The sequence below is a fragment of the Algoriphagus namhaensis genome (assembly GCF_042649705.1).
GTDB classification, from domain to species: domain Bacteria; phylum Bacteroidota; class Bacteroidia; order Cytophagales; family Cyclobacteriaceae; genus Algoriphagus; species Algoriphagus namhaensis.
Genome location: NZ_JBHRZS010000007.1, coordinates 1,438,074 through 1,553,416 on the forward strand (window position 1 = coordinate 1,438,074; position 115,343 = coordinate 1,553,416).

Annotated in this window: 98 protein-coding genes and 1 pseudogene (2 of these 99 cut by a window edge); 40 read left to right on the forward strand and 59 right to left on the reverse strand. The window is 41.8% G+C overall.

Annotated features, from left to right (window positions below):
• From ACFOSV_RS14640 to ACFOSV_RS14660, 5 genes are all read left to right on the forward strand, one after another.
• Window positions 1-143, forward strand: partial view of a protein-L-isoaspartate(D-aspartate) O-methyltransferase gene (locus ACFOSV_RS14640; RefSeq protein ID WP_377906773.1) — the final stretch only. The gene continues 514 nt to the left of window position 1, outside the view; the window shows 143 of its 657 coding nt (coding positions 515-657); the start codon falls outside the window, past its left edge; it ends in the stop codon at window positions 141-143.
• Window positions 144-495: 352 nt separating this feature from the next.
• The gene (locus ACFOSV_RS14645) at window positions 496-1,014 is read left to right on the forward strand and encodes an acyl-CoA thioesterase (RefSeq protein WP_377906774.1); all 519 of its coding nucleotides are present in this window, start codon (window positions 496-498) and stop codon (window positions 1,012-1,014) included.
• A gap of 71 nt (window positions 1,015-1,085) precedes the next feature.
• Window positions 1,086-1,673, forward strand: coding sequence for a hypothetical protein (locus ACFOSV_RS14650; protein ID WP_377906775.1), 588 nt, complete (start codon window positions 1,086-1,088; stop codon window positions 1,671-1,673).
• Window positions 1,674-1,675: 2 nt separating this feature from the next.
• A complete protein-coding gene (locus ACFOSV_RS14655) occupies window positions 1,676-1,993 on the forward strand; it encodes a DUF3817 domain-containing protein (RefSeq protein WP_377906776.1) in 318 nt (105 codons plus the stop codon).
• A gap of 2 nt (window positions 1,994-1,995) precedes the next feature.
• Window positions 1,996-3,009 (forward strand): hypothetical protein, encoded by a 1,014-nt coding sequence (locus tag ACFOSV_RS14660; protein ID WP_377906777.1) that lies wholly within the window; start codon window positions 1,996-1,998, stop codon window positions 3,007-3,009.
• Window positions 3,010-3,393: 384 nt separating this feature from the next.
• Here the strand turns inward: ACFOSV_RS14660 and rfbA are convergent, their stop codons facing one another.
• Entirely contained in the window at window positions 3,394-4,251 is an 858-nt protein-coding gene (gene rfbA / locus ACFOSV_RS14665) for a glucose-1-phosphate thymidylyltransferase RfbA (protein ID WP_377906778.1), read from the reverse strand.
• 67 nt (window positions 4,252-4,318) lie between these two features.
• Between rfbA and ACFOSV_RS14670 the strand changes: the two genes are divergently transcribed.
• The 8 genes and pseudogenes from ACFOSV_RS14670 to ACFOSV_RS14705 all read left to right on the forward strand — a co-directional run bounded on the left by ACFOSV_RS14670 (window position 4,319) and on the right by ACFOSV_RS14705 (window position 11,167).
• The gene (locus ACFOSV_RS14670) at window positions 4,319-5,584 is read left to right on the forward strand and encodes a glycosyltransferase (RefSeq protein ID WP_377906779.1); all 1,266 of its coding nucleotides are present in this window, start codon (window positions 4,319-4,321) and stop codon (window positions 5,582-5,584) included.
• Between the two features lie 4 nt (window positions 5,585-5,588).
• On the forward strand, window positions 5,589-7,085 hold the full coding sequence (locus ACFOSV_RS14675) for a glycoside hydrolase family 32 protein (protein WP_377906780.1): 1,497 nt from the start codon (window positions 5,589-5,591) through the stop codon (window positions 7,083-7,085).
• Between the two features lie 82 nt (window positions 7,086-7,167).
• Complete coding sequence (locus tag ACFOSV_RS14680; protein ID WP_377906781.1) at window positions 7,168-7,596, forward strand: (4Fe-4S)-binding protein; 429 nt, start codon at window positions 7,168-7,170, stop codon at window positions 7,594-7,596.
• A 2-nt stretch (window positions 7,597-7,598) separates the two neighbouring features.
• Window positions 7,599-8,162 (forward strand): glutathione-regulated potassium-efflux system oxidoreductase KefF, encoded by a 564-nt coding sequence (kefF, locus tag ACFOSV_RS14685; RefSeq protein ID WP_377906782.1) that lies wholly within the window; start codon window positions 7,599-7,601, stop codon window positions 8,160-8,162.
• 7 nt (window positions 8,163-8,169) lie between these two features.
• Window positions 8,170-10,038: a monovalent cation:proton antiporter-2 (CPA2) family protein gene (locus ACFOSV_RS14690; protein WP_377906783.1), complete on the forward strand. Its 1,869-nt coding sequence runs from the start codon at window positions 8,170-8,172 to the stop codon at window positions 10,036-10,038.
• Between the two features lie 106 nt (window positions 10,039-10,144).
• Window positions 10,145-10,645 (forward strand): annotated as a pseudogene (locus ACFOSV_RS14695) (efflux RND transporter permease subunit); the annotation flags it as partial.
• 2 nt (window positions 10,646-10,647) lie between these two features.
• Window positions 10,648-10,896 carry an acyl carrier protein gene (locus ACFOSV_RS14700; protein ID WP_377906785.1) on the forward strand — a complete coding sequence of 83 codons (249 nt, stop codon included), beginning with the start codon at window positions 10,648-10,650 and terminating at the stop codon, window positions 10,894-10,896.
• 61 nt (window positions 10,897-10,957) lie between these two features.
• Window positions 10,958-11,167 carry a YwbE family protein gene (locus ACFOSV_RS14705; RefSeq protein ID WP_377906786.1) on the forward strand — a complete coding sequence of 70 codons (210 nt, stop codon included), beginning with the start codon at window positions 10,958-10,960 and terminating at the stop codon, window positions 11,165-11,167.
• On the opposite strand, the gene ACFOSV_RS14710 is transcribed toward ACFOSV_RS14705, so the two are convergent.
• The 3 genes from ACFOSV_RS14710 to ACFOSV_RS14720 form a co-directional block, all read right to left on the reverse strand.
• Entirely contained in the window at window positions 11,158-11,628 is a 471-nt protein-coding gene (locus tag ACFOSV_RS14710) for a YehS family protein (RefSeq protein WP_377906787.1), read from the reverse strand. The genes ACFOSV_RS14705 and ACFOSV_RS14710 overlap by 10 nt on opposite strands.
• A 51-nt stretch (window positions 11,629-11,679) precedes the next feature.
• Window positions 11,680-13,059, reverse strand: a complete 1,380-nt coding sequence (locus tag ACFOSV_RS14715; RefSeq protein WP_377906788.1) for an MATE family efflux transporter — start codon at window positions 13,057-13,059, stop codon at window positions 11,680-11,682.
• Between the two features lie 80 nt (window positions 13,060-13,139).
• Complete coding sequence (locus tag ACFOSV_RS14720; protein ID WP_377906789.1) at window positions 13,140-13,826, reverse strand: 6-phosphogluconolactonase; 687 nt, start codon at window positions 13,824-13,826, stop codon at window positions 13,140-13,142.
• A gap of 293 nt (window positions 13,827-14,119) precedes the next feature.
• Between ACFOSV_RS14720 and ACFOSV_RS14725 the strand changes: the two genes are divergently transcribed.
• Entirely contained in the window at window positions 14,120-15,160 is a 1,041-nt protein-coding gene (locus ACFOSV_RS14725; RefSeq protein WP_377906790.1) for an alpha/beta hydrolase, read from the forward strand.
• Between the two features lie 2 nt (window positions 15,161-15,162).
• The gene (locus ACFOSV_RS14730; RefSeq protein WP_377906791.1) at window positions 15,163-16,821 is read left to right on the forward strand and encodes a hypothetical protein; all 1,659 of its coding nucleotides are present in this window, start codon (window positions 15,163-15,165) and stop codon (window positions 16,819-16,821) included.
• A gap of 1 nt (window position 16,822) precedes the next feature.
• On the opposite strand, the gene ACFOSV_RS14735 is transcribed toward ACFOSV_RS14730, so the two are convergent.
• Entirely contained in the window at window positions 16,823-17,791 is a 969-nt protein-coding gene (locus tag ACFOSV_RS14735) for a tryptophan 2,3-dioxygenase family protein (RefSeq protein WP_377906792.1), read from the reverse strand.
• 116 nt (window positions 17,792-17,907) lie between these two features.
• Between ACFOSV_RS14735 and ACFOSV_RS14740 the strand changes: the two genes are divergently transcribed.
• Window positions 17,908-19,113: an acyl-CoA dehydrogenase family protein gene (locus ACFOSV_RS14740; protein ID WP_377906793.1), complete on the forward strand. Its 1,206-nt coding sequence runs from the start codon at window positions 17,908-17,910 to the stop codon at window positions 19,111-19,113.
• A gap of 61 nt (window positions 19,114-19,174) precedes the next feature.
• Here ACFOSV_RS14740 and ACFOSV_RS14745 read toward each other — a convergent pair whose 3' ends face one another.
• Both ACFOSV_RS14745 and ACFOSV_RS14750 read right to left on the reverse strand, forming a co-directional pair.
• Window positions 19,175-23,617: a T9SS type A sorting domain-containing protein gene (locus ACFOSV_RS14745; protein ID WP_377906794.1), complete on the reverse strand. Its 4,443-nt coding sequence runs from the start codon at window positions 23,615-23,617 to the stop codon at window positions 19,175-19,177.
• 85 nt (window positions 23,618-23,702) lie between these two features.
• The gene (locus ACFOSV_RS14750) at window positions 23,703-24,794 is read right to left on the reverse strand and encodes a DUF1573 domain-containing protein (protein ID WP_377906795.1); all 1,092 of its coding nucleotides are present in this window, start codon (window positions 24,792-24,794) and stop codon (window positions 23,703-23,705) included.
• Between the two features lie 70 nt (window positions 24,795-24,864).
• Between ACFOSV_RS14750 and trpS the strand changes: the two genes are divergently transcribed.
• Window positions 24,865-25,839, forward strand: coding sequence for a tryptophan--tRNA ligase (gene trpS, locus ACFOSV_RS14755; protein WP_377906796.1), 975 nt, complete (start codon window positions 24,865-24,867; stop codon window positions 25,837-25,839).
• A gap of 61 nt (window positions 25,840-25,900) precedes the next feature.
• Here the strand turns inward: trpS and ACFOSV_RS14760 are convergent, their stop codons facing one another.
• Both ACFOSV_RS14760 and ACFOSV_RS14765 read right to left on the reverse strand, forming a co-directional pair.
• Window positions 25,901-26,323, reverse strand: a complete 423-nt coding sequence (locus tag ACFOSV_RS14760) for a hypothetical protein (protein WP_377906797.1) — start codon at window positions 26,321-26,323, stop codon at window positions 25,901-25,903.
• Window positions 26,324-26,409: 86 nt separating this feature from the next.
• Entirely contained in the window at window positions 26,410-27,378 is a 969-nt protein-coding gene (locus tag ACFOSV_RS14765) for a zinc-dependent alcohol dehydrogenase family protein (RefSeq protein ID WP_377906798.1), read from the reverse strand.
• A gap of 124 nt (window positions 27,379-27,502) precedes the next feature.
• Between ACFOSV_RS14765 and ACFOSV_RS14770 the strand changes: the two genes are divergently transcribed.
• The 4 genes from ACFOSV_RS14770 to ACFOSV_RS14785 are packed head-to-tail and all read left to right on the forward strand — an operon-like array spanning window position 27,503 to window position 31,400.
• On the forward strand, window positions 27,503-28,270 hold the full coding sequence (locus ACFOSV_RS14770; protein WP_377906799.1) for a glucose 1-dehydrogenase: 768 nt from the start codon (window positions 27,503-27,505) through the stop codon (window positions 28,268-28,270).
• A gap of 10 nt (window positions 28,271-28,280) precedes the next feature.
• Window positions 28,281-29,483 carry an acyl-CoA dehydrogenase family protein gene (locus tag ACFOSV_RS14775; protein WP_377906800.1) on the forward strand — a complete coding sequence of 401 codons (1,203 nt, stop codon included), beginning with the start codon at window positions 28,281-28,283 and terminating at the stop codon, window positions 29,481-29,483.
• 8 nt (window positions 29,484-29,491) lie between these two features.
• Window positions 29,492-30,520 carry a phosphotransferase family protein gene (locus ACFOSV_RS14780; protein ID WP_377906801.1) on the forward strand — a complete coding sequence of 343 codons (1,029 nt, stop codon included), beginning with the start codon at window positions 29,492-29,494 and terminating at the stop codon, window positions 30,518-30,520.
• Window position 30,521: 1 nt separating this feature from the next.
• Complete coding sequence (locus ACFOSV_RS14785) at window positions 30,522-31,400, forward strand: 3-hydroxyacyl-CoA dehydrogenase (protein WP_377906802.1); 879 nt, start codon at window positions 30,522-30,524, stop codon at window positions 31,398-31,400.
• Between the two features lie 30 nt (window positions 31,401-31,430).
• Here the strand turns inward: ACFOSV_RS14785 and trmB are convergent, their stop codons facing one another.
• The 9 genes from trmB to holA form a co-directional block, all read right to left on the reverse strand.
• Entirely contained in the window at window positions 31,431-32,090 is a 660-nt protein-coding gene (trmB, locus tag ACFOSV_RS14790) for a tRNA (guanosine(46)-N7)-methyltransferase TrmB (RefSeq protein ID WP_377906803.1), read from the reverse strand.
• Window positions 32,091-33,377 (reverse strand): bifunctional folylpolyglutamate synthase/dihydrofolate synthase, encoded by a 1,287-nt coding sequence (locus ACFOSV_RS14795; protein WP_377906804.1) that lies wholly within the window; start codon window positions 33,375-33,377, stop codon window positions 32,091-32,093. It abuts the gene before it with no gap.
• A gap of 3 nt (window positions 33,378-33,380) precedes the next feature.
• Window positions 33,381-34,337, reverse strand: a complete 957-nt coding sequence (locus tag ACFOSV_RS14800) for an energy transducer TonB (protein ID WP_377906805.1) — start codon at window positions 34,335-34,337, stop codon at window positions 33,381-33,383.
• 1 nt (window position 34,338) lies between these two features.
• Window positions 34,339-34,728 carry an ExbD/TolR family protein gene (locus ACFOSV_RS14805; protein ID WP_377906806.1) on the reverse strand — a complete coding sequence of 130 codons (390 nt, stop codon included), beginning with the start codon at window positions 34,726-34,728 and terminating at the stop codon, window positions 34,339-34,341.
• Window positions 34,729-34,730: 2 nt separating this feature from the next.
• Window positions 34,731-35,420, reverse strand: coding sequence for a MotA/TolQ/ExbB proton channel family protein (locus ACFOSV_RS14810; RefSeq protein WP_377906807.1), 690 nt, complete (start codon window positions 35,418-35,420; stop codon window positions 34,731-34,733).
• A gap of 1 nt (window position 35,421) precedes the next feature.
• Window positions 35,422-36,282: an SPOR domain-containing protein gene (locus tag ACFOSV_RS14815; protein WP_377906808.1), complete on the reverse strand. Its 861-nt coding sequence runs from the start codon at window positions 36,280-36,282 to the stop codon at window positions 35,422-35,424.
• Between the two features lie 63 nt (window positions 36,283-36,345).
• Window positions 36,346-38,025: a TonB-dependent receptor gene (locus ACFOSV_RS14820; RefSeq protein WP_377906809.1), complete on the reverse strand. Its 1,680-nt coding sequence runs from the start codon at window positions 38,023-38,025 to the stop codon at window positions 36,346-36,348.
• A 2-nt stretch (window positions 38,026-38,027) separates the two neighbouring features.
• Window positions 38,028-41,015 (reverse strand): tetratricopeptide repeat protein, encoded by a 2,988-nt coding sequence (locus ACFOSV_RS14825; protein WP_377906810.1) that lies wholly within the window; start codon window positions 41,013-41,015, stop codon window positions 38,028-38,030.
• A gap of 16 nt (window positions 41,016-41,031) precedes the next feature.
• On the reverse strand, window positions 41,032-42,054 hold the full coding sequence (gene holA, locus ACFOSV_RS14830) for a DNA polymerase III subunit delta (RefSeq protein WP_377906811.1): 1,023 nt from the start codon (window positions 42,052-42,054) through the stop codon (window positions 41,032-41,034).
• A gap of 122 nt (window positions 42,055-42,176) precedes the next feature.
• Between holA and ACFOSV_RS14835 the strand changes: the two genes are divergently transcribed.
• Entirely contained in the window at window positions 42,177-42,893 is a 717-nt protein-coding gene (locus ACFOSV_RS14835) for a tetratricopeptide repeat protein (protein WP_377906812.1), read from the forward strand.
• On the opposite strand, the gene ACFOSV_RS14840 is transcribed toward ACFOSV_RS14835, so the two are convergent.
• Window positions 42,885-43,727: a universal stress protein gene (locus ACFOSV_RS14840; protein WP_377906813.1), complete on the reverse strand. Its 843-nt coding sequence runs from the start codon at window positions 43,725-43,727 to the stop codon at window positions 42,885-42,887. The two genes, ACFOSV_RS14835 and ACFOSV_RS14840, sit on opposite strands and share 9 nt — an antisense overlap.
• Window positions 43,728-43,736: 9 nt before the next feature.
• The gene (locus ACFOSV_RS14845; RefSeq protein ID WP_377906814.1) at window positions 43,737-44,657 is read right to left on the reverse strand and encodes a 2-hydroxyacid dehydrogenase; all 921 of its coding nucleotides are present in this window, start codon (window positions 44,655-44,657) and stop codon (window positions 43,737-43,739) included.
• 139 nt (window positions 44,658-44,796) lie between these two features.
• Here ACFOSV_RS14845 and ACFOSV_RS14850 point away from each other — a divergent pair, with 139 nt between their 5' ends.
• Entirely contained in the window at window positions 44,797-45,651 is an 855-nt protein-coding gene (locus ACFOSV_RS14850; protein WP_377906815.1) for a DUF2911 domain-containing protein, read from the forward strand.
• A gap of 27 nt (window positions 45,652-45,678) precedes the next feature.
• Here ACFOSV_RS14850 and ACFOSV_RS14855 read toward each other — a convergent pair whose 3' ends face one another.
• From ACFOSV_RS14855 to ACFOSV_RS14900, 10 genes are all read right to left on the reverse strand, one after another.
• Window positions 45,679-47,382, reverse strand: coding sequence for a sodium:solute symporter (locus ACFOSV_RS14855; protein WP_377906816.1), 1,704 nt, complete (start codon window positions 47,380-47,382; stop codon window positions 45,679-45,681).
• Between the two features lie 102 nt (window positions 47,383-47,484).
• Window positions 47,485-49,947, reverse strand: coding sequence for a PIG-L family deacetylase (locus tag ACFOSV_RS14860; protein WP_377906817.1), 2,463 nt, complete (start codon window positions 49,945-49,947; stop codon window positions 47,485-47,487).
• A gap of 69 nt (window positions 49,948-50,016) precedes the next feature.
• Window positions 50,017-51,159, reverse strand: a complete 1,143-nt coding sequence (locus ACFOSV_RS14865) for an acyloxyacyl hydrolase (RefSeq protein WP_377906818.1) — start codon at window positions 51,157-51,159, stop codon at window positions 50,017-50,019.
• A 123-nt stretch (window positions 51,160-51,282) separates the two neighbouring features.
• The gene (locus tag ACFOSV_RS14870) at window positions 51,283-52,488 is read right to left on the reverse strand and encodes a tetratricopeptide repeat protein (RefSeq protein WP_377906819.1); all 1,206 of its coding nucleotides are present in this window, start codon (window positions 52,486-52,488) and stop codon (window positions 51,283-51,285) included.
• A 29-nt stretch (window positions 52,489-52,517) separates the two neighbouring features.
• A complete protein-coding gene (gene gyrA / locus ACFOSV_RS14875; protein ID WP_377906820.1) occupies window positions 52,518-55,079 on the reverse strand; it encodes a DNA gyrase subunit A in 2,562 nt (853 codons plus the stop codon).
• Between the two features lie 96 nt (window positions 55,080-55,175).
• The gene (locus tag ACFOSV_RS14880; RefSeq protein WP_377906821.1) at window positions 55,176-56,159 is read right to left on the reverse strand and encodes a hypothetical protein; all 984 of its coding nucleotides are present in this window, start codon (window positions 56,157-56,159) and stop codon (window positions 55,176-55,178) included.
• Between the two features lie 87 nt (window positions 56,160-56,246).
• Window positions 56,247-56,750, reverse strand: coding sequence for a hypothetical protein (locus ACFOSV_RS14885; RefSeq protein ID WP_377906823.1), 504 nt, complete (start codon window positions 56,748-56,750; stop codon window positions 56,247-56,249).
• A gap of 114 nt (window positions 56,751-56,864) precedes the next feature.
• Entirely contained in the window at window positions 56,865-57,518 is a 654-nt protein-coding gene (gene rpe / locus ACFOSV_RS14890) for a ribulose-phosphate 3-epimerase (RefSeq protein ID WP_377906824.1), read from the reverse strand.
• A gap of 19 nt (window positions 57,519-57,537) precedes the next feature.
• A complete protein-coding gene (locus ACFOSV_RS14895; RefSeq protein WP_377906825.1) occupies window positions 57,538-59,196 on the reverse strand; it encodes a S8 family serine peptidase in 1,659 nt (552 codons plus the stop codon).
• Complete coding sequence (locus ACFOSV_RS14900) at window positions 59,183-59,866, reverse strand: hypothetical protein (RefSeq protein ID WP_377906826.1); 684 nt, start codon at window positions 59,864-59,866, stop codon at window positions 59,183-59,185. The genes ACFOSV_RS14895 and ACFOSV_RS14900 overlap by 14 nt, the downstream gene beginning before the upstream one ends.
• 125 nt (window positions 59,867-59,991) lie before the next feature.
• On the opposite strand from ACFOSV_RS14900, the gene ACFOSV_RS14905 reads away from it, so the two are divergent.
• Complete coding sequence (locus ACFOSV_RS14905; RefSeq protein WP_377906827.1) at window positions 59,992-60,609, forward strand: phosphoribosylanthranilate isomerase; 618 nt, start codon at window positions 59,992-59,994, stop codon at window positions 60,607-60,609.
• Between the two features lie 25 nt (window positions 60,610-60,634).
• On the opposite strand, the gene ACFOSV_RS14910 is transcribed toward ACFOSV_RS14905, so the two are convergent.
• The 5 genes from ACFOSV_RS14910 to ACFOSV_RS14930 are packed head-to-tail and all read right to left on the reverse strand — an operon-like array spanning window position 60,635 to window position 66,807.
• Window positions 60,635-61,588 carry an aldo/keto reductase gene (locus ACFOSV_RS14910; RefSeq protein ID WP_377906828.1) on the reverse strand — a complete coding sequence of 318 codons (954 nt, stop codon included), beginning with the start codon at window positions 61,586-61,588 and terminating at the stop codon, window positions 60,635-60,637.
• A 50-nt stretch (window positions 61,589-61,638) separates the two neighbouring features.
• Entirely contained in the window at window positions 61,639-63,039 is a 1,401-nt protein-coding gene (locus ACFOSV_RS14915; protein WP_377906829.1) for an NAD-dependent epimerase/dehydratase family protein, read from the reverse strand.
• 39 nt (window positions 63,040-63,078) lie between these two features.
• On the reverse strand, window positions 63,079-64,431 hold the full coding sequence (locus tag ACFOSV_RS14920) for a putative oxidoreductase C-terminal domain-containing protein (RefSeq protein ID WP_377906830.1): 1,353 nt from the start codon (window positions 64,429-64,431) through the stop codon (window positions 63,079-63,081).
• Between the two features lie 3 nt (window positions 64,432-64,434).
• On the reverse strand, window positions 64,435-65,805 hold the full coding sequence (locus ACFOSV_RS14925; protein ID WP_377906831.1) for a Gfo/Idh/MocA family protein: 1,371 nt from the start codon (window positions 65,803-65,805) through the stop codon (window positions 64,435-64,437).
• A 33-nt stretch (window positions 65,806-65,838) separates the two neighbouring features.
• The gene (locus ACFOSV_RS14930; protein WP_377906832.1) at window positions 65,839-66,807 is read right to left on the reverse strand and encodes a DUF6807 domain-containing protein; all 969 of its coding nucleotides are present in this window, start codon (window positions 66,805-66,807) and stop codon (window positions 65,839-65,841) included.
• An 81-nt stretch (window positions 66,808-66,888) separates the two neighbouring features.
• Between ACFOSV_RS14930 and ACFOSV_RS14935 the strand changes: the two genes are divergently transcribed.
• The gene (locus ACFOSV_RS14935; protein ID WP_377906833.1) at window positions 66,889-67,791 is read left to right on the forward strand and encodes a ThuA domain-containing protein; all 903 of its coding nucleotides are present in this window, start codon (window positions 66,889-66,891) and stop codon (window positions 67,789-67,791) included.
• Window positions 67,792-67,849: 58 nt separating this feature from the next.
• Here the strand turns inward: ACFOSV_RS14935 and ACFOSV_RS14940 are convergent, their stop codons facing one another.
• Window positions 67,850-69,100, reverse strand: coding sequence for an NAD(P)/FAD-dependent oxidoreductase (locus ACFOSV_RS14940; protein WP_377906834.1), 1,251 nt, complete (start codon window positions 69,098-69,100; stop codon window positions 67,850-67,852).
• A gap of 142 nt (window positions 69,101-69,242) precedes the next feature.
• On the opposite strand from ACFOSV_RS14940, the gene ACFOSV_RS14945 reads away from it, so the two are divergent.
• The 3 genes from ACFOSV_RS14945 to ACFOSV_RS14955 all read left to right on the forward strand — a co-directional run bounded on the left by ACFOSV_RS14945 (window position 69,243) and on the right by ACFOSV_RS14955 (window position 71,317).
• Complete coding sequence (locus ACFOSV_RS14945) at window positions 69,243-70,454, forward strand: serine hydrolase domain-containing protein (protein WP_377906835.1); 1,212 nt, start codon at window positions 69,243-69,245, stop codon at window positions 70,452-70,454.
• A gap of 141 nt (window positions 70,455-70,595) precedes the next feature.
• A complete protein-coding gene (locus tag ACFOSV_RS14950) occupies window positions 70,596-70,991 on the forward strand; it encodes a hypothetical protein (RefSeq protein WP_377906836.1) in 396 nt (131 codons plus the stop codon).
• Window positions 70,988-71,317, forward strand: coding sequence for a DUF6122 family protein (locus ACFOSV_RS14955; protein ID WP_377906837.1), 330 nt, complete (start codon window positions 70,988-70,990; stop codon window positions 71,315-71,317). Before ACFOSV_RS14950 ends, ACFOSV_RS14955 begins: the two co-directional genes overlap by 4 nt.
• A 32-nt stretch (window positions 71,318-71,349) precedes the next feature.
• Here the strand turns inward: ACFOSV_RS14955 and ACFOSV_RS14960 are convergent, their stop codons facing one another.
• The 5 genes from ACFOSV_RS14960 to ACFOSV_RS14980 all read right to left on the reverse strand — a co-directional run bounded on the left by ACFOSV_RS14960 (window position 71,350) and on the right by ACFOSV_RS14980 (window position 79,324).
• Window positions 71,350-72,690 (reverse strand): hypothetical protein, encoded by a 1,341-nt coding sequence (locus ACFOSV_RS14960; RefSeq protein WP_377906838.1) that lies wholly within the window; start codon window positions 72,688-72,690, stop codon window positions 71,350-71,352.
• Between the two features lie 163 nt (window positions 72,691-72,853).
• Window positions 72,854-74,452: a SulP family inorganic anion transporter gene (locus tag ACFOSV_RS14965; protein ID WP_377906839.1), complete on the reverse strand. Its 1,599-nt coding sequence runs from the start codon at window positions 74,450-74,452 to the stop codon at window positions 72,854-72,856.
• A 63-nt stretch (window positions 74,453-74,515) separates the two neighbouring features.
• Window positions 74,516-76,378, reverse strand: a complete 1,863-nt coding sequence (locus ACFOSV_RS14970) for a proton-conducting transporter transmembrane domain-containing protein (RefSeq protein ID WP_377906840.1) — start codon at window positions 76,376-76,378, stop codon at window positions 74,516-74,518.
• Window positions 76,375-78,870, reverse strand: a complete 2,496-nt coding sequence (locus tag ACFOSV_RS14975; RefSeq protein WP_377906842.1) for a YbcC family protein — start codon at window positions 78,868-78,870, stop codon at window positions 76,375-76,377. Before ACFOSV_RS14975 ends, ACFOSV_RS14970 begins: the two co-directional genes overlap by 4 nt.
• A 79-nt stretch (window positions 78,871-78,949) precedes the next feature.
• Window positions 78,950-79,324 carry a hypothetical protein gene (locus tag ACFOSV_RS14980; protein WP_377906843.1) on the reverse strand — a complete coding sequence of 125 codons (375 nt, stop codon included), beginning with the start codon at window positions 79,322-79,324 and terminating at the stop codon, window positions 78,950-78,952.
• Between the two features lie 507 nt (window positions 79,325-79,831).
• Here ACFOSV_RS14980 and ACFOSV_RS14985 point away from each other — a divergent pair.
• A complete protein-coding gene (locus ACFOSV_RS14985; protein ID WP_377906844.1) occupies window positions 79,832-80,425 on the forward strand; it encodes a DJ-1/PfpI family protein in 594 nt (197 codons plus the stop codon).
• The gene (locus ACFOSV_RS14990) at window positions 80,422-80,739 is read left to right on the forward strand and encodes an antibiotic biosynthesis monooxygenase family protein (protein ID WP_377906845.1); all 318 of its coding nucleotides are present in this window, start codon (window positions 80,422-80,424) and stop codon (window positions 80,737-80,739) included. Before ACFOSV_RS14985 ends, ACFOSV_RS14990 begins: the two co-directional genes overlap by 4 nt.
• A gap of 4 nt (window positions 80,740-80,743) precedes the next feature.
• Here the strand turns inward: ACFOSV_RS14990 and ACFOSV_RS14995 are convergent, their stop codons facing one another.
• Both ACFOSV_RS14995 and ACFOSV_RS15000 read right to left on the reverse strand, forming a co-directional pair.
• The gene (locus ACFOSV_RS14995) at window positions 80,744-81,253 is read right to left on the reverse strand and encodes a hypothetical protein (protein WP_377906846.1); all 510 of its coding nucleotides are present in this window, start codon (window positions 81,251-81,253) and stop codon (window positions 80,744-80,746) included.
• On the reverse strand, window positions 81,243-81,815 hold the full coding sequence (locus tag ACFOSV_RS15000; protein WP_377906847.1) for a hypothetical protein: 573 nt from the start codon (window positions 81,813-81,815) through the stop codon (window positions 81,243-81,245). Before ACFOSV_RS15000 ends, ACFOSV_RS14995 begins: the two co-directional genes overlap by 11 nt.
• A gap of 128 nt (window positions 81,816-81,943) precedes the next feature.
• Between ACFOSV_RS15000 and ACFOSV_RS15005 the strand changes: the two genes are divergently transcribed.
• A complete protein-coding gene (locus tag ACFOSV_RS15005) occupies window positions 81,944-82,561 on the forward strand; it encodes a hypothetical protein (RefSeq protein ID WP_377906848.1) in 618 nt (205 codons plus the stop codon).
• Entirely contained in the window at window positions 82,561-83,613 is a 1,053-nt protein-coding gene (locus ACFOSV_RS15010; RefSeq protein WP_377906849.1) for an alpha/beta hydrolase, read from the forward strand. Before ACFOSV_RS15005 ends, ACFOSV_RS15010 begins: the two co-directional genes overlap by 1 nt.
• 1 nt (window position 83,614) lies before the next feature.
• Here ACFOSV_RS15010 and ACFOSV_RS15015 read toward each other — a convergent pair whose 3' ends face one another.
• From ACFOSV_RS15015 to ACFOSV_RS15030, 4 genes are read right to left on the reverse strand one after another with little or no spacing between them, the layout of a single operon-like run.
• Window positions 83,615-85,534 carry a sialate O-acetylesterase gene (locus ACFOSV_RS15015; RefSeq protein ID WP_377906850.1) on the reverse strand — a complete coding sequence of 640 codons (1,920 nt, stop codon included), beginning with the start codon at window positions 85,532-85,534 and terminating at the stop codon, window positions 83,615-83,617.
• An 8-nt stretch (window positions 85,535-85,542) separates the two neighbouring features.
• Window positions 85,543-86,856, reverse strand: a complete 1,314-nt coding sequence (gene xylA, locus ACFOSV_RS15020) for a xylose isomerase (protein ID WP_377906851.1) — start codon at window positions 86,854-86,856, stop codon at window positions 85,543-85,545.
• 44 nt (window positions 86,857-86,900) lie between these two features.
• Window positions 86,901-88,397, reverse strand: coding sequence for a xylulokinase (locus tag ACFOSV_RS15025; protein WP_377906852.1), 1,497 nt, complete (start codon window positions 88,395-88,397; stop codon window positions 86,901-86,903).
• A gap of 2 nt (window positions 88,398-88,399) precedes the next feature.
• The gene (locus ACFOSV_RS15030; RefSeq protein WP_377906853.1) at window positions 88,400-90,043 is read right to left on the reverse strand and encodes a sodium/sugar symporter; all 1,644 of its coding nucleotides are present in this window, start codon (window positions 90,041-90,043) and stop codon (window positions 88,400-88,402) included.
• Window positions 90,044-90,443: 400 nt separating this feature from the next.
• Here ACFOSV_RS15030 and sdaAB point away from each other — a divergent pair, with 400 nt between their 5' ends.
• From sdaAB to ACFOSV_RS15045, 3 genes are read left to right on the forward strand one after another with little or no spacing between them, the layout of a single operon-like run.
• A complete protein-coding gene (gene sdaAB, locus ACFOSV_RS15035) occupies window positions 90,444-91,121 on the forward strand; it encodes an L-serine ammonia-lyase, iron-sulfur-dependent subunit beta (RefSeq protein ID WP_377906854.1) in 678 nt (225 codons plus the stop codon).
• Between the two features lie 7 nt (window positions 91,122-91,128).
• Window positions 91,129-92,478 carry a TolC family protein gene (locus tag ACFOSV_RS15040; protein WP_377906855.1) on the forward strand — a complete coding sequence of 450 codons (1,350 nt, stop codon included), beginning with the start codon at window positions 91,129-91,131 and terminating at the stop codon, window positions 92,476-92,478.
• A 3-nt stretch (window positions 92,479-92,481) separates the two neighbouring features.
• Window positions 92,482-93,822 carry an efflux RND transporter periplasmic adaptor subunit gene (locus ACFOSV_RS15045; protein WP_377906856.1) on the forward strand — a complete coding sequence of 447 codons (1,341 nt, stop codon included), beginning with the start codon at window positions 92,482-92,484 and terminating at the stop codon, window positions 93,820-93,822.
• 51 nt (window positions 93,823-93,873) lie between these two features.
• On the opposite strand, the gene ACFOSV_RS15050 is transcribed toward ACFOSV_RS15045, so the two are convergent.
• The 3 genes from ACFOSV_RS15050 to ACFOSV_RS15060 are packed head-to-tail and all read right to left on the reverse strand — an operon-like array spanning window position 93,874 to window position 97,236.
• Window positions 93,874-94,461, reverse strand: a complete 588-nt coding sequence (locus tag ACFOSV_RS15050; protein ID WP_377906857.1) for a Maf family nucleotide pyrophosphatase — start codon at window positions 94,459-94,461, stop codon at window positions 93,874-93,876.
• Window positions 94,445-95,740: a DUF1015 domain-containing protein gene (locus tag ACFOSV_RS15055; protein WP_377906858.1), complete on the reverse strand. Its 1,296-nt coding sequence runs from the start codon at window positions 95,738-95,740 to the stop codon at window positions 94,445-94,447. Before ACFOSV_RS15055 ends, ACFOSV_RS15050 begins: the two co-directional genes overlap by 17 nt.
• Window positions 95,740-97,236 carry an acetyl-CoA carboxylase biotin carboxylase subunit gene (locus ACFOSV_RS15060; RefSeq protein ID WP_377906859.1) on the reverse strand — a complete coding sequence of 499 codons (1,497 nt, stop codon included), beginning with the start codon at window positions 97,234-97,236 and terminating at the stop codon, window positions 95,740-95,742. The genes ACFOSV_RS15055 and ACFOSV_RS15060 overlap by 1 nt, the downstream gene beginning before the upstream one ends.
• A gap of 168 nt (window positions 97,237-97,404) precedes the next feature.
• On the opposite strand from ACFOSV_RS15060, the gene ACFOSV_RS15065 reads away from it, so the two are divergent.
• The gene (locus ACFOSV_RS15065; protein WP_377906860.1) at window positions 97,405-98,655 is read left to right on the forward strand and encodes an aminotransferase class I/II-fold pyridoxal phosphate-dependent enzyme; all 1,251 of its coding nucleotides are present in this window, start codon (window positions 97,405-97,407) and stop codon (window positions 98,653-98,655) included.
• A gap of 101 nt (window positions 98,656-98,756) precedes the next feature.
• Window positions 98,757-98,933, forward strand: a complete 177-nt coding sequence (locus ACFOSV_RS15070; protein WP_377906861.1) for a histone H1 — start codon at window positions 98,757-98,759, stop codon at window positions 98,931-98,933.
• A gap of 62 nt (window positions 98,934-98,995) precedes the next feature.
• Here ACFOSV_RS15070 and ACFOSV_RS15075 read toward each other — a convergent pair whose 3' ends face one another.
• Window positions 98,996-100,837: a M1 family metallopeptidase gene (locus ACFOSV_RS15075; protein ID WP_377906862.1), complete on the reverse strand. Its 1,842-nt coding sequence runs from the start codon at window positions 100,835-100,837 to the stop codon at window positions 98,996-98,998.
• A 200-nt stretch (window positions 100,838-101,037) separates the two neighbouring features.
• On the opposite strand from ACFOSV_RS15075, the gene ACFOSV_RS15080 reads away from it, so the two are divergent.
• Window positions 101,038-104,157, forward strand: coding sequence for a VPS10 domain-containing protein (locus ACFOSV_RS15080; protein ID WP_377906863.1), 3,120 nt, complete (start codon window positions 101,038-101,040; stop codon window positions 104,155-104,157).
• Between the two features lie 63 nt (window positions 104,158-104,220).
• Window positions 104,221-105,501, forward strand: coding sequence for an APC family permease (locus tag ACFOSV_RS15085; protein WP_377906864.1), 1,281 nt, complete (start codon window positions 104,221-104,223; stop codon window positions 105,499-105,501).
• Between the two features lie 16 nt (window positions 105,502-105,517).
• Here the strand turns inward: ACFOSV_RS15085 and rfbB are convergent, their stop codons facing one another.
• The 5 genes from rfbB to ACFOSV_RS15110 form a co-directional block, all read right to left on the reverse strand.
• A complete protein-coding gene (rfbB, locus tag ACFOSV_RS15090; protein ID WP_377906865.1) occupies window positions 105,518-106,570 on the reverse strand; it encodes a dTDP-glucose 4,6-dehydratase in 1,053 nt (350 codons plus the stop codon).
• On the reverse strand, window positions 106,567-107,619 hold the full coding sequence (locus ACFOSV_RS15095) for an NAD-dependent epimerase (protein ID WP_377906866.1): 1,053 nt from the start codon (window positions 107,617-107,619) through the stop codon (window positions 106,567-106,569). The genes rfbB and ACFOSV_RS15095 overlap by 4 nt, the downstream gene beginning before the upstream one ends.
• A 139-nt stretch (window positions 107,620-107,758) precedes the next feature.
• A complete protein-coding gene (locus ACFOSV_RS15100; RefSeq protein WP_377906867.1) occupies window positions 107,759-108,904 on the reverse strand; it encodes a glycosyltransferase family 4 protein in 1,146 nt (381 codons plus the stop codon).
• Window positions 108,905-108,986: 82 nt separating this feature from the next.
• The gene (locus tag ACFOSV_RS15105; protein WP_377906868.1) at window positions 108,987-109,187 is read right to left on the reverse strand and encodes a helix-turn-helix transcriptional regulator; all 201 of its coding nucleotides are present in this window, start codon (window positions 109,185-109,187) and stop codon (window positions 108,987-108,989) included.
• A 103-nt stretch (window positions 109,188-109,290) separates the two neighbouring features.
• Window positions 109,291-109,713 carry a hypothetical protein gene (locus ACFOSV_RS15110; RefSeq protein WP_377906869.1) on the reverse strand — a complete coding sequence of 141 codons (423 nt, stop codon included), beginning with the start codon at window positions 109,711-109,713 and terminating at the stop codon, window positions 109,291-109,293.
• 189 nt (window positions 109,714-109,902) lie between these two features.
• Between ACFOSV_RS15110 and proC the strand changes: the two genes are divergently transcribed.
• On the forward strand, window positions 109,903-110,697 hold the full coding sequence (gene proC / locus ACFOSV_RS15115) for a pyrroline-5-carboxylate reductase (RefSeq protein WP_377906870.1): 795 nt from the start codon (window positions 109,903-109,905) through the stop codon (window positions 110,695-110,697).
• Window positions 110,698-110,971: 274 nt separating this feature from the next.
• On the opposite strand, the gene ACFOSV_RS15120 is transcribed toward proC, so the two are convergent.
• The 3 genes in view from ACFOSV_RS15120 to alaS are tightly spaced (at most 11 nt apart) and all read right to left on the reverse strand, a layout consistent with a single transcriptional unit that may run on beyond the window.
• Window positions 110,972-112,084: a redoxin domain-containing protein gene (locus ACFOSV_RS15120; protein ID WP_377906871.1), complete on the reverse strand. Its 1,113-nt coding sequence runs from the start codon at window positions 112,082-112,084 to the stop codon at window positions 110,972-110,974.
• A 3-nt stretch (window positions 112,085-112,087) separates the two neighbouring features.
• On the reverse strand, window positions 112,088-113,542 hold the full coding sequence (gene gatB / locus ACFOSV_RS15125) for an Asp-tRNA(Asn)/Glu-tRNA(Gln) amidotransferase subunit GatB (protein ID WP_377906872.1): 1,455 nt from the start codon (window positions 113,540-113,542) through the stop codon (window positions 112,088-112,090).
• 11 nt (window positions 113,543-113,553) lie between these two features.
• Window positions 113,554-115,343, reverse strand: the 3' portion of a protein-coding gene (gene alaS / locus ACFOSV_RS15130; protein WP_377906873.1) for an alanine--tRNA ligase. 838 nt of this gene lie beyond the right edge of the window; only the last 1,790 of its 2,628 coding nucleotides appear in the window; the start codon falls outside the window, past its right edge; it ends in the stop codon at window positions 113,554-113,556.

A 115,343-nucleotide genomic window follows, 5' to 3' on the forward strand; every position in this document is an offset into this window, starting at 1 on the left:
GTGGGATTCTGGTGATTCCCGTGGGAGATCGAAGCACCCAAAAGATGCTGAAGCTCACCAAAAAAACCAATACACAAGTAATCAAAGAAGAATTCGATTCCTTCGCTTTTGTACCGCTGTTGGGAAAAGACGGGTGGAAGTAGATTACTACGATTAGCCTATATGTGAAGAATTTACTGCGACTGTTGTCAGTTGTCCGCTTCGCTGTTGTCGGTTGATACACTGCGACTGCCACTGAATACTGTTGTCGGTTCTAGCCCCATTCCCTATTCTCTCACCCTCCCTCCATCTTGGCCCCTCGCTAAATTTGTCCACTGGACAAATTCTTCACGCTCTGTCCTCCCCAATCCCTATTCTCTATTCTCCTTTCTCTTCTCACTTAGTTATCCTACATCACACTTCCAAAATCAGCAACCCCAAAACAAAATTCCGAATCAACCCATTTTTTCTTCTCTCTCGAAATTTTATTTGTAATTTTGAATAAATATTAACGATATGGCTAAGTCTAAATACGCGCGGGAGTCCTCTACCATTATGACGGAAATGGTATTGCCTAACGACACCAATACCTTAAATAATCTTATGGGAGGAAAGCTGATGCATTGGCTGGATGTGGTGGCTGCCATCGCGGCTCAAAAGCATTCCAATCGCATCGTGGTGACTGCTTCGGCGGATAATATTTCCTTTAAGCAACCCATTGCTCTTGGTAATGTGGTCACTTTGAAAGCTCAAGTAACCCGTTCTTTTACTTCCTCCATGGAGGTATTTATCGAAGTAAGTGCTGAGGATATTCCAGCGAATAAAAAGGTGATGACGCATCGGGCCTTTTTTACTTTTGTCGCAGTGGATCAAAACGGCAAACCTATCGAAGTTCCTGAGGTAATTCCCGAAACAGAAGAAGAAAAAGAACTCTATGATGGGGCCTTACGAAGAAGGCAACTTCGCTTAGTGCTGGGCAAGCGCATGAAACCTGAGGATGCGGTGGAGCTGAAGTCCATTTTCAATATGTCCTAAATAATCCCAAAGAGGCCTTCTAAAATTGGCCTCTTTTTTTGTGTTGAGGAGTTTTTTGAGCAACTTCAAACATGGAAAAAATCACCCTGTCCGAACTAGCAAATATCATCACCGAGGAGATTTATTTATTACCTGAGGATAGAGCCATGGATTCGAATGAGGCTACTCATCAAGAGGCTTTGGAAGATAAGAGTCCCAAGCAAGAACCTGCACCTCAACAGCCAGTAGAAAATGAGGAAGCCGAGCAAGTTTCTGTAGTGATGGAGCCCAAACTAGAACCGATTAAGATTTCCGGAAGCTTCAATCAAGGGATTTTGATTTTGCATGAGGAGGAAGAATTGAGCGGGGAAATCATGACACTACTTTCCAATATCATCAATGCCGTAAATCACTCCATGAATGATGTGGGACTGGTCGCCTCCTCCCAATTAGCAGGACGCTCACTAGAGGAATTGTACGATCTTGGAGCGCATAAAATCGTCAAGTTTGGACGGATCCGACATGGAATCGATGCGCTCCCTGCTCCTGACTATCAGGTCTATACAGAAAATGAAACAGAATTCTTGTTTGCAGATGCGCTGACGAGTATTCAAGAAGATAAAGCCTTAAAAGGAAAGCTTTGGAAAGCCCTTCAAAGTCTTTTTAACATCACTAAATAATCATGAATTTGACCACTGAACAAGCCACTTGGGCTAAGCGATTTAAATGGATTAGCCTGATCGAGGGCATCTCTTTTTTGGTTTTGCTTTTTATAGCGATGCCTTTGAAATACGTTTTTGATCAGCCACTTGCAGTGACCTATGTGGGCTGGGCTCATGGCCTTTTATTCATCATTTACATTTACATGGTATTTCCAACGGCGAGCAAGCTCAAGTGGAATTTTAGCCGAACCTTTTTCGCCCTTTTGGCTTCCATCCTACCCTTTGGTCCATTTATTTTTGACCGAAATCTCAAAAAGAGTCAACATGTAGAGTTTTAGCCATGGCGCTGATTAGCAAAAAGAAAAAGATTTTCTCGATTAGTCCCGGCCTGAGAGAATATCTGGTGGGATACTCGCGGGAGGTGGATATTCCCATTCACTATCATGAGCTTTTGCGCTATACCAGCTCCATTTCACTGTACGACTCCAAGGATCAGGATACCCTTTGGGAAACGGTCTTTTATGATCAATCCGATCGCGAAGAAATTCACTTAAACGTCAAGAAAATCTACGCTTTGCTCAAGGCCGGAGGTGATATGAGCGTGATGCAGCACCTGTATGTGGACCGGATTGACCTTTGCGTATATGGAAATACGCAGCCCTTTCGGGTTCGGATAGTAAATCGAATCAACGATAACTTCGACTATTTCTACATCAAAAATGCGGATGCGTCGCGGGTCTATGGATTAGAATTGGAGCATTTGCTTTCCCCTAATCGAATCAGCTATCTCGTACACCAAAACACCCTGATCGAGGAACATATCGCTGGGATTCCTGGGGATAAGTTTATGAAGGAACATATGGATCTGCATCATACGAATGCGATTCGCCTTGCCAAGGAGTTTGTGAAATTCAATGAGCGCTGTTTTGTGCGACTTTTAGGCGACATGCACTCCTCTAATTTTGTGATTGATGTGACTCCGGATTTTGAAGAAACGCATTACCGTATCCGCGCTATTGATTTTGACCAGCAGTCCTATGAGGGTAAAAAGTCCATTTATCTCCCTCAATATTTTAAGGAAAATAATGCGCTCATCGACTTGGGCATGAAATACATCACTCCAGAGTCCATGCGCCAGTATCAGAAGGAAGAGCGAACCTTGATCTCCAATCGCGTGAAATCAGCCAAAGTCACGATCAAAAACATTCTCAATGCCATGGAAGGAGATGTACTTTCCATTCCAGAGAATATAGAAAGCCTAAAGAAGGATCTGGCCAAGCATTATAAAACACAGGATTTTTTGGGTGCCAAAAACATGGGGCAACTCCTAAGAATCAGCCTAAATCAATTGTAGGGACAACTCGTCTGTGAGGGTCTCAAATCATTTTTTCGTCGATACTTTTGAAGACCAAAAGTATCCAAAAGTCTTGGCACCGTTCTTTTCTTTCCGCTGGTAGCGTTTCCTGCAAAGTAAAATCTTGTAAAAAGCGGAATTTTGTCCTGGTTTGCCACCCTAAAAATGACTGGGTCTCCCTCGATCCCTCGGGAGCCAAGTCATTTTCTATACGGGTTTACAAAACAGTCCAAAACCGAAAATCCCGCAGGGCCCTGTAACCGAAAGATCACAGTGCATTTCAAACTATTGCTGGTAGAACGATTTGTTGCCGATTTTAATCTAGCATTCGTTTAGGGCTTTTCATTAAAATCGTGAAAGAACCAATTAGGATTTCTCTAAGCTCTAAACCAATCGTCTTAAATACCCCCCGTAGCCGCTTTTTCCGAGTTTGTCGGCAGCTTTCAAGAGCTGTTCTTTTCCGATAAAGCCGTTGCGATATGCAATCTCTTCGATGCATCCGATTTTAAGCCCTTGACGCTCTTCGATCACTTCTACGAAAGTAGCCGCCTGAAGCAAAGATTGGTGCGTCCCAGTATCCAGCCAAGCCGTACCGCGATTCAAAATGGCCACTTGAAGTGCCTTTTTTTTCAAATACACATTATTGATATCGGTAATTTCGAGTTCGCCCCTAGGGCTAGGCTTGATGTTTTTGGCGATCTCTACTACTTCATTGTCATAAAAATATAAGCCAGGTACCGCAAAATTAGATTTCGGGTTTGTTGGCTTTTCCTCGATACTTACTGCCATCTGGTTATCATCAAACTCCACCACTCCATAGCGCTCTGGATCATTGACATGATAGGCAAAAACCACCCCTCCTTGAGGATCGGTATTCTCTTGCAAGGTTTTATGAAGGCCCGAGCCATAAAAAATATTATCCCCTAAAATCAAGGCAACTTTGTCATTACCAATGAATTTCTCTCCAATAATAAAAGCCTGAGCTAATCCATCTGGACTTGGTTGTACGGCATATTCGAAGGTACAGCCCACTTGCGAACCATCCCCCAAGAGCTTTTGAAATGCCTCCGAATCATCCGGAGTGGTGATAATCAAAATCTCACGGATCCCAGCCATCATCAAAACCGATAGCGGATAGTAGATCATCGGCTTATCGTAAACAGGCATCAGCTGTTTTGACACGGCGATAGTCAGCGGGTAAAGTCTGGTGCCGGATCCCCCGGCCAAAATAATTCCTTTCATAAGCTTATATTAGAAACAATATCTAGATCGAAGATCAAAACTATCAATTATTTCCATTCCAAAGAAAATGAAATTGCTCTTTACCGCCCTTGGATCACGAGGTGATATCGAACCCTTTCTTGCGCAGGCAGAGCTTTTCAGGGCTGAACACGAGATTATGTGTGTTTTCCCTGAGCAATTTCGTGAGGAAGTAGAAAAATTAGGCTATCAATTTGAAGGATTTGATCCCGCATTTTTGGAGCTTCTAGGCTCAGCCACTGGCAAGCAAGTCATGGGAGGAAGTGGAGTTTTTTTCACCAAAATCAATGGATATCTGAAATTGATGAAGTCATCCATGAAACTTCAACAGTCTATCATTGATGTACAGCGAAATAGTATTAGAAGCTTCCAGCCAGATCGAGTGATTTTTCACGCGAAATGCCTGTATGGTTTTATTGGGGCTTTCTCAAACCCAGCAAAATACATTCTTCTCAATGCAATCCCTTGCATGAACCATCCTACCGAAGACTACCCACATATCGGTTTTGGAAAGTGGGGGGAATTCAGTCCGAAATGGAATCTGCGAAGCTACTCTCTAATCAATGGGGCCAGACGGATCATGTTCAAAAAGTTTTTGGGTACCTATTATTCAGATTTTCCTTCAAAGAAATTTACTCCATCAGCTCTTGGAAAATTTGAAGAGCTAGAGCTAAAAACCATCTATCAAATCTCTGTACACCTTTTTCCTAAACCAAAAGACTGGCCCGAGACAGCGGTGATTTCTGGCTATCTGCATAGAGACCAAGCGAGGACATACCAACCTGAAACAGCACTGCAAGACTGGCTTAAAAACCATCCAAAAGCCATATTGCTCACCTTTGGATCCATGAGCAATCCCAGACCCCAGGAGATTTCAAGGATTTTAATTGATCTCTTGGTGGAAAAAGGCATTCCCGCCATCGTCAATACCTCTTGGGGAGGATTGGAGAAAATAGACGGAAGTCCAGAATCGATTTTCTACACCAATCATATCCCCTACGATTACATCATGCCAAAGCTTTATGGGGTGATCCATCATGGAGGCTCGGGCACCACTCATCTTACCAGCTTATTCGGATGCGTACAATTAATTATTCCGCATATCATCGATCAGTTTTTTTGGAATAATTTGGTTGCAGAAAAGAATCTTGGTCCGAAAGGGATTCCTGTAAAGAGCCTAGACAAATCAAATTTATCCTCAATTTTAGATGATTTTTGGACCAATTCAATCTATCCCGAAAACGGAAAAATAGTATCGAACCAAATGAATACTGAATTGGATAAAGAAACCCTCAAATCTTATATTTTAAATTGATCAAATGAACTTCAAATTTTCCCAAATCGTAGTCCTCATTCTTTCGGTGGTCCTTTTGTCCTGCCAAAAGGGTGAGAATATTACCTTCGAAAACCCCACTGGAGAGAAATACAGACCAGAATACCACTTCACCCCTCCTACCGGCTGGATGAATGACCCCAACGGGATGTTTTTTCTGGATGGCACCTATCATCTATTTTACCAACACTATCCCGATTCCACGGTTTGGGGGCCAATGCATTGGGGGCATGCCACAAGTACGGATATGCTCACTTGGGAGCATCAGCCCATCGCTATATATCCAGATAGTTTGGGATATATTTTCTCAGGTTCGGCTGTTTTGGATATTGAAAACAGTTCGGAGCTTGGTACGATCGAAAATCCGCCTTTGGTTGCCATTTTCACCTATCATGACCCTGTGGGAGAAAAAACCACGTCCACTACCTTTCAAACACAAGGCATTGCCTATTCCTTGGATAAAGGAAAAAGCTGGGAAAAATATTCTGGTAACCCTGTATTACCAAATCCAGGTATTCGGGACTTTAGAGATCCCAAAGTAGCTAAAATTCAAAACTCTGATGGGATGGCTAGCTGGGTGATGACCCTAGCCGTAAAGGATGAAATTCATTTCTATAGTTCTCCAGATCTGATCAATTGGACTTTACTTAGCACTTTTGGGAAAACACTTGGAGCTCATGGTGGAGTGTGGGAATGTCCAGACTTATTGCCATTCACCGCACCCGATGGTCAGCAAAAATGGGTGCTTTTGGTCAGTATCAATCCTGGGGGACCACAACAAGGCTCAGCTACTCAATATTTCATTGGAAACTTTGAAAATGGAGTTTTCACTCCTGATGATGAAATGATTCGCTGGCTGGATTATGGGCCGGATAATTATGCCGGAGTCACTTGGAGTAATATTCCCGATGCGGATGGTCGTACCCTTTTTATAGGATGGATGAGCAATTGGCTTTACAGTCAGGTGGTTCCTACCGAGAGTTGGCGATCCGCCATGACCATTCCTAGAGACTTGAGTTTGTTTGATGTAAATGGCACCCTTCTACTCAAATCCGGACCAGTAAAAGAGATGGAAAGTCTGCGCATAGAGACCTTCGAAATCGGTAAAAATTCATCACTTCCAGGTCATGCATTTGAGTTTAGTGCAGACATTGATTCGGATAATTTTGCATTCAAAATCCTGAATGAGTCTGGCGAAGAAATTCTTTTTTCCAAGGAAAATGGTTTGATCACCATAGATCGACGCAATGCAGGTCCGAATGATTTTCATCCTGATTTTGCAGCAGCCCATGCCGCGCCGATGAGTTGGAAGGCCGAAAAAGTAAGATTATTCGTTGATGCTCATTCTGTGGAGCTTTTCATCAATGAGGGTGAAATCGTAATGACCTCTACTGTATTTCCAGAAAATCCTTTCACTAAAATAGAAAGCACTTCTGGCTTGAATGACGAAAAGATTTTTAAATTAAAGAAAGTTATGAACTGAGTCCGAACATCGAAAGCAGCCTAGAAATTGAATCGACTGGACGACCTTGTTTCTGCCTCAACACTCCAAACCAAACCTATTTATGTCTACACAAGAAATCAAAAAGGAATACTCCAATGGTGAAGTCACCATCACATGGGAACCTAAGAAGTGCATCCATGCAGCAAACTGTGTCAAAGGTTTGCCAGGCGTCTTTGATGCGAACAAAAAACCATGGATCAATGCTCAGGGAGCTTCTACGGATCAAATCATCAATCAGGTGAAAGCTTGTCCCAGTGGTGCTTTAGGCTACTATTTGGACAAAAAAGAGGAGGAAGACCCAATAAGCGAAGAGCAAATTGTAGAAGTCGCCAAAAATGGCCCACTCATGGTCTATGGCAATATCAAAGTCAAAATGCCCGATGGAAATACACTTACCAAGTCCAAAGTCTCGGCTTTTTGTAGATGTGGTGCTAGTCAAAACAAGCCCTTTTGCGACGGATCACATAAAAAAATTGATTTTCAAGGATAGCCATGCGGAAAGTATTGGTGCTTTTTGCACATCCAAAGTTTGAGCATTCGGATGCCAATAAAGCCTTACTCAGGGCTATTTCCGATTTGGAAAATGTGACGGTAAGAGATCTGTACGAACTCTATCCAGAATTCAATATTTCTATTCAAAAAGAACAAGAGATCCTTTTTGAACATGAAGTTGTGATTTGGCATCATCCATTTTACTGGTATTCTTGCCCGCCATTGTTGAAGCAGTGGATTGATTTGGTTTTGGAATTTGGATGGGCATATGGTCCCGGTGGCATTTATTTAAAGAACAAATATGTCCTGAACGCCATCACATCTGGCGGGTCCAAGGAAGCTTATGGCCCAGAAGGGAAAAATAATTACACCATTGATGAATTTTTAAGACCCTTTGAACAGACCGCTCGTCTCTGCGGAATGCACTATCTCCCCTATTTTCAGGTTCACGGTACACATAGAATTGATCCGGAAGAGCTTCGAGCCAAAGCTGAAGACTACCGTAAGTTGTTGGTTCATCTTAGAGATTCTGAAGAAATTGAAATAACTAACCCTCAATCCTGAAGCGACCATGGAAGGATTTTTACCCCAAGCTGTAGTCTATATTTTAGCGGCAATCATTTGTGTTCCTATTGCTAAAAAACTGGGAATGGGTTCAGTTTTGGGCTATTTGATTGCCGGAATTGTGATTGGACCTTATCTCTTAGGCTTTCTCTCCGAAGGAGAAGACATCATGCACAAGGCCGAATTTGGGGTGGTAATGATGCTATTTCTAATCGGTCTGGAGCTAGAACCTAAGAATCTTTGGAAAATGCGAGAACTGATTTTGCGCGTTGGGCTCTCGCAAGTTTTGATCAGTTCGGTCCTACTTTTTCTCATCGTCATAGCACTTGGCTTTTCTTGGCAGGTCTCGTTGACCATTGGTTTATCAATGGCTCTCTCTTCTACAGCAATCGTTTTGCAGTCCTTGAAAGAAAAAAATCAAATGGATAGCCCCGTGGGGAAGCTTTCATTTGGGGTGTTACTCATGCAGGATATTGCAGTCATTCCTATTTTGGCGGTTTTACCACTCCTAGTAGTGGCAAATGAAGGGCTTGGCCAAGGAGCAGAATCCCACGGCTTAATCGATAATTTTCCGGCCTGGGCACAAACTCTATTTATTTTCGGTGCCATTGGATTGGTCATCCTTCTCGGCAGATATGCATTTGGTCCATTGCTGAATTTGGTTTCCAAAACGCGACTCAGAGAATTATTCACAGCTTCTGCGCTACTCATCGTGGTAGGAATTGCTCTCTTGATGGAATTTGTAGGGTTGAGCCCTGCCTTAGGAACCTTCCTTGCAGGAGTAATTTTGGCCAATAGCCCCTATAAACATGCGCTTGAATCCGATCTAGATCCTTTTAAAGGTCTTCTATTAGGATTGTTTTTTATGGCTGTGGGTGCCACGATTAATTTCAATCTTATTTTTTCTAATGCAACCGCGATTTTATCCGCCACTTTGGGAGTAATAATCCTTAAGTCAATTGTGCTTTTGGCCATAGGATGGAAGAAAAAATTGCCTGCTTCTCAAAATTTATCCTTTGCCATTGGACTGGCTCAGGTTGGTGAATTCTCATTTGTTACCTACGCATTTGCTTCCCAATTGGGGATTTTCGATAGTGAAATTTCAGATTTTTTGATGGCCATTACGGCTTTAAGCATGACAATCACGCCTTTGATCTCCGTGCTTCTAGACAAGGTGGTATTACCACAAATGGATCGGGTGAAGGAGGAAGAAAAAGAAATGGATGACATCGAAATGAAGAGAAATGTGATCCTGCTTGGCTTTGCACATTTTGGATCCACTTTGGGACGATTCCTCCGTGCCAATGGGATTGAAGCTACGGTTTTGGATTACAATCCAGATCGGGTGGATTTCCTTCGGAAAATGGGATTCAAAGTATATTTTGGTGATGCCACAAGACTTGATTTGCTTCAGGCGGCCGGTGCTGAAGAAGCTGATATTATTATCTCCGCAATTAAAGATGCGGAAACCAATATTAAGCTTGTAGAGCTTTGCAAAAAGCATTTTCCCAAAATCAAAGTTATGATCAGAGCCAAAAACCGGGTGGATGCATACGAGCTAATGGAAATGGGTGTGGATAATATCTACAGAGAACACTTGGACACATCCATTCGAATGGGTGAGGACGTGCTCAAAAAACTTGGGTTCCGGGCGCACACGGTCCATCGATTGGCACAAAGCTTCAAGGAACACGATGAGTCAGCAATGAAGGTCCTTGTGAACTATAAGAATGATGAAAAGGAATATATTTCAAAGGTCAAATTGCAAATCGAAATGCAGGAAGCTCTACTTTCAGGAGAATTGTCAAGAAAATTTTCACTCAATGATCATGCTTGGGACAGTGACTCCATGAAAAAAACGGTCAAAGAATCCTGAGACATTTATTTTTCCGATTGTCAGAATAACAAGTTCTCAGATTTATCAGAGGGTTGTTTCCAGAAATTACAGAACAGAAAATTGACAGATTCTCGAATACCCCTAGGAGACTAGGCAGGAATCATTTGCAGGATTCAATACCGTGATAATCGTCACAGTATTCTCCATCATTGCTGTATTAATTTTGCTTTTCAAAACCTTTAAGAGCACAATCATCGTATTATCGGTTATTCCGCTCGGAATGGTGGGAGCTTTAGTTGCACTTTGGATCACAGGGAACTCTTTATCCTTTGTTGCGATTATTGGTCTTATCGCTCTAGCAGGTATCGAGGTAAAGACCTCGATACTTTTAGTCGATTTTACGAATCAACTCCGCCTGGAAGGGAAAGATTTGGAATTAGCCATTCGTGAAGCCGGTGAAGTACGATTTTTACCAATTGTACTCACAACAATCACAGCCATAGGGGGGTTGATTCCCTTAGCGATCTCTACCAACCCTTTGATTTCTTGTCTGGCCATTGTGCTGATTGGAGGATTGATTAGTTCGACCGTTTTATCAAGAATTGTGACACCGGTAATGTATAAGCTATTACCACCAAAAATATAACTATGAATCAACAATTTACTACCCTCAAAAAAGCCGTGGAAGTTTTTCACTCTTATGGCATTTCTGTTTCAGGTCCACGAAAGAATGATCATTTCATTCAAAACCTGAATATGGATCCAGTTTTTATTAATGGATTGATCTTCGAACTGGAGTTTCAGCTTCAGTTATTTATTCAGGATGAAAAGATCTGCAGTGCGAAAACACCAAAGGAATTGATCGAGTTGTTTCTTTCTCTTCAAATACAAAATTGATTCAAAACCAATTAAAAAAGGTCTGTTTTTGAAGAAATCAGACCTTTTTTTCTTTCATATCATGGAAAAGCAAACACTCTCTGGCTCAATCCGAGCAAATATTCAAATTGGTTCTGAAGTAGCTGTAGTTCAAAAACATCATCAGCGCTCTGGAGAACTCACAAAAGGCACGGTGAAAAGAATCCTCACAAGCTCTCCATCACATCCACACGGTATTAAAGTCATGCTTGAAACTGGCGAAGTAGGCCGGGTCAAATCAGTTTATATTTGATCCGTCCTTCTAAATCTCTTTTGCAAGCCTCGCAAAAAGTATCGCAAGACTTGATCCTTACAAACTCGGAATTGCTTCTGGCTAGGGTTGCGAAAAAAAGCACTCAATTCATGTGGGCTAATGTGCATTCCAACAGATGAAAGCACCTCCAAAATATCATCCTCTTTGTAATTAAGGGCGATTCGAAGTTTTCTAAAAATCTGATTATTGTTTAGGCTTTTTTCAGTTTTTGGGATTTCCCCATCTTTTTTTCCTCGATTTTTAATAATCAATCCATTCAGAAACCCTGCTAAATCCTTATCAAAAAAAGCTGCAAACTCAGGATCATCATCCCGCTTGAGCCAGTTGGAAACTTCGCTTCGGGAAACCTCTCGCTCAGTAAGCCCGAAAATCTCAATCATCTCAGCATCCTTGAAGTCAAATGTGTACCGAAGGGTTCGCAGGATATCGTTATTATTCATGCCTTAAAGGTAATAAATGAAAGCCAAAGAGGGCTAGAAGACTGCCCCAAACTATACTTCCATGAGCTTCCATTTCCCCCTTCGGAAAAAGTAATAAGAAACCAAGGAATGAAACGAATGGCAAAAGGAAATTGCAATAAAAATCCCCAAATGGCCCATTCCAAAAGTAAACGCCAAGGCATAGGCAAGCGGGATTTCAATAAACCAAAGCACCCCAATATTAATCCAAGCTGGTGTCTTGGTATCTCCAGCACCATTAAATGCCTGAGTGAGCACCATTCCCACCGCAAAAAAGACATAACCCAACACGATCACTTGAAGTCCTTGTTTGGCCACCTCTTGAACTTGAGGGATATCTGTAAAGAAACCAGCTAGCTGTTCTGCAAAAAGCAAATAAATCCCAGTTACTGAAGCCATAAATATTACGGCGTATCGCACAGTCAACCAAACTGCTTCTTCAGCTCTTTTAGGCTGCTTCGCTCCGAGATTTTGTCCAACCAAAGTAGCTGCAGCTCCAGATAACCCCCAGGCCGGTAAAATGGTGAATATCAAAATCCTAAAAGCAATCGTATAGCCCGCCAAGGACGCAGATCCAAACTCAGCATTCATTCGAGTCAGTGCGATCCAAGAAACTGAATCGATAAGAAACTGACCCATCCCTCCTGCTGCGATATCCATTATTTTCTTGATAATTACCCAGCTGATCACAAGGTTTTCCTTGAGGATTTTCAGCTTGTGCTTCCCATTAAAAAGATGGTATAATTGGTAAAGAACCCCGATTCCTCGCCCCAAGGTCGTGGCAATAGCTGCGCCTTCAAGACCAAAGCCATCAAAACTTCCCAGACCAAAAATAAACAAAGGGTCCAAAACAATATTCAGACCGTTTGCAATCCAAAGGGACCGCATGGCATGATGTGCTTGCCCTGCCCCTCTAAAAGCTCCATTGATGAGAAAAAGGAGCATGATGGCTGTATTTCCAGCAAAAATGATCCTAGAATACATCACTCCTGAATCAACCACGTCTTGCTCTGCTCCCATCAAACTCAGGATATCTGCTGCAAATACCCATCCTGAAACTCCCAAAATGATGGAAATTACTCCTCCGACCACTAAAAGTTGAAAGGCGGCAGAACCTGCATCCTTGTAATTTTTTTCGCCAAATCGACGAGATATCAAAGCCGTCGCAGCCATTGAAATCCCAAATCCTACCGCGTAGACTAACACAATCACAGATTCCGTCAAACCAACTGTAGCGATAGCGTTTTCCCCTAGCTTAGCTACAAAAAATATATCTACCACCGCAAAGAGGGATTCCATCATCATCTCTAGGATCATCGGAATCGCCAATACGACAATAGCTGTTTTAAGCGAAAGTTGGGTGAAATCTTGTTCCTTACCCTGGATTGCGTCCTTGATTAATTGCCAGGTCATTTTAGGTTCAAGTTTTTTGGGGTGTTTGAAAATGAATATTAAGGCCGTAAATATGCTAAAAATCCTGCTCTGGTCATCCTCTATAGCTCGCCTAGGACTTCATTATCCAAAATAACCTCGGCATTCGGATGCAGCCAAAGTAGGGATGCTGGAAGAGTATTGGTGACTTGCTGGGTTAAAAACTTCTCCACAATCTCTTTTTTTCCTTTTCCAGTGATCAGCAGGATGATTTTTTTCGATTCGAAGATATTTCCCATTCCCAAGGTCATTCCATGACTTAGTGGAATTCCCACCTCTTGAATCATCCCATGACTCAAGGTTGATTCTGTCAGTTCTGCAACATGACAATAGGTTTGTAAAAACTCCCCAGGCTCATTTAAGGCCAAATGTCCATTTACGCCTATTCCTAGAATACAAACATCGATTGGCCCAGACTTCTCTAATTCATCCTGAATCCGATCACACTCATCCTTGGGAGCCAAGGTCAGCTCATCAAATGAAATATAGCGATCCGGGCGATGTTGAATCGGCTTCAATAATTTTTGCTGGATATCGTATTCAGAAGTAAACCTTGAGCCTTCTGGCAATCCCACCCACTCATCCAGCTTTATCACTCGCATCTCTTCAATTACTTGCGGAGACTCTTTGTATCGATCGACCATATGCTGGTAAAGCCCAGTGGGCGAACCACCGCTGGCAGCACAGAAAAGTAAATCAGGCCTTAATTCAACCTCCTTCATCATCAATTCAGCGGCGAGAGCACTCATTTCTTGATAATTTCTGCAGCGGTGTAGTTTCATAAGCCAAATTTCTGAAAGTGAAAAAAGCAAAAAATAGTGAAGCCACCACGTAAATCCATAAATCTTATTTCTGAAAAAATCACAGATAAATTAGAGAGGCATTGGAAATTCTTCCCCGTTAGGTCTTATTGAAATAAGAGCAGAATCATTTGTTAGTCAGTGGATTAATTCAGAAATTAAACGTCGCCGGAGGTTTTTTTGCCGGTATTAATAGAATTTCAATCTCTTTTTGACCCCATATTTTTAACTCAAAAAAAGCCATGGTAACTCACTACATCATCACCAATCGAGAGGTGACTTCTCGTAAAAGCAGAAATTACATTGCCGTCAATGACAAGGAATACATGCGAAAAGATGGAGACGAAGAAGCTCGTCACAATCTTCGGTATGGTACGGTCAGTTTTGACCCGAGAAAGATTAAAAAACTCAGCGACTTCAAAGTAAATATCCTGCCTGATGTGGCTACAGAAACCTTGGAAAAATACGCCGAAGGAGAAGCGGTGAACAAAAAAGTATTCCCCTCAACACAAATTTTTGAAGAACTCTATAAAAGTGGAGTCAAAGCGAAGGAAAAGGAGGACATTCTGGTGTTTGTGCACGGGTTTAGAAATGATCTGGAAGCAGCATTGGTTGCACTGGGTGAACTCCATAAAAAGTACGTGGAGCCAGATGATTCACCCATTCAAAAAATTGTTCTCTTCACTTGGCCTGCCAAAAAGAAAATGCTCAAATACCGCTCAGATGCTTATGACGCTGAGCAATCAGGCTTTGCACTTGCCCGATCCATGGGCAGTTTGAGGGAGTTTTTTAGGCAAAAATTCGTAGCAGAAAAGAAGCCCGGTTGTGATCAAAATATTCATTTGCTCTGCCATTCCATGGGAAATAGAGTGCTTCAAAGCATGATTTCCTCACTTATGGCAATTGAAGTCCCCATTACCAATATTTTTGGGCAAATCATATTGGCTGCACCGGATGTAGATTATGACGCTATGCAAGAACCAAAGCCTTTATACAAACTAATCGACTTGGGACAACGTGTGCATGTTTACTTTAACAATCGAGATCTAGCCCTTGAAGTATCAGAGACGACCAAAAATTCCTTCAACCGACTGGGAAGATGGGGCGCAAAAAAAACAGATCGACTGCCCGATGATGTGTACGAATGTGATGTGACAGAGACCTCAGATGCTAAAGGCATTTCAAACCAAGTGACCAATCATAGCTATTTTATTGCTTCAGAATCGGTAATTGAAGACATTAAAGCAGTCCTAAGTGGAAATTCATCAATTTTCAATTTTTGATTATGAAGTTTTCAGATCTCCACACGCACAATCACATGCGCGCGCATTTTTGGATGCAAGAAAACCCAAAGCGGTTCCAACGCAAGAATAGCTTTACGCCTTGGACTGTAATAGCTGGAAATCGCCGAGGGTATCTCAAAGGAAAAATGGGTGCCTCCTACAGCCAAGCCGATTTGGTGAAAGCATGGAATGCCAACGTTCGACTCACGTTCAATTCACTCTACCCTCTTGAACGACAATTTGTTCGTGGATTCAAAGTGACTCCCGGTAAGGACAAATGGTATCGTTTTTTGATCAGTTTCGCTACCACACACAAGCTTCCACTTCGAGATTTTATCCAAACAGCATACATGCGAATTCCTGATGAAGCCGTAGATTACTTTCAGTCGGATAATTACGATTATTGGGATTCTCTAAATAGAGAAATGCGTTTTGTGACTCAAGAATCAGGTACCCGCATCAAAAAAAATGAGATTTTTACTCCGGGCGTTTTTAGAAGAGTATTTGAATCAGAGAAAAAAAGGCGAGCGATCGCACACCTTGAAAATGACGCTAAGGATGCGCAATATTTTATTCCACAGAATAAAACTGAGCTTCAAAAGTCACTCGGGGACGATCAAGAAATTACCATGGTGATCACCGTAGAAGGTGCTCACGCATTCGGGACCGATCGTGCATCTATTGACAGCATTTCTGATAGGATTAAGGAAGTGAAAGAAAAATGGCCCGTAACCGTGTTTTTTGTAACATTTGCGCACCATTTCGACAATAAGCTTTGTGGACACGCCCACTCTATTCCAGATGTGGGAAAGCTACTTTTGGACCAGCGAATAAATCGGAATAAGGGTTTTAAAAAGGAAGGCATGCGAATCGCTCGTGAGCTCTTGGGTCTTAATGAAAGCTTGGAGAGAGATCCTGGCCTGGGCTATAGAATCCTTCTGGATGTAAAGCATATGAGTGCTCAATCTAGAAAAGACTACTATCAAGAGATCATCCTCAAATGCTTCGAAAAAGGTGACATTATTCCAGTCATTGGATCACACTGTGGCTATTCAGGACGAAAAACACTTGATGAGCATATCGCTCTTCAGGATAGCGAACGGGATGATTACTGCGAGCTTTGTGGAGACGAATCCCACTTAAAAAAACTGAGCAAAAAGGAACAGAAGGATTTTATAGCCAAGCAAAAGAGCGGAAAATTCAATTCATGGAATATCAATCTCTGTGATGAAGACATCGAAGTAATCGTCAAAACCAAGGGGCTTTTTGGACTTTCTTTCGATCAAAGGATCCTAGGAATAAAATCCAGCGACACTGATCAAAGAAATGGAATCGAACTACTTTGGGATAATATAGATGCTATCGCAAAGTCAGCCTATGCTAACAAAAATCTGACCGATGAAGAGAAAGCGAATGTTTGGAATTGTCTTACCATCGGAACAGATTTCGAAGGACTTATCGATCCACCTAATCCCTATCCATCCGTGCTTGAGTTTCCACTTTTCGCTGGGAATCTAATTTTCACCATAGAGCAAGCACGCAAGGTCAAAAATGCTAAGCATCTAAGTCATTTAAAAAGCCGAAAGGATGTAGAACAGTTGGTAGAAGACTTTTGCTATAACAATGCTGAAAGCTTTGTCTCCAAAAACTTCCCCAGATGATTTAAGGAAGCTTGTCTTCTCCGAAGATTTCTTTGACTACCCAGCCTTTTCCCCAATTCTCCATTTCCTCTTTTGACCAAAGTTCAGGGAAAAATATAACCTTCTGGAAACGTGGAGGAAGGTATTTTTGCCAGTTAGTTCCACCCGTCGCAGCGATATCAACAGGGTCTTTTTGTAGATAGCGCACAGCAGATTTGTAATGAGCCAAAGGCCAAAAGACATTGGCTTTGAGGTCAAATTGTCGCATCATTTCCGTCAATTCCTCTGAAGGATTTGATATCGACATGTACTTCTGCCAAATATTTTTTCGCCTATAATTCTCTATGATCTCGATCAGCTTTTTGCCATACTTGATCTCGAAGTTTTTAAGTGTGAGCGTCTTTTGTCCAGAAGCCAATTCGATCGCTCCCTTTTGCCAATATAAGTGCTCAAAAAGATCGTCGGATGGAGAATGATAGTCGTGCTCTGCTCTAAATTCCTGCGCCACTAAATGAAAAGCATCTGCTGCCATTAATTCTATCTCACGATATTGCGCACTTTGGAAGCCACTTGAGGGCAAAAGTGACATACGGAATTTCAAAAACTGCTCCCGCTCCATGCCTTTCCACATCATTGCGAAAGAATTGATCAAATGATCAAAATACATGAGAATCCGATCAAGCCTCTGCTTAAAAAACTCTTCCTGAATCTCATCTTGATCTGAGATTTGCTCCATTTCGGAAATTATCAGCTTAAAATACAGCTCAGTAATCTGGTGATAAATGATGAAAATCTTCTCGTCTTTAAAGCTGGTTTTAGGCTGCTGCAAAGACAATAGCACATCCAGATTGATGTATTCCCAGTAAGTGAGATAGTCTGCATAAAGCAGTCCCTCAAGATAGGAAAGCATATCCTGCCCTGAGGCTTTGAATTTTTCTTGAAGCTGATGAATCTTATCAAGAATTTTTGGGTCAAAATTTGATTCGTGCATGGGGGATTTTAATCAAAAAGATAGTTTTTTAAATGCTAATCTATTTATTTCGAAAAGCGTTATACTGCTAGCAGAAAGACAAAATTGTCTCATTCTATTCACAAAAAAAAATCTGTATGGAGACCGTAGAAATACACAAATCTCAGAAACAAGACCTATTTGAAGGCGTAGATTTCCTTGATTTGGACGATTTACTGACCGAGGAGCATAAATTAATCAGGAGTTCGATTCGAGATTTTGTAAAAAAAGAGATTTCCCCCTATATCGAAGACTGGGCACAAAAGGCCTATTTTCCTTATGATATTGTAAAGAAATTTGGTGACGTTGGTGCATTTGGCCCGCAGATTCCAAGTGAGTACGGCGGAGGGGGGCTTGATTACATCTCCTATGGCCTGATCATGCAAGAAATTGAGAGAGGTGATTCTGGAATGCGCTCCACAGCCTCCGTACAAGGCTCACTGGTCATGTACCCGATTTACAAATTTGGGAATGAGCAGCAACGTAAAAAATACCTCCCAAAGCTGGCTTCTGGCGAATATCTAGGTTGTTTTGGTTTGACTGAACCTGATCATGGATCCAATCCAAGTGGAATGACCACCAACTTCAAGGACATGGGTGATCACTATTTGCTCAATGGAGCTAAAATGTGGATTTCTAATTCTCCGAAGGCCGACATCGCAGTAGTGTGGGCTAAAAATGAAGAGGGCAGGATTCATGGCTTAATCGTAGAGCGAGGCATGGAAGGCTTTTCTACCCCAGAGACCCATGGCAAATGGTCACTAAGAGCATCGTGCACTGGTGAGTTGGTATTTGACAATGTGAAGGTCCCAAAGGAGAACTTACTTTTAGGAAAAACAGGTTTAGGTGCACCCATGATGTGTTTGGACTCTGCCCGATTTGGAATCGCCTGGGGTGCAATTGGTGCAGCCATGGACTGCTACGAGTCTGCTAGACGCTATGCAGCCGAGAGAATTCAATTTGGTAAGCCGATAGCGGGTTTTCAGCTAACGCAAAAGAAACTTGCCGAGATGCTTACTGAAATCACGAAAGCTCAATTACTGGCTTGGAAAGTAGGTAAAATGATGAATGAAGGAACTGCTCGCACGGTTCATATTTCTATGGCCAAGCGAAATAATGTAGAGATGGCACTGAATGTAGCTCGTGAAGCTCGTCAAATTCATGGAGGAATGGGTATCACTGGAGAATATCCACTGATGAGACATATGATGAATCTGGAATCTGTTCTTACTTATGAAGGAACTCATGACATTCACCTTCTGATTTTAGGAAATGAAATTACTGGAATCCAAGCCTTCAAATAATTAGGCTAGAACCAAAAAAAGCTCTCAGACTAACTCTGAGAGCTTTTTTTATGAGCTTCAATTAATTTTTGATAAGCTTTCCAAAGTACAATTTCTGCCCCTCCCCTCTTAGCCAGACTAAATACATGCCCTGTGGAAGCAACTCAATGTCTAGCTCAAATTCTACATTAGATTTTTGAGCGATTCGCACGCTTGGAGTGAGATCTCTACCTTCTTGGGAATAAATCTTCATAGAAACCAAACTGAACATTGGATCCGAATCGATGGAAACCTCCACAAGTGACTCTCCTGGATTTGGGAAAATCAATAGCGACTCAGCCCTAGAAACCGGACGAGAAATAAGACTTGAAATTGTAAGGGTTACAGGCTCCAACCGAGTCATACATCCAAAACTTGTGGTCAATTCTACGGTATATTCGCCCATTTGATCCACAGTCAAAGATCTCTCATCTGCCCCAGAAATAGGATCTCCATTCCTAAACCACTGATAGGTATATTCCCCCTCTGGAGCAGTAAGATTATTTCCATCCTCATGAATCTCTCCTTCTGGCAGCTGCTGCACACTCACTTCGATTTCCTCAGTCTCCGAAATGCAAGCACCTGAATATCTAATCACGGCATGGTAAATACCAGGAGTAGAAGTTTGAAGTGTCTTGCCCCTTTCGCCTTGCACTTCAGTGCCATTCCTTCTCCATCTAATCACCTCAAATTCTGCGTCAGACTCCAACACAATCTCTGCTTCTTCTCCCTCGCAGAGGTTTACATTTCCACCAATTTCTACAGGACTAGACGCGGAAGGGATAAGTGTCAAAACAGCCTTTTCCAGAGTTTCATTTCCAGAAAGATCCACAGCGACAATTTCTACTTCAATAGACTCGCCAATATCCTCACAAGTGTAAACCGATCTATTTAGAATCACCTCAGCAACTTCACAATTGTCAGAAACCTCTTCGATGAAATCATCCGCAGAAAGAGTCAATTCTCCTGCTACAAGATCAAACTGTATTTCCAAATCACGTAATGTCAACTTAGGTCCGCTAGTATCCTTCACCACTACGAGAGACAATCTTTCCCAGACTTGACCTTCTTTATTCTCTATTCGGATGACTATCCCCTGTGGCTCGGCGACATCCTGACAATCAAATTCAGAATGACTAAACGTGATCTCCAAATCGGGATCTGCGGGCGGCCAGCTGGTAAAGGCATCCTCAGCTTTTAGAGTTACCGTACCCGTCTCTTCATTCAATTCTAAAATAATCTCTTCTTTGACTGGAGGGAAAGGATTATCAAAATCCTCTTGGGTGATCTCCACAGGATTCAGAGTCCTTTCGCAACCTGATTCGCTAGAAATTATCACAGAGTAATTCCCCGGCTCTGTCACTTCAAATTCACGACCTTCAGCTCCTTCAATAGGATCATTATTTTGTAGCCATTGATAGCTCAATTCTCCTTCCGGTGCAATCAAAATAAATCCATTTCTTACGATTTCGCCTTCTGGTAATTCTTTTACACTTACTTCTACATTTTGTGATTCCCAGAGACATCCTCCCTCGAATCGGATCAAGGCCTCATATTGTCCTCCTTGAGTAGCTTCGATTGATTTACCGCTTCCTTCCAACTCTTGGCCATTTCTCCTCCACTGTACCACTTCAAATGCCCCCTCTGAAACCACAGTTAGTAGCGTGCTTTGCCCTTGGCAAATGTTGGTATCTCCTGAGATAGTGACCGGAGTGCTCACTGTTCCAGAAACAGTTAAAAAGGCGGATTGCTCAGTAACATTTCCTGAGAAATCCACTGCCCTAAGTTCAATGACCATCTCTTTACCGATATCCTCACAAGTGATTTGGGTTTTGCTGAGGATCACTTCTTTGACTCCGCAATTATCAACCAATTCAGAAATAAAATCATCCGGTTCCAGCTCTAAAGTTCCAAGAACCCTATCCAATACCAATTCCACATCTTTGGTCTGTAAAACGGGAGGAATCTCATCTTGAATCAAAACAGAAATAGCCAAATCCCAAGAATTACCATTCTGATCAGAAATCACCACATCCACCTCCTGATCACCGATAGATTCGCAGTCAAATGCATTGGGGGTAATTACCACAGAAAGCTCTTGATCAGCTGGCCAGGTTGTGAAGATATCTTCAGGAGAAAGCGACGCTACTCCATTCTGATCTAGGAATAGAACGATTTCATCTTTTACTGGAGGAAAAGGAACTTCCTCAGCTACTACAAATAGCGTTTTAGAAATAAGTGGGCAACCCGATTCGGTGATTATTTCGGCATAATAGAGTCCTTCTTCATCGATGAGAATATTCTTACCTTTTTGCCCCTCTAGCAATCCACTCGGGCCATACCAATTCAATACTTCGAATTCATATTCATCCCCCAGTTGAATCTCCGCTGTATTCCCTTGATAAAGTGGTGTTTTGGCACTCAATGAAATTGTATCAGAAGGAACAAAACGAACATTCAATACGGAATTGCTAGGACTAGACCGGTTACCGGAACCATCAATTAGAACAGCACTAATATCAAAAAGTTTCTCTTGATCTCTCCAGCTTATGTCTTCACATGTAATCTCCTTAATGGACCATTCGTAGGTATATGGACCATCGCAATTGTCATAATCTATAATAGGGTCAAAAGAAAAAATATTCACCGAAACAGGGCCCTTAACAAGAGGATCAAAAACTAGGGAAGAAGAGGTGATACTAAACTCAGGACTTATGGTGTCAAGGACGGCAATTTCAACTGTTTCAGACCAACTTTGGCTCGCTGATTTAGAGGCTGTAATTTCAATATTTGCCATAGGCGAGTCCTGACAGTTTAAAACCTCTTTAGACAAAACGAACTCTTCGGGAGAATAAGAACCAAAAGTTTCAATTAAATCGGAGAGTTTCACATTTACTACCCCCTCCTCGTTGAGGTACAACTTAATTTCTTGCTTGACTACTGGGTCCTCCAAACTTTCCACTCGCTCAACCTTCAAAAGAAAAGTACCAAAAGTTAAATCGGTATGGCGTACCACATAAGGCATATTCCCCTTTGGTTGAAGTGATTTGCTCCAATTCATGGGAAACCGGATGGTTCCTCCTTCATAAGTCCCTACAACTCTTTGATCTGAATCGAATGGATTTTGGAAATCAATAATTTCATATTCACTTCCTGGAGGAATATCATAGGCTGAGAAATCAACAGCAATGTTTTCTGAGTCATTTAAACTTACAATGGTGACATAGTATTTAGACTCATCATATTTGTTTTTTGTCACCATTATCTCGTCCAATACTGCCGGGAAATTTCTAAAATCGGAATTGACATCAAAACCAAAACTATCCTTCCAATTCTGAAAGTTTAGACCATTAAACGGAGTAGGAAAATTTGCAATATTGAATAAACTATTGGAGTCCCAGTTGGCTCCAGGATAATCCGCGGACCCTCCAAAAAGTGCATAAAAATTACCGTGAACATTATACAGTCTATTAGATCTCAACTCAAGACCAGAAAGTGGCAATAGTTCAATTTGATTTCCTCCACCAAATACTGTGTTTTCTTTAAAACTCAAGCTCTGGTTTGGAAAATAAGTGCGACCAAAAGTCACATTGCTTACTTCATTTGCTTTAAGCCTAGACCCTTGCAAATCTCTGTAAAACACATTCCCCATGACTTCCATATCAGAGCTCAGATTATTCCTAGATCCGATCGTGAGATTATGGGGAGGTCGATGCACTGTCAAATCCACATCGGCGATTACACCAGTGTTGAAAGAGACATTCCTGAAAACTTTTATCCCCTTGTTTTCAGGATTAGTTGTATAGATATTGATCCCTTGAGAAGCATTTTGGAATACAATATTGTTTTCAATGATTTTTGGCTGACTAGGATCAGCATGCTGAATATAAAAACCGTGACCTGTTCCTCTGGTCTCAGCCTGAGATCCGTTATTGAACACCACTGTGCCATAAACCTCATTATTAAAGCCATTTCGCCACAATTCCATCCCACCGCCGTTAACATCATAGACCCAACAATTAATGATCTTGATATTATCTCCGAAAAGGGCAATCCCAGATTCGTATAAAACCTCTGCAAAACCATTGGAAGCTTCAGACTTTCTGATCGTAGTGGAAGAGGTGATTTTTAGATTGACAAACCATGTATGAGTGCCTTTGACAATAAGTCCCGTACCCGAGGTTCTATTTTTACTTACATCGATGATAGCCCCTCCATCATTTTGAGCAATCACCACAATAGGGTTTCCTGAAGATCCGTTCAAAAAGCTTTCAAAATTACCTTCGTAAACCCCATCCAATAATACCAAGGAATCCCCAGCGACGAGAGGAGACGATTCGCTTAAGGCAAAGGCTAAGTCCCAGGCTTGAGAAGGATCTGATCCGTTGTTTGAAGAATTTCCTGAAGGGGAGGCAAATTTTGTTGATCCGAGTACTGTAAAACTCAAAAAAAGGAAAAAGAGTAAAAATGTATTTCTAATTTTCATAGTCAACAAAAAGCACAACACCATTTCAAAAATGGAAATTTTTCATTCATTTCTAAGTTACTAATTAATCACAGTTTGAACGAATTCACTCAATTCTACTTTTCAATAAAATCAACTGAACCGGATTAATGGGATCATTCGAAAACACATAGATATTTCGCTGATCCCGACCAAGTCGGCCCCTCGGGTCAAATTTTATACTCAAAGGCAGGCTTTCACCTGGATTAATTTGAGTACCGCTCATTTCAAGATTTAGGCAAGTGCAGTTTCCCTGTATTTTACGAATCTCTAATACTTGTTGCCCACGATTAGTCAGCATCACTTCCTCTTCTTGCACCTCATTGGGAGAGATATCCTTGAAGTCAATTTCTTTGGTGCTGAGCAATAGCTGAGGCACTCGGTTAAAATCTTCTCTTGGAATCGGAGGAAAGTATTCGAAAACATCAGCAATCACATCTAATCTTACACTGTCTGCTCCCTTCCATCCAAGGGTAATATCGTCTTCAAAGAATCCTAAATCATTCTTCATGGCGCCATCGTAGGCGATTTGTACAAGTCCACGACTTTTTGAAGGGATGCTATCCGTGGCACCCACAAGATATAGGTACTCAGGTCCCATAAAAAAAATGCTGTCTGCTCGGAGGGTCTGACTACCAAAATTAAAGATCTCAATCGCTTTTAACTTAGGCTCATTGGTAAACACCTGACCGACATTCACTTTGGATTGACGGAAACCAAGATCAAGTCGTTTGACTGGATAATCGATCAAGGGATTTTGGGGAAAAGGAATGGCTGTACCTTCGACAAATAGCGTATCCTCAACAGAATGAAGATTACCTTTCACAATGATCATTCTTGAAAATGGCCCTGCTGCCGTCACTGGATCAAAGCTGATTTTTACCAATCCTTCTTCTCCTACCTTAAGGCTATCACTTGTATACTCTGCCGTGGTACAACCGCAGTCTGTCAAAACCTCCTCGATCACCAATATAGAATCTTGAGTATGCGTAAACTTGAACTCAGCAATCTGAGGACCTTGTTCTGCTAGAATTGTACCCAAATTGACTCGATTGACTTCCCAGATAGTTTTAGGAATCTCAGCTTCTTGGGCCGAAACATCGAAAACTGAAAGAAGGATATATAAGACTGTAAGTCCAAAGGAAGCACGAATATTCATAGGGACAAATAACGTATAAATTCAGACGAATTATAGGCTGATTTACTTAATTTGCGCCAAAATTAAACCAATGGCGAGAGTATTAACAGGGATTCAAAGCAGTGGCAGACCTCATTTGGGTAATATCTTAGGAGCGATTGTTCCTGCCATTGAATTGATCAAACAAAACAAGGAAGAGTCTTTTATTTTTATTGCAGATTTTCATTCGCTTACGAGCTCGAAGGATGGTGCACTTAGAAAGGAGAATACACTGGCGGTAGCTGCAGCCTGGCTGGCTTTTGGTTTGGATATAGAAAAGACGGTTTTTTACCGACAAAGCAGACGACCTGAAGTAGCTGAGTTGACTTGGTATCTCAGTTGCTTCACGCCCTTCCCTATGCTTGCCAATGCGCATAGCTTCAAAGACAAATCTGAACGTCTCTCCGACGTAAATGCGGGCCTCTTCACCTACCCCGTGTTGATGTCAGCCGACATTCTCTTGTATTCGGCAGACTTAGTCCCTGTAGGCAAGGATCAGTTGCAGCATTTGGAAATGTGTAGAGATATCGCCTCAGCTTTCAACCATCAACTAGGTGAAGAAATCCTGACCCTACCTGAGCCACGAATCTCTGAAGAAGTCAAAATCATCCCTGGCACAGATGGTCAGAAGATGAGTAAATCCTACAACAACTACATTGATATCTTCCTACCCGAAAAGCAGCTTAAGAAAAATATCAATAGCATCATTACAGACAGCACCCCGCTAGAAGAGCCAAAAAACCCAGATACATGCAACGTATTTAAGTTGTACAGCTTGGTGGCATCAGCAGATCAAACTGCACAAATGCGCAAAAATTATGAAGGCGGGAATTACGGCTATGGCCATGCCAAAAAAGATTTTTTGGCGCTAGTCTTAGAAAAATATGCCGCAGAACGAAAGGCCTTTGATTTCTACATGTCCAATCCGGAGGAAGTTGAAAAGAAACTCTCGGCAGGTGAGGCAAAAGCCCAAGAAATAGGGATGCAACTTTTGCAGCAAGTACGCGAAAAACTAGGCTTTGCCTAAACCAAAAACCCAGCGAGATTAGTCGCTGGGTTTTTTATTGAACTTCTATTTCAAGAAAGGCTTATCTACTTCTCCAAAGATCCTTCATCTGCTTACCGCTGACAAGCATGACAAAACGAGCTGGATTTGGAATCAAAACGATTCGAACATCCATGTTTTCGAATTGCTCTGATTCAATGGGTACACCTTGATACCCACTGACTTCATAGCTCACGATTCCTCGAGCATCTGGAAGTAAAGGCTTGTAGGTGTTGGCCAAGTAAGCTGTAGGCAAAAGAATATCAGTATCAGACTGAAGTTTTTCGTGTATTTTTTCCAACTGAACCTCAAATTCTGCTTCATAGGCCTCATTGAAATCATCTTCGAGATCATGTAACTCCTCTTCGAGATCATCATAGCGTTCATTGCTATAATCCATTCCACTCAATTCAATTCTCTTTTCTACGATTGCGGTAAGTTGTTTATCAAGCTTATCCAGATCCATTTCTAATACTTTTTTGGTTTTGAAAGCACAAAGATGGGTAATCCTTTCTTGAGGATAAATTTTTTTCGAGAAAAGTAAGGAAGTACTTAGCTTATCAGAAGAATTTTCCCATTTCTACCAGCTTTTTCATAGGTGGCTATAGCTTCTTTGAATTCTTCTAATGGATATTTTGCAGCAACATCCACTTTATCTGAATGCTGAATCAAAAAGCCAAAAACCTTTTGGAAAGCTTTTGTACGATCTTCATTTGACAAGCTTTCAATCCAAGTGGTCAGCCAAAAACCTTCAATTTTCAAATTCTTAAAAATCAATAGACCACTATTCATTGGGATATTTTCAAGACTCAAAAGTCCAAAAACCATCATTCTACCTCCCTGCTTAAGGCAAGCCAAAGCTTTGCCTCCAAGCACTCCGCCTACTGCATCAAAAATCACAGAAACTCCTTCTCCAGTTTCTTGACCTACCACCTTCTGGAGCTTTTCTTTTTCCGTGTTTACTACCAAATCAGCACCTAATCCTGCTAACATCTCTTTTTGAGAATCATGACGCACTGTGCATGCGACTTTAATCCCTTTGGCTTTAGCCATTTGGATCGCAAACTTGCCAAATGCCGAGGCACCAGCTGTAATCAGGAGCCACTCCCCTGCCTTCAAACCTGATTTTTCTATCATTCCATAGGCAGTCATAGGATTGACGAAAGCCTGACAAGCCACTTCGTCTGACATGGCATCCGGCACAGGAATCACCATAGCTGCTGGTGCAGTCAGGTATTCTCTCCAAGTGCCTATGGACGTGAACATCACCCCAGTTCCTTTAGGAATAGTCCCTTTTTCATCCGACTTCTCCACCACCCCACAAGCTTCAAAACCAGCACTACTTGGTAGTTTTGGAGTAATCCCATACATGCCTCTTACAAACATGATATCGGAGGGATTGATATTTCTTGCTGTCACTCGGATTAAAACTTCATAAGCCTTGGGCTCTGGTGTAGGTGATTCTACCAACTTCAACACATCTTCCGGCATTCCTACATTTTCAAAAATCACTTCTTTCATCTCTTCTTTGGGGATTAGTATGATAAAATTAAAATCAAATAAAACTATGGATATATTTTAACTCTAGTTCATCCACTGATGTATTTTTTCTAACTTATGACCTCATCAATTAAACTAGAATTACATGGATTTGTCTTCACTTTTTTCTTTGGATGGAAAAGTAGCCTTGATCACAGGAGCGAGCAAGGGCATCGGCTTAAGTATTGCAGAAATATTTGCGGCGGCTGGCGCAAAAGTAGTCCTCAGCAGTCGCAAACAAGAAGACCTCGACAAGCATGCAGAAGCACTGAATGCCAAGGGCTATTCGGCTAAAGGAATCGCCTGTAACGTGGGAAACATGGACGAGTTGAAGTCACTGGTCGAAAAGACTGTAGAAGTTTTCGGAGGCATCGATATTTTGGTTAATAATGCGGCAGCCAACCCCGTCTTTGGCCCTATTCATCATACCGACATCGCTGCTTTCGACAAAATAATGGATGTAAATCTCAAAGCACCCTTTGAGCTCAGCAAGCTGTGTTTTCCGTATTTGCGGCAAGCGAGTGCCCCATCAGTCATCAATATCAGTTCTATAGGAGGGATTTCTCCCGAACCTGGTTTGGGGATTTACAGTGTAAGTAAAGCCGCTCTCATCTCCATGACCAAGGTATTTGCCAAAGAATGGGGAGAAGCCAAAATTAGAGTAAATGTTATCTGCCCTGGACTGATCCAGACTAAATTTTCGGAGGCTCTTTGGTCCAACGATAAAATCATGGCCATGATGATGAAGCAACTGCCTATTAAGCGAGTGGGAACACCAGAAGAAATCGGAGCCATGGCTCTCTTTCTAGCTTCGCCTGCTTCCACTTATACCACCGGCGCAGTATTCACTGCGGATGGAGGATTTACAATTTAAAATCGATTCAATGACCCAAATAACCTCTACTGAGGAGAACTTCACCCAACTCCTCCAGAAGTATCAAAAGTTTGTAGAAGAAAAACTATTTCCCAGAGATCTCGAACTAGTCACCACGCCTTTTTTTCAATCTGTGCCATTCTTGAATGAGCTTCGTTCTGAGGCAAAATCCTTGGGACTTTTTGCTCCCCATCTTTCTAAAGAAGAAGGAGGACTTGGCCTGGATTTGGTGAAGTTTGCTCAAGTTTCAGAGATTCTCGGACAAAGCCCTTTAGGGCATTACATTTTTAATTGCAATGCACCGGATATCGGAAATATGGAGCTCCTGCATCTATTCGGCTCAAAAGAACAAAAAGAGCAATTCCTGTATCCTTTGCAGCGTGGTGAAATACGTAGCTGTTTTGCAATGACTGAGCCTGGCCATGCCGGAAGCAATCCCATCCATATGTCCACTCTCGCAGTGCGTGATGGGGATGAATATGTGATCAATGGCCACAAATGGTTTACCACTGCGGCCGATGGAGCAGCTTTTACGATTGTCATGGCCGTCACCAATCCAAATGCAGATTCTCCTTATCAAAAGGCGAGTATGATCATTGTACCTTTGGATACTGCGGGATACAGCAATCTTCGAAATATCCCTATCATGGGCGAACCTGGCGAAGGCTACCTTTCCCACAGCGAAGTCAAATTTGAAAACTGCCGAGTACCTGCATCCTATTTGATTGGTCAAGAAGGCCAAGGCTTTGTTTTAGCCCAAGAACGACTTGGTCCTGGCCGAATTCATCATTGCATGCGTTGGATTGGGATTTGCGAACGCGTTTTTGATATGATGTGTACCCGCGCAATGTCCCGAGAGCTCAATCCAGGTAAACCACTTGCTGAAAAGCAAACGATTCAGCACTGGATTGCTGAAAGCAGAGCATCGATTAAGGCCAGTCGACTGATGGTGATGGACACTGCTCAAAACATGCAGCTAAAAGGTGCCAAAGCAGTCAAAGAGGATATTTCTACGATCAAGTTTTTTGTCGCAGACGTGCTGATGCAAGTCATCGATCGGGCAATTCAGGTACATGGTGCTTTGGGTATTACTGATGACACTTTATTGTCTTTTTGGTACCGACATGAGCGAGGAGCAAGAATCTACGATGGACCAGATGAAGTACACAAGTCTTCTCTAGCTCGAAGCATTTTGAAAAAATATTCATCCTAAATCGAGTCATGTCAAATCAGTTAGATTATAAAAAACTCAAAGAATTCATTTCTGAAAAACTCAAAGTTTCTATAGACTCAATAGAAATCACTCAATTTAAAGGGGGATTTTCGAATTTGACTTTTCAGATTAAGACACCTGAAAAATCTTGGGTTCTTCGGAGACCTCCTTTCGGAGAAAAAATAAGTAAAGCCCACGATATGGGTCGGGAGTTTTCAGTATTAAAGGCCTTGCAAAACGCTGGATACCAAAAAATTCCGAAGGCAATACTCTTTGAGGAAGATCCTGAAATTTTTGGAGCCCCTTTCTTTGTAATGGAGCATATCGATGGACTTATTTTGAGAAATAAAACTACAGAGTTGGAGACCTTTGAACCCAAAGATTTCCATAACCTGTCAAAAAGTGCTATTGACGCTTTACTGGAACTCCATCAGCTAGAACTACAGAATTCTGGCCTGCTTGCACTTGGAAAACCCAAAGGGTATGTAGAGCGGCAGGTAGTTGGTTGGTCACAGCGCTATTTCAAGGCTAAAACCAATGAACTCCGTGCCGTAGAAGAAGCTATTACTTGGCTGAATTCCAATTTGCCCTCGAATGAAAATGTTGGCTTTATTCACAACGATTTCAAGTACGACAATATGGTATTAACCAGAAAGACTCCTTTTGAAGTTAAGGCCATTCTAGATTGGGAAATGGCGACTGTTGGCGATCCTTTAATGGATCTCGGAACCACCCTTGCCTACTGGGCACAACAAGACGATCCAGATATTTTAAAAATGTTTAATCTCACACATTTACCCGGAAATCTGACAAGGCAGGAAGTAATTGACTACTATGCAAGCAAGAGTGGTCACGACCTATCGCAAATGCTCTTTTACTATGTTTTCGGCCTAATCAAGGTAGGTGTCATTGCCCAACAAATCTTCAAACGCTTTAGTCAGGGGCATGCTAACGATCCTCGATTTGGAGCTTTGATCCATGTAGTAGAAGCTGCTGGACGGCAAGCCACAAAAAGTATAACCACAGAAAAAATATAATATGACCATTCAAAATGTATGTATTCTCGGTGCGGGAACGCTTGGCTCTAGGGTAGCGCTCCAATCCGCCATATCAGGCTATCAGGTAAATGTTTATGATATCACTCAAAAGGCTCTTGATGGTTCTTTCGAGACCATGAAAAAGATTCTGAACCAACTCCAGAAGGCGAATGCCATTACTGAAGATGAGGCAGTGGCATCCCTCTCTCGGATTCTATTCACTTTAGACCCTGAGAAAGCTATTGCAAATGCTGACTTGGTGAATGAAAGTGTAACTGAGGAACCTGACATCAAGAAAAAGGTCTGGAAACAGTTTGGCGCATTGGCTCCAGAGAAAACCATTCTCACCACCAATACGAGTTACATGCTCGCCTCTATGTTTGCAGAGGATTCAGGGAGACCCAATAAATTCTGCGCTTTCCATTTTCACGATGTGTTTTATTCTCGGGTAGTGGATATCATGCCTCATCCTGGAACAGATCCTGAGTTGATTCCAATTTTGGAGAAATTTGGACGAAGTATCAATCAGGTTCCAGTTTTGGTCAAAAAGGAAAATCACGGCTATATCTTCAACAGCATGCTTTTGGCTCTAATCGGTGCGGCAGGCAAACTCCTGACCAATGAAGTGGCTGAAGTGGAAGCGATTGACAAAAGCTGGATGGTAAATTTCCATATGCCTATGGGACCATTTGGAATTTTAGATAGCATCGGTCTAGATACTGCTTGGCACGTGACGCACAATCGCCCAGACAAAGCCTCTCAAGCTTTTGCTGCTTTGCTTAAGGGATACATCGATCAAGGAAAGCTTGGTGAAAAAACAGGGGAAGGATTTTACACCTATCCAAAGCCTCGTTATAAGGATCCCGATTTTGTGATTTAGTCACAAAATCAAAAAATCTAAGGGCAAGATTTAGATAAATTTTGCCCTCAGGTATTTAATTTTTTCTCCTTTTTCGGAAAATATTTTTTCGTAACGGGTCTGAATTCCCAGGTGATCATCTTTCCACTCACTGGCATAAAAATCATGAGTATAGATCAAAACCTCAATGTCTTCTCTTGATTTAAAAAGCTCTAAGCTATAATCGAAAAGTCCAGTATTGTCTGTTTTGAAATGAATCAAACCGTCTTTTTGTAGAAGTGGCTTATACATCTCCAAAAATCGCGGAGAAGTTAATCGGCGTTTTTCATCCCCATCTCTGGGAAATGGATCTGGAAAAGTAATCCACAATTCTGAAATTTCATTCTCTGCAAAAAACTTGTCCAAAACCTCTATCTGGGTACGCAGAAAAGCCACATTGTCGATTCCTTCTGCAATGGCGATGGTACTACCCTTCCAGATTCTACTTCCCTTAATATCCACACCCACAAAATTTTGATCTCGAAACTCGCGCCCAAGACCCACAGTGAATTCTCCGCGACCACAAGCAAGCTCCACCACGAGCGGATTATTATTGTTGAATTGGGCTGATCGCCAATTTCCTTTGATGATATTAAAGATGTCCTTCCCTTCTTGGATGACATTTGAATTTTCTTCGTTTTGCCTAAATCTGGCCAGTTTATTCCGCCCCATTTAAAGATTTTCTATTTCTGCGACCACAAAAGTACTCCCTCCGATAAATATCAAGTCATTTTCAGAGGCTTTTCTTTTTGCTTCGGCCATGGCAGCATTCACATCTTGGATGGCTTTTCCCTTCAAACCAAAAGATTCTGCAAGTGATTTCAACTCTTCACATGGAAACGCTCGTGGAATGTCCGCTTGACAAAAAACATAATTGGCCGATTTTGGCAAAAGTGAGAGGACCGAATCCAGGTCCTTGTCACGAACGAAACCCAGTACCATCCAAAGTTGATCAAAACTATAGGTCTGAATTTGTTCCAGAATCAATCTAATACCAGACTCATTGTGACCCGTATCGCAAATCATAAGTGGTTGATCACCTAGCTTTTGCCAGCGACCTTTTAGTCCTGTGCTAGAAATTACTTCCCGAAGGCCTTTTTTGACTGCTTCTTGCTCAACATGCCAGCCAAGCTTTTGTATTTCCGAAACCACCCCTAAAACTCCCAAAAGATTGATCCTTTGATAAACCCCAAGCAAATCAAGATCATAGGTATCTATCTTACCCGCACCCTCAATTTGAAAGGTGGCAACCCCTTCCTTTTCGGTCCTTTGGATCACTTTCCAATGTTTGTCTGCAAAACTAATTGGAGCATTTTCTGATTCAGCTTTAGCTTGGAACACCTCTACGGTTTCGCTTTGAGTTTGAGAAATTACCACAGTAGTCATTGGCTTAATTATTCCAGCTTTTTCCCCAGCAATGGCTGCCAAAGTATCTCCGAGAAATTGCATATGGTCATAGCCAATCGAAGTAATCAAACTTACTTCTGGCGAAATTACATTCGTGCTATCCAGTCTTCCACCCATTCCCACTTCAATAATGGCGATGTCGACTTGTTCTTGAGCAAAATACCAAAAAGCCATTGCCACGCTCATTTCAAAAAAACTTGGACGTAATTCATCCAAAAACTCAAAATTCTCTTCCACAAACTGGATCACCGCGTCTTCAGACATGGGTTTTCCATTGATTCGAGCTCGCTCCGTAAAATCCTTTAGATGAGGAGAAGTGTAAAGCCCTGTTTTATATCCTGCTGCCTGAAAAATAGAAGCGAGCATATGCGAACTACTACCCTTACCATTGGTGCCGGCCACATGGATACTTTTAAATTGATTCTCTGGATGATTAAGGTGAGCACAAAGCTTTTGGGTATTGCTGAGATCCTTTTTGAAAGCAGCTGCACCTATTCGATGGAACATTGGGAGTGCCGAATAGAGATAATCCAGCGTTTCCTGATAATTCATGAATTAATCGACCTTGACGATAAATGTGATTTTTCCTGTGGAGAATTCCGCAGCAGTTCCAGCCTGCTTTTTAAATTGAATTCTATTCACCACCTGGCGATAGTAGGATAGCACCTCATTGGATACGTTGTATTCGAGCGGAACGGCCTGTACTACTCGACCCGAGTCATCTACTGTGATTTTGAAAACTATTCGCCCATTTCTTGTGGAAACACGGTCGTTGATTTCTGGTCTTGCCGCAAAATCCCAACCTGCAAGATCAAGGCTGTATCCCGAACCAGAACTTACCCCCTTGCCGGACCCTTCGCCCATTAGGGCTCGTCCATCTACTGTCCCTTTGGGGTCACCCGCATCACCTTTCTCAGTAGATGTACCTTCTGCCCCACCAGAACTTGGTTTCGTGCTTTTACCTTCAGTTCCTCCTCCTCCAAAAATCGCTCTTTTGTCAACTTTGGGTTTCTCTTCGGCCTTTTGAGTAGTTTTTTCCGCTTCAGCCTTCGCAGGGGTCTCCGTGGTTTGTTTAGGCTCAACTCTCACCGGTTCCACTTTTTTTGCACGCTCAGCGGCTTCCTCTTGCCCCTTCAAGGGAGAGGGAGTCTTGCTCACAGCCTTATTTACAGCTGGTGTGGTTTTCGTTACGGGTTTAGCTGTCTCAGTTCTCGGACTTGGAGTCGGGGTAGCGGGCTGACTCACCACTTCAGCCACTTCACCAGGAGCTGGCGAATCATTTGTCTGACTTGGTGTTTCTGAGGGGGGATTTGGACTATTTCTATCGCCTGATCCAGCGGGAGTAAAACCTAGATTCAGTTCCAAACCAAAAGTAGGAAGTGGCGGAATGGGTTGCTTCCAAACCACGATAAAGTAAAACGCAATGAGCAATAGTACGTTGAAAACCAGCGTGATCACTCCCGCTCGCTTTCTACTCTTGCTTTCCTCCTTGTCTGCGTTCCAATATTGCATTTTAGTATGGCTTTGTAGCAATCGACACGTTGGCCTCGAGGCCCGCGGCAATCCCTCCGATTTCTACCAAATATTCTACAGGTACATCTTTATCGATATGCAGGACCACTTGTCCATTTTTACCTGAAAGTAGAGATGTAAGTTCAGCTTTAACTTGATCCCTTGAGATCACCTTATCATTAACGGAATATTTCAAGTCCTTGGTTACACTTACGGTCACTTCTTGCATTACTATATCGGATGTTTCACTTGAAGGTAAATTCACCTGCAATCCTGATGGCGTAATGAATGAAGAGGTAAGCATAAAGAAAATCAATAGCAGAAATATGATATCCGTCATCGAGGACATGCTGAACGCTGGATTTACTTTATTTTTTGCTTGAAGTCCCATAATTACTTGTCTTGAAGAAGGTCGATAAACTCAATGGAGGAATACTCCATGTTGTGAACGAGCTTAGATACACGAGACACCAAATAATTGTAGCCTAGATAAGCAATGATACCTACCACCAATCCTGCTGCTGTGGTAATCATGGCCTCATAAATACCAGTAGAAAGCAATTTAGGAGAAACCATTCCCTCTTCTTGAGCCACGGCAATAAATGCCTGAATCATACCTGCTACTGTTCCTAAGAATCCAATCATAGGAGCCGCTCCCGATACTGTAGCCAATAAATTGAGATTCTTCTCCAATTTATAGATTTCGATTTTGCCCACATTTTCTATAGAAACCTCAATATTTTTAAGAGGGCTCCCGATTCGATCAACACCCTTAGCGATCATATTTGCTACAGGAGTATTTTCACCCGCACAAATAATCTTTGCCTTTTCAACTTGTCCACTTTGCACCAAGACTTTGACCTGATCAAGAAGATGCGATGAAGGCTTCGATGCTTTTTTGAGGGTGATCAATCGTTCGACAAAAATGAAAATTGCAAGAATGAACAATAAATAAAGAGGGATCATCATGTACCCACCTTTAATCAAAAGGTCAAGCAATCCGATATTTTCTTTGGTGGCGCCATTCGCCAGGTTTTCTGCTACGGCCAATGAATCCGTAGAGAGGGTTTGAAGAAGAATCATATTAGTATTTCAAAATCCATAAAGCTTCTGTGTACTCACTTTTGACGCGTTGAAGCTCTTCGTTAGCGGCAGTAAACCCTGAGAATCGACCAATGGCCAATCGATAGTTTTCTGAATCAGCATTAGGGCTGAGCAAATAAAGCGTCTCCGCTCTATCCCAGTACTTTTCTGACTCTTTCAACGCCAATCGTTCATTAGGCAAACTCCCAACCACTATAAAATATTGTGATGGAACAGGTTTAGTTTCCATGCGAATCAACTCGCCTGGAGTACTTTGCTCAATAGTTGTACCATTCTCTGTAATTTCAGAGTCTTGAGCTAAAGGTTTCTCATCATTTTCACTAACCTGCTCTGAATCAACTCCTTCAGAAGAAACACTAGTTTCTTCTTGGCTCTCCGTTACTGCTGGTGGATTTTGAATGGGAGCCTCTTCCGCTACTGAAATTTCTTGAGTAACTGGCTCAGAGGATGATGAAGATTCCCCCATCATTTGCCACACAATCACACTAATAAGTCCAATGAGAATAATTGCCACTGGCCAAACCCATTTTTGTGATTTTGCAGGAAGTGGCTTTGCCTCCTCCTTTTTTGGGGCACTTGTCGAGGCACTTGTTTCTAGAGGTTTTTCCTTTTCAGCGATTATGGCAGCCACGCGAATCGCTTCTTCTTTTTTAGCCGCCATGGCTTTTGCTGCAGCAATTTTTTCCTGAGCAGAAGCTTGGCTTTCTACATCGCTTGAGGGCTGCCCTTTGCTCGAAGTTGTTGATTTAGCCCCCTTCCTCTTAATAGGTGCGGTATTAACTATGGGCAGGCCAAAATCCTGCGGATTTGGAGTAGTCTGTGAAGAAGGTTCTTTTGTCATCTCTTGCTAAAACTACGAAGCTAACGGAATTGGGATAAATGTCCCAAGTAAATGCGCTACAAATTAAAATTTGAAGGACAATCCACCTTCCAATAGCACACCACGAACAGGATAATTCAACCAACGCGTATTCAAGCCATTGAGTAAATTATTGCCCTGAGCAAAAACCGAAAGACGATCCGTGATCGCAAAATCAGCCATTAATTGCACGTCCGCTATTGACTTTAGTGTAGTAAAAGGAGTTGGAGCATCTTCACTTGAAAGTACGGATGGTGCCTTTATTCCTCCTATAAAGTTTAGATTTGCCTGAATCAACAGAGCGTCAATAGGCTTAACTTGATTGTTGATGGAAAATTCCCAAATCGGTCTATGCCAAGCTTCTTCGAGGGTATTGAGGTTATATTGGTATAAATTCAAACTCGAGCCCAAGCGATAAACTTCCGATAACTGTAGGGAAAGCTCACCCTGAATAGAAATTACGGTGGACTTATCATCATAAACCAGCTGGAACTGAGATGGATCTAGAGGCGAATTGACGAAGAAATACAACTGATTATATCGATCAAAATTCACAGAGCCACGATAGTTGAAAATTTCACTGAACTGTCCTTGAATTCCGGCCTCGATATGATAGTTATTTACGGTATTTAGCAATCGGTTGGTTGGCCCTAACCAAGGGTTTTCTAGCACAAAAGACTGATAAGTTTTTCGGTCCACATCCCCAGAGAACTCAGCAAAAAAACCAAACTCATCCGCAAACTGATAGGATGCTCCCAAATTTGGGAAAATTCTGAAATCGCTTGATTTATCCTCAATGGAATCATTTTCAGATACAATATTGATCCCGGCTGTAAAGTCAAAATCACCATATCGATACGAAACGGAAGGTCGAATGGAAAAATAATTCCTGTTTTCCATATAGTCCACATTCTCCGGTGTGGTACCAAAATAGCTAATCCCTAAATCAGCTCTCCAGTCTTCATTGACCCTGTATTTACCTTTGGCCTGAAGAGAAAACTCATTTTCCATGGCAGCATAGCTATCTTGGAATGTCCGGAAGCCTAATTGTGATTCATAAGTTATTGGGCCTGTTTTTTCTATGTCTCTGACTCCTGCTTGGATCGAAAAACGGTTAAAAACATTGTCTGGAGTGAGATAATCCGGGTCTTCAAATGTCACAGGATCGACTCCATAAAAGGAATACTTATCCTGATTCCAGTCTAATCCACCAAAAATTTCAACCACGTCTGAAAAATACGATCCATCGATACCTGCATGGGAATGTGATTCTTGGGATTGCTCATCAGCTACGGGTCCTTTTCCGAAACTTTGGTGATCCAATACTGCAGAAAAATTAAACTGATCGACTTCTGTTGCCATAAATCTTGCCTCCAAAAGCGGAGAGGCAAAATTTCCATAGCCAGCCTTGATAAAACCTGGGTAAAGATCTCTACGATCCTTTCGATACACTTTATCCACTGCGGTCGCCTCCAAATTCAGAGGCCTAAGATCAAGTCCGTAGCGCTTGGTCTCATAATTAAAATCTGACAATCCTTTGGGTTGAGGAAGAACAGGTAACTTCTCGAAGGCTCTAGGCTGAGTGGGGACGGTCAGCACCCGGTCCTTTCGGATCACAAACTCCTGATCTTGAACCTCCCCTTTCGTCTGGGTCTGGGCAAAGGAAATTGAAGTCGAAAGACCTCCTAAAATCGCTAATGCGTATAGTTTTGATAGTCTATTCATGATCAATTCAAGTTATTCAGTTGTGCCTGAGCCATGGCTATGATTTCTTCATTGATAGATTTTTCCACGATGGATTCCAGAGTGGCCTTCGCCTGGAAGGTTTCTCCCGTTTTCTGATAATTATCAGCTAGCAAAAGGAACATTCGTCCATACCAATAGTCAAAGTCAGCGAATGGTGAGGAGAAGTCAAAGATGGTTTCATTCGATTGTTCATAGCTCTCCTTTTCCTGAAATGAGAGGGCTAGCAGGTACAATCCCTCTGCACCTTGAATGGTCTTATATTCATTCACTAGACTCATCAAAGTAGTTTCTGACTCCGCTCGCTGATTCATGGCTTTTTGAGATTTGGCTTTCACCAAAAGTGCTGTTGGAGTGCTTTCAGGAAGGATTCCGTCCAAAGTGAGCAATTGATCCGCAGTCGAACTTGCCTCGTTGTAGTCCTTGGTGGCATAGTACGCCTCCATCAATCCCTGGATCGCTTCGGCCTCTTCTATTTTATTTCGAGCATTCTTAGCAGCCATATCCAGATATGGAATGGCCGCCGCGTAGTTTTCACGATCCAATTCTATTGCCCCAATCCGTTGCATTGCTTTAAGGCGTTGTGGGGATGCTTGTTCTTGTTCCAAAAGCCTAAACTGGGCCAAAGCTTGGTCAACTTGTCCGTTTTGGAAGTAACTATCACCCAAGAAATAGATGGCGTCTGTCTTCTGCGCGGAACTTGGATAACTTCTCAAATAATTTTCAAAAGCAGGAATAGCCTTGGAGAAGTTCTTGTCAAAATACATGGATTTTGCAGCCTCAAACTCCAAGGTTTGAATACTTCCGCTTCCAGGATTCGAAGATTTGTAGGATTGCAAATAATCTCCAAATTCTCCCGAACGACCCTGTAGTGCCAGGGTTTCCTGTAATCCTTTTAAAGCGGTTTCTGAATTTTCAGCATTAGGATAATTGGTCAAAATCCGCTGATAATCAGCCACAGTCTGATCATAATTTTGAAGAGAAAAATTTGCCACAGCACGGCCTTCTAAAGCATATGGCATAAATGGACTATTCGGTTTTTCCCTTATCAATTCTGAAAACTCACTGATCGCTGACTGATAATTGGTCTCCTCCATATTGATTTGACCTTTTTGAAATAAGGCATCTTCGAAGTACAAACTATTTGGATATCCAGAGATCAAACGATCCAGCTGATATAAAGCATCAGCATTTTTTGATTGGAAATTTTGCACCACTGCCAATCGATAATAGGCATAGTCAATTCCAGAATTGGATTCAGTTATTGCTCTTAAGAAAGTGGCTTCTGCTTCAGAAAAACGCTTTTGAACATAATAACAATCGCCTAAACGCAGTAAGGCATCATCGTAATATTCTTTCTGCTGTTGACTCCTTAGATAATCAGTATAGAGCTTAAATTGCTGCTCTGCACGAGGATACTGCTGGGAATTGTAGTATGCATATCCCAAACCATAATGCGTTTTGATTAAGTATGGATGATTTTTCGGAGGATTAGTTTTTCTTAGGGCTTCATAGGCTTTAATAGCAGCTGCTAGGTCTCCTTTTGCCGAATGCACCTCCCCTTCCCAAAATCGTGCAGCGAGCACAAGTTCAGAATCTACAGGATAGGTTAAAGACTTCTCTAGATAAGCCAATGAGGGATTATATTTTTTGTCTCGGTAATAATTCATGGCTTGGTAAAAAGCCACTTTTTGATACGCTTCTTTAATTCGTGGCGACTTATTTGAAATTCGCTCCATTTGCTCCAATGCTCGCAAATAATCACTCGTATTCACCAAAGCTTCAGAAAGCAGGCTTTCCGCTTGAGAGCGATAAAGTCCATTGGGATAATCCTCCAAATATTCATCCAAAGCGGTAATCCCCAATTGGAAGCTTCCGTTTTGAAGGTTTACCTTGGCATAATTCACCAAAGACTCTTCTTTCATTTCCTGATTGAAATCCAACCTCGATGCAGAATTAAAACTCGTTGAGGCAAAAGGGTAATTCTCTAGCTTCACATAAGCCTGCCCCAAATAGTAACTCGAGGACTGAGAAATGGCATCTTCTCCATTTGCCGATACTTTGAGATAATCTGTGGCTCTCGCATAGTTTTCAATTTCGAATTGAGCGATTCCACCTTTGTATACTTCCTCACGGGAAAGTTCTCCCTTCCTGGAATTAATAAATGCATCGTAATTTTCAGCAGCCTTTGCAAAGTCCTTTTTAGCAAAATAAGCCTCAGCCAAATAGAGGTGAATCACTTCCTTTCGGTCTAAAGCAGCACCAGAAGCAAGCTTTGGCTCTGCAAAAGAAATTAACTGCTCATAGGAACCTTGCTGATAGTACAAAGCTGCAAGCAAATAAGGTGTTTTCCCGCTGTATTGTGGGCTTTTGGAAGCAATTTCTAGATCGGAGATGGCCTTTGAAATATTGCCATTTTGCATCGCAATAAACCCACTATAATAATAGGCATCTGCACTTATAGGCTGATTGAGCGTTTTGGCTTGATCAAAAAAGGGGGCGGCTTGTGTATAGTTCTTTAGCTGAAAGTGAGCATACCCCTGCTTGAAATACAAATCAGCCTTCATTTCATCACTTAAACCATTGGGAGCCACAAGACCATAGCCCTCCAAGGCCTGCGCATAATCTCTTTTATAGAAAAAATGATCCCCTAAATAAAGTCCTGCAGTGGCCACCGAAGGGTGATTAGGATTGTCCAAAATATAGGACTTCATCAAGCCAGCACCATCAGGACTCTCCAGTTCCAATGCCGAAATGGCCCGATGCAACTCTGCAGCATATTTTTGATCATAGGTATTGCTAGAAGAGATGACCTTAGAGTGGTCGTAAAGTGATGCGGAAAAAAGTTCCTTGTCAAAAAGGTCTAGCGAATGGTCAAGGTTTCTTTGGGTGCTAGTTTGATAGCGTGTGGATTGGGCAAATAGATTCGAGCAAAGTAGTCCCGAAAAAAACAGCACCAGATAGATTTTCATAGAGTGGCTTAGCTAATCAATGCAAAATTTTAAATAGCAACTCGCGGAGAATATCACTTTCGCTCATACTTACGGAGTCAACTCCTTTGTAACGAAGGTCAGCCTCTTTGAGGTATCCAAATACATCAATTACCTTGCCTAACTTATAGTTGTTGGATGCAGATCTATATTCTTTCACTGCAAAGGGAGGAACACCCAATTCCCCAGCCAATTGCGTATCAGAGGCATTCTTGGAATTCTGAACCAAAGCAATCCGCATGAAATAATTATAGAGTAAAGAAAAAATCGGAATTACGGGATGAGCCTTTGGGTTTTGCACAAAATAGTTGGCAATCTTATTAGCTTTCACCACATCTCGGTAGCCAATAGCTCGCATTAATTCAAAATTATTGTACTCTTTATTGATACCCACATATTGAGCGACATGGCTTGTGGTTATTTTGGTTGGCTCCTTGAAATTGATGATCATTTTATCAATTTCATTGGTAATCACATCCAAATTATTTCCAATGGAATCAGCCAAGAGCTGTACCGCTTTAAAATCAATGTCGTGCTCTAGGGATTTGAAATAGTCCTGAATCCACTCTGATAGCTTGTAATCAGAGATTTTTTTCGACTCCACATAAACTGCCCGCTTTTTTACCTCCTTAGCCAAAGCATAACGCCCGTTCAGTTTTTTACCCTTATGTGCAAAAACCAAAATCGTACTGGGTAATGGATTTTGCAGATAGCCAATCAGCAGTTTTTGAGACTCTTCCTTATTAATGTCTGCTAGGTACTGAGCCTCTTTTACGACCACAAGTTGCCGCTCCGCCATCATGGGGAATTTCCTGGCATTGTTCAGGATTTGGCCCATGTTGCTATCTTTCCCATAGAGCACCACCTGATTAAATCCTCGCTCTGCTTCCGGAATCGCATTCTGCTCAATGTACTTGGTGATATAGTCGATGAAATAAGATTCCTCCCCTTCCAAAAAGTAAACAGGCGCAAACTTATTGGCTTTGAGGTCTTTAATTACATCTTGAGGATTTTGATTCATGAGCGCTTTTAGAATATGACTTAAAGATAATAGCCCCGATTAAATCTAGGCAAAAAGGAATCAAACTTTATGGCTTAAACTATTCCAGTCTTAATTTTGTATTTAAGGAAAAGAAAAGGAAAATGACTTTCGAAAAAGGAATAGAAGAATATAAAGCGGGGAAATTTGAAGAAGCGCTAGTCATCTTCAATCAGCTCATCGATCAAAAGGAAGGAGAAGCCGAATATCATCTCTTCCGAGGACGAGTGCTCTCTCGATTGGGAAAAACGCAAGAGGCCTTGGCGGATTTTGATATTATTACCACTATGGAGCCATACAATACAGACTGGATGAGCGACCGGGCTGTGGTATTACACCTTTTGAAGCGAAACGAAGAAGCGCTTGCTGAATTTGATAGAGCTGTAAATCTGGACCCTAAAAATCCTTACCGGTACAGCAGTAGGGCCTTTTTCAAAGAAAGAATTGGCGATTTGGAAGGCTCCATTGCAGACTATACCTTGGCCATAGAGCTAGACCCTGAGGATGCCATTTCCTACAATAATCGAGGGATAGTGGAAGATAAACTTGGCTATCAGCAGCAAGCGAAGCGAAGTTTTAAAAAAGCAGATGATCTGGTGGGGTACGATCCGGAAAAGCTAAGCAAAAAGCGAGAAGCTGACGACCCAAAACCTGAGATTCCAAAATCAACGGCTAGCCAACTTAAAAACGCTAATAGCAATTCAGAGCAAAAGTCAGGAATGACGCATTACGTTCAGGTATTCAAGTCCCTGCTTACAGACCCTAAAACACGTTCGGAGTTTAGTGCCTTTCTGAAAAAAATGTTCAAATCCTCAAAATGATTTGATTACCCAAAGTGGAGTATGGATGGAGTTCGCGAGCTTTTTGGAGAGACTTCGGTCCAAGAGCCTATCAAGAATCCCTTGCTCATCGCTCAGTGTGAAAAGCATGTCTATCTTATTTTCTTCAAGATAATCCTCAATACCTGACTTAAGATCAGATCCTGCGGCTTGAAGCCTGAATTCTACCAAATCACTTTTACAAAAAGCACGTAGCTCCTCCTGCATGGTGAGATGCAAGGATTCTGTTCTTAGGTTAATTGCCTTTTCAAAATGAACCACCTCTACCCTTGATTGAGAAAAGGACGCAATTTCCACCACTTTTTGGATCGCTAATTTGTCCTCCTCGAGATAGTCTTGTGCGTAAGCCAAGAGTTTGAATTTTTTAAAATAGGCTGTTCTAGGAATCACCAAAACGTCCACCTTCGAATCCCCCACCAGCCTACTGGTCCGAGAGCCCATGGTTTTGGATAGCTTTCCGTTCACCCCCTCAGTTCCCATCACTATCAAATCGACTTTTTCTCTTTTGGTAAAAGCCTCTATGGTATCCACTATTTGCCCCTCATCCATTTGAATTTCTGCAGATGCCAAGCCATTCTTCAATGCCTCCTCATTTACTGCTTCAAGCAGATTTTGAAGCTTTTCAGTGACAAATATTTTCTGATGAACACCTTCTGGATCATCCGGAGAGAGCTTCAAATAATCTGATTTGTTCAACACATGGTATAGAATCAAACGGGCTTTATAAAGCTCCCCCAACCGTGTAGCAAACTCAAGTGCATTGAGTGAACACTCAGAGAAATCGATGGGACAAAGAATTCGAAAGTTTGATTCCATAGTTTAAGATTAATAGCCTTTGTCTCTATTTACTCTATTCTGCAATGGGAGATTTTGCTCCATTCTATTAATATTCTCGACAACCTGCGGTGCAGCAGCTTCTGGATTGGTTACACTAGCAATGTGCGGTGTAAACTGAATTTTCGGATGATCCCAAAAAGGGTGATCCTTTGGCAAAGGCTCTTTGCGGTAAACGTCCAAAAGAGCTCCTGCCAAGTGGTCAGAGTCCAAGGCCGAGATTAAATCTTCGTCTACTAGGTGCTTGCCTCGTGCTACATTGACTACGAATGTTCCTGGATTACAAGCTTCAAATAGTTCTGCATTCAAAATATTTTCAGTGTCCGCAGTCAGTGGTAAAAGACAGACCAAAACATTGATTTCTTTTAGAAAGTCATGAAGTTGATTTTTGGAATAGTATGGAAATCCCAAATTTTTCTTTTCAGAAAACCCATACCCCATCACCGGGAAACCAAGATATTGGAGCTTATCCACTACATCTCCCCCGAGGGCTCCCACTCCCATCACTCCTACTTTCACGGGGATTTCAGGATTGGACATATCCCAGACTTTCTTTTTCTGGTCTTGACGATACCGCTCAATCTGTCTATGGAAATTTAGCACCCCCATAACCACATAATTGGTCATAGACCAAGTCAACTTTTCATCCACGATCCGCACTATGGGCAAATCCTTGGAGATGGATTCGTCAGTCAAAATATGATCTACACCCGCACCCATCGAACTGACCATTTTCAGATTTTTAAACTCAGAAAGTATCCCAGATGGATGCTGCCAAACCATAGCCACTTCGACTTTATCTGGCGCAGAAATATTGGGATAAACCTGAATTTCAAGTTCAGGTTTATGCTGCTTAATTACTTTTATCCATGCCTCAGGATTTTTCCCTGGACATATAATCGCTAAACTCATAAAATTAAAATTAGCTGATTTAAATTTTGTTTTGATCAACTGGATCAAATCTCATAAAATTCTCGTAGGGATACTAGGTCAATTTTTAAAAATGAATCAAATTTGACTTAATTAATGCAATAGTAACCTAACCGACTATATGAAAACCTCAATCAAATCCATCCCAATTATCCTAGCGATACTTGTTTCAAGTTTCAACTTAGCTTTTGCGCAGCTTCAAATGCCGCAGGCCTCCCCATCAGCTCGTCTTGCTCAAAAAGTAGGTCTAACTGATGTAACTGTCGATTACAGCCGACCAAGCACGAAGGGCCGTAAAATCTTTGGGACGCTCGTCCCTTATGATGAAGTTTGGAGAACCGGAGCTAATGGTGCCACGGTCATTGATTTTTCCACTGAAGTAGAAATAGGTGGAAAAAAATTACCAGCTGGTAAATACGCGATTTACAGCATTCCAGGTAAAACAGAATGGACTATCATCCTATCTTCCAACACAGATTTATGGGGAGCGATGGGTTATTCTCCCGATTCCGATGTGGTACGATTCAATGTGAAGCCTCGTAAAACCAGTAAAAAATATGAGACTTTTGAAATCACATTTAATAATATGAATGATAATAGCGCCGATCTTTCCATGAAATGGGAAAACACCAGCGTAGATTTCAAAATTACCACAGAAGTAGATCCTATCGTGATGGCTCAAATTAAGGAGCAGGTAATCGATACTAAGACCGAAAACCCAAGTTTGCTGTATTCCGCTGCGAGCTATTATTACAATAATGACAAAGACCTAAAGCAGGCATACACTTGGATTGAAAAGTCAGTTGAAAGCGATCCAAAGTATTGGACCGTGCACTTGAAAGCTAAAATCGAACTGGCGCTAAATAAAAATACGGATGCATTGGCATCAGCAAATACATCCAAAGAAATGGCAGAAGAAGCAAACAACCCGGATTACGTCCGGCTCAATGAACGCTTGATAAAGTCAATTAAATAAGCAAAAAGGTCTCGATTGAGGCCTTTTTTAGTTTTTGACAAACTTTTGAATAATCATTGCAAAGAGCATCAAGGCTAGACATCCAATGGCATTGTACCAAAGAAATCCAATATCCCAGTGGAAGCCAAAAAGCCCCTCTCCATTCCTAAAGTGAATAATCAGAATAAGAGCCTCTGAAAGCAAAGCAGCAATAAAGACTGCGCGTCCTTTGACCCACTTCATAAAGAAACCTACCATAAAAATCCCGAGGATAGTTCCGTAAAAAAGCGAACCTAAGAGATTAACAGCTTGGATCAGATTTTCAAACAAAGAAGCGTAAGTCGCAAAGAGAATAGCCCCTAAGCCCCAAAAAGCTGTGAAAAGTTTGGATGAAAATAAATAGTGCTGGTCCGTAGCTTCTTTTTTCACAGACCTTTTGTAAAGGTCCACAGTGGTGGTAGAACCTAAGGCATTCAATTCAGAAGCAGTGGAAGACATGGCCGCAGAAAAAATCACGGCAAAAAGCAACCCTATAATGCCTTGTGGCAAATTATCCATCACGAAGCGCATAAATACATAATCCGTATCCCTGGTCTCAGCAAGTGGGTCATTGAGCAAAATCAGAGATTTTACATCATCTCGGATCTCAGTCTGTTGTGCTTTTAACTCACCCAATTCAGCTCTAATTTGGTTTTCTTTGACTTGATCCTTAGCATCGATTGCGGCAAGCATTTCCATATAAGAAGCCTTACTTTCATCAAAATTAGCTGTGTATGCCTCTTCTAATTCAGCAAAATCTCCAGCATATTCACTCGCTCTCAAATTATCGGTTTGAACCGTGTTAAAGACTACAGGCGGTTGATAGAATTGGTAAAAGACAAAGACCATTACCCCTATGAACAGAATAATGAACTGCATTGGAATCTTGAGAAAACCATTCATGATCAGACCAATTCGGCTCTGTGTGAGTGTCTGCCCGGAAAGATATCGCTGAACCTGACTTTGATCCGTACCGAAATAAGACAGAAAGAGAAAAACAGCTGCAGTCATTCCCGACCAGACATTGTATCGATCTGCAAGGTCAAACTCCAAATTGACAACATTCAGCTTATCCATCTTTCCTGCCACATGAAGTGCTTCTTGAAAGGATATCGGAAGCATTTGAATTACAATAATACCCGCTAAAATCATCCCTCCCATCATTACAGCCATTTGCTGTTTTTGCGTAATGGAGACCGCCTCTGTCCCTCCAGAAACAGTATAAACGATCACCACTGTACCAATCAAGACATTTGTGACTGTCAGATTCCAACCCAACAAAGTGGAAAGGATAATGGCGGGTGCATAAATAGTAATCCCTGCGGCTAATCCTCTCTGAATAATAAAAAGAAGGGCTGCAAGCGTTCTTGTTTTCAGATCAAAACGATTTTCCAAATACTCATAAGCGGTATAAACCTTGAGCTTATAATACATCGGAATGAAGACCATAGAAATGATAATCATCGCGATGGGCAGCCCAAAGTAAAATTGGATAAAACGCATCCCATCTTGGTAGGCCTGTCCAGGGGTACTCAAGAAGGTAATAGCCGAAGCTTGAGTGGCCATGATGGACAAGCCTATGGTCCACCAATTCATGGAGTTTCTACCTCTAAGGTATGAGTCTAGGCTCTTAGGCCCATAAGTTTTATAGACGCCATATCCAGCGATCAGGACCAGCGTCCCAAAGAGTACAATCCAGTCTAAAGTGCTCATGAATAACTTTGCATAAACCAGTAAAACAAAGCGATCATCAAGAACAAGCTAAAAATCAAGCCGAGATAGAGTCTTTTCCAGTTGAAGGGTTTTTCTTCCAATTTATTGTTCGATCATGTTTACAAATAACTTCGTCGCACCGGCAACTCCAGCGGGCAATTGTCTAAAGAAAGAAATTCCTGAGTAAATAAACGTCCCTTCTCCATATTTTGCATAAATCAATGACCCCTTGGAAGGTGCTTCATTCGGCTCATTCATGGTAATAGGAGTGTCATATTCGGCTGAGATATCACTCACAAAATACAAACCTCTCTCCTGAACCCATCCATCAAAATCGCTTGACTCAATCTGATTTGGTGTAGAGAGTAATGGGTGCCCCCAATCTGCCTGCACAGGCGATCCTTCTACCGCCACTCGAGTCCGACTTAGCGAAAAGCCATAAGGCCCCAACTGATTGGTCAAAAGTCCAGAGCTCGTATTGTATTGCACAATGACATTTCCACCAGACCTCACATAGCCCATCAATACCTGTTGATTAGCGGCTAAAGTTTGGTTGGTATTATAGGCTCTAATTCCTACAATAATGGTTTTGAACTGCTGGAAATTTTCCACAGAATAATCACCATCACCAATCATGGTCACTTGGTAACCCAAAGCTTCCAAAACCTGTGGGACATCATCACCAGCCCCAGGGATATACCCTACTTTCGCACCTGAGAGTTCCCAATCAGCCTTGATTAAATTCAAATTTGCTCCCTGAAAGTATGTGAGATTAGGGATATGGTCGTAGATGATCCGCTCAGTAGTCAAGTCAAAGACAGACCCGTCCGAGGTCACATATTGAGCTGTGATCTTTCTTGAATTTAACCTATCGGAAATGAAAGCCACTTTAAAGACTCTCTGCTTCTGATCCGTAATATCGGTAACGTTCAAGATTTTAAAATCTTGCGCATCCATGCCTTCAAAGGACAGTGAACCATCAGTCATCTGGTTTTGAAAATTGACTGTAACCGTAATTTCGGGTTCCTTTCCAGAAAGGAGAAAAACATTTTCATTGGAAAGCCTCAAGTTTATTTCAGGAATCACGGTAAGTGGCTGTTGCACCTCACCTTTTACCCTGTCATTGTATTTGTACATCACCGGGATATCAAATTGAAATGTTTGACCAACAAATTCAAAAGTCACTTTTCCTGAAAGATTTGGGGCATTAAAAGGCTTCCCAATCAAGGATAAATCTCGGACATCATACATCGCACCATCCGGAGAATTTACTAGCCAGTAAGGCTGCGAATAAGCATAGTCTTGAGGTATTTCAATAGTAAAGCTTTGTCGAACTGGTAAATTTTCTGAGGAAATATTATTCGAAGGACTAAACGACTTCTCCAGGAGCTCAAGATTCACTTGCTCCACTTTTGAAGCATTTGGATTATTTAAAATTAATTCAAAGGCCAATTCGTCTCCTCTGGAAACTAGCTCTGTCCTGGCATTCAATTCCATTTCTATACCCAATAATTGGACAATTAGCTTATCCACTAAATGACGCTTCTCCTGAAGCCAAGCTTCATCGGATTCAATTCCTGCAAGAGCAGCCTTTATTTCGAGCAATCCTGATACATTTTTACTAGGCTCTTTGAAATCAAAGGATGCCAGACTTTTCTCGATCAATGCCTCTATAGCTTTACCTCCAGAAATGGTCTCCCATCGATTCGGTACATTTTCAAAAGCAGAATTCTTGAAAGATTCCCCTTTCAAAAACTGAATATGATCTTCAGCAAGACCTATATTTGGGGTATCTCCAAAACCTTGAGATTTATGCATGGTACGACTATCCGCGGCAATCTGACTGTATGTTTCTCCTAAAAGTGGGTTGAAATTCCCAACTGGAAAGACGTCATATTGCTCATTTGGATCTGGATCAAATCGGCCACCAAAATTGTAAGAATTCCAAAAAATACGTTTTGGCTGCCAAGGTTGTACATACTCAAGCTGCTCCGGATATGCTGTCATATCTCCAGCCAAATCAAAGGCCTCACCAGCTAAAATAGCCGAAGTCGTATGATGCCCATGGGTAACCCCTGGAATGGTATTGAACCGAGTAATGATAATATCCGGCTGAAAATTTCGAATAACCCAAACCACATCGCCTAGAATTTCCTCTTTACTCCAATTAGTCAAGGTTTCATCAGGATTTTTGCTATATCCAAAATCCGTGGCACGAGTAAAAAACTGCCTTCCTCCATCGGTTTCACGTGCTTTAAGAAGCTCTTGAGTTCTAATTTGCCCGAGACCGATACCCAGCTGTTTTCCTATCAAATTTTGACCTCCGTCTCCTCTGGTAAGGCTTAAGTAGGCAACTTCCTGGTTTAGTTCATTACTTAGGTAGGCAATGAGCCTTGTGTTTTCATCATCTGGATGCGCTGCAACATAGAGTACTCTAGTGGTTTCTTTTACGCGAAGCAATTGATGATAAAGCTCTGAAGAAGGAAGTGACTGAGCGAAAGAAGAAAGCACCAAAGAAAAAACAAGTACAAAACTTGCTCCCACTTTAAAGATTGGAAAGGTCATAGGGTCTAGATTTCTTTCGAAAGCTAAAACAAGCACTAGTCAAATAAAAATTTTTTGTGATTAGTGGAATTATTTCGTCCTGTGAGGGCGAGAATACTTCACTTTTCCGGGAATGGTATAACCTAGCGTAAATTCAAAAAAATCAGCTTTCGCTTTGTGGGCTTTGATAGCAAAGCCTGCAGAAATCTGATCATCGATGCGGTATCGAACACCTATTCTTTCGTAGTACTGAGTGAATTCCTGATTCAAATCTGTCCTGTAAACATAAACTCCAAGAGCTATAGGTACAAACAGACGATCGCTAATTTTCCATTCCCAAGACCCGACTAATGCGATTGAAGTTTTATCAAAAAGCCCAAAACTTTGATCAGGAAATCTTTTTTCAAGACCGGCTGCATAAAAAACATCTATCCCAAGACCCAAACGATATTTGTACGAGGCTTCCCAAAGATAATTGACTCCTAAGCCTCCCCTGAAATAGCTCGGCTCCCCAATTTCATAACTTCTTCGCCCCAAATAGGCGGCAATATTCCAGAACCCTCTTTTTTCCAAATCTGGATAAATGGGGCGAGCAACATCTCGGGCAATTGGCCGACCTATTTTTGTGCTTAGTCCAATTCCTATTGGTACCATATTCAATCCCTTATTGGGTTTAGTAGACGCACCGTTTGAATAATGCTTAAGTCCTAGCGTAGCGGTCAAATCTAGACGGTCAGTAATTCTGTACTTTCCGTTCAACCCAAGGTGTACATAGCCATTCACACTAGAGCCAAGATAATTATTCAGCGGGTTATTTTGCTCATCATAGGGATTGGCGTTGAATCCTAAGCCTAGCTGACCAAAATACCCAAATCGCAAACGGTTGTTTTTCAGATTTCTTCCAAAAGGAAATTCAAAAAAGCCATAAACTGCCATAGGCTTGCCTATTTCTTCAAAATATGGCAATGCAGTAGTAAAACCCAATCCGAAATTAGGATTACGATACAGGTCGTCCATGTAGTTTGGATTGCGTCTTTGCCAACCTATTTTAGCGTCTATTGCCCTAAATTCGATGATTTCATTGAGTGCTTCAGACCAATCTTGTCCTGTACTTGTGAATGGCCCAGATTCATAAGAAACCGTAATTGATTTCTGGAATTTTTCCTGAGAATACCCCTGTAATGGCAAAAAAATAATTGAAATAAAAAGGAGAGAAAACTGACTTTTCTTCACGATTTTTTGAGTTTACCGCAAAAATAATTATTCATTTCGAAATCCCGCATCACCAAGTCATATTCCCCTTTAAATGAAAAAAGCTAATCCCTAAGGATTAGCTTTTTTTGGAATGCGTGATGTTTAATTCTCCATCCAGTTTGGACCTAGAAGTTCTACAAGCTTTGCATTGTATTTTTCCGCTTCTGCCTCATTTTTCAATCTGGTGTGAATTTGGAACAAAACAATCATGGTATTGGTATCTTCTGGCTTTTGCTCCAATGCTCTTTCGAAATAAGGAATGGCTTCAGCGTAAAAACCATTCGCTTCTTTGCCCATGGATTCAGATCTCTTTTCCCACTCCTCATCAGAAAGGTTATTGAGTTCATTCATGATTTTTTGAGATCGGTCTAGCAATAAAGCGCCAGTGTAGTAGTTGCCTTCATAATAACTAGGGTCAATCTCTACAGATTTTTTATAGTCTGCTAGGGCTCCATCCAAATCGCCAGACTGCTCCTTCAGATAACCTGATCTCAATAGGATACCTGTATTCTCTGGATCATTCTTTAAAGCTTCCTTGATAGAAGCCATTGCCTCATCCATTTTGTCTAATTGCAAAAGCAATTGGATTTCGTACTCAGCAAGTGCTTTATCGTCTGGATAATCTGCTCTACCTCTCTGTACGATTTCATAAGCAGCCTCAGGATTTTGCTGAGAGCTCTGAATTTGTACCAAAGAATAGTAAGCGTTTATTTTATTGTACTCCTCTACATCCAAAAGGTAATTGAAGTGACGAATAGCATCTTCTGTCTTTCCAAGGTCATTTGCTAGAAATCCAGCATTGTAGTGGACTGTAGTATCACTTAGATCAACTTCTCCAGCAAGGTCGAAAAACTCATATGCCATCTCGTAGTCATCAGAGTTATATCTTTCAATAGCCTTGTCAAAAGCAGTATTTTTTAGAGTGAAAATGGAATAAGGTCTCAAATTATCAGGAACACCTAGTATATCAGCTTCATAGACCATTTCTCCTACTCCAGAAGTCTTGTCTCCTCCTCCCATTTCAAAAGCCTTGTTGTAAGTTTCAACAGCACTTCTACCTACCTCAAGATTACTCATTGTGTTGGTTGAATCCATTCCAAACATCTTGGTTTGGATCTTAGCTTTTAGAAGCATTGTCTCGGGATCATCCTTAGTTTCAGGATCTTGAAGTGCAGCATTGATATCATTGAGTGCGGCTTCCACATCACCCTGCTTAAATCCCTTTTCCGCGGATCTAACGACTTTCTTTTGGCCAAAGGCTAAACCGGTCGCAGCAATGAGGGCCAGTGATAAGATTAGCTTTTTCATGTTAAATTAAATTTTCTTTTTTAGGTTGATTATTCTTTTTCATCAGAGGACTCTTCTCCAGAATCCAATTTCTCATCATTATTATTTGGAGACTCTTCAGAACCTTCGGCATCAGTTGCGATTACCTCTGTCTCTTCTTCGTCTTCGATAGTTACTTTTTCTACAGAAGAAATTTGGTCTCCTTCACTAAGTCGAATCAGTTTAACACCCTGCGTGGCTCTACCCATGATTCGCAGATTGTCCATGGAGATTCGAATGATTATTCCTGACTTATTAATGATCATCAAATCATCATTATCCGTCACTTCTTTGATCGCTACTAGCCTACCTGTCTTTTCGGTAGTGTTCATAGCTTTTACTCCTTTTCCTCCTCGATTGGTGATTCTGTACTCGCTGAGGTAAGAGCGTTTGCCGTAGCCATTTTCAGATACTACAAGCAACGTTGCATTTTCTTCGGAGGCACAAACCATGCCAATAACATAGTCATTATCGTTATTTAACGTTATGGCTTTTACCCCTGTAGCAGTCCTTCCCATCGGACGAACAGCCGTCTCATGAAAGTGAATGGCGCGCCCAGAATTGGCAGCAATCACCACGTGCTGATCTCCATTGGTCATTTTTACACTTACGAGCTGATCTTCTTCCCTAATATTAAGTGCGATGATACCATTGGTTCTTGGGCGACTATATTGCTCTAGAGTAGTTTTCTTGATGATACCGTTCTTGGTCACCATAATCAGGAAGTGATTATTCAAATAATCCTCATCCTTCAAATCACCAACTTGGATGATAGAGCGAATCTTATCGTCTTGCTCAATGCTGATCAGGTTTTGGATCGGTCTACCTTTTGAGGTTTTGGACCCTTCAGGGATAGCATAGGTTTTAAGCCAGAATAGCTTTCCTTTATCAGTGAAAATCAATAGATAATTATGCGTAGATGCAGTGAAAAGATATTCCGTGAAATCATCTTCTTTCGTGCTCACGCCTCTTGAACCTACACCGCCTCTTCCCTGAGTACGATATTCTGTTAACGCTGTACGCTTTACGTATCCATGATGCGAAACAGTAATCACCACTTCCTCATTCGGAATCATGTCCTCATAGCTGAAATCCTCAGCATTGTGTTCAATTTCCGTTCTTCGGTCATCTGCATAGCGATCTTTCATTTCTGTCAGTTCGACTTTGATAATCTCCATACGCTTATCCTCATTAGCAAGAATTTCCTTGAGCTCATCGATCAGAGCCATGATCTCTTTGTATTCTTGAATGATTTTGTCGCGCTCCATTCCGGTAAGACGCTGCAATCTCATATCCAAAATTGCTCTTGCCTGAATTTCGCTCAACTCAAACTTTTCCATCAAACCATTTCTGGCCGTCTCAGGATCCGCAGAACTTCTAATTAAGGAAATAACCTCGTCCAGATTATCAAGCGCGATCAGATATCCTTGAAGGATGTGAGCTCGCTTTTCTGCTTCTTTAAGCTCATATTCTGTCCTTCGTACAACTACCTCATGTCTATGCTCAACATAGTGAACAATCAGATCCTTCAGGTTCAAGGTATAAGGACGTCCCTTTACTAGGGCGACATTATTTACAGAGAAGGAAGTTTGAAGCTGGGTGTGCTTATACAAGTTGTTTAGGACGACGCTTGGCATTGCATCCCGCTTCAATTCATAAACCACGCGCATTCCCGAGCGATCCGATTCATCTCGGATGGCAGAAATACCATCAATTTTCTTTTCATTGATCAACTGAGCTGTTTTTTCCACCATGCTCGCCTTATTGACCATGTATGGAATCTCAGTGATCACAATCATTTCTTTGTTTCCACCATCCTTGGTTTCCACATTGGCTTTGCCACGAACAACAACACGACCTCGGCCAGTTTCAAAAGCAGCTTTTACTCCATTGTATCCGTAAATGATACCTCCGGTAGGAAAATCAGGTGCTTTGATAAACTCCATCAATTCAGAAACGGTAATTTCACGATTATCAATATAGGCGATGATTCCGTCTATGACTTCTCCCAGGTTGTGAGGAGCCATGTTAGTAGCCATACCTACAGCGATACCCGAAGCACCATTCAAAAGCAAAGCAGGAACTTTGGCAGGTAGTACAACTGGCTCTTTCAGTGAGTCGTCAAAGTTGAATTGAAAATCGACAGTTTCCTTATTGATATCAATCAACAATTCTTCAGCGATTCGCTTCAGCCTTGCCTCAGTATATCGCATGGCCGCAGGATTATCTCCATCAATAGAGCCAAAGTTACCCTGCCCATCCACAAGCGGATATCGCAAAGACCATGGCTGTGCCATTCTCACCATGGTATCGTATACTGCAGAATCTCCATGAGGGTGGTACTTACCCAGGACTTCACCGACAATTCTCGCTGATTTTTTGTGGGGTTTATTGTGTAGTACGCCTAGTTCTTGCATCCCGTAAAGGATTCTTCTGTGAACCGGCTTCATCCCGTCTCTTACATCTGGAAGTGCCCTGGAAACAATAACCGACATCGAATAATCGATGTAGGCACCGCGCATTTCCTCTTCAATATTAATGGGTATAATGTTCTCGTTTTCTCCTTGAGCCATAAATTGCTATCTGGGTGAATTAAATCAGTCCGCAAGATAGTAAAAACCCTAAGGTTTTGAAAAGAGATTTAAGCTAGTTCGTTACTAGATTTTTGATCAGTACCATTGACCAATTTTTCGGTTTTGGTAATTAAAAATTCCACTACCTCTATATTCCACTCCATTGTGCATATGTTTCATTACTACTCCACAACCCCCTATTTTGCATCGCTTAGTACCTGGGAATCGAACCGAGAAACCCACCTGGAGTGCATAGACATTTTGGTCAAGCGTTTGAATCTCTGGAAGTAAGGGATTGGAATACACAAAACTTCTGAATTCCGCACCTCCCTTGACAAACATTTTGGTATACTCCGAAAAGTCTCTTTCTATCCGCAAGCCCAAGCCGAAATACGGGTCTTCACTCACCGAAACATATTGGTCCATGGACTGCTTCAAATCCAATTGACCAAACTCAGCCTCTAAAATAAATCTCCAAGGATAAACCTGTCTTGCACGCTGAGTGAGCTCAGACATCATATAAAGGTTATTGGTAGAATACCTCCTATACTGCCATTTCAGAAAGCTTTGTCTTCTTTTGGCGTCATAAAGTACCAAGCCCACCGTGCCATACAATTTGCTCACCTGATAGCTGGACGCATCAAAATTAAACTCATGATCTCCGCCTCGCATATTTGAGAAATTTCCCCACTCCCGACCATAGCCACCACCTATGGTCAAAAGGCTAAATAAATTAATCCGGATACCTGCATTCAGAGGCATAGCCCAATCACTCGACTTCATGTCGATGGGAGTTTCCTCTGTAAGCTCCAATTTATTGTCAAAATTTTGATACTGATAAAAAGGAAAATTATAAGGGGTTTCTGAATAAAAAGGCATCTTGGTTTGATGATACGCTGCGCCGCCAGATATCTCTAAGCTAAATTGCTCTAAGACATTTCTAAATACATTCCCCACCGAACTATTGCTTTTAGGCGCTTTGGCTTTTTCCGAGATCCCAAAGATATCTTCTTCTTGGGCCTGTGAGACCGAACAAATCAAAAGGGATAAAGCGAAAAGTATATATTTTGTAAATCTCATAGATGGTAAACGTCCAAGGTTGAATCTTGGTGTAAAATAAAAAAAAGCCTCCACTCGGAGGCTTTTAACTCTAATTATTCTTTAAGATCAACCATCAGTTTCTTCAGCCGAAGTATCCTCCGCTTTAGTGGCTTTCATCTCTTCCACTATAGCGTCGATTTTCTCTTGTACGGCCGCATCAGCAGATCTGGCTCCGTTTACTTTGTTGTAAGTGGATACACCCAAAACTTCGTCGTCCATAATCAACTCCGTCTTATATTCTTTTGCACTTTCTTGCAATCCACCCATGAAGTCGAGGACATTTTGATAAGCTACTTTCTCTTCTTCAGTTACGTTGGCTTCAGCCATTTTGGCGTCATCACCCCAAGCAGCCTTAATCTCATTGTAACGTGCACCCCCTTGGAAAATCTCATTTTCTGAGATCATGCTCTTGAGCTCCTCCGTCTTTTCATTTACAAATACAGCGGTCAAAAACTCAACGTTTGCGAATTTCTGGATTTCTTCATCAGTCACGGCTTCATCTGCTTCTTGTGCAAAAGCAGTCAATCCTACAAAGGCAAATAGCGCTCCAAAGAGCAGTAATTTTTTCATACGTCTTGTTAGTTTAATTTTATCAACTTTCAAGAAATATAAAAACGCCTTAAAAATCAATGTAAAATGGGTTATTTAGCTTTTTTTATGATAAATGGTAAGTTCGCCTATCACTTAGGCTAAAGATCTCAATGCAGAAATGGTCTGGACTGGATTTTCTGAATTGAAGACAAAGCTGCCAGCTACCAAAATATCGGCGCCGCACTCCATGAGTTTTGGTGCATTCTGTAGATTCACTCCGCCATCGATTTCTATCAAAGTCTTTGCCCCCTTCTGATTTATTAGAGATTTAAGTCTTTTTACTTTCTCATAGGTGTTTTCAATAAATTTTTGACCTCCAAATCCAGGGTTCACAGACATCAAACACACCAAATCAATATCAGTGATTATTTCAGAAAGCAAATCAATAGAAGTATGTGGGTTAATGGCTACCCCTCGCTTCGCACCTAGGCTATGAATACCCTGCAAAGTCCTATGCAGGTGCGGACAGGCTTCATAGTGTACAGAAATTATCTCTGCCCCACAATCGCGAAAAGCTCCCAAGTAATCATCTGGATTTTGGATCATGAGATGTACATCCAAAGGCTTGGTAGCATGACTTTGAATGGCTTTGGTCACGGGTATACCAAAGGAAATATTGGGAACAAAAACCCCATCCATGATATCTATATGAATAAAATCTGCCTCAGAGGCATTAAGCATTTCTACCTCTGATTGTAGGTTTGCAAAATCTGCAGCAAGAATGGACGGAGCCACTTGGATTGACATATTGTTTGGCCTTAATTCTTTATTTTCTGAAAATTTTCATTTGTCTTACTTGTCTTCCATCGATCGCTTCGATGACATAGATGCCTGGTCTTACAAGGTCTAAAGAAAGCTTGTACGGCTCTCGCACTGAAGCTCGATTCAATTCCTGGCTGACCACTCTACGTCCACTCATATCAATCAAGGTAACTCGGGTAGAGAGTTCGTTTCCAATCAAAATTGAGAGTTCATTCGCCTCAACTGGGTTTGGATACACCTTCCATACGAGTTCTTCTGTTGGTCCTTCGACGCTGAGGATTTCTCCGTAGTAGGCCTTGTAAAAGTTTGGAATTCCAAAACCAAGGATATTATCAGGGTCATCTGCTTGGCTTCCACTCCTGAGCAGATTTTCAATCAACTCATCCTTTGTCCATTCTGGTCGACCCTGCATTAATCCAGCAGCCAATGAAGTGATTTGAGGAGCTGAGAAAGAAGTCCCATTTGCAAAACCAAGTGAGCCATTGGATCGAAGCAAGGCAACTCCACTTCCGAAAGTAGCGAGGTCTGGCTTCATTCTCCCATCACCCGTTGGTCCACGGCTACTGAAGCTAGCAGCAGAAAGATCGCTGGTCGTTGCACCAATACTCAAAACTCCCCGAGCATCCGCTGGGGCTACGAGCGAGGATTCACCACTACCATAGTTACCAGAGCTATTGACCACAAGAATTCCTTTATCCGAGGCTATTTGTGCACCTTTCGTAATGATCGCCGTTTGACCATCCATATCTTCTACCGAGTAGTTCATACTTGGGTCATCAAAATCCCAATAGCCCACAGAGCTTTGGATAATATCTGTCCCCAGACTATCGGCGTATTCGGCACCTCGAACCCAATTATATTCTTCAATTCGATATTCTGAATTATCATCCTCAGTGATCACCAAAATAAAATTAGCATCTGGTGCCCCGCCTTGAAGGAGTTCAGGATCATCTGAGGCGATCAGTGAAAAAACATTTGTTCCGTGTTGATTGTCTGCAAACACATCCACTGACCAAGGTCTAACCACATCAGAATTTGCTACTAGTTGGCCTTTGGAAAATAAATGGCTCAAACTAGGCATGTTATTAACTCCCGGAAATCCAGCGTCAAAGACCGCAATAGTCACTCCTGCTCCTCTTAGGCCTTCTTCATGCATTTCTGGAATGCCAAGCAATTCATTTTGAAAGTCAAACGGGGTTTCATTGGTACCCAGAGTGCGCTTATTTTCGTCGGAACAAGTCGTCAAAGTCACTGAAGCAAACAATCTATTGCGCATTCTCGCATTCGGCCTTGTCACAAAACCAGGGGCAATGAATTCTACCTTTTCGACAAAAGGAAGCGCTGAAACCGTTTCAACGGCTTCATCCGACAACACGGCTATCGAAGCATTGAACCATTTACTATGGTATAAAATGTATTCACTGGCAGCCTCCACCTCAGAAACGTATTTGGAACTTACTGGTAAATCTAAACTATCCACACTTACTCCTTCCTTAGCTCGTCGGGTCAGGGCCTCTTGCGTCAAATATTCCTGTGGATTGGAAAGGGTAAAAGTCTCTTGTGGCTTAAATTTGTAATACACCGCATAGCGATTTTGAGCTAGCGCAAAATTGCTCAGCATTAACAGACATGCTATCAAAAAAAGTACTTTAATCCTGCCCATAATCCACCAGTTTCATCAATGTAATCTCCCCAGAATTAATTAATTGCTGACCTAAACAATCGTTTCTGGAGCAATAAGTTACAACTTCACTGTATTTTTCCACCATTCCAATACCATTTGCATAAATCTCATAGCGTCGATCCCGAAAGGTAATTTCATCATCTTCATCATTCTGAAGTACCCTTACCAAATCCACCTCACTCCTATCACCTTTTTCAAATGACACAGAACTTACAACCTCAAAATCATCCGTATCCTCGACTTGATAAATATTCCCATCCCAAATTGTGCCTAAATCTGGAGGAAAAACCAAAGGAACCAAGGTCTGGTTTTCTTGATTTTCCACAAAAGAAAAGTCTCTAATCAAGCGGGTAAAGCTTAGGGTTCGAGTCCAAACAACTTGATCATCAGATTTTTCTCGATCGACCACAAAAACCTGCTCTCCTTCCTCATTTATAAAAAACGAGCGAACCTTATCCCGGTAAAAAAAAGAATTCGTCTCCGAGTCGTTTTCACCAAAATAGATCGTCTGTTCGACTTCATAAGTCCAAAACAGCCCAATTTCAAGAGGCTGATAATCAAAGCCAAAATCGCTTCTAGGCTCTTCGATTTCTCGATCACAGCCTGCAAAAGATAAAAGCAAAACAAAGGAAAGTATAACTCTTCTCATCGATTTAATTCTGACCTAAAAATACGAGTAAATTGAAAGAAAAGGCAATTCTTTCGCAATTCCTTCATGATACCTTTTCTAGTGCTTATTCCCTCCTTACCTTTGCGGGCAAATGAATTCCAATTATGGCTTTAAGCACTTTTGTTAAGATCAATTCGGTCAATAATCTAACGGATGCAAGGTATTGCGCCGGAATGTATGTAGATCTTTTAGGCTTCGAAATTTCTCCAAATGCAGAAAAATCAATCGATCCGCAGACATTTAAGGAAATCACGGGTTGGCTTTCAGGAGTGGAATATGCAGCTGAACTGGAGAATGAATCTGAAGAAGAAGTTCTTCGATTGCTTACTGATTATGACATGCAATGGGTGGAGCACAAGAGCATCGATCTTTTGGTTTCTCTTCGCGAAAAAGGATTCAATTGCATTTACAAGCAAGATCTCACTCACGTAAAGTCTGTAAAGACCGAGCTAGCTGAAGACCTTAAATCAAAAGGAATTTATCTTCATTTAACCTCTAAAAACAAGGAACTCTCAGAACGGGAATTGGAATTAGTAAGACAGCTCGCCGGAAGTTGCGATGTCCTTTTGGGCTCGGGAATATCTCCTCAAAACTTGCAGGAAACCTTGGAAAGCATCTCACTTAAGGGACTCGCACTAAATGCGGGGGACGAGATAAAGCCTGGCCTCAAAGATTTTGATGAGCTTGCCGATATTCTTGAAAGCCTTGAAATTGAAGATTAACTAGCAGGAGCTAATACTTTGTAAATCAATGATCATCCCAAAGATCATGTAAGTTATAAGGACTGTTTTCCCCAGTAAAAAAAGACCCGTCGACAAATCGATGGTTTACACCTATATTGGCTAACTCTTGGAGATCAGACTCACTGAGTTGAAGCTCAGCCGCCTTGAAGTTTTCTTCGATTCTTCCTCGATTCGTGCTTTTGGGAATCACAGCAATATCTCTAGCGATAGACCAAGCGATCAGGACCTGCCCAACACTTGCCCCATGTCGATCTGCAATTTCCTTTATTTTTTCATTGTCTAGCAGCTTGGGATCATTAGCATGCTTTTCAGATCGTGAATCTGGTGAGCCCAAGGGAGAATATGCTGTGATCAGAATAGCACGTGATTTACAATAATTCACCAAATTAGCCTGTGGCAAAAAGGGATGCATTTCCACCTGATTCATTTCTGGCTGCTGGCCAGGCAAACTAGCCAATTCATTTAGCTTGTTTTGATTGAAATTGGAAACACCGATATGCCTTGCAAGGCCTAATTCTTTCATCTCTTGCATCGCTTGCCACGTAGCGCTCAGAGGAGCTTCCTCATAGGTGTAAAAATCCTCTCTTTCCTGTGCAAATGTCACTCCTGACTTAAACGCCAAAGGCCAATGCACCAAATATAAATCCAAGTAATCCAGCCCAAGGTCCTTTAAGGTATTTTCCAAAGCAGGTTTTACCTGATCAGCCTTGTGCGCATTATTCCAGAGTTTGGAGGTAACAAAAAGATCCTCCCTTTTCACCGAACCCGATCGAATGGCAATCTCGATTCCTTCTCCCACCTCCTTTTCATTCTGGTAAATTTTAGCACAGTCCAAGTGCCGATAACCTGCTTCAATCGCCCAAACGACCGCTTTTCGAACTTGGCCCGGTTCACTCTTCCATGTACCAAGACCAAGTGCAGGAATTTGATCGCCATTTTGAAAGCTCAGATATTTCATATTTTCAGATTAAAAGTTGAAAAGTAAGGTACAAAAGCTAATTCATAGCTTCAATCTGTTTGCCTTCTTTCTAGATAGTTTTTGAACCGCGCCATCACCCAAACATGCATCTTTGCTTGTGTAGCCACATAAATGTACCATGGTAATCTGGGAACAAACTCATGAATAGCCGATAGAATATACTTTCCATCGAGGACTCCTCTAAATTCAAGCCAACCATAGTCAAAGCGCTTCACGAGCCATCCTCCAGTAATATAAAAAAGCTGACGGTCTGAGTCACTTCGATCAGGAATCATCGTGAGTTGGAGCATTGGTTTTTTGCCCCAAAGCAAGTGGAAGCCGAGTTCACCGTTTTCATTGGTTTTACCATTGATTAAAAAACTGAAAAATGTAGGTAACCAAATATTGTAGCGATTTGCTACCCAAGTTGCTGAATACCCACTCGGGTTCGTCATTCTTTGGATGCTTCGCACAGTATTCTTCATCCCTTCCGTTTTCTCAAACTTTGGCAAAAGGGGCTCCTCTGTTGTTTCTAGAGCAATTTTTACTGCTGTTTCATAATCCAAGTACTCTATTTCTTTTTCTGTAAATGCCTTATCCTTCGATACCAAAAGCGTGTGACGCAGACTTTCCACAAGCGGGTAAACAAGCTGCGGCGGTCCTTGACCAAATAATCCTACCCAAAATTTGGACAAGCCAAGTGAAAAGACTGGGACTGAAAAAACGAGTCTCTTTTTACCCATCACTTCGGCCGTACGTGCAAGCATATCCCGATAGGTCATGACTTCAGGGCTACCAATTTCTATCGCTTGATCATATACATTCGGATTACCCACACAGATGTCCATAATCTCAAGTGTATTCTTAAGAGAAATAGGCTGTGTCAGCGACTCCGTCCATTTGGGACACATGAGCACTGGTAAGTTTTTTACCAGATTTTTGATCATATCAAAGGATGATCCGCCTGGACCTACGATGATTGATGCCCTCAAGGCTGTGAGTTTTGCAGTTCTCGAACCAAGAGTTTTCTCCACTTCTAGCCTACTCATGAGATGGCGGGACAAATCCTCTTCTTTTCCTTCTGGCACCAAACCTCCCAAATAAACGATCTGCTTTACATTAGCGAGGGCTGCAGCACGGCTAAAATTGTCCGCAAGAAGCAAATCTGTGTCTTCAAAGCTTCCTTGATTTAAACGAGTGCTCGCACTCATCGAATGGACTAGATAGATAGCGACATCCACATCTTTCAGCGCCTCAGTGGTGGAAGAAATGGAGTACAGCTCCACCTGTCTCCACCGTACATTAGGATTTGGATTATGAGCGACCTTCTTTCTACTAAGGCCGATGATATTGTATTTTTGATGAAAGTGGTGGATAAACCACCGTCCGATATAACCGGAAGCGCCGGCGATGGCTACAGTGAGTTTCTTCGGTTGAGTAGAGGTTGTCATAGATTCGATACTTGATTAACTACCCAGAGCCGAGACAGTTCATTTGGCTTGAGCCATTTCACTCGCTAAGGTGGTGGTATAATATTTAACACGGATAAAATCCTTCTCCCATTGTGGCAATTGTCCTTTAGAAAAATATTCTAAAAATTGATCTGTCACCTGACCAAATTGAGCTTCATGACCATTTCTGTAGGATTCAGGAATTACCAATTTATAGGTTTTTGAATTCACTATTTCGAATCCTAAACCTGGAAAATCATCCTGAAATTCTGTTTCGATCAGATTTTCTAAAGCCTCTGCCTGATTGTCCAACAGCTCAACAAAAAGCTGCGGAACATAGCCTTCTGCCTCGCCTTGCATGATCCGGAGATTTGCCTTGGAGCCTCTCATTATACTATAGTGTGTATCCCCAGCTCCTTCCGGTGCTTGAAATTCCCAAATCACGCTTACCTTCGCATGTACTCCTCTCAAGGAATAGTGCATATCTCCATTACAGTTAGGTGTCAATTGATCCCCTACTAGTTTTTCACCTGTTACCGTAAAAAATTGCTCTGCTGAAAGCGGGGTAGGCCAACGTCTAGCCGAGTGCATTTCTACATCCTCGAATTGGAGATTTTCCTCCGGAAATAAAGTCCACTGGATTAAGTCCACCAAATGAGTCGTCACATCGACAAGACCATCTCCTTCAACCTGAGAATCAAAAAACCATGCTGGCCGCACCAAAGGCTTTCCAGAAACATATTTAAAAAAGTGATGTACCGACTGCTTACTTATCCCTGGATTTTCTGTGGTACCTTTCTCTTGAATGCCGAAAATAGCTTCTACTTGCGAAAGTCTTTTTTGCAAAATAGAGGTAATCTCGTAGCGCTCAGTCATGATGTCAAATAGCAACAAATCATTTTGCTCTGCTAAAGAAAAGGCCTCTTCGAGCTTAGTGAATCCTTCTTGATTGATCACCAACGGCTTGTCTGCATAAACATGAATCCCCTGCTTGATCGCTTCTAGGATGTAATCAATTTTTTCATCGTTTTTCCCAGCCACCACCATCACATTTCCAGGCTTTGACTTGATCATGGCCTCTAGCGGATCTTCGGATAAGTTTACATCAAGCTTCCATCCGGTAGGATCATCGGATCGAGTGTTGTAACCAGCTATGCGATTGAGATAATCCGCCAATTCAGGACCTTGCCTCGCAAAAACAGATATAGTAGAATCTACTTCGGGATACATATTTTTATGAATCAAGCCAGCATGAAAATGGCCCGGAACCAAATTCATGATCTTTATAGTCGAAGTAGAATTGGTCGAAGTAAAATCTGAAGTGGGTTGAGAATCACAAGAAGCAAAAGCCGTAATCATTGTGAAATAAAAACAAATCGATTTTAGATTCATGGGTTAAGCTTTCACGTAATTCGTTCCGTATGGGGCTCTTTGCTCCCTTTCTAGGTGGGAATTGGCTTCCTCATCATTGACAAATCTCTCCATCACCGGATCCCATTCAAGCTTACGTCCAACTTTCATAGCGATATGGCTCACCAAACAAACTGAACATGCTCTGTGCCCGATTTCCACCGGGGAGAGTAATTCATTTTCATTTTGAATAGCTCCTAACCAATTGCCATGATGCTCGGTACTCACCTGCAAGTGAATCTCATTTGGGCCAATCACAGAGTCCAAAATGCGTGGATCAGAAGCATCTAGGGCTTTGGAACTATTTTCCTTAGATACTGGATCAGATGCCGAGGCGACGTAATTTCCTCTAGAAACCCAGATCCAGCCTTCTTCCCCCTCATACCGGATTCCATTAGGGTATCCTCCACTCGTAAACATCTGTAAACCGTTTTCATATTCAGCCTTGACCATAAAATCACCATGCACATTCCAAAGTCCTGACCTTGGAAATTCTGCCACAGCCTCGATGTATTTTGGTCCAGTAAGTTCGGTGTTCATTCCCCAAGCAGCCGAGTCAAAATGATGTTGACCCCAACCCGTAATCATGCCTGCTCCATATTGCTCCAATCTCAACCAGCCAGGACGATCGTAGCCTTGCTGAGGATGAACGCCGATTTCAGTGTATGGTATCTCGGGAGTGGAACCAAGCCACATTTCATAATTCAGATTTGAAGGGACCGGCATAGCAGGTGCGTCTGGGCCAGACGGATCACCGGGTAGACCTATTCGAACGGTATGAAGCTTACCTATTCGCCCATTTCTCACCAATTCTGCGGCTTTACGAAACTGAGTGCTAGATCGCTGCTGTGTACCCAGCTGAAGCTTCATTCCTGTTTTCTTTACTGCATCGGCTAGCTGACGACCTTCCCGGATAGTCAATGAGGTTGGTTTTTGTAAATACACATGCTTTCCGGCAAGAACCGCTTCCATTGCTGGCTGTGAATGCCAATGATCTGGAGTGCTAATCACGACAGCATCGATTTCAGGATTACTCAACACATCGTGATAGTCCTCATACATCTTCACATCCATGTATTTACTACCTAGCTTAGTATTGTAGTGGTTCTCTACCCAAGATTTGCCATCTGTCATCCGATTGCTATCTAGATCCGAAACGGCGACAATGCGAGCCACATCATGCTGCCAAACTCCAGGCAAATCGTGATCACGGGCAATTCGACCACAGCCAATTTGTCCAATGTTAATTTTATTACTTGGTGCATTTTTGCCAAAAACAGAAGCTGGTACAATGGTAGGAAAACCAATTGCACTGGCTGCAAGCGCACTTTTCTTGATAAAATTTCTTCTTTTCATGATAAGTGAATTCTAGGTTTCAGGGTTTGGATTCTATTTTACAAAGTTCTCCCAGTATGTCTCTGCTTCTTCGGGGCTCATTGTGCCATCAAAGACGATCATCCGATATTTTAAAGTATAGCGTTGATTGGGTAAAATCTGCCAGGACTCATGTCGGATCGGGCAAAACTCTATAAATACATTTCCTATTCCGTCATAATTATCCTCTGGCCAGATTCGCATGGGCTCGGGATGGGATTTGTTTGTATTATGACTCAGGAAAAGAATTCCTGAAGTTCCTGACTTATCTGCGGTCTCACCTGTGACCATTACCCATTTGGCATTTTTGCCGTCTGCGGTTTTGCGAGTATCCCCTTCAGAAGTCAGAATGCTACTATTATTTGTACCCCAAGCTTCAGTGGCACGGAACCCAATCCCTCCGCCGTATCTGTAGTCATCCAATAAAATTCCATCCTCCAAATCGGTGAAAATCGTAGAGGTATAATCCACCATATATCTACCTTGATCACTGGGCTTCACTTTAATTCTGAGATCTTCCTTGATGGCAATTTGCTCAGAATCTGGAGCCTTCAGATCAATGTGATTTTGACGAACATTCAGTTCTGCAGCTCCTCCTGCTTGTTTTTTGGAGATCAAATACCCAAAATCAACTCGCCCTTTTTCATCTCCTAAATTCCAAAAATCAACTTCTCTCCCAGAAATCGTAGCACGTGTATATGGACCCCAGATGCCATAATGGTGATAATGATCCTGAGGCTGAATCCTGGTCAAAATTTGACCGGAAGGTGATTTTAGGGGATGGATAAAACCTGATTTGCTAAAGGCTTCATTGACACCTTCGGGCACAGGTTTCTTGGTCGATTGATAGGTAAGAACTATTTCATTTCTCAAGCTGAATTCAAAACCAGTAGGGGTTTCAGTCAAACTCACCTTTTGCCCAAAACCAACCTTTGTCATCAAGGCGATTAAAAACAAAAGACAGAATGTTTTTTTGAGAATCATGATTAATTCAGGTAATTAAGGTGATTCCAATAAATATATTGAAATAATTCTTTCTTACAGACACCATTTATCCCAATCTCTATGAATCGAGTATTACTATCTTTGTTTGCTTCTTTAATCTTGATTACCAACAATATGGCTCAAGGCCTGAATGAGATAGTCTTGGACCAAAATTGGCTGGGAAAAATAGAATTCCTAGCTCCCGAGGAGACCTCTTGGGATTATGAAAAGAAAAAGAAAGTACTCGTATTTTCATTGCATACAGGATTTGAACATTGGGTCATTCCTCACACCGAAGAAATGATCAAAATTCTTGGCAAAAAATCGGAAGCATTCGACGTACAGGGATCGAAAGATATTTCCTGGTTTGAAAAAGGCCAGCTCGATCAGTTTGACCTGGTGGTATTGAACAATACCTGCTCCATTTCAGATCATCGAAATCTATTTTGGGATCAGCTCAATGTCCTATCAAATGCAGATTCAGTGACTTTGATGACTAAGGCAATGGAGCTTGAATCCAACCTTATAAATTATGTAAAAAATGGAGGCGGCTTAATGGTCCTTCATGGGGCGATCACTACGCAAAACAACTCTCCTGAATTCAGTAAGCTCATAGGTGGAAGCTTTGACTACCATCCACCCCAGCAAGAAATCCGAATCCGACTTGCCGACCCCAATCATCCTTTGGTGCAGGCATTTCCCGTTGAGGGTTTTAGCCACGTAGACGAGCCATATTTTTATAAAAATGCCTACGAAAACTTAGATTTTACTCCCTTACTATATTTCAATAATTCAGAAATCAGGGATCAAAGAGAAGGCCAAGAAAAAACTGAAGGTCGAACCTATGCCGCATGGATTCGAGTGGAAGGGAAAGGTAGAGTCATGTATTGCTCTCCTTCTCACAATGCCCAAAGTTTTGAAAACCCAGATTTACTCCGATTCTATTTGGACGGAATGCAGTGGTTGGTTGGTGATGTGGAATAGGCTAAACAGGCACCATCAGGTTTTTGGTAGAAATTCCCTTAAGCCAAAAGAATGAAAATCAATGAGTAGGCATAAGGCTCCCAATTACCGCCTCTGCCGCTATCCGGCCTGAAGTCATCGATGCATTGATCGAACCATTCAAGAGATAGTCTCCCGCAAGATATACATGATCCACGATTTTGGCTTCAGTACGAGGTATGCTATACTTTACATCGTCCAGTGCAGGTAATGCATATTCGATCTCGTAGGTCTTCTCATGGCGGAAATATTCTCCTTTAATTCTAGACACGCGCTCAAGCTCCTGCTGAACAGCCTTAATCAAATCTTTTTCTGAAAGGTCATGCTTCAAAACAGTGACAGAAAGCAAAGAACGATCTCCCAAACAATACTCAGGAGACACATCATCCATAAATACAATGTTATTTACCAAGTGTCCCTCTCCCGGAATTAAGCCAATCATAGGGCGAGCCATAAAAGATTTTTGAGTTGAAAAGTACAGGTTGGTAACACGTTGGGCAGGTGCAAATTGACCTTGAAGCTGTGGCATAACCTTATCAGGTTGAGTAGCGATAATTACCCGATCGGCAAGATAGGTCTCGCCATTTTGCATATGAATGGCACCTCCTTGCACTTCTTTTACCGGAGAATTAAAGAAAATCTTGGTGTTGGATAATTGCTTCCGAAGCATTTTAGGAATCTCCCCCATTCCCTTTGCCGGAACGGCTGCATTCCCAATGGAAAACATTTTAAACACAAACTCAAACATGCGGGAGGATGTATTCAAATTTGGCTCAAGGAAAATCCCACGAAAAAAAGGAACAAAGAAATTTGAAATAATCTGATCCGAGAAGCCATAGTCTCGAAGGTATTGTGCAGTGGGAATCGAAGGCGCGTTAAATATGTCTTCATCACTCTTCTTTTTCAGCTCTTGAGTGAGACTAAACATTTTTACCTTATCCAGAAAAGACCCGACTTTAGAGAAAGCCATGCTTACAATTTTCAATGGATTCCGGATTGGATCATCTATAATGTAGGATTCCTGCTCACCAAAAATCACCGCTCCAGGAGAAAACATTTTTAGATCAAGTGCATTGTAATCCAAATAATGCTTGGTCTCAGGGTAAGCCGTCAATAAAACCTGAAAGCCATGATCCATTCGAAATTCATTGGAGACATCCGTTTTCACCCGTCCACCAATATCGCTTCCTGCTTCTAGAATGACCGGAGAAAAACCCGCTTTTTCCAATTCTATAGCTGCGACAAGGCCCGAGAGGCCAGCTCCAATGATATAAATTTTCGGATCTTCCATGTCTTTTGATTTTCTACCTTTAGTGACTATACTGAAATCAACCCCGTCAAAGAAAAAGAGTTTTGAGACATAAAGAAAGCTTTTGATGGGAGGTTTACAGAGAATCTCAAAAAAATGGTAAACTGCCAAAAATTTCCCCCTCATGAAAAAACTACTTAGTCTTCTCTTTTTTCTCTGTGTATTCAGTTTTGCCCAAGCCCAATATTTCCCCGAAAAAGGAAACTGGGAAAAGGCTTTACCTAGTAATATGGGCATGAATGAAGCTGCACTAAAAAAAGCAGTTGATTTTGCTATCGCTCATGAAAGTGATGCCAATCCCAATCTGAAAGTTGCGCATTACGAAAGCGGATTTGGAAGAGAACCTTTTGGATATCCTATTGGCCCTATGAAAACTCGTGGTCCGGCTTCGGGGCTGATTATTTACAAAGGAAAAGTAGTCGGTCAATGGGGAGACCCCGATAGAGTCGACTTAACTTTTAGCGTAGCGAAAAGCTTCCTATCAACCACTGCTGGACTCGCCGTCCGAGAAGGTTTGATTCGAGATGAGATGGATTTGGTATATCCATACATGGCTCCCATCTATCCCTATGATCCTGCCAGAATGATGATGAACAAGGCAGACCATGTGTATGAAGATGACGTATTTGAGCTTTTTGATACGGAGCATAATAGAAGCATTCGATGGGATGATCTGCTCCGTCAGACTTCAGATTGGGAAGGCACACTTTGGGGAAAGCCTGATTGGGGCGATCGACCCAGCGAAGGCGTAGCAGAGAAGCGAGCAAGACCACAAAATGCCCCTGGAACCGTTTACGAATATAATGATACGCGAGTAAATGTATTGGCTTTGGCACTTTTGAATATTTGGAGAAAACCCCTGCCAACCGTACTTAAAGAGCATATCATGGACCCAATCGGCGCCAGTGATACTTGGAGATGGACGGGCTATGAAAACTCGTACATCAATTTAGATGGACAAATCATTCAGTCTGTTTCTGGTGGCTCACACTGGGGCGGAGGCATGATGCTATCGGCATGGGATCAGGCCCGTTTTGGTTATTTGACTTTGCACAATGGTAACTGGAATGGAAAGCAATTGATCCCTGAATCCTGGATCGCAAAATCCAAAACACCCACACCAGCAAAGCCAGACTATGGATTTATGAATTACTTTCTGAATAATGATCAAAAAGCCATTCCTGCAGCACCCAGTAATGCTTTCTTTCACCTCGGAGCTGGAGTGAATATGATTTATGTTGATCCCACCAATGATTTGGTGATTGTCGCTAGATGGATTCCAAATGGAGACAAAGCAGAATTAGTCAAATTGGTGCTTGAATCTATCAACAAATAAAGCACGGTTCAAGCGTCTTCAGATCCGTAAAGCCATTCTATGCCAGGTTGGGGAATTAACGTAGCAATTAAGACAAAAAGGAATATCAATGAATGTTTAATTTCATAGACTGACTTCAGATCAAAACTAGGTAGATATTTTATGATTGAACGACTAGCCGAAAAGGCAACCATCCAACAACTCTTCTGGATCGATGCTGTTGGAGCGTTCACCACAAGTGTCTTGATTTTTGGTCTTCTCATACCATTTCAAGAATGGTTTGGGATGCCAGCAGGGACTTTAAAGTTTCTAGGAACCCTTGCTGTCACTTTCTTTGCTTATTCCTTAGTTTGTGCTCTTTCTAAGCCTAAGGACGCCAGACCATTTCTTCGGCTCGTTGCTATTGCAAATACATGCTACGTCGCTTTGACATTGGTCATGCTATTAACTCATATTGATATAATCGCTGTATTTGGATGGCTATATTTTTCGGGTGAATGCACGATTGTCCTTTCTTTGGCTTTGGTAGAATACCAAAAAAGCAAAATTGAAGCATGACAGATTTGGCCTCCATCTTCCAACCCATCGTACATTACGGACTTCACTTGCTAGCTCCGGGCTTGATCGCATTTGTCTTTTTTAGAAAGGAATGGAAGAAAGCTTGGATAGTCATGTTACTCACCATGCTGGTGGACCTCGATCATCTTTTGGCTGACCCAATCTTTGATCCTAATCGCTGTGGGATCGGCTATCATCCCCTTCACTCCTACTTTGCAATGGCCATTTATGTGATAATGCTTTTCTTTCCCAAGACAAGAATCATCGCAGTGGGCCTGTTATTCCATATGTTTACAGACTGGCAAGACTGCCTCTGGATGAGCTAAAGTCACAAGTCAAAGCGAGCTTTCTGCAAGACTTAAAAAGCAAATTGATATTGCATCACAATCATTCCTTTTCTTGATTCTGCACTATTACTAATGAGTTTACCATTGGAACCTTCGGTTAAAATAGGCCGACTTTGATAATCCAAAGACAGTTTGGAGCGATTTCCCTTTTGCAACCAATTTACCCCAAGGTTCATCACTGAGAACGGGTTAGATGCTCGCTCGAAGTCAGAAATACTCCACTGAAAATAGGGCTGAAGGGTTCCTAAATCTCCAAAAAGGTCATTTCGCATGAGATACCCCATTTGCAGATAATAGATCTCACCAGTTCCAATCAATGGGTATTTATTACCCGCTCCATTAAATGTGGACATGGCATTTGTACCATTTGCAGGATTCATGGCTCCACCATTTCTGAGATAATTAGGTCCAAAATTGTAAGAAATAAAGGCAGCATATGCAGTTAAAGCGGTTCCTTTGTCCGCATCCAAAGGCGAATCTAAAAACACATCTAGGCCAAACTGCTTGGACGAAACAGGGACGATATAACCATTAATATCTGCCCGGTACTCCAGAGCATGAGCCTGACTAGCAAAACCTCCACCTAGATTAAGAACACGTTTCTTTCCCAAATAACTACCCACCATATAAGGCAATTGATTGCTCTCTTTTTCCCAAAATTGCCAGAAAAAGTAACCTTGGTACTGTAAAGCAGGAGCTTCTTCACTAAAGAAAGCTTCATTGACTCGGTCTTCCGGCAAGGTTGGAATTGGAGACAAAGCCGTTTGAATTGGAAAAGGATTGGAAACCGAAAGTCTGTAATCCAATTTTCCCAATTGACCTTTTGCATAGACCCCAAGTTTTCTCACGAATTGATCTGTGAGGTCATTGGTAGCTTCTTCGATAATCGGCAGGTCAAGCCCTAGAATTGTTCCCACAGAAGAAGAAGAATACCGCACCGTGCCATTCCAGCCATGCAGTCCTGCTCCCAAAGTAAATTTACCAGGTATGATTGCATACTCGGCGGTGACATCATGGAGGAACATTCCTGGTTTTCTACCAGATAGAGATCCAAAACTATTGATGCCAAATTGGGTATAAATGAAAACTTGATCCGTAATCTGACCCAAGACCTGATATCGAACCCGACGCAGTCCTACGTCAAATCCATTTTCCCGTGGAGTATCAAAGATCGTAGAACCTGGATTGAAATCCGTAAAGCGAACCCAGATTTGACCCAAACCTGTACCCTTGATATAATGTGTATTTTCAGGGTTAAGGAAAACTTTGAGTTCCTTCTCTTGTGCTGAAACTGTTGCTACCGAATGCAAGAAAATAAGGCAAAGCAGTAGCCATTGAAATATGTTTTTCATGGATGGGATTCTATGTTTTTGATAAATTTTTCTTAAAAGCATCTTGGAAAGCTCGATTAAAATAAAGGACAGGCACAGCTAGTCCATGGCTAGCCGATACCTTGTCAGGTACCGACTAACTTAATTTGGTCTCAAGATTTTTTTTTGAATGGCCAGAAGTGATTTAAACTGTCCTTTTGAGCTTACGTGCCGCAAGCTCGTGATCTGATGCGGGGGTATGATTTTCCAGCCCAACAATGTGAACCGTACCACCATCTCGCTCATAATCTATCTGAAAATGATGGAGATTTTCCATAACCGAATGATCGACGAGTTTGGTGTTTTTCAAATCTATCGTCACGTCAAAACCTGCAGGTATTTCTTCAAGTTTTCGCTTGATGCCTAGGTAATTCGAGAAAATTGCTGCCTTATCTATCTCCACCAAGTATCGATTTCCAGTAAATGAAACCAAAGTCGGAGCTTTAAAAAAGGAGCTGATCGGAGTACCATTCAGCACGTGCATTACCACTTTTAAGACAATACCTGCGGCGATTCCTACCAAAAGATCTTCAAATAAGGTGAAAAAGATAGTCACCAAGAAGATCGCTAGTTGCTCACGCCCAATTTTTAGCGTGTTTACAAATTCCTTTGGATGAGCTAGCTTGATTCCGACTGTAATTAACATGGCTGCAAGAGCTGCATTAGGAATCATTTCAATCAAAGGAGTGGCTACCAAAACGAAGATTAACATAAATAAGCCATGAAAGAAATTTGCCCAACGAGTCTTGGCCCCGCTAGTTACGTTGGCAGAACTACGCGCCACTTCAGAAATCATCGGCAATCCTCCTAGAAATGCTGCTAGCGTATTTCCTGCTCCCACTGCGATAAGATCTCTATTGTTATCAGATTTTCGAGTGTAAGGATCAACCATATCTATGGCCTTTACAGTTAGAAGAGACTCGAGAGAGCCCACCAAGGCAAACATGATGATGTATTTGATGAAAATACCCGTCATGGCTATCCCTCCAAAATCTACATTGTATCCGACGTTTTCTACGAAATTACCGATATGTAGTAAGGCGTATGCTGGCTTAGTGTTTTGAAAATCCATAAGCAATTCTGCCGGGATGGCAATAAGAAGAACAACCAAAGGAGCTGGCACCTTCTTGATGAGAGGGTTTTTGATATATGGCCAGCCCATCATAATAGCCAGTGAGGCTACCCCAATTAATGTGGCTCGAGGATCTAGATTAGCGAAAAATTCGGGTATCGCACCGATCATACTGAAAATACTCAACCCTTTGTACAAGGCTGGGTCAACATCCAAAAGTACAGGGATTTGCTTGGCAATAATTATAATACCAATTGCCGCGAGCATCCCATGGATGGCTGAAAGCGGGAAAATGTCAGCGAGCTTACCCAACTTGAATACTCCAAATAAAACCTGGACTACACCTGCCACAACCATGGCTCCCAAGGCTAATCGCCAACCGATTTCTCCACCCCCAAATTCATTAACCGCACCAGCCACCACGACGATCAAACCCGCGGCTGGGCCTTTAATGGTTAATTTGGACCCTGCCATAAAACTGACCACCACACCACCTATAATCGCGGTCAACAAACCCATGATCGGAGGAAACTCCGATGCTTTGGCAATGCCCAAACTCAAAGGCATCGCCAGCAAGAATACCACAAAACCTGAAAGGGCATCTGAGGTAAAATTTTCTTTTAAACCAGCCCAACCGTCTTTAGGAAGAGCAAGAGAAGTTATTTTTTTCATTTTAATTTTTGCCTAAGGCTTTATAAATGAGCTCTGAAATCAGAGTTTATGTCTTTTGAGATACTATTTTTTTAATTCAAGTTTGATTTCACTCCCTAGGAATAAGCGAGCAAAAATCCGGACGCATACGATCCCCTCCATCACAAAAGCGAGTGCCGCAAAGGCCGCTAAGAGAAACTGATCAGGATGAATATGCGAAAACAAGAGGTCTTCACCAATAAATGTGGGTGAAAGTGGAAAGCCCATTAAGCCCAGCGCACTCAGCAAGAACAAGAAGGCTATCACTGGATATTTTTTCACATAGCCCTGATAATCAGTGAGTCCATGTTGCCCAGTTTTCCTTTTTAACCAAGTGATGAGTAAAAGTCCTGAAAGCCCAAAGACGAATACCCCACTGAGATAGATCATGACTTGCTCCCAAGCAAAGAGCTCATTTTCGGCAATAGCCAATACCATCCAACAATGATTCATGATCAGCATTACCCAGCTAAGACGAGCAGAATGCCTTTCTGAAAAGGCCTTCAGAACCATCAGTAATGCTAAAAGCGCAAAAACTGTTGGCAAATAAATCCGCACTTGCTCAGGCACCTTGTAATCTGCAATCAATAATCCCATCCCAATCAAGTATGCAGGAAGGAAATAATACAGGACAGATCGATAGCTGAGAAAATCCAATTTATGACCAAGCTTTTTGAATGGATTAAAAACCAGCCTATTGATCAGCAAATCTAAATTCCACTCCTTCAGACTCCATAAGTACATGGATATCTTGATTCGATTGAGAGCTCCTTCATTTTTCTTAGCTGCCGAAGGTGCGAAGCCATAGAATTGTTCCCGAATTAGGTAACTCACTACAGAAGGCGAAACCAATAATTGGTATGTTCTCAAGAATGCATTACCGGAAAAATGAATCAATGCCAGCATTTCTAAGCCTGCGGCAAGTTCGATAAACATGATCCCTATTTGGGTAAGCGATGCGTAGCCTATTTGAGTTTTGACCGATGTCTGCACCCTGGCAATGAGCGTAGAAAGGATGGCCGTAGTAAATCCTACAAGACCAATCACCACCCGTACAAGCACCTGATTTTCCCAAAATGGAAAGGTCCGCATGAGTAAAAATACACCGAGGTGAACCGAAAGCGAGCCATAGAAAATCGCTGAGGAAGGCGTAGGCCCTTCCATTGCCCTAGGGAGCCAAGAAGAAAAAGGAAACTGTGCAGATTTGGCAGCTGCCGCCAATAGGATCATCAATGAGATGAAAATCCCAACTCCCGAATGACCAACAAGATGTTCATGCACAAGATCCGAATTCATCAACTTGAGAAAAGTCACATTCTCATGCCAAAGATGATGGCTAGCCCACATGGCTAGGATAATACCCACATCTCCTATTCTGTAAATTGAGAAGACTTTGATCGCATTTCGTGTAGGCAAAAGATGACTACGATAAAATGCTACCAACAAGAATGAGGAAAGCCCAAGAACCTCCCAGCCCACAAATAATGTCTCAAAATTACCGGCAAGGACGGTTACGTTGTATCCCAAATAGAAGAACAGAATAGTGTTAAAAAAGCGCTTATAACCAGGTTCTCGATGCAGATAGTATCTGCTATAAAACGTAATCAAGAAGGTCAATAAGCCGCCAACTGTCACATAGACAGCACCGACTCGATCGAAGAAGAAATCAACGAGAAATTCAAAATTGTCATTTCGATAAATGACAAATTCTTCCAAATTGATAGCCTTAAATCCCTGAATAGCCCAGAAAACTAAATAGATCATGATCACAATAAGGTTAAGCCCCGCGGTGTAAAAGGCTACCTTTGATAAAAGGCCTTCCTTGCGCTCAGGAACCAATAAACTGATCAGGAATCCCAGTAAAGGAATCCCAATCATCGCTTGAATCCAAAATGCTAGATCTATCATAAGGAATCAATTAAGTAGACAGGTAAATTTTCTGAAGAGGAGCGCAAGGTATCAGTGAGATGATCCACATGGCTGGTTGGAGTAAGAGGCTCATAAGCCTCAAATTCACCCTCTTTGTACTGGTAGAAAACCTTGGTTTTCGGCTCGATTACTACAAAATGGACCCAGTAATTTTTGATCCATTCGAAAGTATTCGGAGCATTCTGCAAGACCTTCCAAATTACATCTATATGGTGCTCCACAATGAGCATCAAGCGAATGGGATCGTGAATTTCCACCATTTGATACGGTAAGCCAGTGCGCAAATCTCCATCCGCTCCATTGGCTACCCCAATCAGTCCCATGACATTATGCGGAAGTTTTGTCCCAGCTCCTAGCCTTTCATTGTCCATGCGGGAAAAGTAGTACTCTAGATTTATCCCTCCACAAACCGGCGCAGCAGCGGCTAGAATTTTGTTCAGGGCCACTCCCTCAGAATCTTTTCTATAGTCGTAAGAATTTAAAAAGGCTCGCCTATCAAAAAACAGATTTTTGATGGTTGATTTTCTCGAAACGATACAAAGACTATTCGTAGCATGATTGTATTCCGGTCTTGGCTCAAAAAGTGAAAAGGCTCTCTTTTTTACCGAATCATGGATAGAAGAAGTCGACTTATCTTTAGAAAGTGTAGCAAATCGCCTGGATCTTTCCACCGCATTTATATCCAATGATTTTTTAAATACTTCTAGATTTCGCTGATGAAGCTCTCTATTGCCCGGAGATAAAACCTCTAAATCAAAATAGGCGATTTCATCCTTAGTTGTGTCATGAAGGGCTCCAACAAATTGAGTTGTTTCGGGAATGTTCATCCCTCTATCTCTCAAAATTTCTCTCACTCTCGGGTCATTGGCCATATAAGCAGCCACTCTTGCATTTACTGAACCCGGTCGGCCGCAGCAGGCTCCACAGTCATACCCCGCATAATGAGTATTGTTGATGCTTGAGGCACCATGACTGATCAAATAAAGAAGCGGAGAAAAACCATCAATCAAACCTATGCTTCTCAAAAGCCCTTCTACACGATCTGCCATTTCGGATATTTTAAACCCTATTTGAAGTCCCTCTTGAAATTCTCCTGAATGCTCGATGGACAAACTTCCATCTGGATCCATATGCTTAAAGGACGACACTTCTAAATCCGAAGAAGACGGACTGAAAATATTCTTGATTAGGCGTAAAGCCGACCAAAACCCTACGGTTTGAGCACTTAACCAACCGCCTACAAGCGAATGATTATTCTGATGAAAATGGATTTCTTTACCTAGCTTTTTGTTTGAAGCTGTCTCCCTAATCAAGTATTTAGGATCCATAGGAGCGGGACAAACCTTGGTGTGAAACTTCCCAAACTCAGGTTGAAAGTAAAATTCAACATTGAAAAATCCAGGGGTACCAAAAGTAGCGCATTCAGGATCCACAAACTCTACATGCCGACGAATAGAGCATTCTCGATCATCAATGCAAAACATAGCTTGAAAACTAGGAATCTTTTTAGATTCAGACTCGCTTGGGACATGGGCTATTCCTGCCAACACTTCATCGTAGTAGCTCCACTCAAATGCTTCTTGCCAGAGCGAAATCAAAGTGTCCTCTGAATTAAGCTTCTGCTTTTGAAACAAAACTGAAGTATCAAAGGGATGCTTAATTCCGATCGGAATCCAATTTTCCCCAAACTTCTGATCCAAATAATCAATCTCTAGCAAACACTCAAAAATCAGCAGATCATTAAAATCTATGGGCCTACTATCCAATAGCGAACTCGGCTGATCCTGAAGTACGGAGACCATTCCCGACCATCCCGGATGCGCGAACTGCTGATCAAATAAGTACCAACCATAGGAATCTGGCTTGCCTACCAGAATATCTAGGACCATTTCGAGGTCTAATTTTGGGTGCTCAATAAGTTTAACAACCCTTGGTGACTTAAAGATGCTCGAGTAACTCATCTCGTGCATGGTCTTAATCGCCTGTAAAAACCCTTTCGACTCTATCGGAAATGGCCAGAGAGAAATCCCTTGGTCGAAATAGGCAGAGAGTAAACGAAATAGAAATGGGTGAACTCTTTTATCCAGATTTATATGGTAATCTGACTTCCAATGTGCTCTGAAACTTCCAACTAACCCCAATTGAACTTGATCGGACATTGGAGAAAGCATTTCTTGTTTTTCTAGAATCCAGTTATTGCCATATTTCTCTTTCAAAATTCGATCGAGTACAGATTCTTTAATTTTTCCCTTCTGGAACAATTCCTGATAGGCTTTGAAACTGAGATAACCTTTGTACCCAAACTTCACTTTAGCTGATTTCAAGGCGTGATGGAATGACAAATCTTGAAAAGCATGGAGCGTATTGTGATGTACAAAGTCCTTTAATGGGGCTTGACTAGGAAGGTAATGCCGTAATTTGTATATGGCATCCTCCAAAGAAAAGGCAGTTTTTCCCTGAGAAATGGACATAATGTTTTAAGAATTAATGAATGAATGCTCTAAGAAGAGCTGATAAAAATGCCGTCAGACGGCAACAGGTCCTAAAAAATCAGGCTTGATAGCTTCTCCAAGAGTGGAAAAGCTTGTATAAAGGCACATTAGTGGCCAGAGACTTGGTGGTAAAAATAGAATTTACCGCATTACCAATAGAATAATTCAGTATGTCAGAGAAATCATATCTAAAAGAGTCGCTAGGATGCTCTACCTCCGATTCTGTTTTCTCTTCCTCCTCTAGATTTTCTAAATATCCAAGATCACGATTTTCATCGTCAACTATGGCATGCAAATACAGACTACCAGGCTCTTGGTCTGCGCTATGCTGTATTGACTGTTCAAATGGATTGATTTGAAGTAATTCTCCAACGCCGTCACTTGCGGAGAGAGCGTGGGTAAAAAAAAGAATGAGAGAGAAGAATAAACTCATGACTTTCAAATCGCTCGAAATTTAAATATTTTCTTAATCCTTTATATAAATTTTACTTATTTTTTTCATAAAATTTTTTAATCAAAAAAAAAGCCCCGCATTTGCGGGGCTCAGGGTGATGTGAACAACTTTTCTCAAACTCCTTATTTCTAAACCGATCTTAAAGACTCGACTTATTTGGTATAAGGAAACCTATCATCAATAGTTGGTATTAGTTTTACTTATTCGGAACACTTCAAGAAGCCCCTTTCACTTAACCTATAACAAATATCTAATTCAAAAGAATTAAATTTTGATATTCAATCATTAAATACAATAAACAGAATTTATTACTGTTGTTGATAAAGTTTTAATCGTCTTGCATACAAATATACTGAGGCATTTTGGTTGGGTTATAAGGCTAAACATTTATTTGATTTTAATCAAATGCAAAAAAATGTATTCGAAATGTTAACAAACATTAAAGATAGGTTTTGCCAAGGGACCAAAAATCTTCATCTTTAATCCATGAAAACAGTAGGGATTTATTTATTCGACGAAGTTGAAGTTTTGGACTTTGCCGGACCTTTTGAGGTTTTTTCGGTTGCATCGCAACTCAGAAATTATGAATCCCATAGAGTTCTTACGTTTTCGGATGAGGGACAAACTATTCATGCGGTAAATGGACTTTCCGTAAATCCAGACCAAAGTCTAGAGCAGATTGAAACCTTGGATTTTTTGGTGATTCCAGGAGGCCAAGGCTCAAATGAGGTTATTAAAAAACCAGCCGTTCTTCAAAAGCTTGATCAACTCATTCAGTCCGCTGAATGGACCATGAGCGTTTGTTCTGGCTCTAGGGTTCTTGGTGTTCTAGGACACTTGGACCACAAGGCCTATTGCTCACACCATAGCGTATATTCCAATATGACAGAGATCGTCCCTTCTGGTGACCCAAGACCAGATTTACGCTTTGTACCGGCGGATGAAAAAATTTATACAGCAGCAGGGATTTCAGCAGGTATCGACCTTTCCTTTTTCCTTTTGGAGCAAACTTGGGGAATCGAACTAGCCATCGAAACCGCAGAATACATGGAATATTTACCTTATCTAAGCAAAGAATGATTGCCTCCACTCCTCAGCCTCCCTATTACGCAGTAATTTTCACCAATATGCGCACAGATTCAGATCAAGGCTATGCCGCCATGGCTAAATCTATGATCGAACTCGCCTCTCAACAGCAAGGCTATCTAGGCCACGAAAGCGCTCGTGAAAAAACTGGTATAACGGTGAGTTATTGGAAAAGCTTGGATGCCATTAAAAACTGGAAACAGCAAACCGATCATCTTATCGCCCAAAAGTATGGACGAGAAAAGTGGTATTCCTCTTATAAAACCCGAATTGCTTTAGTGGAACAGGATTATGGATTTGGATTATAGTCTGCTAGAAGGCATATCCAAAGCTCACGCCTGCATACAAAGGCCAAAATGTACCACTCCCAAAGAACGGCGTTAGCGTAGCCCGGAAAAGAAAACCGCCATCCACAGGCTCGCTTCGATATCCAATAATCATATTCCCTGCAATCCCATCTCCAAAATTTCGATCATCGCTTGAGGCAAATGTATTGGTATTGTCAAACCCAACGACGTATGTTCCTCCGAGCCCAAGCTCGAAATACTTCCCATTTTTACCCAATAAATAATTCAAACCAAAAGGAAAGGTAGCTGCTCCTGTACCTTCAACCGAGAGAAAAGACAAGCCTACTTTATAACCCAAACCATCCAAACGTTTCTCAAATCGCTGATCGTAATTGAATGAATAAAGCAATCCATTACCAAAGAGTTCTGCATAAACGCCTCTGCCTCTTTCGCGAGCTTCGAGCTGAGCCATGGCAACACTAGACCAAAACATTATGCCAAGTACGGCCAAGGAAAAAATACTCTTAAAACGCATATCCAAAGCCTATTCCGGCATATAAAGGCCAAAAACCATTGTTATTGAAAATTGGATTCAAGTTCACTTTCCACATAAACCCTCCATCCACTGGTACTTTTCTATAGCCAAAATTAAGCGTACCCATAACACTTGGTGAGCCATCTACATCCAAGATGAAGCTATAATTATCAGAAGCGTAGGAACTGCAAACATAATTCCCGTTGGCATCAAAGAAACCATCCACACAGTAGGAATCATTGTACTTATCATCAAAAGCAAAAAATGTAAAACCTCCCCCGATTTCAAAATAGTGAGGTCCTTTGCCAAAAAGTCGATTTACCATAATCGGTGCAGAGAAAAAGCTCTCATTTGTGGTAGTATATCCTCCGATGCCCACTCGCATTCCCCAAGAATCCATCTTAGTCTTATCAAATCGGAAATCATAATTAAAGCTGTATGGAAGTCCAGCCCCTCCTAGCTCTAGATATACCGAATTAGTAGGTAATTTCGTGTCTTGTGCAAGAGTAGTTTGATACGCAAAGAGCAGGGTGATTAATGAGTAAAGTAGAGCGTGTTTCATAGTTGGGATTTTAAAAACGATATGGCTATTGAAACGATAATTCTTAGGTATCGTTTCAAAAACGACTGTGTAAATTATAGAAAAACAAAGGTCACCAAAAAAGCCGTAGAATTCACTAATTTTAAACCATGAAATCAGGGGGTAGTAATCAGAAGTTTAGCAATAAGGTTGTCTCCATAACTTTGAGTCTGCTTGCAGTTAATCTGGTGATCTTAATTATCTTTTCCTGCGTGGGCGATGATTCGACATTCGGAAATCCATTTGGAGATTGTCCCGCAGCAAGCAATGCAAATGCGGTGGATTTATCCGTGTTTTATAGCCCTTTTAAAAATTCTATGTATTCAAGCCCCACGGATACGGTAAGTTTAGACGAATTTGCTTTCAATATTGAGTTAACCCCAGAGCTGATCAGTTCCAGTGAGAGAGGTGGGTTTCCAGGTCAAGCTTATGCATTGAGTTGTGCACAAACCTTTAATTTCAAAAATATTTCAAATATTACGGTGATCCTCAAATCACCCTTCAATAACCTGCCGATTGGCACAGATATATCTTATCTCCTGACCCTTGCTGACGCCACCACCTTGGATGATTTGAGAGATTTTCAACGTACCGCCAGTTTTTTCAACATGAAACTTACCGTGGTGCCTCCGAATTATTCACAACTTCATACACAGACCTTCCTATTTCTTCGTGACGGAAGTCAAATAGTGGTAGAATCGACGAGCCCGTACATCCAAACTAATTAATGAAAATTCTTCAAAAAGTATTTCTTGGCTTTTTTGTGACCGCCATAGTATTGGTCATTCTTTATATGCTCGGCCCCAAGCTAGAGCCTGTAGCGCTTACTATCAACTACCCTGAAGTTGGTACGATCACTCAAATCGAAACTTATATCGCACAGCGCGAAGACAGCGTTCAAGGTCTGAAACCGGGAAATGAGGCCTACATTGTTTGGGCAAACCCGGAAACGAAAGAAAAGACCCCTTACTCCATCGTCTACATTCATGGTTTTGGAGCAAGCCCAATGGAGGGAGACCCTGTCCATCGATTTCTTGGAGCACATTTCGGAGCCAATGTCTTTGTTACCCGGCTTCCAGAACACGGGATAAAGCGTGACAACGGCATGGAACACCTCACTCCAGAAATACTGGCTGATGCAGCTGGAGAAGCCTACGCGATAGGTAAGACAATCGGGGATGAAGTAATAGTTGTGGGAACTTCCATGGGTGGTGCTTTGACGATTTTGCTAGGATCACAACAGCCAGAAATCAAAGCTTTGGTGGCTTATTCACCTGCTATTCGAGATAACGGACAGCGTCTGGAAGCTTTTTATTCACCCTGGATGGAGAAGCTTATGGAATGGACCATGTCAGAAAATGGAGTAGTTCATCAAGAACGAGAAGGAGAGAAAAAGCTTTATTGGTCGGAGGACTACCATATGCATGGATATGAAAGCCTTGCGCAGCTTATGTATTCAGAGATGAATTCAGAGACTTTTGCCAAAATCAATCAACCCTTCATGCTGGGGTATTATTATAAAAACGAGGAGGAGCAGGACTTCGTGGTTTCTGTTCCCAAAATGCTAGAAATGTTTGAATCCATCTCCACTCCCGATCGATTAAAGAAAGAGATGGCTTTCCCCGATGCAGGAGATCATGTGATTGCCAGTTCAATCACTTCGGGTGATTGGGAAGGGGTTCTTTTTTCCACGATAGATTTTCTTGAAAATGTTGCCGGGATTCCTGCTGCAGCTCAATTTTCCGAGCTGAATTTGAACAAGGTCCCGACCTTGGATTGACCTACTTCTCTTCACTCAAAAGAAATCGAAAAGGTACTGCCGGAAGACCCGCAGAATTGATCAAATTGACTGCTGGATTATCTGCCCAGGCGTACCGAATCTCGGTAATTTCCGCTTTTCCTTCAAGGTCAATTTGAACTTGATTTTCGCCAAGAATACTGGCTTCTGCTTTCACAAACTGTCCTTTTTCATTCCCCAGAATGAAGGCCTGGGCTTGGTCACCTTGAGTCAATTTCAGCCCCTCTCCTACTGACTTGAAAGTCAAAATCAGGGTAGATTCATTTTGTATGACAGTATCAATCCTTGGGCCTTCGGCCAAAACATCTTCCTCAAAAGCTACTTTTTTTGCTAAAAGCCACAGTCTTTCACCTACATCCTTTTTGTTTCTAGGATGGATATCGTCCGCTTCGCCAATATCAATGATTACCGCCATTCCTGTGTTAGGTAGTGAAAGCGTTTGATCCTGAGCCTCCCTCAAAAATGCCCAGTCACTATCAGGTTGTACCTCTTGAGGCTCCATGAAATTGGCCAATTGAACAAATAGAAAAGGAAAATCGCCGATTCCCCACTTGTCTCTCCAGTTTTGAATCATGGCCGAAAACAACTCTCTATATTCCTCATGGCGTCCCGCATTGCTTTCGCCTTGATACCAAATTGCTCCTTTGATAGGATAATTGATCAAAGGATAAATCATTGCATTGTACATCATTCCAGGTTGGAAACTTAGCCATTCCACCTTTGGTAGCTGTGGCTCTACAATGGAATTAGAATAAGCCCACGTACCCTCCAAAGACACTTTTTGGCCAGAGACAGTCAGATACATTTCATCCTTTGAGCCAATCCTGGGCTCATTATTCCAAGTATTCGCCGCCCGAACTGTGATTACATTTGACCCTTTGAAAAGCCATTCCGAAGGAACATCTAAAACAGGCATCGCAACACCCCAATCCTTGTAAAAAAGAAGTCGCCCATTGATATAGACGTAGGCTTGCTGATCAATTGAAGCTAAAGTAAGCGATACCTCTTCTGTGCTATTAAGTCGAAACGATTTCCTTACCCAGGCAATGTGTTGAAGCGGATTGGCGCTAGGTAAATTAACCCTTCGCCATGATGCGTCATTGTAGCCTATTGAAGAAACTTCAAAAGAGGCCAAGGAATCGGGTCCTTTGACCAAAATATCACGAATTTCTCGTCTCTTTTCGTTAGCGACATTCTCTGCCTCATACACATCTGGATTCGAAAGAATTTCTTGTGATTTCTCCGAAAAGGATTTCTCTAAACCTACCAAGACCTCCAGGTCTGTCCAACCCTCCGCAGGTGAACCTCCCCAATTGGATTCAATAATCCCGACTGGGACATCCTTTTCAGCTCGATTCTTTTTGGCAAAAAACCAGGCCACCGCTGAAAAGTCGTGCATATTTTCTGGGGTAGCTTTTTTCCATTCTCCCCCTGCCACATCTGGCTGCGGAAAAGCACTGTAAGAATTCGGGACTTTGAAAAAACGAATATTCTCAAAGCCCCCTTGTTCATATTCTTGTTCTGCACCCACAACGCCCGCTTTCAGAGGCCACTCCATATTGGATTGACCTCCAGCCAACCAAACATCTCCGATATACACGTCATTCACCTGGACTTGATTGACAGCAAGTACATAAGGACCACCAGCTGTCAATTCAGGTAATTCAACATGCCAAGTGCTGTCCTCTAACACCGTATTACTGCTGACAACCCCAGCTAGTGTCACACGAACCTTCCTCCCGGGAATGCCCTTTCCCCAAACCTTGAGAATCTCACCACGCTGAAAGACCATTCCTTCAGAAATAATCTTTGGCAAAATAACCTCTGAATCATACGAGGGAGTCGAGCAACTAAGCCCGATCAACAAAGGAATACTTAAAAGGAAAAGCCGGGCATTTTTCATGGGAAGAATTAGATAAATCGATTCAATAAATTCTCGAAGAGTTCTTGTTTACCACTGGTTTTGGCAGGCTCTCCATTGGCGAAGGCATGATTTCTTAAATCCTCCAAGGTCAATTTGCCTTCTTCAAAGGCTTTACCATTTCCAGAATCAAAGCTTGAGTAGCGAGCTTTTCTTCGCTCAAGGTAATCCGAGTTATTCAAAATGTTTTCAGCTATGATCATGCTTCTCGCAAATGCATCCATACTTCCGATATGCGCATGAAACAAGTCATCCATATCCGTGGAGTTTCTACGGACTTTCGCATCAAAGTTTACTCCACCACCTTGAATACCGCCGGAAGTTAAAATCACCAACATGGCCTCAGTGAGCTCTTGCAGGTTCATCGCAAATTGATCCGTATCCCAGCCATTTTGGTAATCTCCGCGATTCGCATCTATACTCCCAAGCATTCCTGCATCAGCGGATACTTGAAGCTCATGTTGAAAGGTGTGTCCGGCTAAGGTAGCATGGTTCACTTCGATATTTAATTTAAAATCCTTGTCTAAACCATGATGACGCAAGAATCCTATTACTGTAGCTGCATCGTAATCATACTGATGTTTAGTTGGCTCCATCGGCTTAGGCTCAATGAAGAACGTGCCTTTGAATCCATTCTTCCGCGCATAATCTCGAGCCATAGTGAGGAATTGAGCCAGATGCTCTGTCTCTCGTTTCATGTCTGTGTTGAGCAGAGACATGTAGCCCTCACGGCCACCCCAGAAGACGTAATTCTCTCCTCCCAGCTTGATGGTCGCATCCAATGCATTCTTTACTTGAGTCCCTGCAAATGCGAGTACATTGAAGTCTGGGTTTGTTGAAGCCCCGTTCATATATCGAGGGTTGCTAAAAACATTTGCCGTCCCCCAAAGGAGTTTAATACCAGTCTCTGCTTGCTTTTGCTTGGCATAATCGGTGATGATTTCCATGTGCTTTTCATATTCAGAAAGGCTATTTCCTTCATCAATAAGATCTATATCATGGAAGCAATAATATGGCGCCCCTATTTTCGTGATAAATTCGAAGGCGGCATCCATTTTATCCTTTGCACGTTGGATAGGATCTGATGCTGCATCCCAAGGATGCACAATGGTACCTGGACCAAAGGGATCGCCTCCTGTTCCGCAGAAGGAATGCCAGTATGCAATTGAAAATTTGAAAAGCTCCTTCATCGTTTTTCCGGCAATCTTTCGATTTTCATCGTAATAGCGGAAAGCTAATGGATTATCAGATTCAAGCCCCTCAAAGGCTACTTTGTCGATTCCTGAAAAAAATTCTTTAGACATAATTTGTTCTTTAGGTTTAGGTTTAATTGTTGACTCTTTTTGGTTTAATTCTTTAAAAATGTGAGCAAATGCTCTTTCCAAGTAGCATAGACTTCTTGGTATTGTGGTATAAAATTCGGATTTGGAGTGAAAGTCTCTAGAAGTTCCAAAGTCTCAAAGGCTTCCTGCGTGGTGGAAAACACCCCTGCTCCAACTCCGGCACCTCGGGCAGCACCTTGAGCGCCATCTGTGTTGTAAAAATCCAGTTCGACTTCATTCATATGAATAAATGCACTTCGGAAAACCGGGCTCAAGAACATGTTGGCCCTTCCTGCTTTAACTTTATTAAGGTTCAATCCCATGTCTTTCATGATATCAAAACCATAGGTGAGTGCCGAAACAATTCCTTCTTGTGCCGCTCGCATCAAATGGGTTTTGTCATGTTGAAGCAAATCCAGTCCAAGTAATTGCGCCCCCAATATTCTATTTTCTAAAATTCGCTCTGCACCATTTCCGAAAGGCAAAAAGGAAAGTCCGACAGCTCCTATCGGTGCCGATTTGGCCCATATATTCATCTCCTGATAATCGAAATCTCCTGCACCCAGATTCCTTTTCAGCCAACTATTCAGAATGCCTGTCCCATTGATGCACAGCAATACACCATAGGATGGTTTTTCGATTTGATGATTAACATGTACAAATGTATTGACCCGAGACTTTGGATCAGAAAGCGGCTCAGTAGTCACCCCGTAAACCGTACCGGAAGTTCCTGCTGTAGTCGCCAATTCACCTGATTTTAATACGTTTAAGGAAAACGCATTATTTGGCTGATCACCAGCACGATAAGTAATTGGAATACCGGCTTCCAAGCCAGTTATTTTTGAAGCTTCAGTGGTAACTTCTCCCTGTTTGGAAAAAGAAGGCTTCACTTCAGGAATCCAAGATTTCGGAATTTGATAATTAGCTAAAACTTTATCGCTCAGCTCATTTATTTTAAAATCCCAAAAAACTCCTTCTGAAAGTCCTGTCTCAGAGGTTAAGATTTCTCCCGTCAGTTTCATGGCAATAAAGTCACCAGGAAGCATGATCTTATGAATTTGATCTGCTATCTCAGGCTCATTTTCCATTACCCATCGGAGTTTTGAAGCAGTAAAATTTCCCGGTGAATTAAGAAGGTTACCAAGGCAATATTCTTCACCAAGCTCCTGGAAGGCTGAATTGCCCAGTTCAATCGCACGACTATCGCACCAGATTATCGATGGGCGTAGAACCTGATGATCTTTATCTACCACTACGAGTCCGTGCATCTGATAAGCTATTCCTATGGCCTGGAGTTCTCCTGGCTTTACTTTACCCGTTTTTAAAACAGCTTGAATAACCTGTACGGTGTACTTCCACCACATTTCGGGGTCCTGTTCTGCCCAGCCACTCTTTTGTGCCATGATCGGCATTTCCTTAGAAGGCATGGACTTAGAAGCATGAACGACTCCTGAATCGGCATTAAGCAAGGAAGCTTTCACGGAAGAACTTCCCAAATCTAATCCTAGCAAAAGTTTTCTCATGATTACCAGAATACAATATAAAGCGCAGCAATAATACCCGAGATGATAAAGGCTCCTATCTTAAATCCTGTACTAGTTTTGAATAGGTCTTTATTGATATCAATGGAGTTTGGATGATCTTTTCCTTTGCCTTCATAAAGAGAAATAGCTATCATTAAGGCTGCTAAAACCAAGAATACAACCCCCATTCGATCGATAAATGGCAATGCTGGGAAAACTACTTTCAATACAACCGAAAGAGGGATACTAAGCCCCGCTCCCACTAATGCTGCATTTGAAGTCGTTTTTTTCCAGAAAACACCAAAGAAGAAAATGGCGAAAACTCCTGGACTGATAAAACCGGTGTACTCTTGAATAAACTGAAAAGCCTGATCCAATTGGCCCAATGCAGGTGCAACGATCGCGGCGATCACAAAAGCAACTGCGGCTGTAATTCGACCTACTTTTACCTGCTGGCGTTCAGACGCATTTTGCCCAAAATATTTTTTATAGATGTCCATCGTGAAAATGGTCGACGTACTATTAGCCATTGAGGCCAAAGATGAAACAATTGCCGCAGTCAAAGCTGCAAATGCTAATCCCTTCAATCCTACTGGAAGCAATTGCAACAAGGTAGGATAGGCACGATCAGACTTAACTAGCCCAGTGCTTGGGTCTGTCATGGAGTTAATAAAGCCAGGATCGATTCCGTCTTTTACAATCACCCAAGCCGCAATTCCGGGAATTACAACGATTAATGGCATCAAAAGCTTGAGAAAACCTGCGAAAATCATCCCTTTCTGAGCTTCATCAAGGCTTTTTGCTGCTAAAGCTCGCTGTGTGATATATTGATTAAAACCCCAATAACTCAAATTGGTAATCCACATTCCACCTACCAAAACACTCAAACCAGGGAGATCGAGATAAGCATCTTTTGTTCCTCCGGATCCATCAGGAATCATCATTTCGCCTTTTGATAAAATCATAGAAAAATGACCAGGAACTTCTTTGCGAAGCATACCTAAACCTTCCCAAGCATCTCCTCCACCGACCATTTGCAGCGAAATATAAGTAGTGGCTAGGCCACCACAAATCAGGAATACAACCTGAACAACATCAGTCCAAGCTACGGCCTTAAGTCCTCCATAAATGGAGTAGATCATGGCAAACATGGCCAAACCAATTATTCCATAGACTAAAGGAACATCCAGAATGGTATTCAAGCTCAAAGCTCCTAAATAAAGTACAGAGGTCAAATTCACGAAAACGTAAAGCAAGAGCCAGAAGATGGCCATTGTAGTTCTAACCCTACCATCGTAGCGATCCAAAAGAAAACCAGGCATGGTGTAAATACCCTTTTTGATGTAAACGGGTAAGAAAAATATAGCCACCACCAAAAGTGTAGCTGCCGCCATCCATTCGTAAGTCGAGATGGCTAGACCTAATGCGAAGCCTGAACCTGACATCCCAATAAACTGCTCTGCCGAAATGTTTGACGCAATTAAGGAAGCGCCAACTGCCCACCAGGGCAATGCCTTCGAAGCAAGAAAGTAATCAGAGGAATTTTTTTCGTGTCCTTTCTTTTCCTGAGAAACAAAAATTCCCATTCCGATAATCAAAAGACAATAACCTACAAAAACAACGAGGTCTAATGGTTCTAAAAGCATAGGCTTGGTTTAAAGGGTTTATTGAAACGATACCTGAGAGCTTTCTCAAGCGCTTAAGCGGATAAATATAATGTTTTCATGCAAACGTATGCATAGATTTTATGAAGTATGGTTTCAGACATACTTGTCTCCAAGCAAAAATGAAGATGAAAAGCTTAAAAAAAGCTGAAGCAAACCTGAGTTCAAAGCCATTTCTACCACTGGACAATCGCTTAAACTGTACCATAATCGACCATTGCTATGTCCAAAAATGAACACTATTAAATCCCTTAATACTAAACTGTTCGCAAAAAGGTTAAACAGAATCTCCTTTAAATCACAATTACTGCTGTTAATCAAAAAAAACACTCTCTTTTTGAAAATGACCTTACCTTAGCACTAAAATTGAAAAACATAGGTCATGGCAAACAAAAGCAGTGTATTTGATATGATTGGTCCGGTAATGATTGGACCTTCTTCATCCCATACTGCGGGAGTGGTGAGGATAGCCCGTGCGGCTATACGCGTGCTAGGCGGGATTCCTGAAGAGGCAGAAATCACCTTTTACAATTCATTTGCTCGCACGTATGAAGGGCATGGAAGTGATCGAGCCATTATTGGGGGATTGTTGGATTTTAAAACTGATGACCCTGCTATCAAAACAGCCTTACAAAGTGCTGAAGAAAAGAATTTGAAATTCAAGTTCAAATCCATCGGGAACTCCTCGGTTCATCACCCCAACACGATCAAACTGAATTTGACCAAAGGGGAAAGAAAAATCGAAGTTGTCGGTGAAAGCCTAGGTGGTGGTGTGATTAATATTGCTGAGATTGATGGTTTTGTTGCCAATTTTTCAGCGCAAGATCACACCTTAATCATCAAGGCCGCGGATGTTTCTGGGGCGATTGCTTTTATTTCAAGTGTGATTGCACAAGAAAAAACGAACATTGCTACTATGTCAGTTTCTAGAAAAGGAAAAAATGACCTAGCTTGCCATGTGATTGAAATGGACTCCGGGCTTAATCCCATTACCCTGAACTACTTGAAATCCTTACCTTGGATCAAAGAATTAATTTATATACCAGACATAGATCTCTAAACCAACAATGAAAAAGCTATTTCTCAGCTTCATTCTGGGTTCTATTTTTCTTCTATCTGCACAAGCACAAGATCAAGGCAGTTCGGCCGTATATGATCTACAGACTGCAGTACAGGTAGCTTTAGAAAATAATTTGAACCTTCAAAGAAGCCAACTTAACCTCCAGAGCACCGAAGCAACACTACTTCAAAATAAAGGACAGCGCTTTCCTTCCCTATCCACTGGCGCGAGTTCAGGATATCGTTGGGGTCGTTCTGTTAACCCGGTAACCAACCTCTTCGAAAACAACCGAATCGGAAACGTCAATCTCTTTGCAAATTCAAATGTGACCCTTTTTGGCGGGGGAAGAATTAATAATAGCATCAATCAATCCCAGTCTGATATTGAATCTGGAATGTATACGATTGAGGCAACTAGGAATGATATTACACTAAATATCATTAACCTCTTTATCAATGTGGTTTTCAACAGAGAGCAACTAAAGATTGCCAAAAATCAACTGCAGACCACCCAAGAGCAGCTGGAGCGTACCACTAAACTGGTGGATGCTGGATCACTTCCCTACTCGGACCAGCTAGACACCCAGTCTCAGAATGCTACAAATGAATTGGAAGTCATTAACGCAACCAACAACCTTAGAATCGCAAAACTCAATCTTGCTCAAGCGATGCAGATTCCTTTCAGTGAGGAATTTGATGTAGTTGAACCCAAGTTTGAAATCAATGAAGATCTAATGGCATCTGAAACGGCGGGAGAGATTTACGAAATTGCAGTAGATTTTTTACCTGAAATTAGAGCAGCAGAGGCGGCAGTACAAAGTTCAGAGTACGGCGTGAAAGTCGCCAAAGGAGCATTCTACCCTTCCTTGAGTGTCGGAGCAAATGTTTTCTCTAACTATGTGGATCTGGTATTCGGCATGGGAGATCGGCCGTCTTTTGGAGAACAGATTGAAAACAACCTTTCTCAGTCTTTGAACTTCCAATTGAACATTCCAATCTTCTCTAACCTTAATAATAAGGCAAGCCTTCAGCGTGCTCGAGTGCAGCAACAACTGAGTGAAATTTCCGCTGAGGAGGCGCGAAACCAATTAAGACAGGATATTGAAACTGCATTTAATAGTGCGTTAGCAGCTGAGCAATCTTATGAGGCATCCCTTGTACGGGTAAAAAGTCTGGAAGAATCCTTTAGAATCGCTCAGCAAAGATTCGATCTAGGAGCGATAAATTCTGTGGACTTCCAGGTAGCACAAAATAACTTCTTCAATGCACAGGCAGACTTATTGAATGCCAAATACACCTATATTTTCAGAGTGAAAGTCCTGGACTTTTACCTGGGCAACCCCATTAATCTTAACTAAACCATGGCTAATAAAAAATCAAACAAACTACTCTATTACCTTCTCGGAGCTGTAGGTATTATTATCGTTTTCGCCATCATTGGCAGATCTGCAGGATGGATTGGTGGAGTACCTGAGACTGAGGTTGAATTTGCCACTGCAAAAAAGACCACAATTGTAGAGAAAGTCAGTGCTTCTGGTGAAATCCAGCCAGAAATTGAAGTAAACTTAAGTCCGGACGTTGCCGGTGAAATTATCGAATTGAATGTTCAAGAGGGTGATTCTGTGGCAGTTGGTAAACTTTTAGTGAAGATCCGACCTGATAACTTTATCTCAGCACTTGACAGAAGTAAGGCAAATTTGAACCAACAAATGGCAAATTTGGCCCAGTCTAGGGCAAACTTGCAAAGATCAGAGGCTCTTTTCAGCCGAACCAAGCAGACTTATGATCGACAGAAGACCCTTTTTGAGCAAAAAGCCATCTCTGAAGCAGATATGGAGCAAGCTGAGGCAGATTATGTTTCGGCACAAAAAGATCTCGAAGCAGCTAAACAAAATGTGTTGGCTTCTGAATTTGTAGTGAAGTCTTCCCAAGCCACGGTAAATGAAGCCGCAGAAAATTTGAGATTGACCAATGTTTACTCTCCTGTAAGCGGAATCGTATCAAACCTTCTCGTGGAGCAAGGAGAAAGAGTGGTAGGAACTCAGCAAATGGCGGGTACTGAAATGCTAACCATCGCAGATCTTTCTAAAATGGAAGTACGAGTGGACGTCAACGAAAATGATATCATCAGACTAAGCCTTGGTGATACCACTATTATTGATGTGGATTCTTACTCAACTACTAACAAGACTTTTAAAGGAATCGTAACAAGCATCGCCAATACTGCAAATCCAAAGGCGACCTCTGATGCGGTTACAGAATTTAAAGTGAAAATCAGAATCTTGAATGATTCCTATGCAGACCTAGTAGCTCAAGGAAACAAGTACCCATTCAGACCTGGAATGACTGCCTCTGTGGATATTATCACTACCTCGAAGTCAGATGTGCTTTCTGTTCCTCTTTCTGCAGTAACCACTCGTGAGACAGAAGTAGACACTCTAGCAGATGGATCTACTCGGGTGCGTGAAATTGTCTTTGTAAATGATGGCGGTGTAGCCAAAATGAAAACTGTCAAAACCGGAATCTCTGACTTTGAAAATATAGAAATTCTTGAAGGCTTAGCTGCTGATGAGCAGGTTATTTCCGGTCCCTACTTTGTAGTGAGCAAATCGCTCAAAGAGGGAGATCTTGTAAAGGCTATGGGTAGAAGTGAAAACGGTGAAGGAGCTTCTGGAAGTGGCGTGAGTGTTTCAATAAATTAAAGATCCGCTACCTTCAAAAAAGGCTCCGAAATTAATTTCTGAGCCTTTTTTTTACCATTTTTTCAATTGATCATAAACCAAATGAAGTGGGAAACCCATGACATTGAAATAGGAACCCTCAATTTTACTTACACCGATGAAGCCTATCCATTCCTGGATTCCATATGCTCCTGCTTTGTCAAAAGGCTCATAGGTTTTGATATAATGCCAGATTTCTTCCTCTGTGAGCATTTTGAAGGTGACAAGCGTTTCATCCTCAAGGGTAATCTTTTTTATATTGTCACGCATGGTGACTGCCGTCATTACAGTGTGGGTTGCACCTGAAAGACTCTTGAGCATGTCAAATGCTTCATCCTCATTTTTTGGCTTCCCCAACACATGGTCTCCTAAGATAACCACAGTATCCGAAGTAATCAAAATCACTCCATCTTCCAATTCAGCCTCAAAAGCATCTGATTTGAGTTTGGATAAATAGGCGGCCACAAAGGAAGCCGGCAAACCTGCTGGGATTTCTTCGTCCACAGGATTTACTCGTACCTCAAAATCTACCTCCAACCCCTTCAGCAACTCCTGCCTGCGAGGTGAGTTGGAAGCTAGAATAAGTTTCTTGGTTTTAAGTTTTTTAAGAAAAGGCTCCATAGTCAAATCTAAATTCCTCTTGATCAATACTCGAAAAAATCAACCCTCCAAGGGCCTTAGGATAGAAGTAAGTGGATTTCTGAGGCATAACCTCACCCGATTTACAAACTTCCAAAATCTGATTCATTTCCAACTCTCGAGTAATAATCGCAAAGCTCGCTTTTCCACTCCGTACTTCTGCTACGCATCTTGAAAAATTTCTTTCGTAGCTGATTTGATTTGATCCACGCTGGAGCTCCATAGGAATCTGCAAGACCTTTTGGAAAAGTGCGTCGTGTAAAATCATCGTATCAATCTTCCGCAAAGCCTCATTGACCCCCGGATTAAGCTCAGCTTGGCGTGATTCCTTCACATGCAGCAAGTAGCTCTCTTCACCCAAAACTAACCCAAAGGTTCCTGGAATATGAAATGCGTAATTTTCCAATTCTTCAGGATCAGAAAACTTTTTAATCTCAAACCACTCACTAACTCGTTGCAAGAATTCCGTAGCGCCTAATTCCAAACCATAATAAAGGCGGTGGGTGGGTAATATTTTAATGTGATTCCCTTTGGCATTGGTGAGGTACATCAGATGAAAGTCGCTTCCTTTCCATGCCTCGTCGGGGTAGTTTTCTGAATTTTCCTTTCGAAAAGTTATTGCACTCTGGAGACGGTGATGTCCATCCGCCAAAATAACTTGCTTGGGCTCCAATAACTTCAAAAACTTTCGAATAACTAGAGCATCATGGATCACTGCAACCACCTCTCGTACGCCTTGGTAGTCTTCGATTTCAAAAAGTGGGAATTCCATTGCGGCATCCATATGCGGCTCTAGCTCAAAGTCATCATCTTCATATAGACCATGAGTTGGGCTAGATTGAAATAAGGTTTCCCGAAGCAAATCCTTCCGATCTCCTACTGCAGAGGTAATCGTGTTTTCATGCCTAAGGATGATATTTTCATCCCAATCATACGCTTTAATCTGAGCGATAAACCCCTTCCGACAACGCTCCTCATGCTCGCCCGGTACTCTGAAATATTGATAGTACACATAGATGGCAGGGATGCTATCCTGAATCAAAACACCTTCAGACTTCCATTTTTGAAGGATTTCTTTAGCATGAGCAGCCGGCTGATCTCCCGTAGGTACAGATATATTTATACTATTTAATGGATTTTGATACAAAAGTTCCCGTTGCTTGGCGGAAACTACATCAAAAAGCGGTGCAGTCAAGAGCTCCAATCGATCTGCTAGATCACGATTGTATCTCCATGCGCGAAGGGGTAAAATTTCAGCCATCAGTTTAATCTCTTTTTCCAGGCGGACTCCTTTTCGGACTGATGCACTTGTTCTGACACAATGGATTTTTGTTTTTTCTCCATAAATCGAACTGCCAAGGCAGCAAGTATTTCTTGTTCCTCAGCGGAAAACTCAGGAATAAGCTGGGAAGGCTCAAAATATTTAGCCACAAAATTTGTATCAAAATTCCCTGATCGGAAGGCTTCATGTTGGATCGCAAATTTGCAAAAATCCAGAGTTGTTTTGATTCCCGTAATTTTATAATCCTCAATCGCCCTTACCATCTTTTCTATTGCAGCTGTTCTGGTTTCTGCGTGTGTGATCAATTTCGAGATCATAGGATCATAAAAAATAGGAATGTGCATTCCTTCTTCAAAACCATCATCCACACGAATTCCAGGTCCCTGTGGTCTTTGATAGACTTTCAATTGCCCGATATCTGGAAGAAAATTATTTTGAGGATCTTCAGCATAAACCCGAACTTCCAAGGAGTGCCCATGGATTATCAGGTCCTCCTGCTTAAAAGATAAGTCTCGACCTTCTGCCACATAAATCTGTTCCCGCACCAAGTCTTTTCCAGTGATCATTTCAGTCACGGGATGCTCCACCTGAAGTCGAGTATTCATCTCCAAGAAATAAAAATTGAGGTCCTGATCCACGATAAATTCTACTGTACCAGCCCCATAATAATTACAGGCCTTGGCAACACCGACTGCAGCTTTGCCCATAGCCTCTCTCATCTCAGGAGAAACTACTGACGACGGAGCCTCTTCAATTACCTTTTGGTGTCTTCGCTGAATCGAACATTCTCTTTCGAAAAGGTAAACGATATTTCCATTTTGATCACCTAGAACCTGAATCTCGATATGGCGTGGGGAAGTGATAAACTTCTCAATAAATACCGCTCCATCGCCAAAAGATGAAGTCGCCTCACTCACGGCACGGTTCATTTGGTCCTCAAACTCAGCTTCATTTTCTACGACCCGCATTCCTTTACCTCCGCCCCCGGCACTTGCTTTGATCAATATGGGGTAGCCGATTTCCACAGCTAGTTTTTTAGCCTCTTCAATATCCGTAATAGCCTCTTCTGTACCTGGAACCAAGGGAATATTGTATTTAGAAACAGCCTGTTTGGCCGCTAATTTACTACCCATGATTTCAATGGCCTCTGTGGAAGGCCCCACGAAAATCAGACCTGCTTCCCCTACTTTCCGTGCAAAATCTGCGTTTTCTGACAAAAATCCATAACCCGGGTGAATGGCATCTACCCCAAGTCTTTTACACTCAGCAATGATTTTATTACCCAAAAGGTAGGATTGAGCGGATGCAGGAGGGCCTAGACATATTGCTTCATCAGCAAAGTGAACATGGGGTGAATTACGATCAGCTTCACTATAGACTGCTACGGTTTTAATCCCCATTTCTCTGGCCGTTCGCATGATACGTAAACTAATCTCTCCTCGATTTGCAACTAGGAGTTTTTTTATCTCTGGCATGATAGACTATTTGGGTAAATCTTGAGCGAAATAAACAAAAATCTTCTAGTAATCGCCTATAAATAGGGAAACCACAATGCATTTTTGGTTGGCAGGCATATAAGTTTTATTTTTGGCGAATTTTAAAGTTAAAAATTACTTAGCACCCACAATATAAAACTAGACACATTGGATTTATTCGCAAAGTTACAAACCAACCTAGGTCCACTAGGAAAGCACTCTAAGTTTTCAGATGGATATTTCTCATTCCCAAAGCTTGAAGGAGAAATCGCTCCAAGAATGAAATTTCAAGGTAAAGAGGTCTTGACATGGAGTTTAAATAATTATCTAGGACTCGCAAATCATCCTGAAGTAAGACAAGCAGACGCTGCTGCTGCTGCGAAATGGGGAGCCGCCTATCCTATGGGAGCGCGTATGATGTCTGGCCAGACTTCTCTTCACGAGCAGTTGGAAGATGAGCTAGCCGCTTTCGTAGGAAGAGAAAAAGCTTACCTTCTGAATTTTGGTTACCAAGGCATCATGTCAGTGATTGATTCTATCCTGGATAGAAAAGATGTTGTAGTGTATGATTCGGAATGTCATGCTTGTATTATTGATGCATTGAGGATGCATTTGGGCAAGCGATATGTTTTCCCACACAATGACATTGAAAATTGTGAAAAGCAACTTGAGCGCGCGACGAAGTTGGCAAATGAAACCGGAGGAGGAATCCTAGTGATTACCGAAGGTGTTTTTGGAATGACTGGTGACCAAGGAAAATTAAAAGAAATTGCCGCTCTCAAATCCAAATTTGAATTCAGACTTTTGGTTGACGATGCCCACGGTTTTGGAACGATGGGCCCTACTGGAGCAGGAACCGACGAAGAGCAAGGTGTACAGGATCAGGTCGACCTTTACTTCTCCACTTTTGCCAAGTCTATGGCAAGTATTGGAGCCTTCATCGCAGGAAATGCTCAAGTCATTCACTTCTTGAGATACAATATGAGATCTCAAATTTTCGCAAAATCACTTCCTATGCTTTTGGTGGAAGGTGCATTGAAGCGTCTAGAGTTATTAAAAACTCAACCAGAATTGAAGGAAAACCTCTGGAAAATCGTCAATGCATTGAGAGATGGCCTTCATAAAAACGGATTCAGCACTGGTCAATCAAATTCACCGGTAACGCCAGTCGTATTGAATGGTACCGTGGGTGAAGCAGCTGCACTTTCCCAAGACTTGAGAGAAAATTACGGAATCTTCTGTTCTGTAGTAATCTACCCTGTAGTACCTAAAGGCATGATTATCTTAAGGTTAATCCCGACAGCTATGCATTCCATCTCCGATGTAGAAGAAACGATCACAGCTTTCGCAGCCATCAAAGGAAAACTTGTAGATGGTGTTTATAAGAACTCAGAGCTCGCAGTTTCTTTCGGAGAATAAAAAAAAAAGTAAAAAAATGCCCTTTAGGATTGATATAGGAGTTTTTTCGGCTATATTCACTCGAAATAAACTTATCATCAACCTAACAAACAACTTTAACTATGAGCAGATTTAGTGAAGTAAAGGACCTTATCCACAGCATGGAAGAAGATTTCCAGAAATTCTATGAGAAAGGCAACAAAGCAGCTGGTACTCGAGTGAGACAAGGTATGCAAGAACTAAAAAATCTAGCACAGGATATCCGAAAAGAAGTTCAAGACAAGAAGAACGCAGGATAATCTGATAATACATAAAAAAAGGTGACCAAATGGTCACCTTTTTTTATGTATACTCATTAGGGTTAAAACTCTACTTTATTATTTTCTCTTTCTATGTCCGCCAGTCGCATAGAAGGATCGATCTCGATGGACTTGATGGTTTTAGCATCTCTATTGATCACCACAGTTTTGGTGTAATTAGTCCATGGCCAATCCTCAGTGAGAATTCGCTCGGGCATTCCTTTTTCCTGCTCCTTCTCACCTCTCATGATGGCCAAAGGGAAATATAATTGCTCTTGGGTACCATCCTGGTAGGTAATTACCAAATCAATGGGCATCGGCATCAGCCCTATTCGCTCAAGCGTAATTTCAGTCCCTTCTCCAGTATCATTCACAGCTTTGATTCCATAATCAATCGTTTTGGTCGTAAAGACAAAGTACTCTCTATACCAGTCTAATTCTAGACCACTTTCCTTTTCCATGATTCGAATGAGATCATTTGAATTGGGATGCTTGAACTTCCAAGTATTGAAATATTTCTTCAGTGCACGATCTCTCACATCAGCTCCAATGACATAGCCCATCTGCTCCATAAACACAGCACCCTTGCTATAAGCAGCTCTTCCATAGGCATAATTTGTATTGAAATGATCTGAATGTGTGCTCAATGGCTCTTCCTGCCCTGACTTTGCTAGACCAATGTAACCCCTGTAAGAGCCTCCATGGACATCATCACTTTCAGCAAAAATTGCATCCATAGTCAAGCTAGATGCATAGCTTGTAAAGCCTTCATCCATCCAGGAATAAAGAGATTCATTAGAGCCTAGTACTCCATGATACCAGCTATGAGCCAATTCATGGACCATTACACCCACAAGGCTTCTAAGAGAACGCTCGCCTGTAATCAAGGTAGACATAGCGTATTCCATACCACCATCTCCGCCCTGTACCACAGAAAATTGCTTATATGGATATTGACCAAAGTGTTCAGAAAGATATTCTATGGCTTTTGGCGTATATTCTTTCAGCTTTTCCCAATTTTCAGAAGTCTTCTCTCCCGGGATAAAATAATGATGAACCGTGATTCCATTATCCATCTGGATTTGATCGTGCTGATATTTTGGATCAGCAGCCCACATAAAATCATGCACCTGTGGAGCCACAAAATGCCAAGTTAGCAAGCCATTCTCAGGCTTAGGTGCCGTTACTCCTTCATCCTGATATCCATGGCCGATTTCGTTTGGATTTTGAAGGTATCCAGTACCACCTATTACGTAATCCGAATCGATGGTGATTTGCACATCAAAATAGCCCCAAACACCATAAAACTCACGACCGATGTAAGGATTAGCATGCCATCCCTGCTCATCGTAATTGGCCATTTTAGGGTACCACTGAGACATGGAATATCGTACGCCTTCCTCACCATCTCTTCCGGATCTTCTGATTTGCAAAGGAACTTGACCCACGAAGTCCATTTCGAAAACGGCTTGGGAATTGGGAAGAATAGGTTCTGAAAGTGTTACTTCCAAAATGGTCTCATTTTCCGTAAACTGTATTTCCTGCCCATCCATTTTTAGTGATTGAACATGTAGAAAACCGATTTCATCCGGACCCAATTTGGAAATTCGATCCCCCACTCTTCTGTCAGGATCGTTGATGGTGCGAGAACGGACGTCCATCATACTTCCCGGTTGGAATGCATTGTAGTATAAGTGATAGAACACGCGGTCCAGTGTATCCGGGGAATTATTGGTATAGATTAGTTTTTGATGGCCTTGGTATTGGTTTCTTTCCACGTCCATCTGTACATCCATTTCATAATTCACTGCCTGCTGAAACCTTCCCGTTTGGGCATCTACCCCAGCTGAAATCAAAAGACAAAGAAAAAGCCCCAAAATAGGCTTCATAAAAGGTGATCGCATAAGTATTTTTTTCTTTAAAAATAGGGACAAATTTGAGCCTATTTCAAACCAACCATCAAATAATCTGAAAAGCCATTGCAAGCAGGTTTTTCCGTTGAAATAAATTCCCGGAAAATTAAAAGCAAATTTCACTTACTTGACACTGTTATTCGAGAGAATAATTATGAATAAAACCATCCACCTTTAGTACTCTTATTCTTATGAAAAAAGCACTGGCTTTAATCCTATGCACTTTTTTGAGCCTATCTCTGATGGCTCAAAATGTGAACATGGAGGATTTTTCTTCCATGAAAATGCGAAGTATCGGCCCGGCAGGTATGAGTGGCAGAATTGCCGCCATCGACGCTGTAGACGCCAATCCCAATATCATTTATGCCGGCTCAGCATCGGGCGGCCTTTGGAAGTCCACCTCGGGCGGGATCACTTGGAAGCCTATTTTTGACGATCAGGCAGTTCATTCCATCGGAGCCATTTCCATTTACCAAAAAAACCCAAACATTATCTGGGTGGGTACAGGAGAAGGTAATCCTCGTAATTCCTTGACCATGGGATATGGCGTGTACAGATCTCTGGACGAAGGTGAAACGTGGGAACTCATGGGGCTTGAAAAAACACGAGCAATCCATAGAATTATCGTTCATCCAGACGATCCCAATACCGTTTTTGTAGGAGCAATTGGTTCACCATGGGGAGAACAAGAAGAGCGTGGCCTCTATAAAACAACAGATGGAGGCAAGACTTGGACAAAAATTCTTTACATCGATGAAAAAACTGGTGTAGGTGAAATGATCATGGACCCAAATAATCCGAACAAGATTTTTGTCAATATGTGGCAACATAGACGCTATCCTGACTTTTTCGAATCTGGAGGTCCATCTTCAGGACTTCATGTTACTCACGACGGTGGGGAAACATGGAAAAAGCTTGATGATTCTAATGGGATTCCTTCTGGGGACTTGGGCCGAATGGGTCTAGCCATTTCTGCCGCAAATAGTGATAAAGTCTACGCACTCATTGAGTCCAAGAAAAACGCATTGTATGTTTCTGAAGACGGAGGGAATAATTTTAAAATGATCAATAGTGGTGATGATATCGGCGATCGGCCATTTTACTATTTTGAGATTCATGCCGATCCTAAAAACGAAAACAGGCTTTACACCCTTTATTCTCGCGTAGGAATGAGTGAAGATGGAGGAAAGTCCTTTCAACAACTCCTCCAATACCAAGGGGTACACCCAGATCATCACGCTTGGTACATCAATCCATATGATCCAAAGCTTCTGATTGATGGAAATGATGGGGGCTTGAATATTTCACGAGATGGTGGGAAAAACTGGTATTTCGCAGAAAGTATCCCAGCGGGACAATTCTACCATGTCAATGTGGACAATGAGCTCCCATATAATATCTATGGAGGAATGCAAGATAATGGCTCATGGGCTGGACCTTCCTACATCTGGAGAAGAGATGGAATCAGGAACACCTATTGGCAAGAAATTTCTTTTGGTGACGGATTTGATGTAAGTCCGCACCCAGCTGATTCTCGCTACGGTTACACCATGTCACAAGGTGGAAATCTCTCAAGATATGACAGAGAAACTGGACACAATCGCTTTATCAAGCCTACCCATCCAGATCCAGATGTATTTTTAAGATTTAACTGGAATGCTGCGCTGGCGCAAGATCCGCACGATGAAAATACCGTTTACTACGGTTCTCAATTCCTCCATAAATCCACCGACAACGGCGAAACCTGGGAGATTATTTCTCCTGATTTGACCACAAATGATTCTACTAAGCAAAGACAGCAAGAAACAGGTGGATTGACTTTTGATATCACAGGTGCAGAAAATCATACCACGATTTTGGCTATTGCTCCGAGTCCTATTGATCCCAATGTAATCTGGGTAGGAACTGATGATGGAAACCTCCAAGTAACCAAGGATGGTGGCCAAACTTGGACCAATGTGGCGACCAAGCTTTCAGGACTCCCAAAAGGATCTTGGATTCCCCAAGTCAAAGCCTCAAAATACGATGTAAATGAGGCATGGGTAATTGCTAATAACTATAGAAACAATGACTTCAGCGCTTACGCTTATCATACTTCCAATTTAGGCGGAAGCTTTACACGGATAGCTGATGACTCTAAAGTTTGGGGATATACGCTATCAATCATGCAAGACACTGAGGTTCCTGAGCTCGTTTTCTTGGGAACTGAGTTTGGCTTGTATGTTTCTTTTGACAAAGCCAAAACTTGGAACAAATGGGAGCATGGCTACCCAAAGGCAGTTTCAACCTATGACTTGACCATTCAAGAAAGAGAAGCAGATTTAGTAATTGGCACCTTTGGTCGAGCTTTTTATGTTATGGATGATATTCGTCCACTTCGAATTTATGCTCAAAATGCCGGCAAGGCACCTGAGGCTAAGATTACAGCCGTTCCAGCTCCAGATGCCTATCAGGTAGAAATTCAGCAGCCGCATGGTGAGAGATTCCCAGCGGATGGCAAATATGCTGGTGAGAATCGAGAGTTTGGAGGTCGTTTGAGCTTTATCATCAATGAAGCAGATTCTGCAAAAATGGACACAGTTACGGTTAAAATTTTCAACGAAGCAGGAGAACAAATCCGTACCCTTAAAACAAAGCCATCTTCAGGAGTGAATAAAATCAACTGGGGTCTTGATCGCAAGTCGACCACAGAGGCCACTCGTTCTAGAAATCGATCAGGTTTTTACGAGGCAAGTGGTGGAGATGCACTTCCAGGGACATACAAGGTTGTCTTTGAGTATGGAGAAGAACAGGCCGAAACGATAATAAAAGTGTCAAGTGACCCAAGAATCGAGACAAATCTAGCCAATCTGAAGGCACGTCAGGATTTCACATTAAAAATGGAGGACTTGGCTACGAAAATGAATGCTTCGATCAAGCAGCTTGATAACGCAGAGAAGACTATAGAAAAAGTCATGACCCTCACCAAGGATCTCGAATCAGAAGATGCCAAAGAACTGAATAAAGCAGCTAAGGAGATTAAAAAATCTTTAGAGAAAGTACGTGAGGAATTCAACGGACCAACGAGAGAAGGTCAGGGAATCGTGCGTAACCTCTATCCTACTACCATGACAAGGCAATTCGCGCCAAGACGTTATGTTGGTTCTTCTTACGATAAGCCAGGAGCTACTGAGCAAAGGCTCTTCAATCAGGCCGAAGAATCAGCCAATACTGCCATGAGTAAAGCCGATGAATTCATCAATGGTGAATGGAAAGCCTTCGAAGAAAAGGTGAAATCAACTCAGATCGACTTATTTGAGGAGTTCAAATAATCATCACATTCATTCTAAGAAAAGACCTTCATTTATGGAGGTCTTTTTTTATTATGCAGCTTCATGTCCCAATTGAAAAATAAAATAGGCTGGATCACCGCTGCTAGTTTGGTCATTGCAAATATGATCGGAACAGGTGTTTTTACCAGTCTTGGCTTTCAATTACTTGAAGTCCAAAACACCTGGTCTATCGTGATCGCTTGGGTGATTGGAGGATGCATGGCCTTGGCTGGAGCTATGATTTATGCGGAACTGGGGACTCATTTCAAAAAAACAGGTGGAGATTATATTTTCCTTTCGCAGACCCTTCATCCGATTTTCGGGTATTTGTACTCCTGGGTTTCACTGACTGTTGGCTTTTCGGCACCCATCGCCATTGCAGCTATGGCGATGAACCAGTACCTTACCCCGTGGAGCGAAGGTTCGATCATACCGGGCTTATTGGCTATTGTACTCATTCCCTTGGTACATGTGGTATCTATTCACCGATCGGCTCTTTTTCAAAATACTTTCACCCTTTTGAAAGTTCTCTTTATTCTGGTTTTGGTTTCCATTGGCTTTGCTTACTTGGGCTCTCCGCAACAAGCTTTGGACTTTTCTAATACATGGCAAAAAGAAATCTTCAAGCCCTCCTATGCCATTTCTTTAGTCTATGTATTCTATGCTTATACCGGTTGGAATAGTGCTGCTTATATCGTGGGTGAAATCAGGTCCCCTGAAAAAAACCTTCCCAAAGCATTAATCACAGCCTCAATTCTAGTCACTATACTCTATGTGCTTTTTCAAGTTGTTTTGCTCAAACATGCGAGTTTGGAGCAGCTCTCTGGCAAAGTTGAAGTTTCAGAAATCGCCTTTGGAAACCTATTTGGATCCACCGGAGCAAAACTTATAGCTTTTATGATTGCGCTTCAATTGATCGCAACCATCAGTGGATATGCTTGGATAGGCCCTAGGATTACTCAGGCTATGGCCAAGGATTATCGACTTTGGCTTCCCATTTCGAAGCAAAACAAGAATGAAATACCTGTTCGAGCAATACTTTTGAATATGGTCATAAGCCTTCTGATTTTCCTCAGTGGATCTTTTGATCAGATCATGCTTTATGCAGGATTTGTCCTACAGCTCATGGGTACCATCACCGTGTATTCCTCTTTGAAGATTAAATCAAGCAACGGGTTTAAAGCCCCTTTTCGACCTTGGCTTCAGCTTATTTATTTATTCTTAAGTAGTCTGATTTTGATCTACCTTTTGTGGGAGCGCCCCACTGAAAGTCTCTGGGGACTTGCTTTGATTCTAGCGGGGATTCTACTTTTTGTCCTAGACAAAAAAACCTCAAAAGTTTAGCTTCCGAGGTTTCATTTTAAAGGTTATAAAGTTTTGAGTAATACTCTTGATAGGAACCAGAAGTCACATGATCTAGCCAATCTTCATTAGCCAAATACCAATCGATCGTGAGCTCTATGCCCTCCTCAAATTGTAAGCTTGGCTCCCAACCTAGTTCCTTTTGGATTTTAGTGGCATCTATTGCGTACCTTAAGTCGTGACCAGCTCGATCTTTTACAAACGTGATTAGTTTCTCTGAAGTACCCGGCTCTCTGCCCAACTTCTCGTCCATTTTCTTGCAGAGCAAGCGCACGATATCAATATTCTTCCATTCATTGAAACCTCCGATATTGTAAGTTTCCCCGACTTTTCCTTTGTGAAATACGATGTCAATAGCTCGCGCATGATCCTTCACAAAAAGCCAGTCACGGACATTCTCACCCTTCCCATATACAGGTAAAGGCTTGCTATTTTTAATGTTATGGATACAAAGAGGAATCAATTTTTCGGGAAAGTGATTCGGGCCGTAATTGTTTGAGCAATTGGAAACCACCGTTCGCATTTTGTATGTATTGGCATAAGCCCGCACAAAATGATCTGAGGAGGCTTTGGATGCAGAATAAGGCGACTGAGGATCGTATGGGGTAGTTTCTAGGAAAAATCCACCATCATGGAGCGAACCATAAACTTCATCCGTCGAGACATGATAAAACAAATGATCTTGCAGGTTATCAGCCCATTTGGTTTTTGCCACATTCAAAAGATTTACTGTACCGATCACGTTGGTCATTACAAAGGCGAGCGGATCAGTAATGGATCGATCCACATGAGATTCTGCTGCCAGATGGATCACATCCGTTATTGCATATTTCTCAAAAACCTGTTCTAGAGCACTTGCATCCTGAATATCTGCCTTTACAAACTGATAATTTGAAGCATGCTCCACTTCCTTTAGATTTTCCAAATTACCCGCATAGGTCAAAGCATCCAGGTTTACAATCTGATAGTCCGGGTATTTTTCTACAAAAAGCCTTACTACATGACTCCCGATAAAACCCGCTCCACCGGTGATTAAGATTGATTTTTTCATGACTTAAGATAATATTGAGTATACCAATCAGTAAATGCTCGAACCCCATCTTCTATGTTTGTGGAAGGTTTGTATCCGGTATCTGCGATAAGATCCGTAACATCGGCATGTGATGCTGGTACATCACCTGGCTGCATAGGTAACATCTCCATAATGGCTTTTTTACCCAATCCTTTTTCCACAGCATGGATATAATCCATCAATGCCACTGGAGATGAATTTCCGATGTTATATATTTTATACGGTGCCTTAGCGCGACTAGGGTCACCATCCAACTCTGAATAGCTATCATTTTCAACAGGGGGGCGTTCGGCTACTTTGAGGACTCCATTTACTATGTCGTCTATGTAGGTAAAGTCTCTTTTCATCTGCCCATGATTAAATACTTGTATAGGCTTACCAGCTAAAATGGCTTCAGTGAAAAGGAATAACGCCATATCTGGCCTTCCCCAAGGTCCATAAACAGTAAAGAATCTTAAGCCTGTGGTGGGTACTTTGAACAAATGGCTATAAGTATGGGCCATCAGTTCATTTGACTTTTTAGAAGCAGCGTAAAGGCTGATCGGGTGATCCACTGAATCCGAGGTCGAAAACGGCAACTTTTCATTTGCCCCATAAACAGAACTTGAAGATGCGTAGACCAGATGCTTCACCGGATGGAATCGACAAGCTTCTAGAATATTCAAAAAGCCAACAATATTGCTTTCTACATAAACCTCCGGGTGGCTTAATGAATAGCGAACACCTGCCTGAGCAGCCAGATTGATCACTATATCAAACTTCTCACTTTCAAATAAATCAAGCAAAGACTGCTTCTCCGCAAGATTCAACTTTATAAATGAAAACTTACTAGATGAAGATTGGACCAACTTTCCTTCCTGAATATCTGCCTGATTGATGCCTAAATCATGGAGTCTATCATATTTAAGATTGATGTCATAGTAGTCATTGATCATGTCTAGGCCAACCACCTCATCTCCTCTATTCAGCAACCGCTTGGACACATGATAGCCAATAAAACCTGCCGCTCCAGTTACCAGATATTTCATGCCTTAATTATTTGTTTTGCAATGCTTGTCCCGAAAACTGCCGGAACTGATCTCGCTTCTGTGAAAATCATTCCTAGGTGTGATGCTCGCATCATGCTCGAATTCATTTTTCTTTTTACTTCGATTTTGTAGCCTAAACTTAAAGATGCTTTTGATATGCTTCTAATAATGCTGCATGAATTTTGGGTCTTGCATAATTATTTTCTATCTCTACCAAAAGATTATCCGCTAATTGGGCCATGACATCTCGTTTCACGAAGGCAAATTCCATCGCCTCTTTTAGCACTTCTTTATTTTTTACGGGGAAAATCAACCCCGTCTTCTGCTGTTTGATAATATCAGTGTTTCCAATAATATCGGAGCATATCACTGGCAGCTGCATGGCCCCCGCTTCCAGAAGTACATTTGGAAACCCTTCACGATGCGATGGATGAACCAACACGTCAGCCAAGGCCATGTAATGCGCCACATGGTCTGTCCAGTCCAGTTGTACGATTCTAGGGTGATCTGTGATCTGTTGGATAATTTCAGGTGACAATGGGTTCAAGTCCTGCTCATAGCTTCCTAACAAGACCAATTTAGATTGATTGGTGATTTTACATTCCAGAAAAGCTTCAACAAGCTCTTCGATACCCTTATCTTTGACCAACCTACCTACTGCTAGGATTATAAAATCATTTTCTCCTGGCATAATTCGCATGGTGGCTGCTACCAGATGATTCTCTTTCAGCACATTCCGATTATATTTTGTCAGGTCCACCCCATTGGAAGAACCCTTTGCAATGATTTCTACTTTGTCCTCCTGACAAAGCTTATTCTCAAGTACAAAGTTTTTCAATCCTTCAGAATTAGGCCAAACATGCGTTGCATAGTCGTAGGTCCATTTCTCTGCTTTTTGTAGCAAGGTTTTTCTATTTCCCTCTGCCGCCATGTATGGAATGCCAGCAAGGGTATGAATACGAACCTTGACCCCCGCCCATTTGGCAGCGATCATGCCCAATAAACCCGCTTTTGGAGTATGGGTATGGACGATATCAGGTTTCTCTTTCTGAAACAGATTTTTGAGTTGCCAGATACACTTAAGGTCTTGAATTGGGGTGATTTTACGGGTAAAAGGAATGACCACATGCTTACACCCTTCGGCCTTCTCTATCTTGGGAACCTCCTTGCCATCTGCACTGACCATGAGCACTTCCCAGCCATTTTCACTCATAAATCTCATTTGATCCGCTAACAAAAGTTTGAGAGAAAGCGGAACAGTAGTAATACGAATAAGCTTTGGCATGTAAAAAGAATATAAAAGACCAAAGTTAAGATTTTAAGCCTCTTTTTCTTCCTATTTGTTAATTTCCAATCAATTTTTTTGTCTAGTCTTCCTCATCTAGTTGGAATATTTCCTCAACGGGTATCTCAAAAACCCTGGCGATCTTCAAAGCCAAAACCGTAGAAGGAACATATTTACCGGATTCTATACCGTTGATCGTCTGTCTGGACACCTGAATTAGCTCTGCCAAATCCTGCTGAGTATAATTCTTTTTTGCACGTTCTACCTTTAGTGAATTTTTCATAAGCCAGCTTTTTTAAAGTTGCCCAAGGCGAAAATCCACAAACAATTGAGCGAAAATAGTTTGAAGGCGCATAGAACAAGTGATTTTATCATCCTGCTTTCCATCAGTTATCGCTTTGATTGGCTTGATAAATTTGATATCTGAAGGCAGCAAAAATGTAGGCGTTCAAAAGGAAGAGCACCAGGTATGCTGTGAAATAATCCGCATTGATACTTCCGTATCGCCAAACATTAATAACCGCCGATGCGAGCAAACCCCAAATCAACCAATAAAACCCAGTTTGAAATGCTTGTAATCTAAACCTTTGGATCATTTCATCCTCTTGCGGCTCCTTGGTCAGATTGAGAATTCCGAAACTGACAGCCCAAAGTGCGTAGACAATATTGCCCGCTTCATCAGGACTCATATCTACTCGAAGGATAGCCAAAACAATCACAAGAATCACCGCAGAGGAGAATAAAACATATGCTACTTTCTTCCAGCCTGGGGAAAAAAGTGGCACTTGAATTAAGCTTGAATTTTTCATATGAGTAAAGATATTTTTACTAAAAGTAAAACAACCTTTACTTAATGTAAAATACTTTTATCAATATTATTTCAAATAGTTCATTCATATTTTCACCAATGCACTGTCAAAATTTCCATATTCTCAAAAACCGAATGCTTTCCTTACCTTTATTTCATAGAAAAGGCAAAAAATCTCACATTTATTAAAATGAAAAAAAATATTGCGATTATCGGCTGTGGAAATCTAGGTAAATCCATCGCCCACGGACTTTTACAAAACCCAAACTTTGATGCGGGGCAATTGATACTTACCAGAAGAAATGTGACAAGTCTGGAAGAGTTTGCAACAAAAGGAGTTCGGGTTTTCACTGATAATGCCAAAGCTGCGGCAGAAGCTGAAATCGTAATTCTAGGTGTGAAGCCTTACAATGTCAAGCCGATCATGCAGGAGATTTCTTCGGAGTTGGATATTTCAAAGCATACCATCATTTCTCTCGCCACTGGGGTTACCCTGTCGGAAATTGCTTCTGAGATCAGTTCAGACGCGGTGATTTTTAGAGCTATGCCAAATGTTGCCGCAGATATTCAAGAATCTGTCACCTGCGTCTGCCATCAAAATGCAAGCGATACACAGGTACAGGAGGTAAACGAACTCTTCAACAGCATCGGAATCACTATCCCAATCGATGAAAATCTTATGGAAGCAGCCACTGTTCTAGGAGCATGTGGGATTGCTTATGTCCTTCGATTTATGCGAGCCATGATCCAAGGAGGGATCCAAATCGGTTTCGATTCAGCAACAGCGAGCAAAATTGTGAATCAAACTATGAAAGGAGCAGCAGAGCTCATGATCCAAAACAACCTACATCCTGAGGAAGTAATCGATAAAGTCACCACCCCAAAAGGTTGTACAATAGTGGGCTTGAATGAGATGGAACATCATGGATTTAGTTCCTCCTTGGTACGCGGAGTATTGGCAAGTTTTGAAAAAATCGAAAAGTAATTCGCAATCGATTGTATTCGAAATATCAATCTATTTCTAGAAAACGTAATATTTTCGTAACAGTAAAGAGGTAAAGGATTGTTTTTCTTTTGAATCTTTTTATTAGTTTTGTTCTGGGTGATAAACAACTTTTAAAAATTCCTTTTTTACTCATACGACTTTTTAAGGGAGGACTGTTTGGTATTTTTCGATCCTTCCTTCTACTTATTGGACTAAAATCAAAAAAGCTCTCGACGGTTCGAGAGCTTTTTTACGTTTAGAGAATATGGCCTGCTTAGTCAAATAGCTCAGCAAGTTTATTTTCGAGTGATGCTCCTCTCAGGTCACGCGCAACAATCCTTCCTTCCGGATCTAAAAGAAAAGATGCGGGAATGGCATTTATCTGATAGGTCGTTGGGGCTGGGCCATCGAAATAAGTCAAATCAGAAACCTGCGGCCAAGTCAAACCATCTGTTGCAATGGCTTCGACCCATGGCTCACGAGCACGATCCAAAGAGACTCCAAAAATCTCCAAGCCTTTATCTTTGTATTGCGCATACATTCTTACCAGGTTCGGATTTTCTTGACGACAAGGCTTGCACCAAGCTGCCCAAAAGTCGATCAAAACATACTTTCCTCTGTAATCAGACAATTTCAGTAATTCCCCATTTGGATTGGTGGATTCGATCTCAGGAGCTACCTGCCCAATAGAAAGCGCGCGCATCTCGTCGAGTTGCTGCTTAATCTGCAAGATCATTTTGGTATCAGGGTATCTGTTATTTAGTTCGGTCACCAAACTATCTATAAACGGAAAATCGTTTTTGGTATTCAGAAAACCCAAAGCCGCAAGAGAAGCGAAGCTATCATCCATACTATTAATCACTTCTTTGACCTGATCTGATTGATTGGCTTCGAGATTCAATGCCTTTTCTTGAATTGTCTTGATTGCCTCAGCATCGTTCGCGCTCATGGCAGCATAGTATTCTTCATTAAGTTCATTGACTTGATTTTGATAGTTAGTCATCAAAGTTTGAATCTTAATCATCTCTTGGCTATCCTTTGAGCCATTGATTTCCAGGCTATTAGCTTTAGAAAAATCATAATTGACTTGAACATCCTCATCGAATAATGCCAATCTGACTTTCTCCCGACCATAAAGATCTAATTCCAAAAATTTGGGCGACTCCAACTCCAACTCGAAAGAATAGTTACCGTCCGTGAGCGTTAATGTATCCAAGACAATTGGTCGGCTATCTGTAAACTCCGAAAGGATCAAGTTGCCATCTGGCGCATTTTTTAGCGTTCCTGAAATGGTGATTTTGCCGTCATTTGAAGCATTTCCTGCATTTTCGCACGAAAAAAACAAGATGGTGGCAAACAGGATAAAGGATGATAATTGAATTTTCATTTTTTATTTAGCTAATAATTCTGTCAATATTTTTGTGGCCACGGTAGGATCTGCTTTTCCATTTGATTTGCGCATCACCTGCCCCATAAACATGCCTAAAAGTCCTTTTTTACCAGATTGGTAAGCTTTCACCTTGTCAGGATGCTCGGCAAGAACACTTTCTACTATAGGAATCAACGAAGACTCATCACTTTCTTGAATCAAATTAAGACGCTGAGCAATCTCTAAAGGACTTTCTCCAGTATTCTTTAATAACTCAGGATAAACATTTTGCGAAGCAGCAGAGAAACTTACTTTCCCGTCATCCACTAATTCGATCAGTGCGGCTAAGGTCACTTCATCGATGGGAAAACCACTAATTTGGCCTCCAAGTTCATTAAGTGATGACTTTACCGGACCCATCATCCAGTTGGATGCAGCCTTGTAGTTCTTGGTCTTGCGACAAAGCTCATCAAAGTAAAGCGCCATTTCTTTATTTTCCGTAAGGAAATAAGCGTCGTAATCCGGTAGGCCAAATTCTTCTACAAACTTTTGATGCATCTCCCTTGGAAGAACAGGCATGGAGTCTTGGATTGCTTCAAGCCACTCATCGGAGATCAATATCGGACTTAAATCGGGCTCTGGGAAATATCTGTAATCGTTCAGGTCCTCTTTAGTACGCATGCTCGCCGTGGTACCTTTAGCTGCATCGAAAGTTCTGGTTTCAGAAATGATTTCTTCTCCTCGTTCCAGCAAATCAACCTGACGTTCAAATTCATGGTCTATGGCTCGGGCAACGTTTCTGAAGGAATTCATATTCTTAACTTCCACTTTTTTCCCAAGCTGGGTGGAGTCCTTTCTCATGACGGAAATGTTCGCGTCGCATCGAAGCGAGCCTTCCTCCATATTTCCATCGCAGATACCCAGATACATAACCAGTTTTTTGATTTCGGCAAGAAAGACCGTTGCCTCCTCAGCGGTAAACAAATCCGGCTCCGAAACAATCTCAATTAGAGGAGTCCCAGCTCGATTGAAATCAACCAAAGTATCTTCCTCTTCGGCTAAATGGATCGATTTACCTGCATCTTCTTCCATGTGAATTCTATTGAGCTGGACATTACGCTTCGTTCCATCTTTCAAAAGGATAGGAACAAAACCTCCCACACAAACCGGACTTTTGTCTTGGGTAATTTGATATCCCTTCGGAAGGTCGGGATAGAAATAATTTTTCCTGTCGAAAATATTGTACCGGGTGATCTCAGAATTACAAGCAAGCCCCATTTTCACTGCATACTCGATTACCCGCTCATTTATTTTGGGCAGGGTACCTGGATGCCCCAAAGTAATCACCGAAATTTGAGTATTGGGTTCTTGGCCATATTTGGTCGAATCAGCCGCAAAAATCTTACTTTTTGTGGCCAACTGAGCATGAACTTCTAAACCTATTACAACCTGGTATTTTTCCTTTGGATCATCCATCTATCAGCGCCTTACTTCAAAAATTGAGCTTTTGCCTTTACTACAACATGATCCAAACCATCTAGGTTTTTTCCACCCGCCGTGGCAAAGAAAGGTTGACCACCTCCCCCACCTTGGATTTCTTTGGCTAGATCTCGGACGATCTGACCTGCATTGAGATTTTCTGAAGAAATCAAAGCATCGTCGAGTATAACAGCAATCTGAGGTTTACCAGCTATATCCGCAGCAAGCACCACCAAAGCCATTTCTACCTCGTTTTTCAACTCGAAAGCAAGCTTTTTCAAGGCATCGGCGCTAGGAAGAGTCACCTTTGCGATGATTACGTTTTTATTTCCTGCCGGTTCTACTGCTTTTAAAAGCTCCTGCTTTACGCCTGAAGCCTTTTCTTGATGCAAAGAATCGATCTCCCTTCTTAATTCGTTTCGCTCTGAAAGCAAACTTTCCACAGCCTTCTTCAGATCGGCTGGATTTTTTAGAATTTCTTGAATCTCTTTTACCAACTGCTCCTGTCCGCGCAGGTAATTTTCAGCTTTCACTGAAGTGATCGCTTCAATTCTTCGAACACCAGATGAAATAGAACCCTCTGAAACTATCTTAAATAATCCAATCTGACTCGTGTATGGTACATGTGTTCCTCCGCAGAGTTCCACCGAAAACTTTGGATCAAAGGTAATAACGCGAACAAAATCGCCGTATTTTTCTCCAAAAAGGGCTGTCGCTCCTTTTTGCTTCGCCTCTTCGATGGGGACGTTTCGCTGCTCATTCAAGTGGATGTTTTCCCGGATTTTCTCATTGACGATTTGTTCGACTTTGAGAATTTCCTCCTCACTCATTTTTGCAAAATGAGAAAAGTCAAACCGAAGTACCTCATCATTAACCAAGGAACCTCTCTGCTGGATATGATCTCCGAGGACCTCTCTCAAAGCCGACTGAAGCAAATGCGTAGCCGTGTGATTGTTCATCGTCAGCTTCCGCTTTTTCGCATCCACTTCTGCAGAAAATAAGGTATCCGCTTTTACAGGAAGCTTATCGACGAAGTGAATGATCAGGTCATTTTCTTTTTTGGTATCGATCACCCGTATCTTTTCCCCTTCTGAAATCAGCCAACCCGTGTCTCCCACTTGTCCTCCACTTTCTGCGTAAAAAGGCGTTTTGTCCAAGACTATTTGAAATAGCTTACCCTTTTTACTACTGACCGCTCGGTATTTCAAAATGCGAGAATGAGCTTCCAAAAAGTCGTAACCAACGAATTCTACAGCTACATCTTCATTGATGATCATCCAATCGCCGGTTTCCTGCTCAGAGGCAGCTCGAGATCGGTTCTTTTGCTTTTCCATTTCTTGGGCAAAGCCTTTTTCATCAAGCGAAAGACCATTTTCTCTGGCGATCAGAGAAGTCAAATCGAGAGGAAATCCAAAGGTATCATATAGCTCAAAAGCAGTTGGTCCAGAAATAACAGTCTCTCCCGAGGCAGCCATTTCCTTTTTGATCTGATCCAGACGCTTTAAGCCATTATCCAAGGTTCTGAGGAAAGAACTCTCTTCTTCAAAAATCACCTTGGAGATAAAGTCTTTTTGCTGGCGTACCTCTGGGAAAATGTCTCCAAAATTCGCTGCGATCAAGTCGCAGAGCTCATATAGAAATGGCTCTTGGAAGCCCAAGAAGGTATAGCCATAGCGAACTGCACGACGCAATATTCTTCGGATCACATAGCCTGCTTTATTGTTAGAAGGCAGCTGTCCATCCGCAATGGTAAATGAAATAGCACGAATATGATCTACAATTACTCGAAAAGCGATGT

Coding starts and splice junctions, on each gene's coding strand:
- ACFOSV_RS14645 (WP_377906774.1), top strand. CDS start 496: ATGGCTAAGTCTAAATACGCGCGGGAGTCCTCTACCATTATGACGGAA.
- ACFOSV_RS14650 (WP_377906775.1), top strand. CDS start 1,086: ATGGAAAAAATCACCCTGTCCGAACTAGCAAATATCATCACCGAGGAG.
- ACFOSV_RS14655 (WP_377906776.1), top strand. CDS start 1,676: ATGAATTTGACCACTGAACAAGCCACTTGGGCTAAGCGATTTAAATGG.
- ACFOSV_RS14660 (WP_377906777.1), top strand. CDS start 1,996: ATGGCGCTGATTAGCAAAAAGAAAAAGATTTTCTCGATTAGTCCCGGC.
- rfbA (WP_377906778.1), bottom strand. CDS start 4,251: ATGAAAGGAATTATTTTGGCCGGGGGATCCGGCACCAGACTTTACCCG.
- ACFOSV_RS14670 (WP_377906779.1), top strand. CDS start 4,319: ATGAAATTGCTCTTTACCGCCCTTGGATCACGAGGTGATATCGAACCC.
- ACFOSV_RS14675 (WP_377906780.1), top strand. CDS start 5,589: ATGAACTTCAAATTTTCCCAAATCGTAGTCCTCATTCTTTCGGTGGTC.
- ACFOSV_RS14680 (WP_377906781.1), top strand. CDS start 7,168: ATGTCTACACAAGAAATCAAAAAGGAATACTCCAATGGTGAAGTCACC.
- kefF (WP_377906782.1), top strand. CDS start 7,599: ATGCGGAAAGTATTGGTGCTTTTTGCACATCCAAAGTTTGAGCATTCG.
- ACFOSV_RS14690 (WP_377906783.1), top strand. CDS start 8,170: ATGGAAGGATTTTTACCCCAAGCTGTAGTCTATATTTTAGCGGCAATC.
- ACFOSV_RS14700 (WP_377906785.1), top strand. CDS start 10,648: ATGAATCAACAATTTACTACCCTCAAAAAAGCCGTGGAAGTTTTTCAC.
- ACFOSV_RS14705 (WP_377906786.1), top strand. CDS start 10,958: ATGGAAAAGCAAACACTCTCTGGCTCAATCCGAGCAAATATTCAAATT.
- ACFOSV_RS14710 (WP_377906787.1), bottom strand. CDS start 11,628: ATGAATAATAACGATATCCTGCGAACCCTTCGGTACACATTTGACTTC.
- ACFOSV_RS14715 (WP_377906788.1), bottom strand. CDS start 13,059: ATGACCTGGCAATTAATCAAGGACGCAATCCAGGGTAAGGAACAAGAT.
- ACFOSV_RS14720 (WP_377906789.1), bottom strand. CDS start 13,826: ATGAGTGCTCTCGCCGCTGAATTGATGATGAAGGAGGTTGAATTAAGG.
- ACFOSV_RS14725 (WP_377906790.1), top strand. CDS start 14,120: ATGGTAACTCACTACATCATCACCAATCGAGAGGTGACTTCTCGTAAA.
- ACFOSV_RS14730 (WP_377906791.1), top strand. CDS start 15,163: ATGAAGTTTTCAGATCTCCACACGCACAATCACATGCGCGCGCATTTT.
- ACFOSV_RS14735 (WP_377906792.1), bottom strand. CDS start 17,791: ATGCACGAATCAAATTTTGACCCAAAAATTCTTGATAAGATTCATCAG.
- ACFOSV_RS14740 (WP_377906793.1), top strand. CDS start 17,908: ATGGAGACCGTAGAAATACACAAATCTCAGAAACAAGACCTATTTGAA.
- ACFOSV_RS14745 (WP_377906794.1), bottom strand. CDS start 23,617: ATGAAAATTAGAAATACATTTTTACTCTTTTTCCTTTTTTTGAGTTTT.
- ACFOSV_RS14750 (WP_377906795.1), bottom strand. CDS start 24,794: ATGAATATTCGTGCTTCCTTTGGACTTACAGTCTTATATATCCTTCTT.
- trpS (WP_377906796.1), top strand. CDS start 24,865: ATGGCGAGAGTATTAACAGGGATTCAAAGCAGTGGCAGACCTCATTTG.
- ACFOSV_RS14760 (WP_377906797.1), bottom strand. CDS start 26,323: ATGGATCTGGATAAGCTTGATAAACAACTTACCGCAATCGTAGAAAAG.
- ACFOSV_RS14765 (WP_377906798.1), bottom strand. CDS start 27,378: ATGAAAGAAGTGATTTTTGAAAATGTAGGAATGCCGGAAGATGTGTTG.
- ACFOSV_RS14770 (WP_377906799.1), top strand. CDS start 27,503: ATGGATTTGTCTTCACTTTTTTCTTTGGATGGAAAAGTAGCCTTGATC.
- ACFOSV_RS14775 (WP_377906800.1), top strand. CDS start 28,281: ATGACCCAAATAACCTCTACTGAGGAGAACTTCACCCAACTCCTCCAG.
- ACFOSV_RS14780 (WP_377906801.1), top strand. CDS start 29,492: ATGTCAAATCAGTTAGATTATAAAAAACTCAAAGAATTCATTTCTGAA.
- ACFOSV_RS14785 (WP_377906802.1), top strand. CDS start 30,522: ATGACCATTCAAAATGTATGTATTCTCGGTGCGGGAACGCTTGGCTCT.
- trmB (WP_377906803.1), bottom strand. CDS start 32,090: ATGGGGCGGAATAAACTGGCCAGATTTAGGCAAAACGAAGAAAATTCA.
- ACFOSV_RS14795 (WP_377906804.1), bottom strand. CDS start 33,377: ATGAATTATCAGGAAACGCTGGATTATCTCTATTCGGCACTCCCAATG.
- ACFOSV_RS14800 (WP_377906805.1), bottom strand. CDS start 34,337: ATGCAATATTGGAACGCAGACAAGGAGGAAAGCAAGAGTAGAAAGCGA.
- ACFOSV_RS14805 (WP_377906806.1), bottom strand. CDS start 34,728: ATGGGACTTCAAGCAAAAAATAAAGTAAATCCAGCGTTCAGCATGTCC.
- ACFOSV_RS14810 (WP_377906807.1), bottom strand. CDS start 35,420: ATGATTCTTCTTCAAACCCTCTCTACGGATTCATTGGCCGTAGCAGAA.
- ACFOSV_RS14815 (WP_377906808.1), bottom strand. CDS start 36,282: ATGACAAAAGAACCTTCTTCACAGACTACTCCAAATCCGCAGGATTTT.
- ACFOSV_RS14820 (WP_377906809.1), bottom strand. CDS start 38,025: ATGAATAGACTATCAAAACTATACGCATTAGCGATTTTAGGAGGTCTT.
- ACFOSV_RS14825 (WP_377906810.1), bottom strand. CDS start 41,015: ATGAAAATCTATCTGGTGCTGTTTTTTTCGGGACTACTTTGCTCGAAT.
- holA (WP_377906811.1), bottom strand. CDS start 42,054: ATGAATCAAAATCCTCAAGATGTAATTAAAGACCTCAAAGCCAATAAG.
- ACFOSV_RS14835 (WP_377906812.1), top strand. CDS start 42,177: ATGACTTTCGAAAAAGGAATAGAAGAATATAAAGCGGGGAAATTTGAA.
- ACFOSV_RS14840 (WP_377906813.1), bottom strand. CDS start 43,727: ATGGAATCAAACTTTCGAATTCTTTGTCCCATCGATTTCTCTGAGTGT.
- ACFOSV_RS14845 (WP_377906814.1), bottom strand. CDS start 44,657: ATGAGTTTAGCGATTATATGTCCAGGGAAAAATCCTGAGGCATGGATA.
- ACFOSV_RS14850 (WP_377906815.1), top strand. CDS start 44,797: ATGAAAACCTCAATCAAATCCATCCCAATTATCCTAGCGATACTTGTT.
- ACFOSV_RS14855 (WP_377906816.1), bottom strand. CDS start 47,382: ATGAGCACTTTAGACTGGATTGTACTCTTTGGGACGCTGGTCCTGATC.
- ACFOSV_RS14860 (WP_377906817.1), bottom strand. CDS start 49,947: ATGACCTTTCCAATCTTTAAAGTGGGAGCAAGTTTTGTACTTGTTTTT.
- ACFOSV_RS14870 (WP_377906819.1), bottom strand. CDS start 52,488: ATGAAAAAGCTAATCTTATCACTGGCCCTCATTGCTGCGACCGGTTTA.
- gyrA (WP_377906820.1), bottom strand. CDS start 55,079: ATGGCTCAAGGAGAAAACGAGAACATTATACCCATTAATATTGAAGAG.
- ACFOSV_RS14880 (WP_377906821.1), bottom strand. CDS start 56,159: ATGAGATTTACAAAATATATACTTTTCGCTTTATCCCTTTTGATTTGT.
- ACFOSV_RS14885 (WP_377906823.1), bottom strand. CDS start 56,750: ATGAAAAAATTACTGCTCTTTGGAGCGCTATTTGCCTTTGTAGGATTG.
- rpe (WP_377906824.1), bottom strand. CDS start 57,518: ATGTCAATCCAAGTGGCTCCGTCCATTCTTGCTGCAGATTTTGCAAAC.
- ACFOSV_RS14895 (WP_377906825.1), bottom strand. CDS start 59,196: ATGGGCAGGATTAAAGTACTTTTTTTGATAGCATGTCTGTTAATGCTG.
- ACFOSV_RS14900 (WP_377906826.1), bottom strand. CDS start 59,866: ATGAGAAGAGTTATACTTTCCTTTGTTTTGCTTTTATCTTTTGCAGGC.
- ACFOSV_RS14905 (WP_377906827.1), top strand. CDS start 59,992: ATGGCTTTAAGCACTTTTGTTAAGATCAATTCGGTCAATAATCTAACG.
- ACFOSV_RS14910 (WP_377906828.1), bottom strand. CDS start 61,588: ATGAAATATCTGAGCTTTCAAAATGGCGATCAAATTCCTGCACTTGGT.
- ACFOSV_RS14915 (WP_377906829.1), bottom strand. CDS start 63,039: ATGACAACCTCTACTCAACCGAAGAAACTCACTGTAGCCATCGCCGGC.
- ACFOSV_RS14920 (WP_377906830.1), bottom strand. CDS start 64,431: ATGAATCTAAAATCGATTTGTTTTTATTTCACAATGATTACGGCTTTT.
- ACFOSV_RS14925 (WP_377906831.1), bottom strand. CDS start 65,805: ATGAAAAGAAGAAATTTTATCAAGAAAAGTGCGCTTGCAGCCAGTGCA.
- ACFOSV_RS14930 (WP_377906832.1), bottom strand. CDS start 66,807: ATGATTCTCAAAAAAACATTCTGTCTTTTGTTTTTAATCGCCTTGATG.
- ACFOSV_RS14935 (WP_377906833.1), top strand. CDS start 66,889: ATGAATCGAGTATTACTATCTTTGTTTGCTTCTTTAATCTTGATTACC.
- ACFOSV_RS14940 (WP_377906834.1), bottom strand. CDS start 69,100: ATGGAAGATCCGAAAATTTATATCATTGGAGCTGGCCTCTCGGGCCTT.
- ACFOSV_RS14945 (WP_377906835.1), top strand. CDS start 69,243: ATGAAAAAACTACTTAGTCTTCTCTTTTTTCTCTGTGTATTCAGTTTT.
- ACFOSV_RS14950 (WP_377906836.1), top strand. CDS start 70,596: ATGATTGAACGACTAGCCGAAAAGGCAACCATCCAACAACTCTTCTGG.
- ACFOSV_RS14955 (WP_377906837.1), top strand. CDS start 70,988: ATGACAGATTTGGCCTCCATCTTCCAACCCATCGTACATTACGGACTT.
- ACFOSV_RS14960 (WP_377906838.1), bottom strand. CDS start 72,690: ATGAAAAACATATTTCAATGGCTACTGCTTTGCCTTATTTTCTTGCAT.
- ACFOSV_RS14965 (WP_377906839.1), bottom strand. CDS start 74,452: ATGAAAAAAATAACTTCTCTTGCTCTTCCTAAAGACGGTTGGGCTGGT.
- ACFOSV_RS14970 (WP_377906840.1), bottom strand. CDS start 76,378: ATGATAGATCTAGCATTTTGGATTCAAGCGATGATTGGGATTCCTTTA.
- ACFOSV_RS14975 (WP_377906842.1), bottom strand. CDS start 78,870: ATGTCCATTTCTCAGGGAAAAACTGCCTTTTCTTTGGAGGATGCCATA.
- ACFOSV_RS14980 (WP_377906843.1), bottom strand. CDS start 79,324: ATGAGTTTATTCTTCTCTCTCATTCTTTTTTTTACCCACGCTCTCTCC.
- ACFOSV_RS14985 (WP_377906844.1), top strand. CDS start 79,832: ATGAAAACAGTAGGGATTTATTTATTCGACGAAGTTGAAGTTTTGGAC.
- ACFOSV_RS14990 (WP_377906845.1), top strand. CDS start 80,422: ATGATTGCCTCCACTCCTCAGCCTCCCTATTACGCAGTAATTTTCACC.
- ACFOSV_RS14995 (WP_377906846.1), bottom strand. CDS start 81,253: ATGCGTTTTAAGAGTATTTTTTCCTTGGCCGTACTTGGCATAATGTTT.
- ACFOSV_RS15000 (WP_377906847.1), bottom strand. CDS start 81,815: ATGAAACACGCTCTACTTTACTCATTAATCACCCTGCTCTTTGCGTAT.
- ACFOSV_RS15005 (WP_377906848.1), top strand. CDS start 81,944: ATGAAATCAGGGGGTAGTAATCAGAAGTTTAGCAATAAGGTTGTCTCC.
- ACFOSV_RS15010 (WP_377906849.1), top strand. CDS start 82,561: ATGAAAATTCTTCAAAAAGTATTTCTTGGCTTTTTTGTGACCGCCATA.
- ACFOSV_RS15015 (WP_377906850.1), bottom strand. CDS start 85,534: ATGAAAAATGCCCGGCTTTTCCTTTTAAGTATTCCTTTGTTGATCGGG.
- xylA (WP_377906851.1), bottom strand. CDS start 86,856: ATGTCTAAAGAATTTTTTTCAGGAATCGACAAAGTAGCCTTTGAGGGG.
- ACFOSV_RS15025 (WP_377906852.1), bottom strand. CDS start 88,397: ATGAGAAAACTTTTGCTAGGATTAGATTTGGGAAGTTCTTCCGTGAAA.
- ACFOSV_RS15030 (WP_377906853.1), bottom strand. CDS start 90,043: ATGCTTTTAGAACCATTAGACCTCGTTGTTTTTGTAGGTTATTGTCTT.
- sdaAB (WP_377906854.1), top strand. CDS start 90,444: ATGGCAAACAAAAGCAGTGTATTTGATATGATTGGTCCGGTAATGATT.
- ACFOSV_RS15040 (WP_377906855.1), top strand. CDS start 91,129: ATGAAAAAGCTATTTCTCAGCTTCATTCTGGGTTCTATTTTTCTTCTA.
- ACFOSV_RS15045 (WP_377906856.1), top strand. CDS start 92,482: ATGGCTAATAAAAAATCAAACAAACTACTCTATTACCTTCTCGGAGCT.
- ACFOSV_RS15050 (WP_377906857.1), bottom strand. CDS start 94,461: ATGGAGCCTTTTCTTAAAAAACTTAAAACCAAGAAACTTATTCTAGCT.
- ACFOSV_RS15055 (WP_377906858.1), bottom strand. CDS start 95,740: ATGGCTGAAATTTTACCCCTTCGCGCATGGAGATACAATCGTGATCTA.
- ACFOSV_RS15060 (WP_377906859.1), bottom strand. CDS start 97,236: ATGCCAGAGATAAAAAAACTCCTAGTTGCAAATCGAGGAGAGATTAGT.
- ACFOSV_RS15070 (WP_377906861.1), top strand. CDS start 98,757: ATGAGCAGATTTAGTGAAGTAAAGGACCTTATCCACAGCATGGAAGAA.
- ACFOSV_RS15075 (WP_377906862.1), bottom strand. CDS start 100,837: ATGCGATCACCTTTTATGAAGCCTATTTTGGGGCTTTTTCTTTGTCTT.
- ACFOSV_RS15080 (WP_377906863.1), top strand. CDS start 101,038: ATGAAAAAAGCACTGGCTTTAATCCTATGCACTTTTTTGAGCCTATCT.
- ACFOSV_RS15085 (WP_377906864.1), top strand. CDS start 104,221: ATGTCCCAATTGAAAAATAAAATAGGCTGGATCACCGCTGCTAGTTTG.
- rfbB (WP_377906865.1), bottom strand. CDS start 106,570: ATGAAAAAATCAATCTTAATCACCGGTGGAGCGGGTTTTATCGGGAGT.
- ACFOSV_RS15095 (WP_377906866.1), bottom strand. CDS start 107,619: ATGAAATATCTGGTAACTGGAGCGGCAGGTTTTATTGGCTATCATGTG.
- ACFOSV_RS15100 (WP_377906867.1), bottom strand. CDS start 108,904: ATGCCAAAGCTTATTCGTATTACTACTGTTCCGCTTTCTCTCAAACTT.
- ACFOSV_RS15105 (WP_377906868.1), bottom strand. CDS start 109,187: ATGAAAAATTCACTAAAGGTAGAACGTGCAAAAAAGAATTATACTCAG.
- ACFOSV_RS15110 (WP_377906869.1), bottom strand. CDS start 109,713: ATGAAAAATTCAAGCTTAATTCAAGTGCCACTTTTTTCCCCAGGCTGG.
- proC (WP_377906870.1), top strand. CDS start 109,903: ATGAAAAAAAATATTGCGATTATCGGCTGTGGAAATCTAGGTAAATCC.
- ACFOSV_RS15120 (WP_377906871.1), bottom strand. CDS start 112,084: ATGAAAATTCAATTATCATCCTTTATCCTGTTTGCCACCATCTTGTTT.
- gatB (WP_377906872.1), bottom strand. CDS start 113,542: ATGGATGATCCAAAGGAAAAATACCAGGTTGTAATAGGTTTAGAAGTT.